The following is a 115,343-nucleotide window of genomic DNA, read 5'->3' as shown; positions in this document are numbered from 1 at the left end:
GGCGCCGCCGATTTTTCGGGTGAATGGGGAACTGAAGGCGTATGGGCAAGAACGGCTGAACCCGGAGGACACGGAACAAATGGCGAAAGCCATCATTCCGCCGCCGCTTTGGCAGCAGTTTCAAGAAACGGGGGAGCTTGATTTTTCGTACGGTATTGCGGGTGTCTCCCGCTTCCGGATCAATGTGTTTAAGCAGCGGTCGTGCGTGTCGCTTGCCGTGCGCCTCATCCCGCCGCGCATTCCGACATTAGAAGAGCTCGGCTTGCCAAGCGTGTTAAAGCACATCGCGGAAAAGCCGCACGGGCTTGTGCTTGTCACCGGGCCGACCGGCAGCGGCAAATCGACCACATTGGCGGCGATGATCGACTACATGAACAAAACGATGTCCAGACATATCATTACGCTGGAAGATCCGATTGAATATTTGCATCAGCACGGAAAATCGATCATCGACCAGCGGGAAGTTGGCTTTGACACGAACAGTTTTGCCGCCGGATTGCGCGCTGCGCTTCGTCAAGATCCGGATGTGATTTTAGTCGGGGAAATGCGCGATTTGGAAACGATCCAAACCGCGATCACTGCCGCGGAAACGGGTCATTTAGTGCTTGGCACCCTTCATACGGCGAGCGCCCCAGCGGCGATCGAACGGATGATTGACGTCTTTCCGTCAGCCCAGCAGGCGCAAATTCGGCTGCAGCTCGCTTCCGTCCTTGTTGCCGTCATGGCCCAACGTTTATTTCCCGACGGTCGGAAGAGAGGACGGACGGCGGCTATGGAAATTTTAATCAACAATGCCGCAGTGGCCAATTTGATCCGCAATGAAAAAGAGCATCAAATCATCAATATTATGCAGACGGGCCGCAGTGTGGGCATGCAGACGATGGAAATGAGCGTCAGGGAGCTTGTGGCCGCTGGCCGTATTGATCCATTGGCCGCGGAAGCGTATTTGACAAGGGAGCGTGGAGCGGATGGCGCAATTTAAGTATGAGGGGCGCGACCGAAGCGGACGGAAAAAATCCGGGACGATTGCCGCAAACTCCCGCCGTGAGGCTGTCCTGAAATTGAGGGAGAAAGGCATTCGCCCCATTGTGATCGCCGAGGTGCCGTCATCTGTTTGGAACAAAGAAATTTCCATAGGACGAGCCGTCAAGCTGCAGCACTTCGTCGTCTTTTTGCGCCAGTTCGCAACGCTTGTGCGCGCCGGGGTGACGATCGTTGATTCGATCCGCATTTTGGCGGAGCAAACGGAAAGCAAAGCGCTTGCTCGTGCACTCGACGATATGGAACAGCATCTCCGAGAAGGGAATCCGCTTTCTGCCGCAGCCGCAAAGCATCCCCGCATTTTCCCGCCATTGTTTGTCAATATGGTGCGCGCCGGTGAAGCGAGCGGCACGCTCGATGAAACGCTCGACCGGCTTGCCGACCATTTTGAAAAAGTGCATCGAACAAGGCAAAAAATCGTCTCGGCGCTTGCCTATCCAGTGGCTGTCGCCATCATCGCCGTTGCGGTTGTCATCTTTTTGCTTGTCTCGGTCGTGCCGACGTTTGTCGACATGTTTGCCGATTTTCACGCCGAATTGCCGGCGATCACAAAGTTTGTGCTGAAAGCGAGCGCATTTATGCAGCATTATTGGTGGATGATAACGTTGCTGGCGATCGGGGTGTTCCTTTTGTTCACCGCGCTGCGCCGGCAAAAGCGCACGAAATATTATTTGGACTATGCGGCCATGCGGCTGCCCATTTTCGGAACCCTTGTCCAAAAAGCGGCATTGGCGCGCGTCACGAGGACATTGAGCTCACTCGTGTCAAGCTCCGTGCCGATTTTAGAGGCGCTGTCCATTTCCGAGCGCGTCGTAGAAAATGAAGTGATCGCGTCCGTCCTTGATGAAGCGCGAACCGCTCTTGAGCGCGGCCAGTCGCTCGCCGAGCCGCTCCGCCGCCATTGGGCGTTTCCGCCGCTCGTGGCGCAAATGATCACGATCGGCGAGCAAACCGGTTCGCTTGACGCCATGCTTGGCAAAGTCGCCGACTTTTACGAAGCGGAAGTCGACGCCGGCACCGATCGCCTCAAGTCGCTCATCGAGCCGCTGATGATTGTGCTGCTTGCCGGCGTCGTGGGGACGATCGTCACCTCCATCATCGTCCCGATGTACGACATCTTTAATCACATTCAACAATAATTTATATTAAGAATATCTTCCTATTTTTTGGACTATATTGTAGAATAATAGGGAAATCGTGCTAAAACATTAAAAAAGAAAGGGAGAGGAAAGTGATGTTGAAACGCATCATCAAAAACGAGCGCGGCTTGACGCTCATCGAACTGCTCGCCGTCATTGTCATTTTAGGGATTATCGCGGCGATCGCCATTCCGGCCATCGGCGCCATTATGGACAACTCGAAAAAAGACGCCCATATCGCCAATGCGAAGCAAGTGGCCAGTGCGGCGCGATTGGCCATTGCAGCGGATAAAAACACGAAGACGCAATACACATTGAAGGAGTTGTACGATGGCGGTTATTTAGAAAACATTCCGAAGTCGCCAGGGAAAGTGTCTACGGATAAATATGATGCAGATAAAAGTATCGTGAAAATTGTAAAAGATTCCAATGGGGTTACGTATAAAGTAACGCTTGTTGATGCGAACGGTACATTTAAGTATATTGATGACAAAGATGTAAGTGAATTGACACGAAACGACGTGAGCCTAGAACCACAATCATAATTTTAGGAAGTCCGGTATAAATGACGGCAATCGCCTATTGTTTCGTTTTCCTTTACTCCCTCCTCCTCGCCTCGTTCTTTAACGTCGTCGGGCTGAGGGTGCCGGTCGGGGAGTCAATCATCAGGCCGCGGTCGCATTGCCCGGCGTGCGGACGGACGCTATCGGCTGGGGAGCTCATCCCGGTTGTTTCGTATGTCGCGCAAAAAGGAAGATGCAAAGGGTGCGGGGGGCGCATCTCCCCCCTTTACCCTTTGATGGAATTGACAACCGCCGCTTTGTTGACGGCCGCGCCGATGTGGATCGGCTGGGGCGGACGGCTGATTGTGGCGTGGACGCTCATCAGCTTGTTGGCCATCATCGTTGTGTCTGATCTTCGTTATATGCTCATTCCTGACCGGGTGCTTTTGGTGTTTGCCGGTTTGTTTTTGATGGAGCGGCTTGTGATCCCGTTTTTGCCGTGGGTCGATATGCTCCTTGGGGCGGCGGTCGGATTTTCGCTTTTATGGCTGATTGCCGTTTTGTCCAATGGCGGGATGGGGGGCGGCGATGTGAAGCTGTTTGCGGTTTTGGGAATGGTGCTTGGCTGGAAAATGGTGTTGCTCGCCTTTTTTTTGGCGACGTTGTATGGAACGATCATCGGGCTGATTGGCATGGCGCTGGGGCGCGTGCGGCGCGGCAAGCCGATGCCGTTTGCGCCGGCGATTGCGCTCGGGTCATTGACGGCGCTGTTTTTCGGTGATCAGCTTGTCGATGCGTATATGGATCTTTTTGTGTAAGGATGGGAAGAAAGGGGGCGAACGAGAATGGCGTTATGGTGGGGAAAGTCCAAATATGTGAACATCGTCGTAAAAGACCATGCCATTCGCTATGTGGAAGTCAAGCTAGGGCATCCGCCTGAAGTGAAACGATGGGGCGAACGGGCATTGCCAGTAGGGGTTGTTCGCGACGGCCGCATCGTCGATGGGGAAACATTGGCCATGATTTTGGACGAATGCGTGGAGGAATGGAAAATAGACGGCCATCGCGCGCGCTTTGTCGTCCCTGATCCATTCGTCATGATCCGCAGTTTGCCCCTTCCTTCTCATTTGTCGGATGAAGAGATTCGCGGCTATTTATTTCTGGAGCTTGGCGAGTCGATTCCGCTTCCTTTTGCCGATCCGGTGTTTGATTATGTGGTGATGGAGAGAACGAGCGAGGCGGTGTCGATTTTGCTGTTTGCGGCGCCGGAAGAGGCGGTGTCGGAATACGCGGCGCTTTTGGAAGAAGCCGATTTGCGCCCGGTGGCCGCGGATGTATCGCCGCTTTGCGCTTATCGTCCGTTTTATGCGGCGGGACAAGCTGCGCCGGACGATCATATTTTGCTTGTGCAGTTTGACGAATCCGCCGTGAATTTGAGCGTGTTTCATCGTCATTTGCCGTTGTTTATGCGCCATTTGCCGCTTGAAGCCTATCGTGACCGGACGGCGGCGATTGTGGATCCGTTCGTCGATGTGTATAAGGAAATGGAACGGATCATGAGCTTTTATTCGTTTTCCCTCCAACAAGGCAAACAGTCCATCACACGCCTGTTTCTCGCCGGCGATCATCCAGAGTTGGGCCATGTGTTCACGGCTTTGACAGAGCGGCTTGAAGTGCCTGTAGAACGGCTCAGCGCGTCTCTTGATCCGCTGCCGGACCGCTTTCATCTCGCCTGGGGATTGGCGTTGAAAGAAGGAAGGGCTGACGATGATCGCTGAAATCAATTTATTGCCGAAAAAAGAAACGAGGCAGCCGATCCGTCTCGTTTTGTTGTTCGGGGCGGCGCTGCTTCTCCTAGCCGGTTCGGTGCTGTATTGGTTGATCGATCGTGCGGATCATCGCCAGGCCATGTTGGAGGCGGAATTAAAAAAAGTGCGAGCGGAGCAAGATGTACTGGCGGCGAAAATGAAAAATATAGACGAACAGAAGGAGCAAGAAGAGCTGGCGAAGGCGGTGAAATGGGCGGAACGCTATCCGCTGAAATCAGTGCCGTTGCTGCGGGCATTGACAAAGCAGCTTCCCGAACGCGGATTCATGATGAATGTGACGTACTCGGATCAGACAAAGATGACCATGGTGGTGCAGTTTGATGCGCCGGAAGAGGCGGCCTATTATTTGGATCGATTAGAAAAAGTGAGAATGGTGAAAAACGTCAAACTGGTCAATGTGGCGGCCAATAGCGAGACGAGTGGCGAACCGGAAGATCATCAAGTCGTGCCAAGATATATGGCGCAATATGAGCTGGAGCTGCAACAGGCTGATGGGGAGGGAAAAAAATCATGAGCCGCTTTGGCAAATGGCCGCTTCTTGTTGCGGCAATGGCTGCGGTCACCGCGCTTTTGTTTGCGGCCGCCTATTCATGGCTGGTCATGCCTCGCTACAGCCAGCTCGAGCAGATGGAGCAAACGGTGCAAAGCGAGAAAAAGGTGCTCGCCGCTTTGAAGCAAAAGCTGCCTCCTTCTTCAGAGGAAACAGCACAAACCGTTGCTTCATTGCAAAAAAAGTCCCTGTCCATCCGCTTACGGACCAGTTGTTGCTCTTGTTTCAGAAAGCGGAATATATCGCTGACAGCCAGCTGGTGAGCGTCAATTTTTCTGATGAAGGAGCAGCATCTTCACAGCAGAACGACAGTGGAACGAACAACGGAAGCGAAGGAAATCGAGCGGTTTCTCCGCCAAGCAGCATTCAATCCATCACCGCCCAACTGACCGTGCAGTCGCCTTCCTATTATCAGCTTGAACGGTTTTTAGAGGTGTTGGAGCAGTCGGAGCGCATCGTGGCGATTGAAGGGTTGACCGTCACTGGGCCTCCGGAGCTGATGTCCATCGCTGATGAAGTCCAACCGTTGACGTATTCGGTGACCGTTCGTGCGTTTTATGCTCCGAAGCTTGAGAAATGGAAACAGTTGTCTCCCGTTCGCGATGTTCCCCCGCCAAGCGGCAAAGACAATCCGTTTGCCGAAACGGCGCCAGCTTCCTAGCCGGCAAAGGAGGACACGCGATGATCATTCGCATGAAACGAGGGATGACCCTCATTGAGCTTTTGGCTGTGTTGGTGATCATCGGCATTGTGGCGATGATCGTCGGTCTTGCCATGTGGACGGTGATTGATCGGGCGCGCGAGCGGGCGTTTGTTTCTGATGCTTATGGCTTGTATGAAGCGGCGCGGCTGTATGTCGGCGCCGAGAAAGTGGAATTTTTGCCAGCCCGTTCTTCTGCCATATTGTCGTATGGAGAATTGGTGGGCAACGGTTTGCTGGATCCAATCGAAGATCCGTTCACCGGAAATGTATTGCCGCCGGAAACGAATCCATCGTACGTGCTTGCCACGAAGCGGGAAGACGGCGGGATCGATTACGCCGTTTGCTTGAAAGGCGAGACAAAGCAGCTTTGCACCTATGAGGGGCGCGAGCAGCCGATTCCTGTCGAAGCGCTGGGGACCGAGGCGATTCGCAACCGTTGATGTCGGAAAATGAAGAACAGAAGCGGGGACAAGACGACAAATGTCTTGTTCTTTTTTTTTCCGTTTGTGGTAAGATAGGCGAAAGAAATCGAAGTGTGAAGAAGGACGGTGGCCAAATGGACAAGCAGCGCATGCGCATTACGGTGAATATCAACGGCAAGCCCCGCCCATTTACCGTGGAGCGTTCGTCGGAAGGACGGCCGTCCGAGGAGTCGGGTGGATATCCGTTGGACAGCCATCTAGGGAAAGGACAGCGAGCAGAAAACGAGGCGGATGACAGCCGCCAAGTGAGCGCGTTTCAAAAAGGCGGGCCATCCGCAGGCAAGCCATCAACAGGCCTGTGGTTTACGGAGGATGGGCAAGTTCGGGAAGATGTTGAAACGACGGGTTGGGAAGAGGCGGCCGCCCTTGAGGCGGATGAACGGGTCATTTCCGAGGCGATGCAACAAAAGAAAAGCGGCAGACGTCGGCCATGGCGGCTCCCGGCTCAAGCCAAGTCGCTGCTTGCCGCCGCGTTGGTCGCTGCGTTGGTCGGCATGGCGTTTGGCATGACGGTGCTGCACATCATTCCGAAGGAAAAATCTGCTTCGTCGCCGGCATCTGAAGCGATGACGGAATTGACAAAGCCTGAAACGGCGGCGGGAGGAGAAGGGAGAGAAAGCGTCATACGAGCGCCGTTTTCCATTGCGGTCATTCAAGCTGGCGTCTATTCGAATGCGGCGGCGGCCAAGCAGGCGTCCGAATCGATCAAAACAGCAGGCGTGCCGGTCGTCGTCGCGGGGCAAAAACCGGCAGCGCTCTATATCGCCGTCGGCGCGGATAAGGAAACGTTGCGGACGGTCAACGACCAATATCGCCAAAGGGTGCCAAGCACGTATGTCAAAGAGCTGTCGTTTGCCGCCGAAGCGGCGGCGCGCCGGTCGGAGGCCATCCAAAAAGGGGAGGTTTTGTATGAAAACATGGCAGCGGTCTCCGCGGCTTTGCTTGGCGGCAGGAAAGCAGGAGAAGATGACTGGCAGGCGCTTCAAAAGGCGTATGACGCGTTAGAAAAAAGCAACGCTTCAAGCGACAAAACAGTCGGTCGGTATGTTGAAGCGCTGAAGCAGGCGTATGCCGCCCTTGCCGCATACAAAGAGCAACGGGATGAAGCGCTGTTGGCCAAAGCCCAGCAACAGCTGCTCGAGGCGCTCGCCGCTTATATCGAATTGGTGCCGCTAGGGAGCTAGAAGCCCCGTTTTTTTTTTGCCCATTTGCATATAGATTGCAATGAAAAAGTTTAACATATCCTTGACGGAAAAGCTGTTTGTCCATTTTTCGACTGTCGAAGGCAAGCCTGTGGCTTGGAAGACCGAACAACCACCCGCTTCACAGACCCATACATGGGTCTGAAAGCGGCGTTGTTCGGTCGCCCGACAGTCGATCAAATGCCTAGTAAAATCTGCAAATGTTCATGCTTCAAATTGCATCTATACAGAAAATTGCCTTTCACCGCAAAATTTGCTACGATACAAATGAATCTTCCGAGCCGAAACGAGTGAAAGGAGAATGAACGATGCCTCCACGGTTCGTGCTTGCTTCCCGCTCCCCGCGCCGCAGGCAGATCCTCGAGCTGGCCGGTTGGCCGTTTGACGTTCAAGAAAGTCAAGCCGATGAGACGATCGCCCCCGGAACGCCCCCTGATGAAGCTGTCCAACTGCTTGCCCGCCGGAAAGTGGAGGCGGTGGCGCCGTCTGTCCCTGATGCGTACGTTCTTGGCGCTGATACGATCGTTGTGTGCGACGGCCGCTTGTTAGGGAAGCCGCGCACGGAAGAAGAAGCATTCGCCATGTTGCGGCTCTTGTCCGGGCGAACGCATGACGTATGGACCGGCGTCGCCATCGCACTCCCTCATGGATCAATCACATCGTTTGCGGAAAAAACAGCAGTCACGTTTTGGGAGCTCGATGACGAGGAAATCGCCGCCTATATTGCGACCGGGGAGCCGATGGACAAGGCGGGGGCGTATGGCATCCAAGGCCGCGCCGCCCTGTTTGTCAAACGGATCGAAGGCGACTATTTGACGGTCGTCGGCCTGCCGCTGTCGCGGACGGTCAGGGAATTGCGCCGGCTCGGGTGGCCGCCAGCATAGATAAAAGCAAAAGCGGCCGCCGTCTGGCGCCTTTTTGGCAAAAGAACGCGCCCGCAAACGGATTCTGCTGTCGTACCGAGGGGCGGTTCAAGCCTCTCCGTCTTTCGATGAAGCAAAACAAAAAAAGGGGGAGTATGATGGCGTGGATGATCCGCGATGTGCCGAAAGACAGCCGGCCGCGTGAACGGCTGCTGTCATCAGGGCCGGAAAGTTTATCCGACCATGAACTGATCGCCATTTTGTTGCGCACGGGCACGAAGGAGGAGTCGGTCGTGCAGCTCGCCCAGCGTCTCCTTCGCCATTTTGAGGGGCTGAGGTCGCTCAAAGACGCAACGGTCGAAGAAATGACGAACATCAAAGGGATCGGGCCGACGAAAGCCGTGCAAATTTTGGCGGCGTTGGAGCTCGGCCGACGCATCCACCAGTCCGGCTGCGCCGACCGCTATGTGATTCGTTGCCCGGAAGACGGAGCGAAATACGTCATGGAAGATATGCGCTTTTTATCGCAAGAACATTTTGTCGCCATTTATTTAAATACGAAAAATCAAGTCATCTACCGCAAAACGGTGTTCATCGGCAGTTTAAACGCCTCGATTGTCCATCCGCGCGAAGTGTTTAAAGAGGCGATCAAACGTTCCGCCGCCTCAGTCATTTGTGTGCATAACCACCCTTCTGGCGATCCGACTCCAAGCCGCGAAGACATCGATGTGACGAAACGGCTCGCGGAATGCGGCCGCATCATCGGCATCGAGCTCTTGGATCACCTCATCATCGGCGATCAAAAATTCGTCAGTTTGAAAGAAAAAGGCTATGTCTGACGGTTCTCATTTTTTGTCGAATCAGTTATAATATCAACTATGGGTTTTTCCGAATCCGTTCGGGCGGTGTTGTACAATTTATAAATGACTTGACATCCGATCCATGTTGTCAATAGAAAATCATATGCATTTCGTTTCGGAAAGGAAGATCGATCATATGTTTGGAATTGGGACGAAAGATCTCGGGATTGATTTAGGAACAGCGAATACGCTCGTTTATGTGAAGGGAAAAGGGATCGTTTTGCGCGAGCCGTCGGTTGTCGCCATTCAGCGCGACACGAAGCAAATCGTCGCCGTCGGCAATGAAGCGAAAAACATGATCGGGCGCACGCCGGGCAACATCGTGGCGCTTCGTCCGATGAAAGACGGCGTCATCGCCGATTATGAAACGACGGCGACGATGATGAAATATTTCATTCGCAAGGCCGTCAAAACGAAAGGGTTGTTTGCCAGCAAGCCGTATGTGATGGTATGCGTGCCGTACGGCATCACGGCCGTGGAGGAGCGCGCGGTCATCGATGCGACGCGCCAGGCTGGAGCACGCGACGCCTATACGATTGAAGAACCATTTGCGGCCGCGATCGGCGCCAATTTGCCGGTGTGGGAGCCGACCGGGAGCATGGTCGTCGACATCGGCGGCGGTACGACTGAAGTGGCCGTGATTTCGCTCGGCGGCATCGTGACGAGCCAGTCGATTCGCATCGCCGGCGATGAAATGGATGAGGCGATCATTCAATACATCCGAAAAACGTACAATTTGATGATCGGAGAACGGACGGCGGAGGCGATTAAAGTCGAAATCGGCTCAGCCGGAAATCCGGAAGGAATCGGAAACATGGAAATTCGCGGCCGCGACTTGCTCACTGGGCTGCCAAAAACGATCGAAATCAGCGCCGAAGAAGTGGCTGAGGCGCTGCACGATACGGTCTATGCGATCGTCGAGTCGGTGAAAAACACGCTCGAAAAAACACCGCCGGAGCTGGCGGCTGACATTATGGACCGGGGCATCGTGCTGACAGGCGGCGGCGCTTTGTTGCGCAATTTGGACAAGGTCATCAGCAAAGAGACGGACATGCCGGTCATCGTCGCGGAAAATCCGCTTGATTGCGTGGCCATTGGCACCGGGAAAGCGCTCGACCACATCGACTTGTTTAAAAACAAGGCGAGAGACCATCGCTGACGGTAAGAAGGTGTGACGCATGCCACAGCTTTTCGGGAATAAGCGTCTCATTTTTTTGCTCGTCAGCATCGTCATCCTTGTCATGTTGATCGGCTTTTCCCTGCGCAGCCGCGAAGAGTTGACGTGGCCGGAGCAGTTCGTAAAAGATACGGTCGGTTTTGTTCAGCTTCTGTTCGGGAAGCCCGCCCAGGAGATCGCGGGCTTCTTTGAAAATGTGAGCGATCTTCGCCGTACATATAAGGAAAACGAACTGCTGAAGGCAAGACTTGAGGAATATGCGGCGCTTGAGACCGAGGTCGAGGCGCTGCGGCAAGAAAACGAACGGCTGCGCGCGTTGCTCGATAAAAAAGAGAGCTTGCGTGATTTTGTTTCGATTCAGGCGACGGTGATCGGGCGGAACCCGGATCGTTGGCGGGAAACGATCATCATCAACAAAGGCGAGCAACATGGCGTGAAAAAAGATATGGCAGTCATCACCCCAGCGGGGCTTGTCGGCAAGGTGCAGCACGCTTCCCAATTTACGTCCACTGTGCAGCTGTTAAGCGCGCTTGACCAAAACAACCGCATTTCCGCTTATATCCAAGGAAAGGAAAACGTGTTTGGGTTGATCGAAGGCTACGATGAGAAGCGGCGCGAGTTGCTGCTCGGAGAAATTCCGATTGACGCCAAAGTGGAAAAAAGGCAAAAAGTGTTGACTTCCGGCCTTGGCGGCGTGTTTCCGAAAGGGCTGCCGATCGGTGAGGTGACCGAAGTCAAGCCGGACCAATACGGATTGACGAAAGTCGTCTATGTCAAGCCGTTTGCCAACTTGTATGATATTGACGACGTCATGATTGTGAAACGAACCATCGATGCAGCACTGCAGGAAAAGGAGGAGGCAAAGTGAACAAGTGGCGTCTCCCTTTCCTTGCGGTGTTATGTTTTGTGAGTGAGAGCCTTTTTGTTGATGTATGGCCAAAAGGCGACTTGTATGTCCACTATTTTTTTGTTCCCCGGTTTTTTCTTGTTTTTCTCGTGTTCACAGCGATGCATTTCGGCGGGACGCGGGCGATGGGGTACGGGTTCATCTTCGGGTTCCTGTATGACTGCGTCTACACAGAGCTGCTCGGTGTTTATGCGTTTGCCTATACGCTTATTGCCTACTTGGCGGGCAAAGCGATGAAATGGTTCCACCAAAACTGGTTCATTGCATCGCTCTTGTCGCTGCTTTCCATTGTGCTGCTTGACAGTTATGTCTACGGCATCCAGCTGTTGATCGGGCGGACCGATTGGTCGTTTTCTGTTTTTTGGGACCGCCGTCTATGGCCGACGCTGCTTCTGAACGTCGCGTTTTTGCTCGTCTTTTCGTACCCGCTCGAACGGCGATTGGCAAAAATTCGCCGGTTTGAGCAGGAAGAATAAAAGAGGAAAAACGGCCCGTTTTGTAGAATTATTCGTTGGGGTGAACGTTGTGGCGAAACAAAAGCAGCAGTACGTGACGATTAAAGGGACGAAAGATGGGCTGACGCTGCATCTCGACGACCGCTGCTCGTATGACGATTTATTGAAAGAAATCGAGGAGCGGCTTGTCAAACAAGCTGGCGTCGCGCCAGACAGCCCCCTTGTCTCTGTTCATCTGAAAATTGGGAACCGCTATTTGACGCCTGCCCAAGAGGAAGAGGTGCGTGCGCTCATTCGCCGTTCAAAAAATTTGGTCGTCGATTCGATCGAAAGCAATGTCATGTCGAAAGCAGAAGCGATAGAATGGATGAGAAAAACGGAAATTGTGCCCGTTTCGCGCATTGTCCGTTCGGGACAAGTGCTTCATGTCGAAGGGGATTTGCTGCTGATCGGCGACGTGAACCCTGGTGGAACGGTCATTGCCGGAGGCAACATTTTCATTCTCGGCGCCTTGCGCGGCATCGCCCATGCCGGGTATGCCGGCAATAAACAGGCGATCATCGCTGCATCGGTCATGAAACCGATGCAGCTGCGCATCGGCGACATCATGAGCCGGGCGCCCGATTCGAAAACGGATGAAGGAAATGAAATGGAATGCGCTTATATTGATGAACATAACCAAATTGTTGTCGACCGCCTTCAGCTGCTTATGCATTTGCGGCCGAATTTGACGCGCTTAGAAAGGAGAATGTGAACGTGGGAGAAGCGATCGTCATCACTTCCGGAAAAGGCGGCGTCGGCAAAACGACGACGACCGCGAACCTTGGGACGGCCCTCGCCATTCTCGGGAAGCGGGTGTGCCTTGTCGACACCGACATCGGGCTGCGCAACCTCGATGTCGTGCTTGGGCTTGAGAACCGAATTATTTATGATTTGGTCGATGTCGTGGAAGGGCGTTGCACGGTGCAAAAAGCGCTTGTGAAAGACAAGCGGTTCGATAACTATTTGTATTTGTTGCCGGCCGCGCAAACGAGCGATAAGTCGGCGGTCACCCCCGCGCAAATGAAACAGCTCATTGAGGAGCTGAAGCAGGAATACGATTATGTGCTCATCGACTGTCCGGCCGGAATCGAACAAGGCTATCGCAACGCTGTCGCCGGCGCGGACGAAGCGATTGTCGTCACGACGCCGGAAGTGTCAGCGGTCCGCGACGCCGACCGCATCATCGGCTTGCTTGAAGCGGAGGAGCACGTCAAACCGCCGCGCCTCATCATCAACCGCATTCGCAGCCATATGGTGAAAAACGGCGATATGTTGGATGTCGACGAAATCATCTCGCATTTATCGATCGAGTTGCTCGGCATTATCGCCGACGATGAAAACGTGATCAAAGCGTCGAACCGCGGCGAGCCGATTGTGCTGGACCCAAACAGCAAAGCGTCGATCGCCTTCCGCAACATTGCCCGCCGTATCCTCGGCGAGTCGGTGCCGCTGCCGCCGCTTGAGGAAGAGGAGAAGGGGCTGTTTTCAAAGATTCGGAAAATATTTAGTTTGAAATAATGGAGTTGGCGCAAGAAGGCCGTTGAATGGGCCTTCTTTTTTTATTCATATTGTTGTGCTGTTTGGAATTCCTGATCTGTAACAACGGAAGCAGATGGTATCGATCGGTTGCGGCGCTCAGCCGAAACGTTGGTGTGAAACCGTTTGCGGGATTTGTTCGCGGACGTGTTCGGCGAGGCGCGGCGAAAAACGCTCGTTCATATTCCATGAGGTTGTCTCATAAATTAGTACAAACGTTGTTGGAAAGGTGGAGGGGGGACGTATGGATCGACGCGTCCGTGAGATGAAAAAACGCATTGAAAAACGAAGAAGGGAACGTCAATATAAGGGGAAGGATCCAAAAGAATCCAGATGGAGCGCCGCTGATGAGGAGCGGTACGGGCTGCCGGTCGTCACGTATGACCGCTATTCGTTTGAAGCCGCTCCCCATCCGTTGTTCCGCAAAGAATGGTTTTTATTCAAAACACTCATCGCTGCCTGTCTCGTGCTAGTGACGGCCATTTTGTTCCGGCATCCGTCCGCTTCCCTCGAGCCGGCGCGGCAGTTTATTGCCCGGACGATGGAAACCGAGTTTCAGTTTGCGGCCGTCTCAGCCTGGTATGAAAAAACGTTCGGTGAGCCGCTCGCCTTTTTTGCCCCGAAAAAGGAAGAAAAGGTGAAAACGGCTTCATCCTATGCAGTGCCGGCTTCTGGACGGATTCTCGAAAGTTTTGAAAAAAACGGGGAGGGCGTGACGATCGAAACCGAGAATGGAGCCAAAGTGGAAGCGATGAAAGAAGGGATTGTCACCTTTGCCGGTACGAAAGACCGTCTCGGCAAAACGGTCATCATCCAACATGCGGACGGCACGGAGACGTGGTATGGACATTTGGGGGCCATTTCGGTGAAATTGTATGATTTTGTAGAAATGGGGCAGGAAGTTGGCACGGCCGAGGCGAGCGAGGCAAATAAACAGAAAGGGCTGTTTTATTTTGCTATTAAACAAGGAGATGAATTTATCGATCCGATTCAGGTGATTTCCTTTGAATAAGTATATGGCGCTGCTTGGGAAGCTGCACGTCCACCCGCTGTTATGGCTGATCGGCGGCATCGCGGTGCTTACCGCCCATTTCAAGCAGCTTTGCCTGTTGTTTTTCATCGTCCTCGTTCATGAGCTCGGCCATGCGGCGGCGGCCGCGTTTTTCTCTTGGCGGGTGAAGCGGATTTTGCTGCTGCCGTTCGGCGGAGTGGCGGAAGTCGAAGAGCACGGCAACCGGCCGTTCCGCGAGGAGTGGATCGTGACGCTCGCCGGGCCGGCCCAGCATCTGTGGCTCGTAGCGGCGGCATTTTTTTTGTGGAAGGCCGGCATGATGGATGGCGGGAGCTGGGAGCTCTTTTTTCGCTACAATGCGGCCATTTTCGCTTTGAACTTGCTGCCGATCTGGCCGCTGGATGGAGGCAAGCTATTGTTTTTGCTGCTGTCCTACCGCCGCCCGTTCAGCGAAGCGCACCGGAACACGGTCGCCATATCAGCCGCCGCGCTTGCTGTCGGCGTCGTTCTTTTGTTTGTGTTGGCGCCGCGCCAGCTTGATTTATGGGTGATCGCCGCCTTTTTGGCGCATGCTCTTTGGCAGGAGCAAAAGCAGCATCCGTATGTCGTTATGCGCTTTTTGCTTGAGCGGTATTATGGAAACAAAGGCGGCTATACAAAGCTGCGGACGATTACGGCGCCGGCGGACGAACGCATCTCGGCCGTGCTGCAGCGATTTTACCGCGGACAAAAGCATGCGATCATCGTCGTTCGCGACGGGCGCGAACGGGCGACGCTCGATGAAAACGAGCTGCTGCATGCGTTTTTTGCCGAAAAGCAAGCCGATGCGCCGCTTGGCGCTCTCATCTATTGATCGTGGCTATATATAGATGCAACGAAAAAGTTTAACATATCCTGGACGGAAAAGTTGCTTATCTATTTTTCGACTGTCGAGGGCAAGCCTGTGGCTTGCCCCCGTCACGCCAAGGCGTGACGGGAGGCCGAACAACCGCTCGCTTCACAGACCCATACATGGGCCTGAAAGCGGCGTTGTTCGATCGCTCGACAGTCGATCCAATGTTCGGTAAAAGCTACAAATGTGAAAGCTTCAAATGGCATCTATATAGTCGTTTGCACCGTTTCATCATCGCCCGCCGGGAGACGAAGATGACGGTTGACGGCCGGCCGTTTCTATGTTACGATAGATGACGTTGTAGACTTTTTGTCCTGCCAACAAGGGCAAAAGAGGGCGGCTGTCGCAAAAAGACGCACCCGCACTACAACCGCTCAGCGCGGGCGATGAAGCGCTCCGTCTTGGGCCGCCTTGGCGCTGGCGAGTCTGAGTCCATGAAGGAGGTGCGATGCATGTACGCAATTATCGAAACTGGCGGCAAACAATTGAAAGTCGAAGAAGGCCAAGAAATTTACATCGAAAAATTGGATGCGAATGAAGGCGATACGGTCACGTTTGACAAAGTGCTGTTCGTCGGCGGGGAAACGGTGAAAATCGGCAACCCGACGGTCGAAGGCGCAACCGTGACGGCGAGAGTGCAAAAACACGGCCGACAAAAGAAAATTATCGTCTTCAAATATAAAGCGAAAAAGAACTATCGCCGCAAACAAGGCCACCGTCAGCCGTACACGAAAGTCATCATCGAAAAAATCAACGCGTAAAGATGATCCGCGTCACGATTGAACGGGAAGCGGACGGCCGCATCCGCGCGTTTACGATGGAAGGGCATGCCCATTTTGCGAAACGCGGGCAGGACATCGTATGCGCCGGCGCTTCGGCGGTCTCATTCGGCACGATCAACGCCATTGAGGCGCTCGCCGGCGTCCGCCCGCATGTTTCGCTCGGCAAAGACGGCGGCTACCTCCGCTGCGAGCTTCCGGAGCTGGAAGAAGCGGCGGCAGAGAAAGTGCAGTTGTTGTTGGAAGCGATGGTCGTTTCGCTAAAGACGATCGAACGCGATTACGGAACATTTATCCGCGTGACATCCATCTAGCGGGAGGTGACTGCCATGCTGAGACTTGACCTGCAATTTTTTGCTTCGAAAAAAGGGGTCGGTTCGACGAAAAACGGCCGCGACTCGATCGCGAAACGTCTTGGCGCAAAACGGGCTGACGGCCAATTCGTCACCAGCGGTTCGATTTTGTACCGTCAACGCGGAACGAAAGTCCATCCGGGCTTGAACGTCGGCCGCGGCGGCGACGATACGCTGTATGCGAAAATCGACGGCATCGTCCGCTTCGAGCGGCTCGGCCGCGACCGCAAACGCGTCAGCGTCTACCCGGTCAGCCAAGAAGCGTAATCGATGTGGAAAAAACTCTAACCGTTCGGTTAGGGTTTTTTCTTTTTGGCGTAGAAAAATCGTTCCCGTTCAATGTCAAAAAATGTTATAGTAAAAGTACATGCCTCCCCCATAGCCGGGAGGCGGAAGTCCGAGCGGGGCGGGGAGCCTGCGCTTAGTGGATAGGGGAGCGTCGGATGGAGAAGCGATGGACTGTCGTTGAGGTGATGCGCCATGCCCGCCATGACTGGCTGAACAAAATCCAGCTCATCAAAGGGCATTTGGCGCTCAATAAAATCGAACGGGTGCAGGAAATCATTGAAGACATTATCGGCGAGATGCATCAGGAAACGCGGTTGACGAACTTGAAGGCCGAGCGGTTCGCTGAGCTTGTCATGACCTATAACTGGGAGCCGCGCCCGCTTTTTCTTGAGTATGAAATCACGGACGGCGAAGCTGATTGGTCGCGGTGCGATGAACAGCTGGCTGAATGGTGCCGCAAATTTTTTCGCCTGCTCGAAGCGCAAGCCGATGAGCGGACAGAAAACCATTTATGTTTGTCCATTGAGCTGTCCGGCCGACGGGCGGCGCTGTTTTTTGATTACCGCGGCACGTTTAGGGACGGCGAAGCCATTCGCACTTGGCTTGAGCGCTGCGAACCATCACCGCCGCTTCGGCTCGCGTCGTTTGCCGTTGGCGAGGGCGAATTGACGGTGGAGCTTGAGCTTTTGACGGCGGAATCTTGACCATTGGTTGGACGAAGGAAAATGGAAGGCAAAGCTTATTTTGCCCTAAGAGGTGCGAACGGATCGATCCAATCGGACCGAAAAGCGGCGGCTGGGCTTGAACCGCCCGCCAGCCTGCAGACGGCCGGTGCTTGCGTACATATTGACATCATGGAATCGACTCTGTATACAATAATAAGTATTAGTCATACTCATTTCGCCATGATACCATGATGGAAGCGAATCGGAGGAACAGCCATGTTTGTTGATCAGGTGAAAATTTATGTGAAAGGCGGGGACGGCGGCAACGGCATGGTCGCGTTCCGCCGGGAAAAATACGTCCCAAAAGGCGGGCCGGCCGGCGGAGACGGCGGCAAAGGCGGCGATGTCGTCTTTGTCGTTGATGAAGGGCTGCGGACGTTGATGGATTTCCGCTACCAGCGCCATTTTAAAGCGCCGCGCGGCGAAAACGGCATGTCGAAAAACCAGCATGGCAAAAATGCGGAAGACTTGATTGTCAAAGTGCCGCCAGGCACCGTTGTCATTGATGCGGATACGAACGAAGTGCTCGCCGATTTGACCGAGGCGGGGCAGCGGTTTGTCGTCGCCAAAGGCGGGCGCGGCGGGCGCGGCAACACCCGATTTGCGACGGCGTCCAACCCAGCGCCGGAAATTGCGGAAAACGGCGAACCGGGCGAAGAGCGCAACATCATTTTAGAGCTGAAGCTTCTCGCTGACGTCGGGCTGGTCGGGTTTCCAAGCGTCGGCAAATCGACGCTGCTGTCGGTCGTCTCCGCAGCCCGTCCGAAAATCGCCGAGTACCATTTTACGACGCTCGTCCCGAACTTGGGCGTTGTCGAAACGGAAGACGGCCGCAGTTTTGTGATGGCCGACTTGCCGGGATTGATTGAAGGGGCCCATCAAGGAGTCGGGCTCGGGCATCAGTTTTTGCGCCATATCGAACGGACGCGCGTCATCGTCCATGTTATCGACATGGCGGCGGTCGAAGGGCGCGACCCATACAACGATTACCTCGTCATCAACGAAGAGCTGAAGCAGTACAACTTGCGCTTGACCGAGCGGCCGCAAATTGTTGCCGCCAATAAAATGGACATGCCGAACGCCGAAGAAAACTTGCGCCGCTTCAAAGAGAAAGTTGGCGATGCGGTGCCGGTCTTTCCGATTTCTGCGGCGACAAGGCAAGGAGTGCGCGAGCTGTTGTTTGCCATCGCCGACCTGTTGGAAACGACGCCGGAATTCCCGCTTCATGAACGGGAAGATCCGGCCGTGCAGCGCGTCGTGTACAAATATGAAAAAGAGGAGCCGCCGTTTACGATCACCCGCGCCAGCGACGGAGCGTTCATTTTGGCGGGCGACAAAATTGAAAAGTTGTTTAAGATGACGGATTTCTCGCGCGAAGAATCGGTGCGCCGCTTCGCCCGCCAGCTTAAAGCGATGGGGGTGGATGATGCGCTGCGCGAGCGCGGCGCGAAAGACGGAGACACGATTCGGTTGCTTGATTACGAGTTCGAGTTTGTCGACGACTGGGATGAATAGAGCGGGGGAAGGTGCGGTGGAGAAAAAATTTTATTTGGTGCGCGAAGACGTCCTGCCGGAAGCGATGAAAAAAGTCGTGCTCGCTAAACAGCTGCTTGAGCGGAAAAAAGCCGCCTCGGTCGCCGAGGCGGCGCAGCTCGCCAACATCAGCCGCGGTGTGTTTTACAAATACCGCGATGCCATTTTTCCGTTCCAAGCGGTGACGAAAGAAAACATCGTCACGCTCTTTTTCCATTTAGAAGACCGCTCCGGAACGTTGTCACAGCTGCTTGGCGTTGTGGCGGCGGCCGGCTGCAACGTGCTGACCATCCATCAAACGATTCCGCTTCAAGGGAGGGCGAACGTGACGCTGTCGGTCAGCACGAACGATATGAACGAGGAGATTGATGAGCTCCTCGCTAAGCTCAAACAGCTTGAATTTGTCGAAAAAGTTGAAATTGTCGGTTCGGGAGTGTATTAAAGAAAGGGAGAGGCAAACGAGATGAAAATCGGTTATTTAGGACCGAAGGCGACGTTCACCGAAGCGGCGGCTGCTCTCCTTTTTCCGTCGCAGCCGCGGGAGCCGTACGACACGATTCCCGATTGCATTGACGCCGCGGCGGCCGGAGAGATTGAAGCGGCCGTGGTGCCGCTCGAGAACGCCTTGGAAGGATCGGTCAATTTGACACTCGACTATTTAATTCACGAACAGCCGTTGCCGATCATCGGCGAAATCGTTGTGCCGATCGAGCAACATTTGATGGTGCACCCATATTTCACCCCGCATTGGCGCGAAGTGAAAGAAGTGTATTCCCACTCGCACGCCATTGCCCAATGCCGGAAGTTTTTGCATACGGTGCTGAAAGGGGCGAAGCAAGTGCCGATGACGTCAACGAGCGCCGCCGCGAAATTTGTGAGCGAGCATCCGCACTTGCCGGCGGCGGCGATCGCCAACCGGCTGGCGGCGGAAAAATACGGGCTAGTGATCGTGCAGGAAAACGTCCACGATTACGATTACAACCATACGCGCTTTATTGTCGTCAGCCGGCGCAAAGAGCCGCTTTTGCCTGATTCGCCCCTTTATGCCGGCGACAAGACGACCGTGGTCGTCATGCTTCCGCAAGACCGGCCGGGCGCGCTCCACCAAGTGTTATCAGCGTTTGCCTGGCGGCGGCTCAACTTGACGAAAATCGAATCGCGCCCAGCCAAAACAGGCCTTGGCAACTACTTTTTTATTATTGACATCGACGCGCCGATGGATGACGTCCTCATCCCGGGGGCGATCGCGGAAATTGAGGCGCTCGGCTGCACGGTGCAGCTGTTGGGCAGCTATCCATATTATTTTGCCTGACGCAGACAAAAACGCGGGCGGTCTGCTGCCGTCCGCTTGTTCCCTTTTTAGACGGCCCGCCGCGCAGTATTCTGCAGGGAATGAGCCGATGCGCGGCCAGGTCCAGTTTACGCTTCGATGAGAAAACCGGCTTGTTTCAAGGCGCGGCAAGCGGCGTCAAGCTTCACTGGTGAATCGGCTTCCAGCGTATGCAAATGCGTTCCGTCCGTCAGCTGCAACAAATACGACGATTTTGTCGCCTCGATTTTGGCGATGAATTGGTCGACTTCCAAACGGTTGCTCACCATGATCGAGGCGGTCAAATCGCCGTAGACTGGATGCTCGATTTTGACGTCCCTGACCGTCACGCCGCAATCCACGAGCAAATACAACTCTTCTTTCGTCTGTTCCGGCGTATGGAAGCAGGCGACCGTCCTCGTGTACGTTTTGGCTGGTTCGACCGGCTTTAAATACAAATAGCCTTGGCTTGTGGCGATGATCGGTTCGTTGCGCGCCTTTAACAGTGAAATGTCTTGGACGATCACTTGGCGGCTGACGTTCGTTTTCGCCGCCAGCTCAGCCCCCGTGAGCGGCGCTTCGCTTTCTTTCAACCATTGCAAAATGAGCTGGCGCCGCCTTTCCCCTAAAATTTTCTTTTCCTCTTTCACCTGCCATTCCTCCTTTCATGCCGATGTAAGTCGTTCCAGGGTGGAAACGAACTGGTCGATCTCCGCTTCGGTCGTGGCCGCGCCCAATGAGACGCGGATGAATTGCTTCGCTTCTTCGGGCGTTTTCCCGACGGCGAGCATCGTCCGCGACGGCGCCTGCAGCCCGACTTGGCAGGCGCTGCCGGTGGAAATGGCGATGCCGGCGCGGTTGCATTCAAGCATCACAAACTGCCCTTCGTACCCAGCGACGGACAAACCGATAATATGGGCAAGCCGGAAATCGGGATGGCCTTCCACCGCCACCGGCAGCTGTTTGGCGGCGATGGCGTGAAGCAACCGATTCCGCAGTCGTTCCAAACGCGACTGTTCGTCCGCCATTCGTCGATGGAGCTGCTGTGCGGCCGTAATGAAGGCGGCAATACCCGGTACGTTGACCGTTCCCGGCCGAAAGCCTGATTCGTGCGTCGCTCCCGGAAACACCGGCTTCCAATGCCGACGCGGGTTGATGTACACAGCGCCGACCCCTTTGGGACCGTACACTTTATGGGCGGAAACGGATAGGCTGTCTAGTCCTATCTCTTGAACATCTAGCTGTATTTTAGCAAAAGTTTGCACGCAGTCGCTATGAAAAAGGACGCCGTGCGCCCGCAGGAGGCGGCCGATGTCGGCAAGCGGCTGGATCGTGCCGATTTCCGAGTTGGCGTGCTGGATGGAAGCAAGGATCGTCTTCGGCGTGATCGCCCGCTCCAAATCCGCAAGCCGAATGCGCCCGAATCGGTCGACGGGCAAATACGTGACCGTATATCCTTCTGTTTCCAGCTGTTTGAACAAGTGATGGAGAGAGGCATGTTCGATTTCGGTCGTGATCAAGTGGTTTCCTTGATGCCGGTAGGCGGCGGCTAGCGAACGGATAGCGAGCATGTTCGCTTCCGTTCCGCCGCTTGTGAAATAGATCCCTTCCGCTTCTCCGTTAATCATGGCGGCGAGTTCGCGCCGGCATAAGGCAAGCAGTTGTTTCGCTTTCGTTCCGATGTCATGCAGGCTGCTTTCGTTGCCAAAGTAAACGGACGCCGCTTCAGCGTAAGCGGCGATCGCCTCTTGGCACATTGGCGTCGTTGCCGCGTAATCCAAATAAATCATATTCCCCCGCCTTTGCATCATTTTTTTCGCCAAACCTCTTGCCATTAGTTTAAATATGTGTAAATATAGATGTCAAGACAGGTGAAAAGAAAGGGGCGTCCGAGAGTGAAGGAAGGTGGCGTCATTGTTGTTGGCAGCGGGCTGGCCGCTTTAACGGTCGCCGATCATTTGTCGCAACATGAACATGTGATCATTTTCACGAAAAAGCGCCGTACCGACAGCAATTCATGGCGGGCGCAAGGAGGGGTGGCCGCGGCGCTGGCAGAGAGCGACGATTGGCGCTCTCATTTCCGCGATACGATGGTCGCCGGCTGCTTTCATAATGATGAACGAATGGTCGAACGGCTCGTCCGCGAAGGGCCGAGGCGGCTGCAAGAATGGATCAACGCCGGCATGGCGTTTGACCGGGATGAAGACGGCCGACTTTGCTTCGGGCTCGAGGGGGGACACAGTCGCCGCCGCATTTTGCACGCTGGAGGCGACCAGACGGGCAAAGCACTCGTTTCGTTTTTGCTTGAGCGGCTCGAGGGACGCGTGTGGATGGAAGAAGGCGAGCAGGTGATTGATTTGCTTGTGGAAGAGGGGCGTTGCGTCGGGGTGAAAACGAAGCGGGAAGACGGTTCCGTGTCCATTTGGCCGGCGTCGGCCGTCGTGTTGGCGACCGGTGGATGCGCCGGATTGTATACGTTCACTTCCAACGCGCCGACGGCGACTGGCGACGGCATCGCCATGGCGTACCGCGCCGGTGCGGCGGTGGCGGATATGGAGTTTATCCAATTTCATCCGACGATGCTCGTTGCCGGCGGAAAAGCGGTCGGGCTCGTCTCGGAAGCGGTGCGCGGCGAAGGGGCGGTGCTTGAGGCGGAAGACGGACGGCCGCTGATGGACGGCGTCCATCCGCTTCGCGATCTCGCTCCGCGCGACATCGTCGCCCGAGCGATCGCGGCGGAACTCGATCGCGGCGGCCGCGTCTATTTGAATATTTCCCGCGTTTCTCATTTTCGCCGCCGCTTTCCGACGATCGCCGCGCTATGTGAGGCCTATGGCGTCGACCTTGAAGCCGGCCGCCTTCCTGTCGCGCCGGGCGCCCATTTTTTAATGGGCGGCGTTGTCGTCAACGAGTGGGGGCAGACGACGGTGCCGGGCTTGTACGCCGTCGGGGAAGCGGCGTGCACCGGTGTGCACGGCGCCAACCGGCTCGCGAGCAACTCGTTGCTTGAAGCGATCGTCTTTGGATTCCGTGCGGCCTGCGCCATCCGCCGTCAGGCGGCGTGGCCGCAAACGGTTCACCGAGCGGATTCATCCAGCCCGCGTCGTTTGATTGTACCACGGCTGCCAGAGCGGGCGTTGATTCGTGAACAGCTGTCAACGTTTGTCGGCATCGTCCGCGACGGCGATCGGCTTCGCAAAGCGGTCGACTGGTTGGAACAGTTTTCGTTGCCGGATTGGCTGGATGGCGACCTTGAACGATTGTCGGCAGAGGAGATTGAAACAGGATATATGCTGCTAGTGGGCTGGCTTGTCGCTTCATCAGCGCTTGGGCGCACGGAAAGTCGCGGCGGCCATTACCGGAGCGATTTTCCGCGTGAACGCCCGGAGTGGCGGGGACGGCGCCTTGTGCGGACGAAAGAAGAGTGGGCCCGCCTTGGGGCTGGGAGGTAAAGCGGCAAAGAAAACGGAGGTATGAAAGATGAACCGGTTGAAGCTCGAACAACTGTTGCGACAGTTTTTTCTTGAAGATATTGGCGACGGCGATGTGACGAGCGAGACGATTTTTCCGGCTCATGAACGGGCATCAGGCATGTTTATGGCCAAAGCGGACGGGGTGGTGGCCGGCGTCGGCATTATTGCGGCGGGCTATCAGCTGCTGGATCCGCGCGTCGAAGTAACCATCATGAAACAGGACGGCGAACGGGTCCAAGCCGGCGAAACGATCGCCGTCGCATCCGGACCGGTCGGGCCGCTGTTGTCCGGTGAGCGCGTCATTTTAAACTTGCTGCAGCGGTTAAGCGGCATTGCCACCGTGACGCGGCAGGCCGTTGACTTGCTTGGCAATAGCTCCACGCGCATTTGCGACACGCGGAAAACGACGCCGGGGCTGCGCATGCTTGAAAAATATGCCGTCACATGCGGCGGCGGCTACAATCACCGCTTTGGCTTGTACGACGGTGTCATGATTAAAGACAACCATATCGCCTTTTGCGGATCGATCGCCCGCGCCGTCAAAACGGTGCGGGAGCGGCTTGGGCATATGGTGAAAATCGAGGTGGAGACCGAAACGGAAGACGAAGTGCTCGAGGCGGTCGAAGCCGGGGCGGATGTCATTATGTTTGACAACCGGACGCCGGATGAGGTGCGGGCGTTTGTCCGGCTTGTGCCAAAGCCGATCATCACGGAAGCGTCGGGAGGAATTACGCTCGCCAATGTGGCGGCGTACGGCGCGACCGGAGTCGACTACATTTCGCTCGGATGTTTAACCCATTCCGCCCCGGCGCTCGATATGAGTTTCAATTTGCGATAATGGAGGGGAGAACCGTGAACGTCCTTGAACAGTTGAAACGGCTGGATGAGATGCCGGAACGGTATAAAACGATGGAACAAAGCGAGCTCGAAGCGCGCGCCCGCGCGGTGAAAGAACGGTTCGGCCGGCGCCTTTTCATCCCGGGCCATCACTACCAAAAGGATGAGGTCATTCAGTTCGCCGATGCGACCGGCGATTCGCTTCAGCTTGCCCAGCTCGCGGCAAAAAACAGCGAAGCCGAATATATTGTGTTTTGCGGCGTCCATTTTATGGCAGAAACCGCCGATATTTTAACGAGCGACGACCAAACGGTCATTTTGCCGGACTTGCGCGCCGGCTGTTCAATGGCCGATATGGCCGATATTTTTCAAGTCGAGCGGGCATGGGCGGCGCTTATTGAGCGGTTTGGCGAGACGATCGTGCCGCTTGTGTACGTCAATTCGACCGCGGCGATTAAAGCGTTTGTCGGCCGCCATGGCGGAGCGACCGTCACCTCGTCGAACGCGAAAAAGATGATGGCTTGGGCGTTTTCACGGAATGAACGGATTTTCTTTTTGCCGGATCAGCATTTAGGGAGAAATACGGCCTATGCGCTCGGCATCCGTCTTGACGAGATGGCGGTGTGGGATCCGCACGATGAGACGCTTCAAGGGGCGGACGATCTCGACAAGGTGAAAGTCATTCTTTGGAAAGGGCATTGCTCCGTGCATGAAAACTTCACCGTCCGACAAATCGAGCATATTCGACGGATGAAGCCGGGAATCCATGTCATCGTCCATCCGGAATGCAGCTGGGAGGTCGTCCAGCAAGCAGACTACGCCGGTTCGACAAAATACATTATTGAAACGATCCGCAATGCTCCACCCGGCACCCAGTGGGCGATTGGAACGGAAATGAATTTGGTGAACCGGCTGAAGCACGAACATCCAGACAAAGAAATTGTTTCTCTCAATCCATATATGTGCCCGTGTTTAACGATGAATCGAATTGATTTGCCGCATTTCGTCTGGGTGCTCGAATCGCTTGAGCAAGGAGCAATCGTCAACCGCATCACCGTTCCGAAAGACATCGCCCTTGAGGCAAAAGAGGCGCTCGACCGCATGCTTTCGCTTGCCTAGCTTTTTCCCTGGCTTGACGAGGAGGGATCCTCGTTCGGTCAGGGATTTTTTTATCATAAATCAACGATCATCGTCATACATTGTGTTGAAAGACGATAACGGGAAACAAGCATCGGTTCGATCGAGCGTAAACAGTCTCGGTTTAGGAGGGGAACGGAGTGAAAATCCATATTGTCCAAAAGGGCGACACCCTTTGGAACATCGCCCAAAAATATGGAGTGGATTTTGAACAATTGAAAAAAATAAATGGGCATTTGAGCGACCCGAATATGATTATGCCTGGAATGAAAATCAAAGTGCCGACAGCAGGGGTGCCGGTCAAAAAAGAGACGAAGGCGCCTGTGTCACCCAAAAAAATGCATGTGAAAGAGCACCCGTACGCAGAGGCGAAACCGTTCGTCTCATTCCACATTGATGCCGAGCTTGACACTGCTGTCGCCCCTGCTCCGGAGGGCGAGGCAGCGGTAAACGCACCGGCGGGTGAGGCACCGAAAGCAGCGGTAAAGAAAACGCCGAAAGCGCCGGAGAAGAAGGCGGAGAATATGCCAGTGAATGAAGCGCCGAACGTACCGGTGAACGAAACGCCAAATGTACCAGTGAACGAAACGCCGAATGTGCCCATCAATGAAGCGCCAAAGGCACCGGCGGGTGAGGCGCCGAAAGCGGCGGTGAACGAAACGCCAAAGGCCGTCGAGAAGGAAGCGCCAAAAACGGCACCAAAAGCAGTGGTGAATGAAGCGCCGAACGTACCGGTGAATGAAATGCCAAATATACCAGTGAACGAAACGCCGAATGTGTCCATCAATGAAGCGCCAAAGGCGGTCGAGAAAAAAGCGCCAAAAGCAACGGCACAAGAAGCACCAAAAACGCCGAAAGCGGAGGCAAAAGAAGGGACAAAAGCGAAAGGCGCCCCTGTGCCGCCGCTTGTGCATACGATTCCGCCGGTGGCCCCGCCTCCTCAGCTTTCGTTCGCCCAATCGCTGGCCAACGTGCCGCCGATTCCGCCGAAGCCGAGCAATATTTTGCCCGACATGATGAAAGAGGAGGACAATGAAAGCCCAGCTGAATGGAAAGGGGAATCGGCGGCTGAGAGCGAAGACGCGCCGCCGCTGCCGAACATTCCATATGTTCCTGTCGCCCCGCCGACGGCCCCAACATTTGGCACTGACCAAGGATGTACGCCAGTGCCGCCAGTTTGGCCGGGGAGCGGATTTTACGTGCCGCCGCTGCCGGTCATGACGCCGTCCTATCCGCCATCGCCTGTGCCGCTGGCCGTTGGGGAAAGCGGCGAAAGTCCGGAAAGCGGTTCAGCGCCGTTTCCCGGCATTAGCGAAAGCAGCAGCGAATCATTAGAGCCGCCGCTTCCTGGGCCTGGGGCTGCCGACCCGTTTGTCCCGTCGGCGGGGACTGTTTTCCCCCCGCTCGGCGTTGCAACGCCAGTTTATGCGCCGCCTGCGGCGTACCCCTCGCCCGTTGGCTATCCGTCTTTTGGATATGCGCCGGCCTATGCGCCGACCCAGTACTACGGAGGGTACGCCCTGCCGGCTCCATACGGATATGCGCCGCAGTCAGCGCCGCCGCTTCCGTGGCCAGGCGTCGTTTATCCGACAAGTCCAGCGGGATACGCGCCGCCATCCTACCCGCCATCATCCGCCCCGCCGGTTGCCGGCCCCCGTTTGTTTAGCGAACCGCCGGATGAGGAGAGCGGGCATGGCGAGGAACAATAACCAAGTGAAAAGAGACGCCGCTGGCCGTCTCTTTTTTCTTCTTGACCGCCAATATCGGCTTGTTATTCAACAAGTTGTGGCATTGAAACCGCATGTCTTAGTCGTTGCCGCTCGGCAAGGAATGTTTGTCGCCAAGGCGTATCGCTTGCCCGTTGCGGCCGCGCGGCACGCCTGGCTTCTTGCCGTATTAAGGAAGGCCGGTTTTTCCGCCGCGCCGGCCCCTATGCCGATCGGGCGCGGAGGAGTGGTTGAAGCCGGCGGATGCTATTGGCTGCTGACGGAATATGTGGCCGGAGCGCGTCCAATCTCGTTTGCCGCTTGGGCTGACGCCGCCGACGGACTTCGTTTGCTCGAACGTTACCATACCGCAACGGAAAACATTGCCAGAAGTGAGCAGAAGGCGATGGGGCTGCCGCGTGCGCAGCTGTATGACAAATGGCGGCGCCGCTATGAGGAGTTTTGCCGACATTTGCCCGTTGTTGAAACGATCATGGACAAAGAAGACATTTTGTTTACGCTGCGTTGGGCGGATTACTGTCTATCAACGTGCCGCGAGCATGCTCCAGAGTTGACGGCGGATTCTGCTGCCATCATTCATGGTGATGTCGCCTCCCATAATTTTTTGCGCACCACAACAGGCCATATTTACCTAATCGACTATGACGCGGCCGCCCTTGCCTCGCCCGGGCTTGACTATTGCCAATACGCCAATCGCCTCTTGCCGCATATCGGCTGGTCATATTCAACACTCGCCCGTTTCGCTCCGCTTCGCCGTTGGTTGGAAAAACGCTGGTTTTTGCATGCGCTCTTATTTCCGGCTGATGTGTTTCGCGAATGGCGGTCAGCCGCCGCGCGCCGCCGTCCCCTTGTGTTCGACCGCAAGCGGAGAGAACGGTTTGTCCGCCGCCTTTATGCTATGCTACAATGAAGAATGGAATCTTTGGAAAAGGAGTCGAGGACGGATGCAAGAAAAAATTGACAAACTCGTGCAATGGCTGCGTGACCAAGTCTCATCAGCCGGCTTAAACGGGGCGGTCGTCGGCATCAGCGGCGGCATCGACTCGGCGGTTGTCGCCCATTTGATTAAGTGCGCCTTTCCGGATGATTCGCTGGGGCTGATCATGCCGTGCAAAAGCAATCCGAAAGATATGGAAGATGCGCTGAAAGTGGTGAAAAGCTGCGGCATCCGGCATTTGGTCATCGATTTGACCGAAGCGCACCGAATGCTGTTTGGCGCGATCGAGGCCGAGCTGAAAGCCATCGGGGAGTGGAAGGAAGAGCGCGCGCGGCTTGGCGATGCAAATACAAGGGCGCGCTTGCGCATGACAACGTTGTATGCAGTCGCCAACAATTACGGCTATCTCGTCGTCGGCACGGACAACGCCGCGGAGTGGCATACCGGCTACTTTACGAAATACGGCGACGGCGGGGTCGATTTAGTGCCGCTCATTCACTTTACAAAAGGCGAAGTGCGCGAAATGGGCCGCCTGCTCGGCGTTCCGGAAGAAATCATTGCGAAAGCGCCGAGCGCCGGATTATGGGAAGGGCAGACGGATGAAAGCGAAATGGGCACGACGTATGAAATGATCGATAAATATTTAAAAGGGGAAGACATTCCGGAACGCGATCGAAAAATTATTGAACAGCTTCATGAACGTTCGCATCATAAACGGCGATTGGCGATCGCGCCGCCGAAGTTTTAGCCGTTGCCTCATTGGTGTGAACTGACAGCGATAAACCCCCCGCGTTTGCCGCAAGCTAAACGTAAGGCTGGCTTCGTGCCAGCCTTGGGCGAAGGAAACCAAGGGGGGTTTTCCATTGAGATACGCGGTCAAATGGATCGGTGTGCTGTCGGCCGCCGGCTTGCTCGCTTCGTGCGCCAACTACGGGGCGAATGACGAGGGAGCCCAGCGCTACAACGATGCGGCGAGACCGATTGGCTATTACTCGACAGAGCGGGGCGATGATTTCCGCTATGGCCGGTATGGGACGAATGCGCTCAATTATGACAACAACTATATATGGGCGCGCCGCGGACCGGTGACCGATTATTTGGCGGACGGCGGGCGCCTCGGCGGACCGGCGGCGACCCGTTTTGACACCGACGTTCCGGCTCTTCCGCCCAATGTTGATTTCGGCGATGGCGACTACAACTACCATGGGCATTTGCACTCGCTAAACGTCGATCCGCACCCGTCGTACTACCGAAGCTATGCCGGCGGTTTGGCTGAGAAGCTCTCCCGCCGCGCCGCAGCGGTGGACGGAGTCGACGACGCCCGCGCGGTCGTGTATGGCAATCAAGCGCTCGTCGCCATTGCAACGGACGACCGCCATCCCAAGCGGCTTGAGAAGCGTGTCGAGCAAGCGGTCGCTCCGTACGCGGACGGCAAGCGGGTGCGCGTCACGTCCAATCCGAGCATGTACCACCGCATCCGCACGATTGACAACACGCTTCGCCGCGGCGCTCCGATCAATATGGAAGAAATCCGCCGCGATTTACGCACCATTTTTATCGATGATACGATTCAAGAACGGCCGGAAAACAATCGGTGACAAAGGCGAAGAAGGCGTCCCAAAAAAGTCGGGGCGCCTTCTTTCATTGCCGCTTCCCGCTGGGGCTCGGCTGACATTTTCCGCTTTTTTTGCTATAGTAATAGTCGGAACATTCCGTTGTGATGAGAGGGGAACTGTCGATGGCTGGACATTCGAAGTGGAAAAATATCCAACGGCGGAAAAATGCCCAAGATGCGAAGCGCGGCAAACTATTCATGAAACTGGCGAAAGAAATTTACGTCGCCGCCAAAAGTGGCGGAGGCGATCCAGCGTCCAATCCGAGCCTGCGCCTTGTCATTGAGAAGGCGAAAGCGGCCAACATGCCGAGCGAAAACATTGAACGGGCGATTAAAAAAGCAACTGGAACCCAAGAGCATACCAACTATGAGGAAATTCGCTACGAAGGATATGGACCAGGCGGCGTTGCCGTCATGGTCGTTTGCCTGACGGATAATAAAAACCGCACCGCCGCCAACGTGCGCGCGGCGTTTTCGAAAAACGGCGGCAATTTAGGGGAAACGGGCTGCGTCTCCTATTTGTTCGAGCGCAAAGGGCTGCTCGTGATTGACCGCGAACAGCACAACGTTGATGAGGATGAATTGCTGCTGTTGGCCATTGAAGCGGGTGCCGAGGAGATGGAAACAACGGACGAATCGTTCGAAATTTATACAGCGCCCGAATCGTTTGAAACGGTGAAAGACGAGCTGGAACAGCAAGGATTCACGTTTGCCAGCGCGGAAATTACGATGATTCCGCAAACGTATACGACGCTTGAGGGCGACGATTTGAAAAAAATGCTGAAGTTGATCGATACGCTTGAAGATGATGATGACGTCCAAGAAGTGTACCATAATTTGGACGAATCGGTGCTTGAGGAGTAGCGACGTCCGTCGGCGAAGCCGGCGGATTTTTTGTACATACGTTCGAAGACCATGGAACATAATCGAATATGATGATCGAGCGCCGTTGGCTCGAATCCCCGCCCCACTTTTTGGATCGGCGGCAGCTTGCTTGGCAAAAAAGCTGATGGATCAGGAATAAAATGGCGTCCGCTGGTGAAACTAGTGGTGTAAAGGAACCATCATCCGAGAAGAGAGGAACAAACGATGCGAATTCTTTCCCTCATACTGTGGATCGCCGCCATCGTGTTGCCGGTTCATTCGGCCTCCGCCGCACCGGTCAAGATGACGATTGTGCTTGAGCGGCAATACTTGGACGGAGAGATGAGCGAAGAGAAAGTCACCGAAACCGTCGATTCGATGACAGAAATATGGGAAAAATATCGCGATTGGCAACTCGTGACGCTCGATGACCAGACGATCGTGTTTCGCAAAACAATCAACGACATTTCGCCGTTGTTAAAAACAAACGGCTACTTCGGAATTACGGACGATGGCACGTTGTCTATTTTCAACGGCAAACCGGGCCGGTCGAGCGAAATCATCCAGTCGTTTTTCCAAATCGACGTGCAAAAGCTCGAAAGCCGCCAGCAAGAAAAGCTGAAGAAAGGAATTCGCGTCCTCTCGAAAGAGCGGTATGAACAAGTGATCGAAATGTACCGCCATTTTGCGGTCGTCCAATAAACCAAGCGAAAGCCCGTGGTGCAAAGCGCATCGCGGGATTTCTTTTTGCTATAATGAAATCATATGATACAATGAAAGGACGAAAAAAGGAGAGGAGCATCCATTGATCGAGTTTATCCGTGGGTATGTCGATTACGTCTGCCCGGAATATATCGTCATCGACCATAACGGCATCGGCTACGAGATCTTTACGCCGAACCCGTTTGCGTTTCAGGAAAGCCGCGAGGCGGCGGTGACCGTCTATACATACGAATATGTGCGCGAAGGTGTGCACGCCTTGTACGGGTTCCCAACGCGCGAGGAGCGCAACTTGTTCGCCAAGCTGCTGCAAGTGTCGGGCATCGGGCCGAAAGGCGGCCTCGCCATTTTGGCGGCCGGGCGTCCGGATGAACTGGCGCGGGCCATCGAGGAAGAAAACGAGGCGTTTTTATGCAAGTTTCCAGGCGTGGGCAAAAAGACGGCCCGGCAAATGATTTTGGATTTAAAAGGGAAGCTCGGGGCGCTTGCGGCGCCGGCGGCTGCACGTTCGGCCGCACCGCTTTCCGGTGCGCTCGTCGAGGCGGTGGCGGCGCTCAAGGCGCTCGGCTACGCTGAACGGGAGATCGAGAAAATCATTCCGGCGCTCCGCGAAGAAGCGATGTCGACGGAACAGTATGTGAAGCGGGCGCTGGCGCTGCTTTTGGGATAAACAGCGGCCAAAGGGAGGAATGACGGTGGAGGAACGGCTTGTATCCGGGGAGGTCTTAGGGGAAGAGACTGCGCTTGAACCGAGTTTGCGCCCGCAATATTTGCATGAATATATCGGGCAAGATAAGATCAAAGAAAACTTAAAAGTGTTCATTGAAGCGGCCAAGCTCCGCGAAGAGACGCTCGACCATGTGTTGCTGTACGGACCGCCGGGGCTTGGGAAAACGACGCTCGCCGTGATCATCGCCAATGAAATGGGCGTCAAGCTGCGAGCGACATCTGGACCGGCGCTCGAGCGGCCGGGAGATTTGGCGGCGCTTCTCACTTCGCTTGAGCCGGGGGATGTGCTCTTTATTGATGAGATCCACCGGCTGCCGCGGGCGGTGGAAGAGGTGCTCTATCCGGCGATGGAAGATTATTGCTTAGATATCGCGATTGGCAAAGGGCCGGATGCGCGCACGCTTCGCCTCGACTTGCCGCCATTTACGCTCGTCGGGGCGACGACGAGAGCCGGGGCGCTGTCGGCGCCGCTTCGCGACCGGTTTGGTGTCATCAGCCGGCTCGAATACTATCACGTCGACCAACTCGCCCAAATCATTGAGCGGGCGGCGGCCATCTTGCAAATCGGTATCGAGCGCGAAGCGGCGCTTGAGCTTGCCCGTCGGGCGCGCGGCACGCCGCGCATCGCCAACCGTTTGCTGCGGCGCGTCCGCGATTTCGCGCAAGTGCGCGGAGATGGGGGAATTACGCTGCCGCTTGCTGTCGAGGCGCTCGAGCGGCTGCAAGTCGACCGGCTCGGGCTCGACCAAATCGACCATAAGCTGCTTTCAGCGATGATTGAAAAATTTGCCGGCGGCCCGGTCGGGCTCGAAACGCTGGCGGCCGTCATCGGCGAAGAAGCGCAAACGATTGAGGAAGTGTATGAGCCGTACTTGATGCAGATCGGTCTCTTGCAGCGTACGCCGCGCGGGCGCGTCGTCACGCCGGCGGCGTACACCCATTTAGGAATGGAGGTTCCGAAGCGGTGAACAGCTTGCCAAAGTTGATCATGACGATCGGCGTTGTGCTCATCATTGTCGGGTTTGTCATGCAATTTGTCAAACTCGGCCGCTTGCCGGGGGATATCGTCATCCGCAAAGGGAATATGACGTTTTACTTTCCCATCGTGACATCCATCTTGCTGAGCGTTGTGTTATCGTTGATTTTTTACGTGCTCGGACGATTTCGCTGAAGGAAGGAGAACTGCATGAAAGTCGATTTGTTTGATTTTCATTTGCCGGAAGAGTTGATTGCGCAAACGCCGCTTCCAGACCGGGCGGCATCAAGGCTCATGGTGCTCGATAAACGAACGGGCGCCATTCGCCATGAAACGTTTCGCAACATTATTTCGTACTTGAATCCAGGCGACTGCCTCGTTTTAAACGATACGCGCGTCATGCCGGCGCGGCTTTACGGCGAAAAAGCGGAAACGGGCGGAACGGTCGAAGTGCTGCTGTTAAAGCAATTGGACGGCGACCGTTGGGAGACGCTCGTCAAGCCGGGAAAACGAGTCAAGCCAGGAACGAAACTCACTTTTGGCGAGGGGAAACTGCAAGCCGTCTGCCTCGATACGCTGGAACACGGCGGGCGAGTGCTTGAGTTTTCGTATGACGGCCTGTTTTATGAAGTATTGGCCGAACTTGGGGAGATGCCGCTGCCCCCGTACATTAAAGAAAAGCTTGACGACCCGGAACGATACCAGACCGTTTACGCCCGCGAAATCGGCTCGGCAGCGGCGCCAACCGCCGGTTTGCATTTCACCGAAGAGCTGCTTGACGCCATTCGCGAAAAAGGGGTGCATATCGTCTTCATCACCCTTCATGTCGGGCTTGGCACGTTTCGGCCGGTGCAAGTGGACGAAGTCGAGAAGCACGATATGCACGCCGAATTTTATCAAATGAGCGAGGAAACGGCCGAGACATTAAACCGCGTCCGGGAGCAGGGCGGTCGCATCATCGCCGTCGGCACGACGTCGACACGGACGCTCGAGACGATCGCCGGCAAACATAACGGCCGGTTTGTCGCGGAAAGCGGCTGGACCGACATTTTCATCTATCCAGGCTATGAGTTCAAAGGGATTGATGGGCTGGTGACGAACTTCCACCTGCCGAAATCGACGCTCATCATGCTCGTGAGTGCGCTCGCCGGGCGCGAAAATATTTTGCACGCGTATGAAGTGGCGGTCAAAGAGCGATACCGCTTTTTCAGCTTCGGTGATGCGATGCTCATCATTTGAGAAAGGAGACGAGCACGTTGACGACACCGATTCGCTTTGAACTGATCAAAACGTGCCGGCAGACGGGCGCGCGCCTCGGCATCCTCCATACGCCGCACGGCTCGTTTGAAACGCCGATGTTTATGCCGGTCGGGACGCTCGCCACGGTCAAGACGCTGTCGCCGGAAGAGCTGAAGGAAATGGGGGCCGGCGTCATTTTAAGCAACACCTATCATCTTTGGCTGCGCCCGGGGCATGACATTGTCGCGGAAGCGGGCGGGTTGCATGCGTTTATGAACTGGGATCGCGGCATTTTGACTGATTCCGGCGGCTTCCAGGTGTTCAGCCTCAGCGAATTCCGCCGCATCGAGGAAGAAGGCGTCTATTTCCGCAACCATTTAAACGGCGACAAGCTGTTTTTATCGCCGGAAAAAACAGTCGAAATTCAAAATGCGCTTGGCGCCGACATCATCATGGCGTTTGATGAGTGCCCGCCGTATCCGGCGACGTATGAATACATGAAACAGTCCATCGAGCGGACGAGCCGTTGGGCGGAGCGCTGCTTGAAGGCGCACCGCCGCCCGAATGAGCAAGGGCTGTTTGGCATCGTCCAAGGCGGCGAGTATGAGGAGTTGCGCCGGCAGAGCGCCCGCGATTTAGTGTCGCTCGATTTCCCGGGCTATGCGGTCGGCGGGTTGTCGGTCGGCGAGCCGAAAGAGGTCATGAACCGGGTGCTTGAGTTTACGACGCCGCTTCTGCCGGCGGACAAGCCCCGCTATTTAATGGGCGTCGGTTCGCCGGATTCGCTCATCGACGGGGCGATCCGCGGCATCGACATGTTTGACTGCGTTTTGCCGACGCGCATCGGCCGCAACGGGACGGTGATGACGAGCGAAGGGCGGGTGGTGATCAAAAACGCCCAGTACGCCCGCGACTTCTCGCCGCTGGACCCGCACTGCGACTGCTACACGTGCCGGAACTATACGCGCGCGTACATCCGCCATCTCATCAAATGCGATGAAACATTTGGCATCCGGCTCACGTCTTACCATAATGTCTATTTTTTGATAAAATTGATGGAGCAGGTGAGACAAGCGATCCGCGAAGATCGGCTCGCCGATTTCCGCGAGGAATTTTTCGAACGCTACGGCTTCAATAAACCGAATGCAAAAAACTTTTGACGGCCGGAAAGGAGGGGGATTGCATGAACGCAACGATCGCCAACTTGCTGCCGATCGTGCTGTTTTTCATTATTTTCTACTTTTTGCTCATTCGTCCGCAGCAAAAGCGGCAACGCGCCATCCAGCAAATGCAGGCGAATTTGAAAAAAGGCGATAAAATCATCACGATCGGCGGATTGCACGGCATCATCGACTCGGTCGATGAGGACAAAATCATCGTTCGCGCCGGCGATGGCACGCGTCTGACGTTCGACCGCTCCGCGGTGAGAGAAGTGGTGGCGGAAAGCAAGGCGTAGCGAAAGCGCGGCCGGTGGCGCCTGAAGCAAAAAAGAGGCTATCTCAAAAGGTTGTGTTTTCTAAAAAAACATATCTTAGAGATTGTGATACGATAATCAGAAAGGGTGTCCCGATCCTTTTGGGACACCCTCTTTTGCTGACTTGCCGTCTACGCCCGCTCACGGCGCGCCGGCGACAAGTTGACGCCGACGATGCCGCCTAGCGAAGCGGCGGCGAAAAAGGCAAGGTGGTACAGCCATTGCTCGGCGGTGAACGATTTTTCCATGCCAAGAAATTGAAACAAAAAGATGATCGCTGTAAATAAGAGGCCGGTCAGCCCGCCGGAGAGCCATCCTTTTTCCTGGCTTTTTCCGCCGGCGACGACGCCGCCGATAAACAGCGAGACGACCGAGGCGGCAAACACGATCCAGGTGAGCGACGATTCGTGAATGTCCGTCCATTTGAGCAGCAACGAAAAAATGAAGCTGACGAGCGCCGCCAACACAAAAACTGTGGCGATTCCATACACCAGTGCGCTGCCAAGCCGTGACACCGCAATCCCTCCTTGGCCAAAACGCTTTTTACCACAATATATTCGGCGCCGGACAGGTTTAGACGTTTATTTTCGCTTGTTTTTGCCGGCCAGCCAGTGCAGCCCCGGAAGATAGACGAGCTCTTCGCGCCGGATGAGCCGGAACAGAACGAGGCAGGCGGCATATAGGGCGGCTGTCGCCGCCATGGCCAGTAGCGTCAAAAGCGGCGACGGTACGGCCAAAAGCGGATGACGGGACAGAGCATAGCCAACCGCGCCGGCGGCGATGATGGCGCCAAGCGCTTTGATGTACTCGCGCCCATCGATGGAAAAAGACACCGCCTTGACGACCGTGGCAAAGTGAAGCAGCGTCACAAGCACAGTGCTGACCGCGGTTGCCAGCGCCGCGCCCATAATGCCTAAGCTTGGCTGTGAGGCGAGAGCGAAGATGCACGCGAGCTTCACCACCGCTCCGATCAAGCTGTTCGTCATGGCGGCGTTCGCCAAGTCCAGCCCTTGCAAGACCGCCTGTAGCGGGCCTTGAAAATAATAAAGCAAGAAAAACGGCGCCATCACTTGAATAAAGATCGCGGCTTCACTTGTGCCGTACATCCAGCGCATGAGCGGCTCGGCGAACAAGTAAAGAACGACGGTGGAAAGGCCGCCGGTGACAAGCGACAAGCGCATCGCCTGGGCGATCCGGTATTCGACCAAAAGCAGCTTGCGTTGCGCCATTGCTTCGCTGATGGCCGGCACAAGTGCGGTCGAGAGCGCGTACGTAATAAACGACGGCAACGTCAACAACGGCAGCGCGTAGCCGACAAGCTGTCCGTATTGCCTCGTGGCAGTGGAGGCGGCGACGCCGGCCAACGCCAAGCTGTTGGCGACGACGATTGGCTCAAAAAACCAAGAAAGCGAGCCGATCAAACGACCGCCGGTTGTCGGCAAGGCAATGCGCATGAGGCGGACGAACGTCTCTTTGCCGGCTTGGACGTAGTGAAAAAACTTTGTCCGCAGGCGAATCGATTTTTTAACCTTAAATAAAAACAGCAAATACAATAACGCTGCCAACTCGCCGAGAACGGAAGATGCCATGGCGCCGGCGGCGGCATACTCGACGCCATACGGCAAAAGCGGCCGTGTGCATAAGGCGATCAAGCTGATGCGGACGATTTGTTCCAACAAGAGCGAATAGGCGTACGGCTTCATTTGCTGGCGCCCTTGAAAGTAGCCGCGCAGCACCGAAGAGATGGCAACGATCGGTACGACCGGAGCGATGGCAAGGAGCGGATAGTACGTGCGCGGGTCGGTAAACATCGTCCGCGAAAGCCACGGCGCGGCGGCGATGAGCATCGGCAGGAGCACGACACTTAGCGCGCCGGTGGTGGCCAGCGACACGACGAGAATTTTTTTCACCCGTTGCCGGTCGCCGGTTGCCTCCGCTTCGGCGACGAGTTTGGAAATGGCGACCGGCAGACCGATCTGCGTCGCGGTAATCGCCAAAACGAGCGTCGGCACGGCCATCATGTACAGCCCGACTCCTTCATCGCCGATCATGCGGGCGACGACAATTCGGTTGATGAAGCCGAGAATTTTCGTAACAAAGCCAGCGGCGATTAAAATGACCGTACCTTGTAAAAATTTGGACATTTTCTCCCCCTGCCTTCTCAAATGCCTCCATCTTTTATACAATATATGCAAGGCCCATGGCCAAGCATGACAAGATTGGCCGGCGGCAATGGACATGAGGGGGGATGGGGGATGGATGAAAACCGGAAGCTGCGCGAACAGCTCATGCCAGCGCTCGAGTGCAAGTATGACGAGTTTCGTCTGCTCGGCTATACGCAAGTGACGATGGACGGGCTGTGGGAATGTTTATGCTCCCGCAAGTGGAAACATCGGCCGGCGGAAAAAAGGCTGCATGAGTTGGTCAGCGACATTTTCTCCCTTTCGCCGGGCGAGTATATGACATTTTTGACGATGCGTTCATATAAACAACAGGCGGCCGGCGATGATGAGTTGGAGCGGGTTTTAAAGGAATTGTTATAGTGGAAAATTGACACTTGCCGGCTGCTGTTTCATAATGGAAGGCGAGGCCAATGTTTTGCTTGGCGCTGCGGCGGACGGCGCCGAGGCAAGTTGAAGGAGGATCTTAAGGAGAATGGTAAAACGAAGCCGCATCGTCGCCTTTTTTCTGCTCCTGCTTTTGTTTGCCGGAGTGATGGGGCCGACGATTCAAGGAATTGTACATAACATCAAACTGGGCCTTGACTTGCAAGGCGGTTTTGAAGTGCTGTATGAAGTGAAACCGGCCAAAAAAGGCGATAAGATTGACCAAGAGACGCTGCAAAGCACCGTCAGCGCGCTGAATAAACGGATCAACGTCCTTGGCGTCAGCGAACCGCGCGTTGACATCGAGGGAGGAAACCGCATCCGCGTCCAGCTCGCCGGGGTGAAAGACCAAAATGAGGCGCGCGAAATTTTGTCCACGCAGGCGAAATTGACGTTCCGCGACGTCAATGACAACGTGCTCATGGACGGGAGCGACCTCGTCCAAGGCGGAGCGAAGCTGTCGTTTGATGAAAACGGCCGGCCGAGCGTCGCTCTGAAATTGAAAGACGCCGACAAGTTCCGTCAAGTGACGGAAAAAGTATATAAAATGGGGCCGCCAAACAACATTTTAGTCATTTGGCTCGATTTTAAAGAAGGGGTGGACGCCTACCGGAAAGAAGCGGGCAAAACTGATCCGAAATTTATTTCCGCTGCTTCGGTCAACCAAGTGTTCAATCAGACGGATGTGTCGATCGTCGGCAATTTTACGGTCAAAGAAGCGCAACAGCTGGCTGATTTGCTTAATGCCGGCGCGCTGCCGGTCGAACTGCATGAAATTTACTCGACGTCCGTCGGCGCCCAGTTTGGGAAAAACGCTCTGCAAAAAACGGTGTTGGCCGGCATCATCGGCGTGGCGGCGATCTTCTTGTTTATGATTTGGTTTTACCGGCTTCCCGGGATCATCGCTGTCATTACGCTGTCGGTGTACATTTATTTGATTTTGCTTTTGTTTGATTGGATGAATGTCGTCATGACGCTGCCGGGCATTGCCGCCCTTATTTTAGGGGTTGGGATGGCGGTCGACGCCAACATTATTACGTACGAACGGATCAAAGAGGAGCTCAAGCTCGGCAAGTCGATGCTGTCGGCGTTCCGCGCCGGCAACCGCGGGTCGTTTGCGACAATTTTTGACGCCAATCTTACGACGATCATCGCCGGCGCTGTTCTTTTTATTTACGGGACAAGCTCGGTGAAAGGGTTTGCGACGACGCTCATCATTAGCATTGTTGTCAGCTTCCTCACCGCTGTTTACGGCACGCGGCTGTTGCTCGGCCTGCTTGTGTCAAGCCGTTGGTTCGATAAAAAACCGGAGTGGTTTGGCGTCAAAAAGTCGGAAATCTTAAACATTGCGGAAACGACTGAGGAAACGGAAGTGCCGACGAAGTTTGACCGTTGGGATTTTGTCAAACATAGCAAAAAGTTTTTCATTTTCTCCGGTGCATTGACGATCGCCGGCGTCATCTCGTTGTTTGCCCTGGGGCTGAATCTTGGCATTGACTTCACGAGCGGAACGCGCGTTGAGGTGACGAGCAACCAGCCGATCGACGCTAAAGAGTTGAGCGGCTATTTCGAGCGGCTCGGCTACAAGCCGGAGGATGTCGTCCTGTCCGGCACGGACGGGAAAACAGGCGTCGTCCGCTTGATTGGCGTGCTCGATAAGCAAGAAATTGCCAAGCTGAAAAATGAATTGAAGCAAGCGTATGGCAACGAACCAAACATCAGCACCGTCTCTCCGGTCGTCGGCAAGCAGCTGGCCCGCAACGCGCTCATTGCTGTGCTTATTTCATCCATCGGCATCATTCTTTACGTGACGATTCGCTTTGAGTGGCGAATGGCGCTCGCAGCCATTGTCGCCTTATTGCACGATGCGTTTTTTATCATTACCGTGTTCAGCTTGACGCGCCTTGAGGTCGATTTGACATTCATCGCCGCGGTGCTGACGATCATCGGCTATTCGATCAACGACACGATTGTTACGTTTGACCGCATCCGGGATTTGATGAAAAAGCGGAAAGTGAAAACGGTCGACGACTTGAAGCATATCGTCAACCGGGCGTTGCAACAAACATTTACGCGCTCGGTCAACACGGTATTGACCGTCTTGTTTACGGTCATCGCGTTGCTCATCTTTGGCAGCGAAGCCATCCGCAACTTCAACCTTGCCTTGCTCGTTGGACTTGTGTGCGGCGTCTATTCGTCGCTTTGCATCGCTTCGCAGCTTTGGGTCGTTTGGAAGGGCCAGGAGCTCAAAAAAGGAAAAGGAGCCAAAAAAGCGGCGGCCGAGGCCGAACCGCAGGTGTAATGGCGGCGCTGGAAAAAACGGGAATGTTTTTTCCAGCGCTTTTTTCTTGCCGTCGATGCTGTAAATAGAAAACGGATACACTAAGATTCGAGGCAATATGGACAACACGCGGGGCTGCCAGACAGAAAGGTGAGGAATGGTCATGGAAAACGAACAGCGATTCAGGCAGGCAAAAACGGCGGCGATGGTCGGCATTGTTGGCAATATGGCGCTGGCCGCCGTCAAGGCGGCGGTCGGCGTATGGAGCCAAAGCCAAGCGTTGATCGCCGATGCCGCCCATTCAGCGTCCGATGTTGCCGGCTCGTTCGCCGTTTGGGTCGGGCTGCGGGCCGCCGCGCGTCCGCAATGTCATGGTTCACATCAACCCGTACAACCCGGAAAAAAAACTGTAATGTCGTTGCCTGCCCTTTTCTCCTTTTTGTATAATAAGGAGAGTTGAGGTGGGAGACATGTTGAAAGCGAAAACGCGTTGGGAGGTGGAGCGCCTCGATGAGCAGGCGGTGAGGCGGCTGGCTGAGGAAGCCGGCGTCACGCCCTTATTGGCAAGGCTTCTCGTCCGCCGCGGGGTGCGGACGGCCTCGGAGGCGGCGGCGTTTCTCAATCCGCTTGAACAACCGTTTCATGATCCGTTTTTGCTTGACGGGATGGAGCGAGCGATTCGGCGTCTAAAGCGGGCGATCGACGCGGGTGAACGCGTGTTGGTATACGGCGATTACGATGCCGATGGCGTTTGCAGCACGTCGGTGATGGTGAGTGCTCTCAAGGAGGCGGGGGCGTCGGTCGAGTTCTACATTCCGAACCGATTTACGGAAGGATACGGGCCGAACATGGCGGCGTTTCGCGCCGCGAAAGAGCGCGGCGTTTCCGTCATTGTGACCGTCGACAATGGGATTGCGGCGGTCAAGGAAATTGCGGCCGCCAACGAGTGGGGGATGGATGTCATCGTAACGGATCACCACGAACCAGGTCCGGTGCTGCCGAAGGCGTATGCGATCATTCATCCGAAGCAGCCGGGAAGTACATATCCGTTTCGCGATTTAGCCGGCGTCGGCGTTGCGTTTAAAGTAGCTCATGCCTTGCTTGGGCGGGTGCCGCGCCATTTGCTTGATTTGGTCGCGATCGGCACGATCGCCGATTTGGTTCCGCTTGTTGGGGAAAACCGCCTCTTTGCCGCACAAGGGCTTGAAGCGCTGCGGGCGACGGATCGCATCGGGTTGCGCGCCCTTTTTCGGCAATGCCGCGTCGATGCGGCGGTCATCAACGAACAGACGGTCGGATTTGTCATCGCTCCGCGCTTGAACGCGGCGGGGCGCCTAGGCGGCGCCGATCCGGCGGTGGCGCTCTTAATGACGGACGATGAGAACGAAGCGGTGCAGCTGGCGGCGGAGATGGACGAGTTAAACCGCGAACGTCAGCAGCTTGTGGCACAAATCGCTGAAGAAGCGGTGGACATGGTGCGCCGCCAATTCCCTCCTGAGGAACATCGCGTCTTGGTTGTGGCAGGCGAAGGATGGAATGCCGGAGTGGTCGGCATTGTCGCTTCCAAGCTTGTCGAGCAGTTTTACCGCCCGGCGGTCGTGCTTTCGATCGACCGGGAAAAAGGGATCGCCAAAGGGTCAGCCCGCAGCATTCATGGGTTTGACTTATTCGCCAGCCTGTCGCAATGCCGCGACTTGTTGCCGCACTTTGGCGGCCACCCGATGGCGGCGGGGATGACATTGGCGCTTGATGATGTCGAAGAATTGCGGCAACGGCTGAACGCCATCGCCGCCGAAACGTTGTCTGAGGGCGATTTTACGCCGCCGACGTTCATTGATGCTTCCTGTTCGATTGCTGAGTTGACGCTGTCGGCCGCCCGCGGCCTTGAGCGGTTCGCTCCGTTTGGCGTCGGCAATCCGCGGCCGCTTGTTCTCATTGAAGGGGCGTCGGTTGAAACCATGCGGCGCGTCGGGGCGAACGGAGCCCATATGAAAGCCGTCTTTTCCCAAGACGGGGCCGCGATCGATGCCATCGGCTTCGGCCTCGGGCCGTTATGCGAAGAAATCGCTCCGGATGCGCGCATTTCGGCGGTCGGGGAGCTGTCGGTGAACGAATGGAACGGGTTCGCCAAGCCGCAGCTGTCGTTGTGTGATCTGGCGGTCAGCGACTGCCAGCTGTTTGACGTCCGCGGCTGCCGCGACGTCCGTCCGCTTCTTGAGCGGCTGCCAAAAGAGAAGTGGCTAGTCGTCTCCTTTCGCTGCGAAACCGGGCAGCGCCCGGACGTGGCGCCATTTCGCAGGGAGCTTCATTGCGTGCCGACCGAAGAAGAGGCGGGCGCCTTATCGATTGACGACCGCTATGTCGTGCTGCTTGACGTGCCGCCGCGGCTGGCCTTGTTGTCGGCGCTTCTTAGCAACGGGCGGCCGGCGCGCATTTACGCGGTGTTTGCTCAGCCCGAGGCGCAATTTTTCCGCACGTTTCCGACGCGCGACCATTTTAAATGGTTTTACGCCTTTTTGCATCGACACCGTTCGTTTCCGCTCGCCAAGCGCGGCGGTGAGCTGGCCCGCGCCCGCGGTTGGACGGAAGAGACGGTTCATTTTATGGCGAAAGTATTTTTAGAGCTTGACTTTATCAGCGAACAAAACGGCGTCATTTCGCTCGTTCATCAGCCGGCGAAGCGCGATTTGCACGAATCGCCGACGTACCGCCGGCGGCGGGACGAGCTCGAGGCGGAGCATCAGTTAGTCTATTCCACTTACGAGCAATTGAAACGCTGTTTGGCGGAAATGACACGTTCGCAAACGCACGAGGAGGCAAACGTATCATGGACTTAAAACAATACATTACGATTGTGCCCGATTTCCCGAAGCCGGGCATCATGTTTAAAGATATTACAACGCTGATGGACAACGGTCCGGCGTACAAATACGCGACCGACCAAATTGTTCAATATGCGCGCGAAAAACAAATCGACATCGTCGTTGGTCCGGAAGCGCGCGGCTTTATCATCGGTTGCCCGGTCGCCTATGCGCTTGGCGTCGGATTTGCGCCGGTGCGCAAGGAAGGGAAGCTGCCGCGCGAAGTCGTCCGCGTTGAGTATGGCCTCGAATATGGAACCGATGTCTTGACGATGCATAAAGATGCCATTAAGCCAGGACAGCGCGTGTTGATCACCGACGACTTGCTGGCGACGGGCGGGACGATGCGGGCAACCATCGATTTGGTGGAACAGCTCGGCGGAGTGGTGGCCGGATTGGCGTTTTTGATTGAGCTCACCGAGCTTGGCGGCCGCAAAAAGTTGGAAGGCTACGACATTTTGACGCTGATGCAGTTTTAAACAGTCGACATTGTTCGCATCTTCGGATACAATAAAGAAAAAAGGGGCACTCACACATGAGTGCTCTTTCTTATTAACCGTATGAACGCAACGGACCTCTGTGCTTTGCAGCTTCAATTTTAATCGATTAAAAAGGTGATTCAACCCTATGGCCAATGAACAAGTGCTGACAGCGGAGCAAGTGTTTGAACGAGCGAGCTGTTATTTGTCGGAACAAGACGTCGCCTTTTTGAAAAAGGCGTATGAGTTTGCCAAGCACGCCCACCGCGATCAATTTCGGAAATCGGGCGAACCATACATCATCCATCCGATTCAAGTCGCCGGCATTTTGGCTGACTTAAAGATGGACGCGACGACGATCGCCGCCGGGTTTTTGCATGATGTCATCGAAGACACCGAGGCGACAAAAGAAGACCTCGAGCGCGAGTTCGGCGCGGAAGTGGCGATGCTTGTCGACGGGGTGACGAAGCTCGGGAAAATTAAATATAAATCGCAGGAAGAACAGCAGGCGGAAAATCATCGAAAAATGTTTTTGGCCATGGCGCAAGATATTCGCGTCATCTTGATCAAGCTCGCCGACCGGCTGCACAATATGCGGACGTTAAAACATTTGCCGGTGGAAAAGCAACGGCGCATCGCCAATGAGACGCTCGAAATTTTCGCTCCGCTCGCGCATCGGCTCGGCATTTCGAAAATCAAATGGGAGCTTGAGGATACGGCGCTTCGCTATTTAAACCCGCAGCAATACTACCGCATCGTCAATTTAATGAAGAAAAAGCGGGCTGAGCGCGAGCAATATTTGGAGGAAGTCATTCAAGAAGTGCGCGAACGGCTCAACGAAGTGCATATTCCTTGCGAAATTTCCGGGCGCCCGAAACATATTTACAGCATTTACCGAAAAATGGTGATGCAAAACAAACAGTTCAACGAAATTTACGATTTGCTCGCTGTCCGCATCATCGTCAACAGCATCAAAGACTGCTATGCTGTGCTCGGCATTATTCATACGTGCTGGAAGCCAATGCCAGGCCGCTTCAAAGACTACATCGCCATGCCGAAGCCGAACATGTACCAATCGCTCCATACGACGGTGATCGGCCCAAAAGGCGAACCGCTTGAGGTGCAAATCCGCACGTTTGAAATGCATCAAATCGCCGAGTTCGGGATCGCCGCCCATTGGGCGTACAAAGAAGGAAAGACGATCAAACCCAACTCATTTGAAGAAAAACTGTCTTGGTTCCGGGAAATTTTGGAGTGGCAACATGACGCCAGCAATGCCGAAGAGTTCATGGAATCGCTCAAGATGGACTTGTTTTCCGACATGGTGTTCGTTTTTACGCCCAAAGGCGATGTCATCGAGCTGCCGGCCGGATCGGTGCCGATTGACTTCGCCTACCGCATCCATTCGGAAATCGGCAACAAAACGATCGGTGCGAAAGTCAACGGCAAAATGGTGCCGCTTGACTACAAGCTGCAAACGGGCGACATCGTCGAAATTTTAACGTCAAAACATTCGTACGGTCCGAGCCAAGACTGGCTGAAACTGGCGAAAACGTCGCAGGCGCGCAACAAAATCCGCCAGTTTTTCAAAAAGCAGCGGCGCGAAGAAAACATCGAAAAAGGCAAAGAGATGGTCGAAAAAGAGGTGCGCAGCCTCGGCTTTGAGCCGAAAGAAGTGATGACGGCCGACAACGTAAAGCGCGTCGCGGAAAAATTCAACTTTTCCAATGAAGAGGATATGTACGCTGCTGTCGGCTACCATGGGATTACGGCCGCGCAAATCGCTCACCGGCTGACGGAAAAATGGCGGAAGCAGCGCGACCTTGAGGAGCAGCAGCGCAAGTTGGCGGAAGCGGTCTCCGAAGCGAAGCTGCCGGCTGGAAAAAAACGCGACTGCGGCATCCGCGTCCAAGGGGTTGACAATTTGCTCATCCGTCTGTCGCGCTGCTGCAACCCGGTGCCGGGGGACGAAATCATCGGCTTTATCACCCGCGGCCGCGGCATTTCCGTCCACCGCGCTGATTGCCCGAACGTCAAGACCGAAGAAGCGGCCGATCGATTGATTGCCGTTGAATGGGAGAGCGGAGCAAACGGCGAGCGTGAGTACAATGTCGATATTGAAATCACCGGCTTTGACCGTCGCGGGCTGCTGAATGAGGTGCTGCAGGCGGTGAATGAAACGCGCACCGATATTTCCGCCGTCTCGGGACGCTCAGACCACCGACATAAAATTGCGACGATCCATATGACGATCGCCATTCATAATTTGAGCCACTTGCAAAAAGTCGTCGAACGAATCAAGCAAATTCCCGACATTTATTCCGTCCAGCGCTTGATGAACAACTAAGGGCGGCGAAAGGAGGAAGGCGAGTGAGAGCGGTCATCCAGCGGGCGAAAGAGGCAAAAGTCACCGTCGGCGGCGAAGTCGTTGGTGCCATTGATGCGGGTTTTGTCGTCCTTCTTGGCATCACGCACGAGGACACGGAGGACGATGCTGCCTATTTGGCTGAAAAAATTGCTCATTTGCGCGTTTTTGAAGATGAAAACGGAAAAATGAACCGCTCCTTGCTCGACGTCGGCGGGGCGGTGCTGTCGGTGTCGCAGTTCACCCTTTATGGCGACTGCCGGAAAGGGCGGCGCCCGAACTTTATGGGGGCGGCAAAACCCGACCATGCCTTGCCGCTGTATGAAGCGTTCAACGCAGCTTTGCGCGAAAGAGGCGTTCATGTAGAAACCGGCGTATTCGGTGCGATGATGGACGTATCGCTCACAAACGACGGGCCAGTCACCTTGATCATCGACAGCAGCGAGAAACTGGGAAACAGATGAAGTTTCCCGGTTTCTTTTTTATTTTCGGCGAAAAATGGGAAAGATGAAAACAAGTGCGGCGATAGAGAAAGGAGGAGCGCGATGCGGCAAACAAAAAGAGGCGAGCAGGCGCACCGGACAAATGATGTGCTGTCCGCCGACTTTTACGAATGGGTGCGGCTCGAGGCCCAATATAGCGCGTTTGAGTTGGCAACTGAATTCGGTGTGGCGCCGAAAGACGTACAAATGTTGAAAAAACAGCAGCTCCGTCCGTAAACATGGCGAGTTGGAAGGAGCGCACGCGGCGTGCGGATGTTTCATGGGCCGAGGCGGTGTGGCCGTTCAGACGAAACAGCTGCGAATAAAAATGCCCATCCCTGCGAGCGCTGCGCATTCCGCTCAACACCGATCCGGCTCGGTAGAAGAAAAAATTCAATTGCATATGTATTGACAAACATATGCCGCTATATGATAATAAGTATTGGTTTAAAATTATTATAAACTAACAGTCACAGGAGGTAGATGAAACAATGTCTTTGGTTGGGAAAAAAGTACAACCATTCCGTGCCCAAGCGTATCACAACGGTGAATTCATCGAAGTGACAGAGCAAGACTTCATGGGGAAATGGAGCATCGTTTGCTTCTATCCGGCGGACTTTACGTTCGTCTGCCCGACGGAGCTCGAAGATTTGCAAGATCACTACGCGACGTTTAAAGAACTTGGCGTGGAAGTGTACTCGGTTTCGACCGATACACATTATACTCATAAAGCATGGCACGATACATCGCCAGCCATCAGCAAAATCGAATACGTGATGATCGGCGATCCTTCGCATCAATTGTCGCGCATGTTTGATGTGCTTGACGAAGAACAAGGGTTGGCGCAGCGCGGCACGTTCATCATCGATCCGGACGGCGTCATCCAAGCGGTCGAAATCAACGCGGACGGCATCGGCCGCAACGCCAGCACACTGATTGATAAAATTAAAGCGGCCCAATACGTGCGCAACCATCCGGGTGAAGTCTGCCCGGCGAAATGGAAAGAAGGGGCGGAAACGCTGAAGCCAAGCCTTGACCTTGTCGGCAAAATTTAAGGAGGCTTAGGCGATGCTGTTAGATGCCGACATTAAAGCGCAACTAGCCCAGTATTTGCAATTGCTTGAAAATGATATTGTCTTGACGGTAAGCGCGGGAGACGACAACGTTTCCCGCGATATGCTTGCTTTAATCGATGAATTAACGGCGATGTCGCCGAAAATCAAAGTCGAAAAAGCGAAGCTGGAACGAACGCCAAGCTTCAGCGTCAACCGGGTCGGCGAAAACACGGGGATCACCTTCGCCGGCGTCCCGCTAGGCCATGAGTTTACGTCCTTGGTGCTTGCGCTGCTTCAAGTCAGCGGAAGACCGCCGAAAGTCGATCAAGATGTGATTGACCGCATCCAGCAAATCAAGGGCAAGCACCATTTTGAAACGTACGTCAGCCTGACATGCCATAACTGCCCGGACGTCGTGCAAGCGCTCAACATCATGAGCGTGTTAAACCCGAACATTTCGCATACGATGATCGACGGGGCGGCGTTTAAAGAAGAAGCGGAGCAAAAAGGGATTATGGCCGTACCGACGGTATTTTTAAACGGCAAGCTGTTCGCGAGCGGCCGCATGTCGATTGAAGACATTCTCGCCAAATTAGGGAGCGCGCCGGATGCTTCTTCCTTCGCCGACAAAGAGCCGTTCGACGTGTTGGTGATCGGCGGCGGCCCTGCGGGTGCGACAGCAGCCATTTACGCAGCGCGCAAAGGCATTCGCACCGGCATTGTCGCGGAGCGCTTCGGCGGACAAATTTTAGATACGCTCGGCATTGAAAACTTTATCAGCGTCAAATATACGGAAGGGCCGAAGCTTGCGGCTAGCATTGAAGAACATGTGAAGCAATACAACGTCGACATCATGAGCTCGCAGCGGGCAAAACGGCTCGAGAAAAAAGACTTGATTGAAGTCGAGTTGGAAAACGGCGCTGTGTTGAAAAGCAAAACGGTTGTAATCGCGACAGGCGCCCGTTGGCGCAACCTTGGCGTGCCGGGCGAGGAAGAGTTCAAAAACAAAGGAGTCGCCTATTGCCCGCATTGCGACGGCCCGCTGTTTGAAGGAAAACACGTGGCGGTCATCGGCGGCGGGAACTCCGGCGTCGAAGCGGCGATTGACCTGGCTGGCATCGCCAGCCATGTGACGCTGCTTGAGTTCGCCCCTGAACTCAAGGCGGATGCTGTTTTGCAAGACCGTTTGTACAGCTTGCCGAACGTAACGGTGATCAAAAACGCGCAAACGACGGAAATTACCGGCACGGACAAAGTCAACGGCTTGACGTACATCGACCGGGAAACAGGGGAAGAACACCATATCGAATTGCAAGGCGTGTTCGTGCAAATCGGCCTTGTTCCGAACACCGAATGGTTGGAAGGAACGGTGGAACGGAATCGCTTCGGTGAAATTATCGTCGATAAACGCGGCGCGACGAACATTGAAGGCGTCTTTGCCGCGGGCGATTGCACGGACAGCGCCTATAAGCAAATCATTATTTCGATGGGCTCGGGTGCAACCGCAGCGTTAAGCGCGTTCGATTATTTGATTCGCCATTAAGAGGGCCGAAGGTGAACCGCCTCTTCGATCCCATGGAGGGGCGGTTCAACGAATCGGCTCTCTTTTTTACAAGGTGAAAAAAGACATCAAGGTTTTTCTCTTTGCGAAAAACCATGGATCGCAGCCGCTAGGACAACTTGACAAACGGGCGAGATTGTCCGTAATATAAAATTACATCTTTCTCATACGGAACAACCGATGATGGAGAAAAGTAGTTAAGGCCCACATGGCCAGAGAGGAAGCGCCCAAGGCTGCGAGCGCTTCTCCATGATGGCTTAACGAAAGACACTCCGTAGGTTTCCCTTTGAACGCGCTTTGCGCCAGTAAAGGGGAACGTGTGCCATGCGTTAATGGCGACAAGCGGAAGCCGGATCGGCTTCAATTAGGGTGGCACCGCGGGAATGACGCTCTCGTCCCTATCGATCACAGGGACAAGGGCGTTTTATTTTGGGCAAAGGAGGATGAGCATGGCTTTTCAAATTCCAAGAGGGACACAAGATGTGCTGCCGGGTGACTCGGAAAAATGGCAATATGTCGAGCACATTGCCCGCAGCCTCTGCAGCCGGTATGGGTATCAGGAAATTCGGACGCCGATTTTTGAGCATACGGAGCTTTTTTTGCGCGGCGTCGGCGATACGACCGACATCGTGCAAAAAGAGATGTACACGTTTGAAGACAAAGGGGGCCGCGCGCTGACGCTCCGCCCGGAAGGAACGGCGCCGGTTGTCAGAGCGTTTGTCGAGCATAAGCTGTACGGCAGCCCAAACCAGCCGCTGAAATTGTATTACAGCGGGCCGATGTTTCGCTACGAGCGGCCGGAAGCGGGACGGTTCCGCCAGTTCGTCCAGTTCGGCGTCGAGGCGCTCGGCAGCAGCGACCCGGCGATTGACGCCGAGGTGATGGCGTTAGCGATGCATATTTACGAAGCGCTCGGATTAAAACGGATTCGGCTTGTCATTAACAGCTTGGGCGATCTTGACAGCCGCCGGGCGCACCGCGAGGCGCTTGTTCGCCATTTTTCAAACCGCATCCACGAGCTGTGCCCGGACTGCCAGACGCGGCTTCATATGAATCCTCTTCGCATTCTCGACTGCAAAAAAGACCGCGACCACGAACTGATGGCGACGGCGCCATCGATTTTAGACTATTTAAATGACGAATCGCGCGCCTATTTTGAGAAAGTGAAACAATACTTGACAGCGCTCGGCATCCCGTTTGTCATCGATGCGCGGCTCGTGCGCGGGCTTGACTATTACAACCACACGACGTTTGAAATTATGAGCGAGGCCGAAGGATTCGGCGCGGCGGCGACGCTGTGCGGCGGCGGGCGTTACAACGGGCTTGTCCAAGAAATCGGCGGTCCGGAGACGCCGGGCATCGGCTTTGCCTTGAGCATCGAGCGGCTATTGGCCGCCCTTGACGCCGAAGGAGTGGAATTGCCGGTGGAAAAAGGGCTTGACTGCTATGTCGTCGCCGTCGGCGAACGGGCGAAAGATGAAGCGGTTCGCCTCGTCTATGCATTGCGCCGCTCCGGATTGAGGGTCGATCAAGATTATTTGGATCGGAAGCTGAAGGCGCAGCTGAAGGCAGCCGACCGGCTTGGGGCATCGTTTGTCGCCATCATCGGCGATGAAGAGCTTGAAAAACAGGCGGCGGCGGTGAAGCATATGGCGAGCGGCGAGCAAACGAACGTGCCGCTTAGCGAATTGCCGCACTTTTTGCTTGAACGGATCGGGAAGGAGGAGTGAGCGAATGGAACGGACGTATTATTGCGGGGAAGTGCCGGAAACGGCCGTCGGCGAGCGTGTCGTGCTCAAAGGCTGGGTGCAAAAGCGCCGCGACTTAGGCGGCCTCATTTTCATTGACTTGCGCGACCGAACGGGCATCGTCCAAGTTGTCGCCAGCCCGGACGTGTCGGCTGAAGCGCTGGCGGCAGCGGAGCGCGTGCGGAGCGAATATGTTTTAAGCGTCGAAGGAACGGTCGTCGCCCGCGCGCCGGAGACGGTCAATCCGAACATCGCGACCGGCCGCATTGAAATCCAGGCGGAACGAATCGAGATCATCAACGAGGCAAAAACACCGCCGTTTGCGATTTCCGATGACACGGATGCGGCGGAAGACGTGCGCTTAAAATATCGGTATTTGGATTTGCGCCGCCCAGTGATGTTTCAAACATTGGCGCTTCGGCACAAAATCACAAAGACGGTGCGCGACTTTTTGGATAGCGAACGCTTTTTGGAAATTGAAACGCCGATGTTGACGAAAAGCACGCCGGAAGGGGCGCGCGACTATTTAGTGCCAAGCCGCGTCCATCCGGGCGAATTTTACGCCTTGCCGCAGTCGCCGCAAATTTTTAAGCAGCTGCTCATGGTCGGCGGCGTGGAACGGTATTACCAAATCGCCCGTTGCTTCCGTGACGAGGATTTGCGCGCTGACCGCCAGCCGGAATTTACGCAAATCGACATCGAAATGTCGTTTATCGAACAAGAGGATATTATCGATTTAACCGAACGGATGATGGCCGCGGTCGTGAAAGCGGCAAAAGGGATCGACATCCCGCGCCCGTTTCCGCGCATCACGTATGACGAGGCGATGAGCCGCTACGGCTCTGACAAACCGGATGTGCGCTTTGGCCTGGAACTTGTTGACGTGTCGGAAATCGTCCGTGATTCAGCGTTTCAAGTGTTCGCACGCGCCGTCAAAGAAGGAGGCCAAGTGAAGGCGATCAACGCGAAAGGCGCTGCCCCCTGCTATTCGCGTAAAGATATTGACGCCTTAGGCGAATTTGCCGGCCGCTACGGGGCGAAAGGGCTCGCTTGGCTCAAAGCCGAAGGCGAAGAGCTGAAAGGACCGATCGCCAAGTTTTTCACCGATGAGGAACAGGCGGCGCTGCGTCGAGTGCTCGCTGTCGAAGACGGAGATTTGCTTTTGTTTGTCGCCGACGAAAAAGCGGTCGTCGCCGCGGCGCTCGGCGCGTTGCGGCTGAAGCTTGGCAAGGAGCTCGGCTTGATCGACGAAGCGAAGTTCGCGTTTTTGTGGGTGACCGATTGGCCGCTTTTGGAATATGACGAAGAAGAAGGGCGCTATTACGCCGCCCACCATCCGTTTACGATGCCGGTGCGCGACGACATTCCGCTGTTAGAGACAAACCCAAGCGCCGTCCGCGCGCAGGCGTACGACCTCGTCTTAAACGGCTATGAGCTCGGCGGCGGTTCGCTCCGCATTTTTGAGCGCGACGTGCAAGAAAAAATGTTCCGCGCTTTAGGGTTCAGCGAGGAAGAGGCGCGCCGCCAGTTCGGATTCTTGCTTGAGGCGTTTGAATACGGCACCCCGCCGCACGGCGGCATCGCTCTTGGCCTCGACCGGCTGGTGATGTTGCTCGCTGGGCGCACGAACTTGCGCGATACGATCGCGTTTCCGAAAACGGCGAGCGCGAGCTGCTTGCTTACCAAAGCGCCGGGGCCGGTCAGCGCCAAGCAGCTCGAGGAGTTGCACTTGGCGGTTGTGCTTCCGGAAAAAGAATAATGGCGCTGCTGGAAAGATCGGCGGCAAGTGTTCACAAACTCTCAAAAATATGATACAATCAAAGCAACAAACCGTCCTAATGTGTTCGTCGAATCACCGATCGTTTTGACCGAACAGTTAATGATCCGGGAGCTCGGGGTTTCCAAGCGGCGTGCACGCCTCTTCGTCACAGGGGAAGCGCAAACCTTGGAACAGGGCACCCACCTATGGGAGAGCGGGTTCAAAACGAAGGCATCGACGGCACGATTGGGACTGGCATACATCAAGGAGTCAACAACATTTCCCCTATGCGGATGGCCGTGTAGGGGTTTTGTTTTGCCAGCAAAATGCCGTTGCCTCTTTTGCTGTCTTGATGGTAGGATAAAAAGCGGCATAAACAACAATTTTGAAGCAAACGGAGAGGAGAACGATGCTGCACCAATTTTCCCGCAATGAACTCGCGATTGGCCCTGAAGGGTTGGAACGCTTAAAAAACGCCACCGTCGCTGTCCTTGGCGTCGGCGGCGTTGGGTCGTTCGCCGTCGAGGCGCTCGCCCGTTCCGGCATTGGCCGATTGGTGCTTGTTGATCGCGATAACGTCGATATCACCAACATCAACCGGCAAATTCATGCGTTGCTCTCGACCATTGGGCGTCCGAAAGTGGAGCTCATGAAAGAGCGCATCGCCGACATCAACCCGGCGTGCGAGGTGATCGCTTTGCAAATGTTTTATACGGAAGAGACGTATGAGCAGTTTTTCGCCTATGATCTGGATTTTGTCATCGATGCGTCCGACACGATTGTGTACAAAGTGCATTTGATGAAACAATGCCTCAAGCGCGGCATTCCGATCATCTCCAGCATGGGTGCGGCGAACAAAATGGATCCGACCCGGTTCCGCATTGCCGATATTTCGAAAACACACACCGATCCGATCGCGAAAGTCATCCGCGCCAAGTTGCGCAAAGAAGGGATCCGCCGCGGCATTCCGGTCGTCTTTTCCGACGAGAAGCCGGTGAAAATCCGCGAAGATGTCCGCCAGGTCGTCGGCAATGACGCTTCGCCGATCCGCAAGGCGAAAATGCCGCCGTCTTCGAATGCTTTCGTTCCATCGGTTGCCGGGCTCATTATGGCTTCCTACGTGATTCATCGTCTATTAGAGGGAATTCCCATAAGGCGCGTTGGCGACGATTGAACTACTCCACCTTCATTTCGAACAAAATGGGAAGGTGGAGATTCCTGTGAACATCGGTGCATTCACCGGTTTGTTAGCGGGCGTTGTCCGTCGTTCCAGCGGTGAAAACGTGTCCCGATGCTTGTTGGGGCACCTTCTTTTTTTATGAATGGGCGAGCGATTCGTTCGATCCGTTCGCCTCGGTGGCAAACAGCTGGGCAAGAGAGAAGCGGTCGCCTTCTTCGGAAGCGAGCTGGCGGGCGCGGGCCATAATTTTCACGAGCGCCTCATAATCTTCTTGCACGGTGGTCTGCCTCGTTTCAAGGCGTTCGAGTTTTTGAGCAAGCTGTTCGTTCCGCGCCTGCCATTCCGCCCGCTCGCGTTTCAGGCGCTCGTTGTCCTGGCGGATCGCTTCCATCTCCTCGATGCCGCGCCGCAATGTTTGCAAAAATGAAATGCACTGCTCCAGTGTCAATGGGGCCGCCGGGAGAAAAGGCGATGACCCTTCGGCGTTGTCCCGTTCTCCAGAAGGACTCCAAGCAGCAACCGTGTTGTCTTTTTGCCACTTTTTCATCATTTCGAGCGCCCGTTTCCGTTCTTTCCGCTGCTTTTTTGCCTGTTCAATCGCCTCAAGGTACCGTTTGCGCACCTCGGCGTTCCAACGGAATCCGCATGCTGCCGCTGTGCGGTGCAGTTGTCTCCCAACGTCTTCAAAAGCGGCAAGTTGCGTTTTTCCTTCGCGTATATATTGCAGCACCGTTTCAGCCAACAGTACATCTTCTTCGTGTGACCAGGCATCCTGTCTTGTTTTCATGTTGTCCACCCCATCAAATGGTAATATTGATATGGTCATAGTTTTTCCGTTTGATTTCCACTTTAAACTTCTCCCTTTTCATTTTTCCCATTTTCATGTATTATAGAAGTAGTTTTGTATGACCGGTCAGTTCAAAATAATTAGACTGATTGGTCAAAATCGTAGGATGAGAGGTGGCACGATGACGTTTTTGACTAGGTTCAGTTTGAAAAATGCGGCAGCCGTGTTTGTGTGTTCGTTTTTGTTGTTGCTCTTAGGGCTGTATTCCTTTTCCTCCTTAAAGGTTGATTTGCTGCCGAACATTGAATTTCCCCAGTTGTCGATTGAAGCGGTCTATCCTGGGGCTTCTCCGCAAGACATGAATGAGGAAGTGACGACTAAGCTCGAGGAAAAACTGAAGTCCCTTGACGGGCTTAAGCAAATGCAGAGTTCTTCCTATGAAGGAATGGCCGTTATTAATCTTGAATTTCCGTTTCGGACGGATATGGAGAAAATGGAGCGGCAGGTCGAATCGCTCATTGATAAGGCAGGATTGCCCGACAATGTACAAACTGAAGTCAATCGGTTTTCATTTGGTTCCATCCCGATTTTCAACATTTCCTTGTTCGCCAAAAACGGAACCGATCTGCAAACGTTGCTGGAAACCGAAGTGATTCCAGAACTGAATAAAATCGACGGGGTGAACTCCGTTTCGATCGGCGGAGACAGCGAGCGCCTCATCCGGATCACAGTCGACCGGAAAAAGGCCGCTCAGGCGGGATTGACCTTGTCAGAGATTAAAAACCAAATCAACGAAAAGGTGTTGGTGTTCCCGGCTGGAACACTGCGAACGGATACATGGCAAATTCCGGTTCGCGTCGAAGAAAAATTGAGTACCATCCATGAGTTGAAAAATCTGAAACTCGTGCCGACGGCTGTTCCTATGGCGGCAAATGGATTGCAGCGCGTTGCGCCCGTCAAGTTGGGGGATATTGCGACGATTGAGGAAGTCAACGAGCAAAGCGAATTCACCCGCTATAATTTGAAGCCATCGCTGTCGATGGCGGTGACGAAAAAACAAGATGCCAATACGATTGAAGTGGCAGACCAAGTCATAAAAGTGCTGAATTCCTACAAACATCAGTTTGATTATTCCATCGGGTTTGATTCGTCAGCTGGCATTAAACAATCCGTCGAATCGCTTGTCCGTGAAGGGCTGCTCGGGGCGCTGTTCGCTTCGTTGGCCGTATTGCTCTTTTTGCGCAACGTTCGGGCGACCGTGATTGCAATCGTCTCGATTCCGCTCTCGCTGCTTGTATCGGCCATTTTTCTCAACCGGATGGACATTACCCTCAATGTCATGACGCTTGGCGGCATGGCCGTCGCCGTCGGCCGCGTTGTGGATGACAGCATTGTCGTGATCGAAAATATTTTCCGCCGCGTCCGCCGGGAGAAAACAGGCATGAGCGATGATTTAGTCGAGCAATCAACGAAAGAAATTGTCAAAGCGATTGTGTCCTCGACCATAACAACGGTTGTCGTCTTTTTGCCTCTCGGGCTTGTTGGGGGCATTACAGGGGAATTTTTCCTTCCATTTGCCTTGACGATTACGTTTGCCCTGCTGGCCTCTCTGTTGGTGGCCGTGACGCTTGTGCCCATTTTAGCCAAATTTTCGTTTCGTCGTGTTCCGCCCGAGGAAAAGGAAGGAGCGCTTCAGCGTCTGTATGGCCGAATCATTGAATGGGCGCTCAACCATAAAGCGATTGTCTTTGTGTTGTCGGTTGTGCTATTGGTTGGTTCATTGGCGCTCGTGCCGAAACTTGGATTTACGTTTTTGCCGAACGAAGAGCAGAAAACGCTGGTGGCGAGCATCGAACTGCCAGCTTCCACATCGGTGGCCAAAACGAATGATGTGTCGCTGGAGATGGAAAAGATGTTTTTAAAACGAAGCGATGTCAAGAGCGTCACCGCCGCGGTGGGAAGCCGCGATTTCCGCACAGGATTGAAACGGCCCAATCAAGCCAGCTATTATATTCTATTAAAGGACAGCGCTGACACCGCGAAAACCGTGGCCGTTTTCGAAAAAGAAATGCGCCGCATCGCGAATCAACTCGCGCCAGGAGCCAAAGTGGGCGTGCAAGAGATGTCGAGCGGAGGGCCGCCAACGAATAATAACGTGAATATTGATTTATACTCCAATGATTTGGAGGCGCTCCAAACAGCAGCCAAACAGGTCGAGACGTATTTAAAACAGCGCGATGATGTCAAAGATGTGACGAATAACTTGACGGAAAAGCAAAAACAAGTGATTGTCGCCATTGATCCGGAAAAGGCGGCAACTTATGGCGTTTCGGGCATGCAATTGCTCGGGGCGGTGGCCGATGCGACCAAACCGGTCGATGTGGGGACGCTGAAACTCGGCGGCAAGGATGAGCAAGTCGAACTTTCGTATGATAAAACGTTGGGATCGATCGATGAGTTGAAAGAGCTTCCTATTGTGACGAGAAATGGAGTGATTCCACTTTCGGCTGTCGCCGAAGTGAAAGAGGCGCAAGTGTATACATCCATTCAAAAGCTGGACGGAAAAGTGTTTGCCCGCGTATCCGCCCAAATTGTCGGTGACAACATCCAGAAAGTAACGAATGATGTTACCAAACATGTAAACGATTTGAAGCTTCCATCCGATGTCACAGTGAAAACGGGCGGCGGAAGCGACGAGACGGTGCAGACGTTCCGCGAGCTCGGCGTGGCCATGGCGGCTGCCATCGGACTTGTGTATTTGACGATGCTGATTACATTTGGCAAAGTGCGGGTGCCGCTGATCATTTTATCTTCGCTTTTGTTTGTTCCCATCGGTTCGCTGTTCGCTTTGTATGTGACCGATGAGCCGCTTTCCATCAGCGTCATGATCGGCTTGTTGATGCTGATCGGCATTGTGACGACCAATGCGATCGTGTTGGTGGACCGAATCGGGCAAAACCGCGAACAAAAACGGATGACGGTGCGAAGCGCCATCATTGAAGCCGGCAAAACGCGGCTGCGGCCGATTTTAATGACGGCCTTTGCGACCGTGACAGCGCTCATTCCGCTTGCGCTGACGAATGAAGCCGGCACCTTGATTTCCAAAGGTCTGGCAATCACGGTCATCGGCGGCCTGACGTCGTCGACGTTATTGACGCTTGTGTTCATTCCTGCGATGTATGAGGCGTTTTTCTTCCGGACGGCAAAAGGCGAACCGATGGCGAAATGACAGGGCTGGATGGCCGGATAACGGGCCGTCCGGCATTTTTTTTCATTGTACGATCGACTATAATGGACAATAAATGATGGGGTAAGGAAGGAGAAAACATTGGGACGGAAAGAGGATATTATTGCAACTGCGATGAAATTATTCGCCGAAAAAGGCTATCACGCCACCTCCATGCAGGAAATTGCCGAGCGGAGCGGTGTAGCCAAAGGTTCGATTTACAATTATTTCAAATCAAAAGAAGAGTTGGCCGTATCGATTTTCCGCTATCATTATGAAATGCTGTTTCAGCAGCTTAAACAAATCGAGACTGATCCCGCCTTAACCGCGCGCGAGCGGTTTTGCCGCCAGTTGACTGTACAAATCCAGCTGTTTGACGAACATAAAGAGCTGGTGCAAATGCAGTTGGGCGAACAAGCCGTGAAGGTGAGCCATGAGGTGAAGCATCTGGTGTTTCGCATCCGCGCCCATACGCTCCACTGGTATCGCCGGGCGATTGAAGACATATACGGCGAACAAGTGCGTCCGGTTTCGTTTGATTGCGCGGCGATGCTCAACGGAATGCTGAAAGAGTATCTGATTTACTTGGCGGTAGACCGAAAGCCGCTGCTTCCTGAGAAGCTTGCCCCATTCTTGCTCGATCGGCTTGATGCCATCGTTGCCAGCCTGCTTGACGGCAAGACGGGGTTGCTCGATGAAACGATGATGGCGGATTACATTGCTGCGGCGACCCAAGAGCGGAATCAATGGAAAGAACGAGCCATCAGCTGTTTAGAGCGCATGGCGGCGATGCATCCGGTTGAAGACGACATTCTTCGCTCGCTGCACTTATTGAAGGAAGAGATCGAGAAAGGGGAGGCGGCTAGGCCGTTTATGGTGGAAGCGCTCTTGCTCTATTTGGCGAAACACTCGCTTCCGCTGTACAATGAGTTGAAGGAGGCCATTGAACGCTATTTTGAGTAAAGCAACCCGCTTTCCCCGCGGGGAGGCGCCGATGGCTGGGAGCGTTCCTCTCATTCCAGCCGCAACCGCCCATTCAAGCCCAATGGATCACTAGCCTTGAATGGTGTCTGCTAAACAGAGCATCCAGCTTAAGGAGGGATCGGCATGCCCAAAACGACGGAGCCGCTCGCGCTGCGAATGCGGCCGCGGACGATCGATGAAATCGTCGGGCAGCAGCACATGATCGGCCCGGGGACGCCGCTTTATAAGATGATCAAAAAAGGGTATGTCCCGTCCATGCTGTTGTATGGCGGACCAGGAACCGGGAAGACATCGCTCGCTTACGCCATTGCCCGCACCGCCGGGCGCGAATGGGTCGCCCTCAATGCGACGGCCGCCGGCAAAAAGGAGATCGAAGAAGCAGCCGAAGCGGCGCGTTGGTCAGGCAATGTCATATTATTTATCGATGAAATCCATCGGCTGAATAAAGCGCAGCAAGACGTGTTATTGCCGCATCTGGAATCCGGGCTCGTGACCTTGATTGGCGCCACAACGGAAAACCCGTTTCACGAGGTCAATCCCGCCATCCGCAGCCGCTGCGGGCAAATCCAGCAACTGAAACCGCTCAAGACGGACGACCTCATGATCATTCTGAAACGGGCGCTCGCTGATCCGGAGCGAGGGGTCGGCGAGCCACCGGTTGTCATTGATGAGCCGTTGTTATGGCGCATTGCGGAGGCAGCCGGCGGGGATGCACGCGTCGCGCTTTCGCTTCTGGAGGCGGCGGTGGCGGCGGCCGATGAACGCCACGGCCGCTTGTATATTGATGAGGGCATCGTGGCTTCATGCACCGCAAACCGCGGGTTCACCCATGACAAATATGGCGATCATTATTATTCGTTGTTGTCCGCGTTTCAAAAAAGCGTGCGCGGCAGCGATGCCGATGCCGCGCTTCATTATTTGGCCCGTCTGCTTGAAGGCGGAGACTTGGCGGCTGTCTGCCGGAGACTGCTTGTGATGGCTTATGAAGACATCGGACTTGCCAATCCGATGATGGGCGTGAAAGTGCAGGCGGCGGTCGAAGCGGCGGAACGTCTCGGGCTGCCGGAAGCGCGCATTCCGCTTGCGGTAGTGACGATCGAACTTTGTTTAAGCCCGAAATCCAACAGCGCTTACAAGGCGCTGGACGCTGCTATTGCCGATGTCCGTTCCGGCAAGCTCGGCGATATTCCTGCCCACTTAAAAGATGCCCATTATAAAGGGGCGGCCGCGCTCGGGCATGGACAAGGCTACTTGTATCCGCACGACTACCCAAACGGCTGGGTGGCGCAGTCTTATTTGCCCGATGGCCTTCAAGGCGTCCGGTACTACCAGCCGAAAGAGCATGGCGAGGAAAAATATTACGCCAAGGTGTACCGGCGGCTTGAGCAATTGAAACAAGAGGGCAAGGTTGGGCCGTGAACGCAAGAGGCTTTTATGGTATAATAACACAAGTGATTGACTGAACAGAGGAGGCGCTTGTTTCCCATGGCTGCGCTGGGGCATTGATTTTGCCGGTTCGCTCGTCATGTCGTTGGGCATTGTCTTGACGATTAAGGCCGATGTTGGCTGCGCGCCGTGGGATGTTCTTCATATCGGGCTGCAACGAAAGCACGCTCTTTTTTTGTGTGACGATCGGTTCGATTGTCGGTTTGGCGCTGCCGCAATGCCGGAAAATGACGGGCCGCTTGCTTGGGACGACCAGCGTTCGCGTGCAATGGTTAAGCCGTTAGGAGGGATATGAATGAAGATTTCGACGAAAGGCCGGTATGGGCTGACCATTATGATTGAATTGGCGAAAAAGTACGGCGATCGTCCGATCTCGCTTCGCTCGATCGCCAAGGCGAACAATTTATCGGAACATTATTTGGAGCAGCTTGTCACGCCGCTGCGCAACGCCGGGCTCGTCAAAAGCATCCGCGGAGCGTATGGCGGCTATGTGCTCGCTGAACATCCGACGAAAATCACCGCCGGCGACATTTTGCGCGTGTTGGAGGGGCCGCTGACCCCGGTCGAGGAGCTCGAGGAGGAAGAGCCGGCGAAGCGCGAGCTATGGATTCGCATCCGTGATGCGGTCGAGGAAGTGCTCGACAGCACGACGCTCGAGGACTTGGCGAAGTATAGCGATGGGGATGAAGGGGCATATATGTTTTATATTTAAGCAACAGAAAGGAAAGGAAAGGAAAGGAGAATGACCGTTGGAACGGATTTATTTGGACCATGCGGCAACCTCCCCGGTCCATCCGGACGTGGCGGCCGGTATGGTCCAGTGGATGACGGAACAGTTCGGCAACCCGTCAAGCATCCATCATTTTGGCCGGCAGAGCCGCCGCGCGGTCGATGAGGCGAGGGCCGTTGTCGCCCGTTCGATTGGGGCGAAAGAGACGGAGATCGTGTTTACAAGCGGCGGCACGGAAGCGGATAACTTTGCGGTCATCGGAACGGCCATAGCGAACCGCGGCCGCGGCAACCATATCATTACAACCGCCATCGAGCATCATGCGGTGCTGCGCGCTTGTGAATATTTAGAGACGCAAGGGTTTGAGGTTACGTATTTGCCAGTTGACGAACAAGGGACGGTATCGGTCGAGGATGTCAAGGCCGCGCTGCGCGATGAGACAATTTTGGTGTCGGTCATGTTTGCCAACAACGAAGTCGGCACGATCCAGCCGATTCGCGAAATCGGGGCGCTGCTTCGCGATCACCCGGCCTATTTCCATACCGACGCCGTCCAGGCGTACGGGCTTCTTCCGATCGATGTGAATGAATACGGGATCGATTTGCTGTCGCTTTCAGCTCATAAAATCAACGGCCCGAAAGGAAGCGGGGCCTTGTACGTTCGGGAAACGGTCCGCATCACTCCGCTCCTTTTCGGCGGCGAACAAGAGCGGAAGCGGCGCGCCGGCACGGAAAACGTCCCCGGCATCATCGGCTTGGCGCAGGCGGCGGAAATCGCTGAGCGAACAAGAGAAGAGAAACGTCGGCAATATGCGGCGTGGCGCGAGGCGATGCTTGCGATTTTCCGCTCCTCAGGGATCGACTATGCGGTCAACGGCCGCCCGGATGGCCTGCCGCATATTTTGAATGTTGCCTTCCCGGGAACGAATGTCGAATCGCTGCTCGTGAACTTGGATTTAGCCGGCATCGCTGCCTCGAGCGGGTCAGCATGCACCGCCGGGTCGATCGACCCGTCGCACGTGCTTGTCGCGATGTGCGGAAGGCAGTCGGAGCGCATCCGTTCGTCTGTGCGCTTCAGCTTCGGGCTCGGCAATACGATGGAACAAATCGAGCGCGCCGCGGAAGAAACGGTGAAGATCGTCAAGCGGCTTACAAACTGCTAAGGGGGTGAAACAGTATGAACAAAGCGCCGCACGAAACGCGCGTGGTCGTCGGCATGTCCGGCGGGGTCGACTCGTCGGTCGCCGCGCTGCTGTTGAAAGAACAAGGGTATGATGTGATCGGCATTTTTATGAAAAACTGGGATGACACTGATGAAAACGGCGTTTGCACGGCGACCGAGGACTACGAAGACGTCGTGCGCGTCTGCAACCAAATCGGCATCCCGTATTATGCGGTCAACTTTGAAAAGCAGTATTGGGACAAAGTGTTTACGTACTTTTTGGACGAGTACAAAGCCGGGCGCACGCCGAACCCGGATGTGATGTGCAATAAAGAAATTAAGTTCAAGGCGTTTTTAGAGCACGCCATGTCGATCGGCGCCGATTACATCGCAACCGGCCATTACGCCCGCGTCGAGTTTCGCGATGGCGAATATAAAATGCTGCGCGGAGCCGACCCGAACAAAGACCAGACATACTTTTTAAACCAGCTCGGTCAAGCCCAGCTGTCGAAAGTGATGTTTCCGATCGGCCATTTGCAGAAAGCGGACGTGCGCCGGATTGCGAAAGAAGCCGGGCTCGCCACCGCTGGAAAAAAAGACAGCACCGGCATTTGTTTTATCGGCGAACGTGATTTCAAAGAATTTTTGAGCCATTATTTGCCGGCCCAGCCGGGAGTGATGAAAACGCTCGATGGCGAAGTGAAAGGGCGGCATGACGGCGTCATGTATTACACGATCGGCCAGCGCCACGGCCTTGGCATCGGCGGCAACGGTGAACCATGGTTTGTCGTCGGCAAAGATGTGCGCGAAAATGTGCTGTATGTCACCCAAGGGTTTGAAAACGAATATTTGTATTCCACCTCGCTAAAAGCGGTCGATGTCAACTGGGTGTCTGACCGCAAGCCGGAAGCGCCGTTCCGCTGCACGGCGAAATTTCGCTATCGCCAGCCCGATGTCGGCGTAACGGTCCACCCGCTTCCGGACGGCGGGGTGGAAGTCGTGTTTGATGCGCCGGCGCGGGCGGTGACGCCGGGGCAGGCGGTTGTTTTTTACAACGGCGAGGAATGCCTCGGCGGCGGCACGATCGACGAAGTGTTCCGCAACGGCGAAAAGCTTTGGTATGTTGGTTGACGGATGTGCCGGTGCGCACGATCTTCAATCAGGCTTTAGGCTGGGGGCCGTTGCTTGAAAATCACGTTGAATCAGGGGGGATGGGCGGTGGCCAATTTCAACGAACAAGGCTTGGCGTATATGCGCGAGGGGAAGTATGAGGAAGCCATCCGCTGTTTTTCCGCTGCGGTCGAACAGCATCCGGACGATCCGGCCGGGTACATTAACATCGGCACGGTTCTCGTTGCTGCCGGTGAAGACGAGAAGGCGCTTGACTGTTTCCGACAGGCGCTGAAAATTGACGAGCGGGCGGCGGCCGCGTATTACGGCATGGGTACAGTGTATTATAAGCGTGAGCAGTTCGCGAAAGCGAAAGATATGTTTGAGCGCGCGTTGGGGCTTGGTCTTGACGATGCCGATACGCATTTTATGCTCGGCATGTCGCTATGGCGGCTCGAGATGCCGCGGCTGGCGCTGCCGTATTTGCAGCGCGCGGCCGAGCTGAACGAGACGGACGCCGAAGCGCTGTTTCAGCTTGGCCTTTGCCTCGCCACTCTCGATTATGTCGATGAGGCGAAGCGCTATTTCGAAAAAACGTTGGAACTCCATCCGCGCCACGCTGATGCGTACTACAATTTAGGCGTCATTTATGCATACAAAGATGACCTTGATGCCGCCCGCGCCATGTTTGCCGCCGCCTTGGACGCTAAGCCAGATCACGTGCTTGCCGGATACGGAAAGAAACTGATGGAAAAGCGGCTTGCGCCGTAAAAAGGCAGGAGATGGCTGTTGCAAGAGCAACAAATCCTCGCCCTTGACGGACGCACGTTCATTAAAGGAGTGTGCTTGGCTGTTATTTTCCATAATGAGGAAACGTTGTACACGGTCGTCCGCGTGCGCGTTGAGGAAACGAACGAAGCGCCCGTTGAGGAGGAAGTCGTCGTCACCGGCTATTTCCCGCGTTTAAACGAAGGGGACGTCTACGTCTTTTACGGACAATTCCGCCAACATCCGCGTTTTGGCCGCCAATATGCGGCTAGTCAGTTCCGTAAACAGCTTCCGAACACGAAAGAAGGAGTCATTCATTATTTATCGAGCGGTTTGTTTAAAGGAATCGGCAAAAAAACGGCCGCCGCGATTGTCGAGGCGCTCGGCGAAAACGCGATCGCCGCGATTTTGCGCGACCCCAAGGCGCTAGAGCGTGTGCCGAAGCTGACGAAAAAAAAGGCGAAGCAGCTGTACGATGCGCTTCGCGCCCACGAAGGGCTTGAGCAAACGATGATCGCCCTCGCCCAGCTCGGTTTCGGCCCGCAGCTGGCCATGAAAATTTACCAAGCGTATGGCGAAGAAGCGATTGACATCATCCACGAGAACCCGTACCAGCTCGTTGAGGATATCGAAGGGATCGGCTTCGGCCGCGCCGATGAAATCGGGCGCCAGCTCGGCATTTCCGGCAGCCATCCGGCCCGGCTGCGCGCCGCCTCGTTGTTTGTCCTTGAGCAGGCGTGCTTGCAGGAAGGGCACGTTTATTTGCGCGAGGAAGAGCTGATGGACCGCATCGGTGGGCTGCTTGACGGAAGGCCGAGCGGTGCGGTGGATGGACAAGCGATCGGCCAGACGCTTCTTATGTTAAGCGAGGAAGGGAAGCTGATTGCCGAGCAAGGACGCTATTATCTCCCTTCGCTTTACTTCGCCGAGAAAGGGATCGTCTCCAACATTAAGCGGCTGCTCGGGCAGACGCCGCCGTCGGCGTTTGCCGAGTCGGAGTTTTTGTTGGCGCTTGGGGAGCTTGAGGAACGGCTCGGCATGCAATATGCCCCCCAGCAAAGGGAAGCGATCCAACAGGCGCTTTCTTCGCCGCTGTTTATTTTGACCGGCGGCCCGGGAACGGGGAAAACGACGGTCATCAAAGGCATCGTCGAGCTGTTCGCCGCCCTAAACGGTCTGTCGCTTGACCCGGCTGACTACAAACAGGGCGAGCCGTTTCCGGTGCTGCTGGCCGCGCCGACCGGCCGGGCGGCGAAGCGGATGAGCGAGGCGACTGGGCTGCCAGCGGCGACGATCCACCGCTTGCTCGGCTGGAATGGGGCGGAAGGGTTCAGCCGCGACGAGAACGAACCGATTTCCGGCAAGCTGCTTGTCATCGATGAGATGTCGATGGTCGACACGTGGCTCGCCAACCAGCTGTTAAAAGCCGTGCCAAACAGCATGCAAGTCATTTTCGTCGGCGATGAGGATCAATTGCCATCCGTCGGGCCGGGGCAAGTGCTGAAAGACTTGCTCCGCTCAGGCGTTATTCCGTTCGCTCGGTTGACCGAGGTGTACCGTCAGGCGGAAGGATCATCGATCATCGAGCTTGCTCATGAGATGAAGCGCGGCGTCGTGCCGGCCGATTTGACCGCTCCAAAGGCGGATCGCTCCTTCATTCGCTGCCGTGCGAGCCAAATCGTCGATGTCGTGCGGCAAATCGCTGACAACGCGCGCAAAAAAGGGTTTTCCGTCAAAGATATTCAAGTGCTCGCCCCGATGTACCGCGGTCCAGCGGGCATTGACCAATTGAACAAAGCGCTTCAAGAGCTGTTCAACCCGCCGGCTGAGGGAAAGCGGGAGCTGTCGGTCGGTGAGGTCGTCTACCGCGTCGGCGATAAGGTGCTTCAGCTTGTCAATCAGCCGGAAGACAACGTTTTTAACGGCGACATGGGCGAAGTCGTCGCCATTTTTTACGCCAAAGAAAATACGGAAAAGCAAGACTTGCTCGTCGTCTCGTTTGACGGCATTGAAGTGACGTACACACGGCAAGATTTAGGGCAAATCACCCATGCGTACTGCTGTTCGGTTCATAAGGCGCAAGGAAGCGAGTTCCCGATCGTCATTTTGCCCGTCGTCAAAAGCTATTACCGGATGTTGAAACGGAATTTGTTGTATACCGCGGTGACAAGAAGCAAACAGTTTCTCATTTTATGCGGCGAAGAGGAGGCGTTTCGATTCGGCGTCGCAAAACAAAGCGACGGAGCGCGTCAGACGACGCTCGCTGAGAAGCTGGCGGAGGCGGTGGCACCGTTTGTCGAGGTCGAACTGCCGCTTGAAGAGGCGAACATGGGGATGGAAAACGTTACGCCGTATGACTTTATGGGCGATGAGCCAAGCTAAAGGTGGCTGGAAAGGTGGGAGAACGATGCGGACGTTTTCCGACATCAAGGGACTTCCCATTTATGAGCAAACGACGGGAAAAATGGTCGGAACGATCGCTGACATTTGGTTTACCAGCCACGGCGCGGTCAAAGGGCTTGTCGCGGAACGGGGCGGCTTGTTCGGCCGCCGCCGCTATTTGCCGCTTTCAGCCGTGCAGTCGTTCGAAAACGACCGAGTCATCATCTGTGATGCAGACAGCTTCCAGCCGTTTCCTTCTCCTGACAGCGGCCACTCTCTTTACGGCGAACGCGGCCTCGCCGGCAGCATGGTTGTCGCCGCGGACGGAACAACGATCGGACTGTTGGAGGACGTATATTTTGACGGGCAATTGGGCAAAATTGACGGATACGAGATCAGCGAGGGATTTTTTTCCGATTTGACCGAAGGAAAGAAACGAATGGAGCTCGCTCCGTTCACCGCCAGAGAAGGCGTGGTCACCGTGGAAACAACGATGTAAGGAGAGTGGCTGTCCATGCTCATTTGCCCGAATTGCAAACGAAAAAATTTAGGGAAAATCGGTGTCAACCAGTACTACTGCTGGGATTGCTTTATTGAGCTGTCCGTCTCGAAAGGAATGATCCACGCCCATCAAGTGGAAGAAGACGGAACGTTGAGTTCTCTTGACGACTTGTTTGACGACCACGAACGCACGATCCAATTTTAGGGGGGACACGCATGAACCGGACGATGACGTCGCTGTTAGCAGTCGGATTAGGCGTCGCCGCTTATCAGCTCGCCCAACGAAACGATTGGATGAACGGTCGCACGATGCGGAGGATGCGCCGCCGCTTGATGCAAGCGATCCGCTGACGACGCTGCCGCCCTCGCCTTTGCGCGGGGGCGGCGCCTTGTGGTTGTCAAATAGTGCTAAAAGCGGTGAAGGCATATTTCCCGCCGCATCTCCTACACTAAACGGTAGGAGGTGTGGCGATGGGCGAGCAACAATGGCTGTCGTTCTTTCGCATCGGAAAATGGCTGCTCACGACGGCAATCATCTATTTGATCGTTCGGATGAAAGACGTTTGGTGGCCGGTCATCGATTTGATCGCAACGGTGTTGACGCCGTTTTTGCTGGCGTCGTTTATTACGTATTTGCTCTACCCGCTTGTGGAATCCATCCATCGCAAAGGAATGCCGCGCGCCCTTGCCATTTTGTTGATTTATTTGTTGTTTTTCGGTTCGGTCGGCTACGGCTTGTACCGCGGCGTGCCGCTATTCATCGCCCAGTTGCGTGAACTGGATGAACAGCTGCCGTCTTTGATGAATACATACCGCCAATGGGTGCGCCACATCCACGACGAGACGTCGAATTGGCCGCTTGAGGTGCACACGCGCATCGAAGCGATGTTTGCGCAGTTTGAGCAGGCGGCCGCCGCCGCCGTCACGATGGCGATCAATGCCGCCAAGGCGTTGATCGGTTCGGCGGCAACATTTCTTTTGATTCCGTTTATCGTCTTTTATATGTTGAAGGATATCGACGTGCTAAAAAAGGCGGTCTGGTATATGACCCCGAAGCGATGGCGCGAACCAGGGATGGCGTTTTTAAAAGATGTCGATGAGTCGCTCGGCGGCTACATCCGCGGCCAGCTGTTCGTCTGTGCAGCGATCGGTCTGGCAGCGGCGCTCGGCCTGTGGCTTGCCGGCATGGATTATCCGCTGTTGCTCGGCTTTGTCATTGGCGTGACGAACATCATCCCGTATTTTGGCCCGCTGATCGGCGCCGTTCCAGCGGTCATTTTGGCTGCCACCGTCTCGCTGAAAATGGTCGTGATCGTGCTTGTCATCATTTTTGCCTTGCAGTTTTTAGAAGGGAACGTCTTGTCGCCGCTTATCGTCGGCAAAAGTGTGCATATGCATCCGCTGGTCATTATGCTCGCCCTCTTTGCCGGCGGTGAGCTCGCCGGCGTGCCCGGCCTCATTCTCGCCGTTCCGACGGCGGCGGTGCTGAAAGTGGCCATCGCTCATTGGAAAGAGCATTACGCCCCACATTGACAAACAGCTGCTGCTTGTCTATAATCTTTCAATGAAAAAAGCGAATACATAACGCGATGACGGATCGAGTATGTTGCAGTCCATCTTAACGCGCGAGCTCGCGCACAGAGAGGAATTTCCGCGGCTGAAAGAAATTCCAGATGAAGGGCAACAGAAGGCTAATCCGGAGCGCAGGCAAAACCTGACGCAAGGCTGCGTTACGGCCAAAGAGGTGATGGGCGTTTTTGGCCCATAAACAGGGTGGTACCGCGAGCACGACTCTCGTCCCTGCAGGGGATGGGAGTTTTTTTATATAAAAGACGAAAGGGGAGGATCATCATGAAAAAGCTGACATCTGCCGAGGTGCGGCGCATGTTTTTACAGTTTTTCCAAGAAAAAGGACATACGGTCGAGCCGAGCGCATCGCTCATTCCGGTCGACGACCCGTCGTTGTTATGGATCAACAGCGGCGTCGCGACGTTGAAAAAATATTTTGACGGGCGCATCATTCCAGAAAATCCGCGCATTTGCAATGCGCAAAAGTCGATCCGCACCAACGACATCGAAAACGTCGGGAAAACGGCGCGCCACCATACGTTTTTTGAAATGCTCGGCAACTTTTCGATCGGCGATTACTTCAAGCGTGAGGCGATTCATTGGGCATGGGAGTTTTTAACAAGCGACAAATGGATTGGCTTTGATCCGGAACGGCTGTCCGTCACTGTCCATCCGGAGGATGAGGAAGCGTACAACATTTGGCGCAACGAAATCGGCTTGCCGGAAGAGCGGATCATTCGCCTCGAAGGAAACTTCTGGGATATCGGCGAAGGCCCGAGCGGTCCGAATACGGAAATTTTTTACGACCGCGGCGAAGCGTTCGGCAACGACCCGAACGACCCGGAGCTGTACCCGGGTGGGGAAAACGACCGCTATTTGGAAGTATGGAACCTTGTCTTTTCGCAGTTCAACCATAACCCGGACGGCACGTACACGCCGCTGCCGAAGAAAAACATCGACACCGGCATGGGTTTAGAGCGGATGTGTTCGATTTTGCAAGACGTGCCGACGAACTTTGAAACCGACTTGTTCCTGCCGATCATCCGCGCGACCGAGCAGATCGCCGGCGAGCGGTATGGCGAAGATCCGGACAAAGACGTCGCCTTTAAGGTGATCGCTGACCATATTCGCGCCGTGACGTTCGCGATCGGCGACGGCGCGCTGCCGTCAAACGAGGGTCGCGGCTATGTGCTGCGCCGCTTGCTCCGCCGCGCGGTGCGCTATGCGAAACATATCGGCATTGAACGTCCGTTTATGTATGAGCTCGTTCCGGTTGTCGGTGAGATTATGCATGACTACTATCCAGAAGTGAAAGAGAAAGCTGATTTCATCGCCCGCGTCATCCGGACGGAAGAAGAACGGTTTCATGAAACGCTTCACGAAGGGCTCGCCATATTGGCGGAAGTGATCGAAAAGGCGAAAGCGCAAGGAAGCGACGTCATTCCGGGCGAAGACGTGTTCCGCTTGTACGACACGTACGGCTTCCCAGTCGAGTTGACGGAAGAATACGCGGCGGAAGCGGGCATGACGGTCGATCATGACGGGTTCGAACGGGAGATGGAGCGGCAACGCGAACGGGCGCGTGCGGCCCGCCAGGACGTTGATTCGATGCAGGTGCAAGGCGGCGTTCTTGGCGACATTAAAGACGAAAGCCGTTTTGTCGGTTACCATGAGCTTGTCGCTTCCTCGACAGTTCTTGCGATCGTCAAAGACGGCCAGCTTGTCGAGGAAGTCAAAGCCGGTGAAGAGGCGCAAATCATCGTCGATGTGACGCCATTTTACGCCGAAAGCGGCGGACAAATCGCCGACCAAGGGGTGTTTGATGGCGAAACCGGAACGGCGGTCGTCAAAGATGTGCAAAAAGCGCCGAACGGTCAACATCTTCATGCGATTGTCGTCGAACGCGGAACAGTGAAAAAAGGAGCTCGCTATACCGCACGTGTCGATGAGGCGAAGCGGGCGCGCATCGTGAAAAACCATACGGCGACCCATTTGCTCCATCAAGCGCTGAAAGACGTGCTCGGCCGCCACGTCAACCAAGCGGGATCGCTTGTCGCCCCGGACCGGCTTCGTTTTGACTTCACTCATTTTGGACAAGTGAAGCCGGACGAGCTCGAGCGCATCGAAGCCATCGTCAACGAACAAATTTGGAAAAGCCTCCCGGTTGACATTTTCTATAAGCCGCTTGAGGAAGCAAAGGCGATGGGCGCGATGGCGCTGTTTGGCGAAAAATACGGCGACATCGTCCGCGTCGTCAAAGTCGGTGACTACAGCCTCGAGCTGTGCGGCGGCTGCCATGTGCCCAACACATCAGTCATCGGGTTGTTTAAAATCATCTCCGAGTCCGGCATCGGCGCCGGCACGCGCCGGATTGAAGCGGTGACCGGGGAGGCGGCGTACCGCTTTATGACGGAGCAGCTTGCCATTTTGCAAGAGGCGGCGCAAAAACTGAAAACAAGCCCGAAAGAATTGAATGCGCGTCTTGACGGGCTGTTTGCCGAGCTGAAAGAGCTCGAGCGCGAAAATGAATCGCTCGCTGCCCGCCTCGCCCATATGGAAGCGGAGCACCTCACCCGTCAAGTGAAAGATGTAAACGGTGTGCCGGTGTTGGCGGCAAAAGTGCAGGCCAATGACATGAACCAACTGCGGGCGATGGCTGATGATTTGAAACAAAAGCTCGGCACGGCGGTCATCGTGTTGGCGTCCGCCCAGGGCGGAAAAGTGCAACTCATTGCTGCCGTAACGGATGATTTGGTAAAAAAAGGATTCCATGCCGGCAAGCTGGTGAAAGAAGTAGCGTCGCGATGCGGTGGGGGCGGCGGCGGGCGCCCGGATTTGGCGCAAGCTGGCGGCAAGGACGCAAGCAAGGTCGGCGAAGCGCTCGGTTATGTCGAAACATGGGTGAAATCCGTTTCCTAATTGGCGCGGATCGTGTACAATGGATGTAAAAGGACGGGGTGTCTGAATAAGGAGCGAGGTGGAGACGGTGAGCTCGTTTGATCAAACGATGCAGTTTCATTTTTCCGAGGAGCCGGCCGAGACGAACGTTCGCGAAGTGTTGTTGACGGTGTATGACGCCTTGCAGGAAAAAGGCTACAACCCGATCAACCAAATTGTCGGCTACTTGTTGTCTGGCGACCCGGCTTACATTCCGCGCCATAAAGATGCGCGCGCGCTCATCCGCAAGATCGAGCGCGACGAATTAATCGAGGAATTAGTGAAATTCTATTTACAGGGGCAACGAAAGGATTAACCTGATGCGAGCGCTAGGATTGGATTTTGGAACGAAAACGCTCGGCGTCGCGGTGAGCGACGAACTGGGCTTGACGGCGCAAGGGTTGGAGACGATTTCCATCGATGAGGAGCGCGGCGACTACGGCTTAAAGCGGCTGCGCGCCATCATCGAGGAGTACGGCGTCGATACGATTGTCGTCGGATGGCCGAAAAACATGAACGGTACGCTCGGGCCGCGCGCCGAGGCGAGCGAGCGGTTTGCGGCCAAGCTGCGCGAGGAGTTTTCTTTGCCCGTTGTGCTTTGGGATGAACGGCTGTCTACGATGGCCGCCGAACGGATGTTGATCGCTGCCGACGTCAGCCGGAAAAAGCGGCGGAAAGTGATCGACAAAATGGCGGCGGCCGTCATTTTGCAGTCATATTTGGACAGTAAACGATAAATTGGAGGAGAAAACATGGAACACGGAGACCGTCATATTACCGTTGTCGACGAACATGGCAACGAGCAGCTGTGCGAAATTTTGTTTACGTTTGAATCGGACGATTTTGGCAAGTCGTACGTATTTTACTACCCAGTCGGCGCAGAGGAGGAAGATGAAGACGGCGAAACAGAGGTGCACGTTTCCGCCTTTATTCCCGGCGATGAAAACAAAGAAGGCGAACTGCTCCCAATCGAGACGGAAGAAGAGTGGGACATGATCGAAGAAGTATGGAATACGTTTTGCGCTGAACAGGAAGAGGAAGACGAAGACGACGAATAACGGACAGCAGAGGGGGCCAAAAGGATCGGGGCCCCTTTTCTTATTGGCGTATATGCGCTGAGAAACGATAAGTTGTGTTCCATGCAATGGTTCAGACATCTTCTTGTTTGTCCGACAAATGTTGCGAAGGGCTTCGATTGACCGGCGCGTTTCCTCCCCTGGCTTTGCATTTTTTGACCGTCAAGGGCGAAAAATGCGGAACTTTGTAGTATAATATGGCCGGGGTGAAAGGAGGAAAAAGATGAAACAGAACGATTTTAGGGCGCCAGAGGCGCGGCTTGTGCGGAAAATCGTCTTGATTGTCTGTGCTGTTCTGCTGGCGGCGCTTGTCATTGCCGGCGCCAGCAGTTTCTTATACATCCGTTCAGCGCTTAAGCCCGTCGACCCGAATGACCGCACCCCGGTCCATGTGTCGATTCCGATCGGTTCATCGGCGGCGGCGATTGCCGAGCAGCTCGAACAAAAGCGGCTCATTAAAAGCGCGGCCGTGTTTCGCTTATATGTCCGCTGGAAAAATGAATCCGGCTTCCAGGCTGGGGAGTATGAGCTGACGCGGGCGATGCCAATGGCGCGCATCATCGAGCTGTTAAAAACGGGGAAATCGCTAAAAATCGGATTGAAGCTCACCGTTCCGGAAGGGTCGCAATTGGTGCAAATCGCCGACATCATTGCCGCGAAAACAGGGTACAAACAAGAACAGATTATGAAACTGCTTAACGATCGTGCGTATATCGAACGGCTGATGAAAAAGTACCCAGATTTGTTGACTGATGCTGTTTTTCGGGAAGGCATCCGCTATTCGCTGGAAGGCTACTTGTTCCCGGCGACATATGTGTTTGCGGACGAAAAGCCGCCGCTTTCTGAGATCATTGAGGCGATGGTGGCGAAAACGGCAGCTGTGCTTGGCACATATAAGGCAGCGATGAAAGAAAAAAACATGTCGCCGCATCAGCTGTTGACGATGTCGTCGCTCATTGAGGAAGAGGCGACGGAAAAAGCTGACCGCGAAAAAATCGCCAGCGTGTTTTACAATCGGCTGCGCCGCGGCATGCCGCTTCAAACCGACCCGACCGTTTTGTACGCCCTTGGCGAACATAAAGAGCGTGTGTTGTATAAAGATTTGCAGGTCAATTCGCCGTACAACACGTACATGCATAAAGGACTGCCGCCGGGGCCGATCGCCAACGCCGGCGTAATGTCGATCGAAGCGGCGCTTGAACCGGCGGCGACCGACTATTTATACTTTTTGGCGACACCGGGCGGCGAGGTCATTTTTACGAAAACGTTGGCCGAGCATAACCGGGAAAAGGCGAAACATATTGGGAAACAATAGATCAAAACGGAAGTTGATGGCCGGCAGGGGAAACGGCTTCGTTTTTCCATTGTTTTGTGGTAGTATAGTTGAATAGACCAACGGATACGATGAGAGTCCTTTGCGGCTCTTATTTTTCATGACGACAAAGCGCAAATGCCGGGTTGTGGTTCAACCTTTGGCGAGCGCTTTTCAGTTTGCTGACGGCAGGGAGGAATTCCTCTTGCTTTCCAATGACATTGTTTCGTACTTGCAAAAGCTGCGTCCGGCGCCGGATGAGGACATTGAGGAGATGGAGCAGTACGCCTATCGGCACCGCATACCGATTATGGATCCGGTGAGCATGGAAGTGCTGTTATTCATCTTGAAGCTGATCAGGCCGCGCCGCATTTTGGAAATCGGCACGGCGATCGGCTATTCGGCGATCCGGATGGCAAAGGCGCTGCCGGATGCGCGCATTGTGACGATCGAAAAAGACCGGGAGCGGTATGAGCGCGCCCGTTTTTACATCGAAAAGACGAACACCGAGCGGCAAATCGAGGCGGTGTTGGGCGATGCGCTCGCGGTCGAGGCCGATGTGGCGGCCGCCGCGCCGTTTGATGCGCTGTTTATTGATGCCGCCAAAGGGCAATATGAGCGCTTTTTTACGCTCTATGAGCCGTTTGTGGCTGCAGGCGGCCTCATCATCAGCGACAACGTCTTGTTTAAAGGACTCGTCGCCGCCGAAGCGCCGGCGGACAATCGACGGCTTTGGGACATCGCCCGAAAAATTCGCCGCTACAATGAGTGGCTCATGAGTCGAAGCGACTATGATACGGTCATCATTCCGGTCGGCGATGGGCTCGCCATATCGAAAAAACGAGGTGAAGAACAGTGAAAAAACCCGAATTGCTCGTGACGCCGACGAGCGTTGCCCATATCGACGAGCTGGCTGAAGCCGGAGCGGACGCGGTCATCATTGGCGAGCAGCGCTACGGTTTGCGGCTTACCGGCGAATTTTCCCGCCATGATGTCGCTGCCGCCGTCAAAGCCGCCCACCGGCGCGGCATGAACGTGTATGTGGCGATGAACGCCATTTTCCATAACGATAAAGTGGACGAGCTTGGCGACTACGTCGCGTTTTTGGCTGATGTCGGCGCCGATGCCATCGTCTTCGGCGATCCCGCGGTGCTCTTGACTGTCCGAGAAACGGCGCCGCACATGAAGCTCCACTGGAGCACGGAGACGACAGCGACGAACTGGTATGCGTGCAACTATTGGGGCCGGAAAGGGGCGAAGCGCGCCGTCTTGGCCCGCGAGTTGAACATGGACGCCATTTTGGAAATCAAAGCCCATGCCGAAGTGGAAATCGAGGTGCAAGTGCACGGCGCGATGTGCATGTACCAATCGAAGCGCTCGCTGATCGGCAGCTATTTTGAATATCAAGGGAAAGTGATGGAAGTTGAACGGAAGAAGTACGAAAAAGGGATGTTTCTTTACGACAAAGAGCGCGACAACAAATATCCGATTTTTGAAGACGAAAACGGCACGCATATTATGAGCCCGAACGATGTTTGCATTATCGATGAGCTCGGCGACATGGTCGAGGCCGGCATCGACAGCTTTAAAATTGACGGGATTTTGCACGAGCCGCGCTACATTACCGAAGTGACGAAGCTGTACCGCCGCGCCATCGATTTATGCGCTGATGACCGCGAGCGGTACGAACGGGAAAAAGAGGAGCTGCTTGCGGCCGTTGAAGCGCTTCAGCCGCCGCATCGCCGCATTGACACCGGATTTTTCTTCAAGGAGACCATTTATTGAGAAAAGGAGGGAAGCAGCATGCTTTTAAAAAATGATCGCATCTCCGAGATCATTGACGGCAAGCGCGTCATTGTGAAAAAGCCAGAGCTGCTCGCCCCGGCTGGCAACTTGGAAAAACTGAAAATCGCCGTCCATTACGGCGCGGACGCCGTCTTTATCGGAGGCCAAGAGTACAGCTTGCGCGCCAACGCCGACAACTTTACGATCGAGGAAATTCGCGAAGGGGTCGAATTTGCCAATCGATACGGAGCCAAAGTATACGTAACTGCCAATATTTACGCCCATAACGAAAACATCCCTGGCCTTGATGACTATTTGCGGGCGCTTGAAGATGCCGGTGTTTGCGGCATCATCGTCGCCGACCCGCTCATCATCGAAACGGCGCGCCGGGTGGCGCCGAAGCTTGAAGTGCATTTAAGCACGCAGCAATCGCTTACCAACTGGAAAGCGGTCCAATTTTGGAAAGAGGAAGGGCTCGAGCGGGTTGTGCTCGCTCGTGAAGTGGGCGCAGAAGAAATCCGGCAGATCAAAGAGAAAGTCGATATTGAAATCGAGGCGTTCATCCATGGGGCGATGTGTTCCGCCTACTCCGGCCGCTGTGTATTGAGCAACCATATGACGGCGCGCGACTCAAACCGCGGCGGATGCTGCCAGTCGTGCCGCTGGGATTACGATTTGTATCAGCTCTCCGACGGCCGGGAAATTCCGTTGTTTGAAAAAGGGGACGCCCCGTTTGCGATGAGCGCGAAAGATTTGAATTTAATCCGCGCCATTCCGGTGATGATCGAATTGGGTGTGGATAGCTTGAAAATTGAAGGGCGGATGAAATCGATCCATTACGTGGCGACGGTTGTCAGTGTCTATCGGAAAGTGATTGATGCCTACTGCGCTGATCCAGACCATTTCACGATCCGCGAAGAGTGGGTGCGGGAGCTGGAGAAATGCGCCAACCGCGAGACGGCGCCGTCGTTCTTTGACGGCTTCCCGGATTATACGAACCATATGTACGGGACGCACAGCCGGAAAACGACGCATGAATTCGCCGGTTTGGTGCTTGGCTATGACCCGGAGACGGGCATCGCCACCGTCCAACAGCGCAACCATTTCCGCCCGGGCGATGAAGTCGAATTTTTCGGTCCGGAAATTGAAAACTTCACCCAAGTGATTGAGAAAATTTGGGACGAAGACGGCAACGAGCTTGATGCGGCGCGCCATCCGCTGCAAATCGTGAAATTTAAGGTCAAGCGCCCTCTCTTCCCGTACAACATGATGAGAAAGGAGAATTAAGATGGGGAAGAAGCCCGTTGTCATCGGCGTCGCCGGCGGCTCCGGCTCGGGGAAGACGAGCGTCGCCCGCGCGATTTACGATCATTTCGGCGACCGCTCGATCCTTGTTTTGGAGCAAGACTTTTACTATAAAGACCAAAGCCATCTTCCGTTTGAAGAGCGGCTGAAGACGAACTATGACCATCCGCTGGCGTTTGACAACGATTTGTTGATTGAGCATATTCATAAGCTGCTTCGCTATGAGCCGATTGACAAGCCGGTGTACGATTATACGCTGCACACTCGCTCAAGCGACGTCATTCGCGTGGAGCCAAAGGATGTCATCATCGTGGAGGGCATTCTTGTCTTGGAGGATGAGCGACTCCGCAATTTAATGGACATTAAAGTATATGTCGACACCGACCCGGACATCCGCATCATCCGCCGTCTCATCCGCGATATTAAAGAGCGCGGCCGCACGTTCGATTCGGTCATCGAGCAATATTTGTCCGTCGTCCGGCCGATGCACAACCAGTTTGTCGAACCGACGAAGCGCTACGCGGATGTGATCATTCCGGAAGGCGGACAGAACGTCGTCGCCATCGATTTAATGGTGGCAAAAATTCGCACAGTTCTTGAACAAAAAGCGGTTTTGTAATAACATAACAGAGACAAAACAATATATTATATAACAAGTAAGCGTACGAACAGCCGTTTTTGCTGTTCGTACGTTTTACATAATGCAGAATATATAGAGGAGTGAGATGAATGGCGAACGAAAAGCAGTATCCGATGACGAAAGAGGGAAAAGAGAAGCTGGAACAAGAGCTTGAGTACTTAAAAACGGTCAAGCGGAAAGAAGTGGTGGAGCGCATTAAGATTGCGCGCGGGTTCGGGGATTTGTCGGAAAACTCGGAGTACGATGCTGCCAAAGATGAGCAGGCGTTTGTCGAATCGCGCATCCAAATGCTTGAAAACATGATCCGCAACGCTGTCATCATTGAAGAAGATACAGAAAATCCAGACGTCGTCTCGCTCGGCAAGTCGGTCACGTTCATTGAACTTCCAGACGGCGAGGAAGAGACGTATACGATCGTCGGCAGTGCGGAAGCCGACCCATTTGAAGGGAAAATTTCCAACGACTCGCCGATTGCGAAATCGCTTCTCGGCCGCCGCGTCGGCGATGAGGTGACGGTGCAAACGCCGGGCGGGGAAATGCTTGTGAAAATCGTAGCCGTCAAATAAAAGAGCAGCTGACTTGAGGAAAAGGCGCGCCAATCGGGAAAATGGCCGCCCATCCACGTTTCAAATAGAAACACCTCGTCAACACTGATGATGAGGTGTTTTCTTTATGTGGAAAAAACGAACACTTGCCATGCTCGCCCTCATTCAATTGGGCTTTTTGTTGCTTGTCGGGCGCTTGGCGCAGATCCAGCTGATTGACGCCGAGTCGTTTGCCAGTCATAATTTAATTGCCGAAAGCGTCGCCCAGCGGACGCAAGAACTGATCATTGACGACGGACGCGGCTCGTTCGTCGACCGGAATGGCGCGCCGCTCACGAAGCGATACGTGCCGTCGCTTGTCTTATTCCCGTTTTTAACGGCGATGAAATGGCCGATGGAACAAGTTGCCCGCATCGCCGGCGTCTCTGAAGAAGAGATCCGCCGCCAGCTTGAGCAGGCGGACGGCCCGTTCGTCTTAGAGAAGGACGGAGAGCCGCTCGCTTTGAGCGCGAATCAAATGAAACAAATTAACGATTTGCGCATTCCGGGCGTCTTAGCCGTCAACAAGCAATATCCGCTTGAGACGGTGTACGCCCCGCATTTGCTCGGCTTCACCCGCCCGGACCGTGAGCTAATCAAGAAGCGTTATCCGAAGCGGCCGCTGCCGCCAAAGGCTGAAGTGGGCATTCAAGGGCTTGAGATGGCGTTTGATGAATTTTTGCTCGCCGACGGCGAAACGAAGCTGCTTTATCACGTTGACGCCGAAGGGCGGCCGCTGTTTGGGCTCGATGTCAAATACAGCGACCCGGGCAACCCGTTTTATCCCGTCACCGTGCAAACGACGCTTGACCGCGACATACAGCAAGAGATGGAGCAGATCGTTGACCGATACGGGTTGAAAAAAGGCGGTCTCGTTTTGCTGGATATTGACACAAACAGTGTGCTCGCCATGGTCAGCCGCCCGAACATGGATCCACGCGATCCGTATAAAAACCGTGGGGCGGAAAACCAAATGGTGCTGCCGCAAATCCCCGGCTCGATTTTTAAAACGATCATTGCGGCCGCGGCGCTTGATGAGGGGCTCGCCTCGCTTGAGACGACCTTTGACTGCAGCCGAAAAATTGACGGCAAAACCCGCGATGATGAGCATGATTACGGCATGCTTGATTTAGCGGACAGCTTTGCCGTCAGTTGCAACAATGCCTTTGCCACGCTCGGCAAGCAGTTGATCGAGCACGATCCGGATGCGTTTGAAACGTATGCGAAAAAACTCGGGCTGTATCCGACAGCCGGGTGGGAAGGAGCAGTGTACCATGAGGAGCATTTCCGCCAGTTTCCTGAAGAACGGAAAGGAACGATTTGGAACGATCCGAGCGACAAGCGGGTGCCGCTTGCGGTGGCGCAAACGGCGATCGGGCAAAAAAATGTACGCGTCTCGCCGCTTGGCGTCGCCAACATGATGGCGACGATTGCCCGCGGCGGCGAGGCGCTCAAGGTGCGGGCCGTTGACAAAGTGCTGTATAAAAACGGTGCGACGCTCTTTTCGTTTCCGCCTCAATCGGCTTCAGACATGGAGCCGATCGCGCCGCAGACGGCCGAAGAGTTGCAGCGGCTTTTGCGCGGCGTTGTCACCAAGGAGGATGGCACCGGCCGCCGCTTCCGTTCGCTGCCGTATCCGGTCGCCGGCAAATCCGGGACGGCGGAGACAGGAAAAATGGACGGCGGTGCTGAATTCATTAATAAATGGTTTGCTGGCTATTTTCCAGCCGACCGCCCGAAATACGCCCTCGCTGTCGTTGAGCTCGACTGCCCGAGCGGGCGGGCCTCGACGAATGATGTGTTCGCCGCCGCAGTCGAGGCGCTTTATGCTTATGACCACGCCAAAAATGAAGCGAAGTGACGAACCAAATGTAAGGGGAATCCATGTTTCCAGCACGAACATCATCCAAAGAAGGGAGAGGAGACGGTGGCGCAAATGGGGACACGCTTTGCCGCCCGCGCCAAGCGGCGGAGAATCAACCGTTGGCTCAATGGAGCCATTGCCGTTGTCGTGCTGCTCATTTTGATTGTCGGCGGGAACTTGCTGTTTGGCGATCAACCGAGCGAGAAGGCGGTTGATCGCGAAGCCAAAACAGAAGCGGCCAATGCGAAGCGGGTGGAAGTGGAAACAGGCGAAGCGGCGGCGCCGGCGGAAGCCGAAACGCCCGCCGAGGAAGAAGATGCTGCTTCCACCGATGAAACGAGCGAAGCGGGCATGACAGAAACGCCGGGCCCGCCGGGGTCCAACGTTGAAAAAGAAATCGTCAACCCGGCATGGCAGCCGATCGGTACGACGCAAACGGAGCCGCATGAAACGGTGTTTAAGAAAGATTCGGTCGACTGGAAGGAAATGCTCGATGCCGTCAGCTATGCGACCGGCATCGCCCCGGAGGAGATGATCGTTTGGTTCATCGGCAACAACGGGCCGAACAAAGCAGTCGCGACGATTTCGACGAAAGATCAAATCGCCCATTACAAAGTGTACATTGAATGGGTGACGAACGAAGGCTGGAAGCCGACGAAAGTGCAAAAGTTGAAGCAAAAGCCATAAGCGGCATGATGAGGGGAAGCGGAGATATTCGAAACTTTGGCGGCATCAGTGAAACGATGGCGGTTCATTAGCGGCGGAAACATACACAGGCGCCCAAAAACGAAGGGCGCCTGTTATTTTTTCGCTTTGAAATGAACGACTGCGCTGTACCACCGCTTTCCGTTTTCCATGACGTGCATTTGATGGGATACATGATGGACGGAAAGCAAGAGCGCCTTGTTATGTTCAATTTGTTCGTTGATTTTTTTCTCGAGCGTCCGCAAGTCGTCCGCTTCAAAAAATTCGATTTTGTCCTCGATCAAATCAAGAGAAATGTTCGGCATCGTTCTTCCTCCTTTCCATTGTCAGTGTAGCAAATTTTCCCGCCCTCATCCACCGGAGTACAAGGGGGAACAATACGAACGAACATGATCGTTGAACAAGGGAAAAACATATGCTACAGTAAGAGCAGGCAATACGAAAAAACATACTATATTTATAGGAATTATAAACTTTTTTGGGGTGTGACCATATGGGCAGAGAGTTTCTTGACTTGTTTGAGCAATGGGCGGAATCGTATGACCGATCGGTCGAAGGATACGATGAGCAATATCGAGACGTGTTTGCCGGTTATGACCGCATTTTAAGCACGGTCGCCGACAAAGCCGGCCAAGTCGTGCTCGAGTTTGGCGTCGGCACAGGCAACTTGACGAAAAAGCTGCTTGAGCGCGGCAAGCAGGTGTACGGGATCGAGCCATCGGCGCCGATGAGGAAAAAAGCGGCGGAAAAGCTCAGCGGGCGAGCGGTCATTCTGGACGGCGATTTTTTGCAATTTCCGACACCGCCGGAGCCGATCGACACGATCGCCAGCACGTATGCGTTTCATCATTTGACGGATGCGGAAAAAGACGAAGCGCTGGCCAAATATAGTCAATTGCTCCATCCGGGTGGTAAAATAGTGTTTGCCGATACGGCGTTTCGCGACAAAGAGGCGTTCCGCCAGGCGATTGAGGAAGCCCGAGCGCGCGGCTTCCACGATTTGGCCGACGATTTGGAACGCGAATATTATACGACGCTTGACGTATTGGCATCACTGTTTTCCAAGCATGGCTTTTCCGCCTCCTTTGCGCAGCAAAACGCGTTCGTCTGGGTGATGGAGGCGGTGAAACAAACGACATAGAAAGAGGGAGAACGATGAAAGCAGCCATTATTGGAGCCATGGAAGAGGAAGTGGCGATTTTACGTTCGCGCATGGAAGGGCGCGAGGAAACGGTCATCGCCGGGTGCGAATTTTCCAAAGGGCGCCTTGACGGCGTGGAGGCGGTGTTGTTGAAATCCGGGATCGGCAAAGTGAACGCCGCCATGGGAACGACGCTTCTGCTTGATCACTTTCGCCCTGATTTCGTGATCAATACCGGTTCGGCCGGCGGATTTTTGCCTTCGCTTCGTGTCGGAGATCTTGTCATTTCCGAGGAAGTCGTCCATCATGACGTCGATGTGACCGCGTTCGGCTACGCTTACGGGCAAGTGCCTGGCCTGCCGGCGCGCTACCGGGCGGATGAGGCGCTTGTTGAGGCGGCCAAGCAGGCGGCGGCGCGGCTTGATGGCCTGCAGGCAGTGACCGGCTTGATCGCCACCGGCGATTCGTTTATGAACGATCCAAAGCGAGTCGAATTTGTGCGCGGTCAGTTTCCGGAATTGTGCGCCGTCGAAATGGAAGCGGCGGCGATCGCCCAAGTGTGCGTGCAATTTGGAACGCCGTTTGTCATCATCCGGGCGTTGTCTGATATTGCTGGTGAGGAGTCGGACGTGTCGTTTGAACAGTTTTTGGAGACGGCGGCGAAACATTCGGCTGAACTTGTCTTGTCGATGCTTTCCGTTATGAAACAGAAGCGCTATTAAGATGCAGCGAAAAAGCAGCTTGTCTATTTTCTCGACTGTCGAAGGCAAGCCTATGGCTTGCCTCCGTCACGCTAAGGCGTGACGAAAGACCGAACAACGACTCGCTTAAAGACCCATGAATGGGTCTTTAAGCGGTGTTGTTCGGTCACTCGACAGTCGGATGAAATGATCGGCAAAAACGAAAAATGTTAAAGCTTTAAATTGCATCTATATATATAGACAACAGAACACCGCCGTTTTGCTGCTAAACTGAGCGTGAAGAAACGGAGTGACTTGTATGCGCGTAGCAAAAAGCATCCATGAGTTGATCGGCCATACGCCGGTTGTCGAAATTACGCGCTTCCCCCTCCCGGAAGGCGTTCGGCTGTTCGCCAAGCTTGAATACTTCAATCCTGGCGGAAGCATTAAAGACCGGCTCGGACAAGAGCTGTTGCGCGAGGCGTTTGCATCAGGAAAACTGAAAGAGGGGGGCACGATCATCGAGCCGACGGCCGGCAACACCGGCATCGGTCTGGCGCTGGCGGCGATCGGCAAAAACGTGAACATCATTTTTTGTGTGCCGGAAAAATTCAGCATCGAAAAACAACAGCTGATGAAGGCGCTCGGGGCGCAAATCGTTCATACACCGACTGAAGAGGGAATGGAAGGAGCAATCCGCAAAGCGGAGGAGCTCGCCCGCACGATTCCAGGCGCCTATTGCCCCCAGCAGTTCCAAAACCCGGCCAATCCAAGGACGTATTACAAGACGCTCGGTCCGGAGCTGTGGGACGATTTGGACGGACAGATCGACATTTTTGTCGCCGGCGTCGGCTCCGGCGGCACGTTTATGGGGACGGCGACGTTTTTAAAAGAAAAAAACCCGGCCATTAAAACGGTCATCGTCGAACCGGAAGGCTCGATTTTAGGCGGCGGCAAGCCGGGTCCGCATCGGACGGAAGGGATCGGCATGGAGTTTTTGCCGCCGTTTATGGATCCGGATTATTTTGACGCCATCTACACGATCGCGGACGATGACGCGTTCCGGCGCGTCAGCGAACTCGCGAGACAAGAGGGGCTTTTGGTCGGCAGTTCGTCCGGCGCCGCGTTTCATGCCGCTTTGATGGAAGCAGAGAAGGCAAAGCCAGGGACGAATATCGTCGTCATTTTTCCGGACGGGAGCGAACGCTATTTAAGCAAACACATTTATGAAGGTGGGAGGTAACGATGAGGCGGAAAACAATGCTCATTCATGGCGGCATTCCGGGGGATCCGCATACTGGAGCGGTGTCGATCCCGATTTATCAAGTGAGCACGTATAAGCAAGAAGAAGTCGGAAAGCATAAAGGGTTTGAATACTCGCGCACCGGCAACCCGACGCGCGCGGCGCTTGAGAAGCTGATCGCCGACCTCGAGGGCGGCGAAGCCGGCTTTGCGTTCGCTTCCGGCATGGCGGCGATTACGGCCGTCATGATGTTGTTTCAAAGCGGCGACCATCTGGTGCTCACTGACGATGTCTACGGCGGCACGTACCGCGTCATGACGAACGTGCTGAACCGGTTCGGGCTTGAGGCGACGTTCGTCGATACGAGCGATGTCGCCAACATCGAGGCGCACATCCGGCCGAATACGAAAGCCATCTATATCGAAACGCCGACGAACCCGCTGTTGAAAATCACTGACTTGCAAGCCGCCGCCGCCATTGCCCGTGCGCACGGGCTGCTATTGATCGTCGATAACACGTTTTCCACTCCGTACTTTCAGACGCCGCTTGAGCTTGGCGCCGATATCGTCATCCATAGCGCGACGAAATATTTAGGCGGCCATAGCGACGTCGTCGCTGGGTTGGCGGTTGTCCGCACGCCGGAGCTTGCCGAACGGCTTCATTACGTGCAAAATTCAACCGGCGGCGTGCTCGGGCCGCAAGATTCATGGCTGTTGATGCGCGGGATGAAAACGCTCGCCGTGCGGATGGAGGAACATGAAGAAAATGCGCGCCAAATCGCTGCTTTTTTGGCTGAACACAAGGCGGTCAAGCGCGTTTATTATCCAGGTCTTCCGGATCATCCGAACCACGAGTTGGCGAAAAAGCAAATGCGCGGATTTGGCGGCATGATTTCGTTTGATGTCGGCAGCCTCGAACGCGCCGAGAAAGTGCTGTCGCGCGTGCGCTACTTTACGCTTGCCGAAAGCTTAGGGGCGGTCGAAAGTTTAATTTCGTTGCCAGGGAAAATGACGCACGCCTCGATCCCGAAGGAACGGCGCGAACAGCTCGGCATTACCGACGGCCTGATCCGTTTGTCGGTCGGGCTTGAAGATGTCAACGATCTGCTTGACGATTTGGCGCAGGCGCTTGGCTGAAATTGCCGCTCCCCCCTTCCGTCCATGTATGATACAGTGAAAGGGGAGAGGAGGGGTCGGGCTTGAACGAGCAGCAACGAAACGAGCTGCGGGCCAAGGCGGGCGACTTTAAAACATACAGTCTCGTCTTGTTCGCGTTTGGAGCGTTTCTCTATTTCGGAACGATCATCCCAGGAGCGGTTGAGACAGCGAAAAAGCCGTTCGCCCTATTGGCGGTCGCCGTCTGTTTTACCGCGTCGCTTTCCTGTTTGCGCCAAGCCGCCCGCTATGCCCGTCGTCTTGAGGAAGAAGAAAAGCGGTTCGAACCGTAAACCTGCCTTTTGGCCGAAAGGCGGGTTTTTGTTTAGCCATGCTGGCGTTCAAGGGAAAGCAAGCTTTTTGCCTATTTTGCAAAAAAACGGTTTACAATGGAAATAATTTTGGATATAATTACCTACGTAGCATCATTTCCAAAGGGAGGTCGAAGACAATGACAATGATGATGTGGACAACAGTAACGCATCCATTCTATCAAACGGCTATTCGACCTTCCGCCGACCGGGAATGAACGTGCACCGATGACGAAAAACAGCGATCGGGCCGCAGAAGGGGAGTAGTCTCGCTTTCTGCGGCCTTTTTGTACGCTTAGCCGCAGAAACGCCTTCCTTCTGCGGTTTTTTGCATGGAAAGGAGGTGGGGAGGCATGACGATCCATTTGTTTTTTATCACGATCACGATTGAGCGGAGAAAGCCGCGGCAACGGAACATCGAAGAGGAGCGGTTCGCGCGTGCAGCCGAGGAGGAGTTGCTTGACCGCAAATGTTCCGCTCATCAACGGTTGTTTTAAAACAATGGAGATGAAAGGGGAGAAGATTCATGTCAATTGTACCAGTATGGCTTGTGATGTGGATGAAACAGACGGGAGACTCGACTTGACTCAGGCTAAAGGGGTGTTATCGGTGCTCCGCGTGCTGTTGTTGACGGTCGAATTTCACGAATTGTTCAAAATGTGGCGGAAGCGTTCCCTGTCTTCTTTGGTAAAATAAAATCTAGAAGAGAAGGTCAAGGAGGGAACGGGGATGTTCGCCGTTGTCATGTCGATCATCATTACCGCGTCGATTGCGCTTGTTGTCGCCGCGGAAGTCAGCGTTGAGGCAAGAGCGTAAGCACGGCGGTTCTTCTGCATCGGGAGGGGGATAAGCAGGCGGACCGCATCAGCAGAACGTTGGCATCAATCGTTTTTGATTGGTCAAGTCATTGCCGGCTCATTTCGGGCCGGTCTATTTTTGTCGTAAAGACACGGACAACATCGCCCCTGCATATACATAACGATAGGCGGTTTCCGCCGATGACAGCAGGCGGGGGTGAGAGCATGTCCGGCATTTTCACGGCGTTTACGTTTCTGTTGAAAGAGCTGACGTTTCTTGTCTCGTATATTAAAAACAATGCGTTTCCCCAGCCGTTAAGCGCTCAAGAAGAGGAAAAGTATTTGGCGCTGATGGCAAAAGGCGACGAGCAAGCCCGCAACCGGCTCATCGAACACAACTTGCGCCTTGTTGCCCATATTGTGAAAAAGTTTGAAAATACGGGAGAAGAGGTTGAGGATTTAATCTCCATTGGCACGATCGGCTTGATCAAGGCGATTGAAAGCTATTCGCCGGGCAAAGGAACGAAGTTGGCAACGTATGCGGCTCGATGCATCGAGAACGAAATCCTGATGCACCTGCGTTCATTAAAAAAAACGCGCAAAGACGTTTCACTGCATGAGCCAATCGGCCAGGACAAAGAAGGAAACGAAATCAGCCTGCTTGATATTTTAAAAGCCGAAGGCCAAGACATCGTCGATGAAATCCACTTGAACATGGAGCTCGAACAAGTCAAACAATATATCAGCGTGCTTGATGAGCGGGAAAAAGAGGTGATCATCAATCGCTTTGGCCTCGGCCGGCAGCGGGAAAAAACGCAGCGTGAAATCGCTAAAGAGCTCGGCATCTCAAGAAGCTACGTCTCGCGCATTGAAAAACGGGCATTAATGAAAATGTTTCACGAGTTTTATCGGCAGGAAAAAGAAAAACGGCGGTCATAACAAAAGCGGGTTGCTGGTGCAGCGACCCGCTTTTCCATTTTGTTTGCAAGGAACGTATAGTATAATGAAAAAATGGACAAGGAAGCGAAAGACAAGGGGGAAAAACGGTGCACGAAGTCATTCAATCCATGTTTTCATTTTTGACCAGTTTAGGCTATGCCGGCATCGCTCTCGCCTTGATGGTGGAAGTTATCCCGAGCGAGATCGTGTTGGCTTATGCCGGTTATTTGGTAGCACGGGGGGATGTCTCATTTGCTGGGGCCGTGGCAGCCGGAACAGTAGGCGGCACGGTGGCGCAACTGTTTTTGTATTGGATGGGCTACTATGGTGGACGACCGTTTCTAGATCAGTATGGGAAATATGTATTGATCCAGAAAAAACATTTGGATGTGGCGGAACGCTGGTTTGCGAAATTTGGCCCCGGCGTCATTTTCAGCGCCCGGTTTATTCCCGTCGTCCGCCATGCGATTTCGATCCCGGCCGGCATCGCTCGGATGAAGTGGTTGCCGTTTACGATTTACACGGTGTTGGCTATCATCCCGTGGTCCATCTTGTTTATTTGGTTGGGAGAGCAGCTTGGCCAACGATGGCGGCAAATTGACGAGATGGCGGCGCCATATGTCCGACCGGCTATCGCAGCGGCGGTGGCGGTGGCGGTGATTTACATCGTTTGGCAATGGCGGCGTCGCGCTGCAGATGAAAACGAGCGCATAAAATAGTTGCCCGTCCGCATGCTGTCGGCTATATTTATACATGAACCATCTTTTGGCTAAATTTTTATGAAAAATGAGGGACGAACGTGAAACGTTGGATTATGATTGCGTTGCTATTCGCTGTGGGGCTATGGCTTGTGCCATACAGCGTGCCGCTTCTCTTCGCACTTGCGACTGCGCTTTTGCTCGAGCCGTCCATCCGCCGATTGCAAGAAAACTATAAGCTGAAGCGCGCGCACGCCGTCACGGCGATTTTTTCATTGTTTATCATCATTCTGGGGCTTTCCCTTTACTTTCTAGTCGTTATTTTTGTACAGCAAGTGATGGCGCTCTCGCAAAAACTGCCTTACTTCTTAAGCGAAACGACGAAAGTGCTCGACCGCCTCATTCAAACGTGGCAGTCGTATTCCAGCTCCATTCCACAGGAAATCATCGATTCGCTTGAACGCGGCGTAAATACCGTCGAGCAAATGCTTTTGTCGTTTGCGACCAATTTGACGCAGTCGCTTGTCCATTATATTGCCGCCATTCCGGCGTTTTTGATTCATTTTTTAGTGTATTTGATCGCGCTGTTTCTCATCTGCCTCGATTTGCCGCGGCTGAAGCACGGCATGCGCCGCTACTTGTCCGAACGGACCGAACAGCGGCTTGGGATGGTCGTCGCCCAACTGAGCAAAGCGGGGATCGGTTTTTTAAAAGCGCAGTTTTTGCTTAGTTTGATTACGTTCTTTCTTGCGTTAGCCGGTTTGCTGCTGCTCGGTGTCGATTATGCCGCGCTGATGGCGCTTGTCATTGTCATTGTGGATATTTTGCCGATTTTAGGGACCGGCTCGGTGCTTGTTCCGTGGGGGGGCATCAGCATCATAAATGGAAACAATGTGCTCGGCATCGGTCTGATCGTGTTGTTTGTCGTCATTACCGTCGTGCGCCGGATCATCGAGCCGAAAGTGTTTTCCACCAATTTGGGCATTTCCCCGCTCGCCGCGCTCGTCAGCGTCTATCTGGGATTTCAGCTGCTTGGCTTTATCGGGTTGTTCGTCGGGCCGGTCGTTGTCATTTTGATTGAGGCGCTTGCTAAAGCTGGGGTCATTAAATGGACGATCAAGCTTTGATTTTTTTCGGGCAAGGGTCTTCACGGATGAAGGGGGAAAAACCGGCGAACCGCCGGTTTTTCCGTTTGGACATGGGCAAGGGCGTTTTGGCAAGACGGCGGCTAAAGAAAAACCGCCCGCTGAAGGCGCGGCGGTCACTGAGTGGATGTGGACGAATCGTTGACGTCGGTGTGCGGCAAAATCAAAATTTCGACACGCCGGTTTTTCATCCGCCCGGCAGCGGTGGCGTTGGAGGCGATCGGCTTGTATTCGCCATACCCTTTGGCGCTGAAATAGCGTGGGTCGAGCTGCTTGTTTTCAAGCAGCACTTTCGTGAAATTGACGGCGCGCATGACGCTTAGCTCCCAGTTGGAAGCAAATTTCTCGTTATGGATCGGCACGTTGTCCGTATGGCCGCTGATAATGACATTGCGCGGCGGGTTCATGACGAGCAAAGCGGAGATTTCCGCCGCCAGACGCCGGTCTTTCATGCGCACTTCGGCGCTGCCGGAGTCGAATAAAATATCATCTACAATCGTAATGGCGAGCCCTTCGTCTGTCAAGGAAGTCTGCAGTTTTCCCGTCAGCTTGTTGTCGCGGATGTAGCTGTCGATTTTCGCTTTGATTTGCCCTAATTCTTCTTTTTCCTTTCCGCTTACGGCTGGAGAAGGCTGCTTTGCTTGATGCCATCCTTCTTCGTCTTGGGCCGGTGGAGTGATCGGCTCGATCGGGCTTTGAAAGTCAAGGACGCCTGTTCCGCCGGCAAAGGCGGTGCTAAAGGCGCGCGCAATTTCTTGAAACTTCTTTTGGTCAATTTGGCTGCTCGCAAACAAGACGATGAACAAGGCGAGCAGCAGCGTCAGCAAATCCGCGTACGGAATCAGCCACGATTCGCTCATGTGTTCGTCATGCCCGCTCTTTTTTTTCTTAGCCATTGGCCGTTTCTCCTTCTTGTTGCGTCACTAATTGGCGCCGCTCGCTTTCCGGCAAGTATGAAGCGAGTTTTTGTTCGATCATGCGCGGGGCTTGTCCTTCCAAAATGGACAGCACCCCTTCAATCATAATGTAGCGCACGCGCGCCTCTTCCTTCGATTTCCGCCGCAGTTTGTTGGCAAACGGATGCCAAAGCACATAGCCGGTGAAAATGCCGAGCATCGTGGCGACAAAAGCCGCGCTGATGGCCTTGCCGAGCTCGGCGATGTTTTCCATATTGCCAAGCGCGGCAATCAGGCCGATGACGGCGCCAAGCACCCCGAGCGTCGGCGCATACGTGCCCGCTTGGGAAAAAATCGCGGCATTCGCTTCGTGGCGTTCTTCCATGGCGGCGATTTCCTCTGTCATCACATCGCGGATGAACTCTTGCGTTTGCCCATCGATCGCCATGCTGAGCCCGTTGCGCAAAAACGGGTCATCAATGTCGTCCAATTTCGCCTCGAGCGCCAGCAGCCCTTCGCGGCGGGCGATATTCGCCCAATCGACAAACAGCGGAATCAGTTGTTCGACCGTTGGCGTCGCCGATTCCGTGAAAATGACTTTGAGCAGCTTTGGCACTTTTTTAATTTCCTGCGTCGGAAAGGCGATGACGACCGCTGCCGCCGTCCCGACGAGAATGATGAGGATAGCTGCCGGATTGATCAATACAGCAGGCGAAACGCCCTTAAAGTACATGCCCAACCCGACGGCAATGACGCCAAGAATGATGCCGATGACCGATGTTTTGTCCAAATGAATCCCCCCGCTTTTTCCATACGAACGATCTACGCCATTGGGCGTTTTTATAAAGAAACCATATTTATCATATACTGAATATAGGAGGTTGAAAAGGGAAAAAGGTGTGACATGAGACGCAAAAAGCCGCCCGCTCCATTAGGCTGACGGAAAGGGCAGCTCCGGTGATCGTCATATTTTTTTTAGCTTAAACGTGCCGACCATTAAAAACGATAAAATGAGCGCCAAAAACATAAACGACTGCGGCGGGAAGTACGGGATGGCCAAATAGCCGAGCGTCATCAGCACCCCGGCGGCCGTGATCGGCAGCCCCGCGAAGTAGCCGTTGTTTTCTGTGATGTTAAAGCGGGCGAGGCGGAAGGCGCCGCAAGCGATGTACAAAACGGTGAATACCGCGCCGGGCGCGCCGAACTCGTGGAACAAGCCTTGGTACATCAGCAAGGCGGGAGCGACGCCGAAGGAGACGATGTCGCTCATCGAATCGAGTTGCTTGCCAAGTTCGGATTCAATGTTCAGCTTGCGCGCCACAGCGCCGTCAAAGCGATCGACAAACGCTGCTAAAAAAACGAGCAGCACGCTCATATGAAGCTGCCCTTTCAGTGTAGCCAGGACGGAAAAGCCGCCAAGCGACAAGTTTGTCATCGTCAAAATGTTTGCCACGTTTGCTTTCAGCTTTTTTAACGTATAATCTAAATAGTCCGATAAGAACAAGTTTCCCCACTCCTTTTCCAACAGAAAACGCCAAAAGAAAATTCTACTACCATTATACTCATTTTGGCGGTAATATGGAAGGTAGTAACGAATGGCGATGTTGCGCTACTGGAGGGAACGTGCTTGCGAAAATGGCTTTATCGTTTGTTCATCGAGCTGACCAATCACTCGCTTTCTTCAAAGCTGCTCGCTTCGTTTGCCAAATCGCGCCTCAGCGGGCTATTGATATCATCGTATGCAAAAATTTATCATATTAACCAAGACGAAATGGAAAAAAGCCTAAAAAATTATAAGACGTTGCAGCAGCTGTTCGTCCGCCGGCTGAAGGCCGGGGTGAGGCCGGTCGACGCTGATGAGCATACGGTCGTCAGCCCGGTCGACGCTGTCATTGAAGACATGGGCACGATTCGAGAAAACTGTGAAATGATTGTCAAGGGAAAGCCGTATTCCATTGCGGAAATGCTCGGCAGCGTCGAAGCGGCTCAGCCATATGTGAACGGGTTCTTTTTTATTCTGTATTTAAGCCCGAGCCATTATCATCGAATCCACAGCCCAATATCTGGGGTGATCGAAAAGCAGTGGGCGCTCGGCCGCAAGTCGTATCCGGTCAACCGTCTCGGCTTAAAATATGGGCGTCGGCCGCTGGAGAAAAATTACCGCCTCATCACCGAGGTCACAGCCGGCGGCAAGCGCTTGGCAATCGTGAAAATCGGCGCCATGTTCGTCAACAGCATCGAATTGACCCATGAGGGTGAGCAACTTGTCAAAGGAGAGGAAATGGCGTATTTTTCGTTCGGTTCAACGGTCGTCTTGCTGTTTGAACGAGGAAGCTTCGCACCTGACCCGCGCATTGTTGCGCCCATGCCGATCAAAGTCGGCGAGCGGCTCGGCTATTGGTGCCAGGCGCACGAACGCTAAGGCTTTCGGAAACAAAAAAAGCCCGAAGGCCTTCGTTTATGAGGACAGCTTAATTTTATGGGTCAATGAACGGCGCTGGATTTCTTTTTCAATCAACTCGATGAATTCCGGGCTGAGGTTGAGCTCTTTCGCCTTGAAGTACGACTCGATCAACAGCTCGTCGGACAGATGTTTCATCGGGGGTGTCCTCCTTTTTTTGGATGGAATATGACAAGCATGTCATACATATAATGGTAGGTTACTTACACTGTACCATGATTTGTGAAAGAGAACAACCGTTCCATTATCCACAGAAAATGGTGGATAACATGTGGAAAACATGTTTATAAAGTGGTGAAAGTGCGATAACCAGCTTGTGTATAATGTGGGCAACAGTTATCCACAAGATGGAGAGGTGCAAAATTTGTCGAAAATTTTTTCTATTTATCATTGGCAAACTTTGTTTTGAAACAAACGATAAAATTCGCTATGATGGGAAAAGCAAATGGAAAGGCGGGTGTCCGGCATGCTTCACTACTTTTTGCCAAGCCAGTTTGCCAAGCGTGTTATCGACATTACCCCCGATGAGCTGAAGAAAAAAGGGGTCAAAGGGATTATCACCGATCTAGACAACACGCTCGTCGAATGGAATCGGCCGAGCGCCACCCCGGAGCTGGCCGCATGGTTTGATGCGATGAAGCAGGTGGGCATTAAGGTCGTCATCGTATCGAATAATAATAAACAACGCGTGCAGTCGTTTGCTAAGCCGCTTGGCATCCCGTTCATCTTTGAAGCGCGCAAACCGCTGACACGCGCGTTTTTGCAGGCATTAAAGATGATGGAGCTTAAGAAAGAGGAAGTCGTCGTCATCGGCGACCAGTTGCTGACCGATGTGCTTGGGGGCAACCGGCTTGGACTCAACACGATTTTAGTCGTCCCGGTCGCCCAGACGGACGGATTATGGACGCGCTTCAATCGAAAAGTAGAGCGGAAAATTTTAAACGTTATGCGCAAAAAAGGGATGATTTACTGGGAGGAATGATCGTGGAGCGACAACTGCGTTGCATCGGCTGCGGAGCGGCCATTCAGTTTGACGATCCGAAAAAGGCGGGCTATGCGCCGAAAAGCGTGCTCGAAAAAGACGAGGAAGAAATCATTTGCCAGCGCTGCTTCCGCTTGAAACATTACAACGAAGTGCAAGACGTGCCGCTTGATGACAGCGACTTTTTAAACATGCTGCACCGCATCGGGGAATCGAAGGCGCTTGTCGTCAACATCGTCGACATTTTTGATTTCAACGGCAGCTGGATTCCTGGTTTGCCGCGGTTTGCGGCCGAGAATCCGATTTTGCTTGTCGGCAACAAGGCGGATTTATTGCCAAGGTCGGTCAAATATCCGAAGCTGCTGCGCTGGATGCGCCGCATGGCTGAAGAGCTCGGGCTGCGTCCGGTTGACGTCTGCCTTGTCAGCGCGGCGAAAGGAATTGGCATGGCGAAGGTGATGGAAGCGATCAACCGTTACCGTGAGGGCGGTGATGTCTACGTCGTCGGCTGCACGAATGTCGGCAAGTCGACGTTCATCAATCGGATCATTGAAGAGGCGACCGGCAAAGGGAATGTGATTACCACGTCATATTTCCCGGGAACGACACTCGATATGATCGAAATTCCGCTTGAGGGTGGAGCGACGCTGTATGATACGCCGGGGATCATCAACCATCACCAAATGGCGCACTTTGTTGATGCACGCGATTTGAAGATCATTACGCCGAAGCGGGAAATCCATCCGCGTGTTTATCAGCTCAACGAAGGGCAGACGCTCTTTTTCGGAGGCTTGGCCCGCCTCGATTACATCAAAGGCGGGCGCCGCTCGTTCGTCTGCTACATGGCCAATGAGTTGACGGTTCATCGGACGAAGTTGGAAAAAGCCGACTCCCTTTATGCCAATCAGCTTGGCGATTTGCTGTCGCCGCCAAACAAACGCTATGCCGCTGAATTTCCGCCGCTTGTGCCGCGCTCGCTGTCGGTCAAAGAGCGGAAGACGGACATCGTCTTTTCCGGACTCGGCTGGGTGACGTGCAACGACCCGGGTGCTCAGCTCGTCGTCCATGCTCCAAAAGGGGTCGACGTATTTATCCGTCAATCGTTGATTTAATGGAAAGCGGGAGGGGGAGAAACGTGGAAAAGGTATACGGGTTGATTGGGTTTCCCGTCGAGCACTCGCTGTCGCCGCTCATGCATAACGATGCGTTCGCCCGTTTGGGCATTCCGGCGCGCTATCATTTGTTTTCCGTCGAACCGGGGCAAGTCGGCGCGGCGATCGCCGGCGTGCGGGCGCTCGGCATCGCCGGGGTGAACGTGACGATTCCGCACAAACTGGCGGTCATTCCGTTTTTGGACGAAGTGGACGAACATGCGCGCCGCATCGGGGCAGTCAATACGATCGTCAACAACGACGGCCGGCTCGTCGGCTATAATACAGACGGGCCCGGTTATGTCCAAGCGTTGGAAGAGGAAATGAACATCGCCTTGGACGGCAAGCGGATTTTGGTGATCGGCGCTGGCGGTGGGGCGCGCGGCATTTACTTTTCGTTGCTGTTGACGGCAGCCGAGCGCATCGATATTGCCAACCGGACGGTGGAAAAAGCGGCGAGGCTCGTCGGCGAAGGGAACGAACGCCGCTCGGTGTATTTTTCACTCGCCGAGGCCGAAACGCGGTTGGCCGAATACGATATTATTATCAATACCACTTCTGTCGGCATGCATCCGCGTGTCGAGGCGCAGCCGCTTTCTCTTGAACGGTTGCGTCCAGGGGTGATCGTTTCCGATATTATTTACAACCCACTGGAAACGAAATGGCTGAAAGAAGCGAAAGCGCGCGGCGCCCGTGTGCAAAACGGCGTCGGCATGCTCGTATATCAAGGGGCGCTGGCGTTTGAAAAATGGACCGGCCAATGGCCGGATGTCAACCGGATGAAACAGCTTGTCATCGAAGCGTTGAGGAGGTAAGATATGCTAACGGGAAAACAAAAACGATTTTTGCGCGCTCAAGCTCACCATTTGAAACCGATTTTCCAAGTCGGCAAAGGCGGTGTGACGGAAGCGATGACCGAACAAATTGCGGCGGCGCTCGAAGCGCGCGAGTTGCTGAAGGTAAGCGTTTTGCAAAACTGTGAGGAAAACCGCTATACCGTCGCCGAGCAGCTCGCGGCCGGAACGGGGGCGAAAGTCGTGCAAGTGATCGGCAACACGATCGTCTTATACAAAGAATCGAAGGAGCATAAACAAATCGTTCTGCCTGACTGACAACGAGAGCGGCCACGGCAGGCGGCGGGAGGAAAGAAGATGGGAAAAATCGGGATTTTCGGCGGCACGTTTGATCCGCCTCATTACGGTCATTTGCTCATGGCGAATGAAGTGCTTGACGCCCTTCGGTTGTCAGAAATCTGGTTTCTGCCCAACCGCCTTCCTCCCCATAAGCAGCACGAACAAGTGACCAAAAGCGAAGACCGGCTGCGCATGCTCGAGTTGGCAGTGGCGGGCCATCCGCGCTTTCATATTGAGACGATCGAGCTTGAGCGCGAAGGGCCTTCGTATACGTACGATACGATCCGGCAGCTTGTCGCGATGCATCCCAATGACGAGTTTTATTTCATCATCGGCGCCGATATGGTCGAATATTTGCCCCATTGGCACCGCATCGATGAGCTCATCGAGTTGGTGACGTTTGTTGGCGTCAAGCGGCCGGGGTTTTCAATGGAAACGCCGTATCCGGTCATCGAAGTTGAGGCGCCGCAGTTTGCCGTTTCTTCCTCGCTCATCCGCGAGCGGGTGCGAAACGGGCAGACGATTCGTTATCTTGTGCCGGAAGGCGTTAGACTTTATATTGAGGAGAAGGGGCTATATGGAGCGAGAACAGGCGTTACTGATCGTGAAACAACAGCTGACAGAGCAGCGCTACGAGCATACGCTTGGCGTTGTCGATACTGCCGTTAAGCTGGCCAAGCAATACGGCGCCGACGCGAAAAAGGCGGAACTGGCGGCGATTTTCCACGACTATGCCAAATTCCGTCCGGTCGAGGAAATGAAACAAATCATTTTGGCGCAAAATATGCCCAACGATTTGCTTGCTTACAACAGCGAGCTATGGCATGCGCCCGTTGGCGCCTATTTGGTGCAGACAGAAGTCGGCATCGACGATCTAGAGGTGCTGGATGCCATTCGCTACCATACGTCCGGGCGGGCGGGAATGACGCTGCTTGAAAAAATTATTTATTTGGCCGACTATATTGAACCAGGGCGCCGCTTCCCCGGCGTCGACGACGTACGTCGCTTGGCGGAAGAAGACCTCAACCGGGCGCTTTTGCAGGCGGTGAAAAATACGATCGCGTTTTTGCTTGAGAAGCGCCAGCTCATTTATCCAGATACGATTCATGCGTACAATTCACTCATGCGTGAAGTGAAGGGGGAAGCAAAACGGTGACGGAACAAGAGGCGTTGCAGCTTGTCGTCCGCGCGGCGGATGATAAAAAGGCGGAACAAATTGTCGTCTTGAACATGAAAGGCATTTCGCTTGTCGCCGATTATTTTGTCATTTGCCATGGCAATTCGGACAAACAAGTGCAGGCCATCGCCCGCGAAATTCAAGACCAAGCGGAAGAACACGGCCTAGTGGTGAAGCGGGTTGAAGGATTCCATGAGGCGAAATGGGTGCTTGTCGACTTGGGCGACATCGTTGTGCATGTTTTTGCCAAAGAGGAGCGCGAGTATTACAACCTCGAACGGCTCTGGGGGGACGCCCCGACGGAAGACGTCGCGGCTGTGCTGCAGCCATGACGTACGGCCGCTTCGCCGACTGGTATGATGCGCTCATGGCTGAGGCGCCGTATGACGCATGGCAATCGTTTGTTGAACGGGCATTCGCCCAATACGCCAAACGGCCGGGGAGACGGGTCATTGACATCGGCTGCGGGACGGGAGAGCTTGCCATCCGCCTTGCCAAGGCGGGATGGCAAGTATCCGGCGTCGACGTGTCCGAGCATATGCTCGCCGTCGCCCAGGCGAAAGCCGAAGCGGCGGGAGTGGAGGTGCTGTTTTTCGAGCAAAACATGGCGGAGCTCGACGGGTTTTCTGATCTGGATGGCGCCTTCATGTTTTGCGATGCTCTCAACTATTTAACGGATGAAGAGGATGTGAAGCGGACGTTCGCCGCCGTCTCCCGCGCCCTTGGCGGCGGCGGGCTGCTTTTGTTTGATGTCCATTCGGTCTACAAAATGGACGTCCTGTTTCGCGACGCCGTGTTTGCGGACCAGGACGACGACCTCAGCTACATATGGACGTGCCATCCGCTTGACTGGCCGCACAGCGTCGGGCATGAACTGACGTTTTTCGTTCGCCGCGGCGAGTGGTACGAGCGCTATGACGAATGGCATGAACAGCGCACGTTCGAGCGCGCTGTCTATGAGCGATGGCTCGATTCCGCTGGCTTTGAGGTGCTCGAGGTGACCGCCGATTTCACCGATGCGCCCCCGACCGAGACTGCGGAACGGTTGTTTTTCGTCGCGCGGAAGCGGTGAGTGGCGGGGAGAGTGAGAGACAGGATAGACGAAAAAGAAGGCGTTGTTGCAAAAAGTTGATGGAACATTGCTAAAAAAAGCCGGAGAGGCTTTTTTTTTTTACGTGGATGTGGAAATTAAGGAGTGTGTGGATCATCATAAAGTGCTGTCAAGATTGACACGTTTCGACCTATGTGCAAATGAAAGATGGGAAAAATTTAAAAAAGATGTGTGATTTAGAAGGATTATGAAGATATTGGTCGAAATATACAAAACATAGGACAAATGGTCTGAGAGAAAACGTCTGGTGGGGTTGAACTGAAAATGAACGATGTTTATGCCCATACGCCGCGGGAAAATGGACAGGAATGGCATCGGTTGGACGAACATTTGGTAAGCGTAGCGGAAATGGCTCAATCATTCGCCGCTCCTTTTCAAGGGGGAAGAGTGGCTTATTTATGCGGCCTTTTGCATGACTTAGGAAAATTCCATCCTCTTTTTCAACAGTATTTGAAAAAGCAAGCAGATGGAGAAATGGGCCAAAGCGTCCCTCATGCGATTTGGGGAGCGGCGTTGATGTACCAAGTGTATTGGAAAAAAACAGGAAATCGACATGCCTGGCAATGGTTTTCGTTGCCGATCGCCGGCCATCATGTGGGGTTGCATTCGTCTCACTATTTATCATCTACCCTTGGACAGAGCTTAAAAGAACAACATTTGCACTTTCGGGAAGTCTTGAAGCAAGCCGAATCGTTCCTAAAGAAATTCGTATTTCCATGCATGCAAAGTGTGGAAAATATTTCTTCGCTTTCTGAAACCGATAGGGAGATGTGGATTCGCCTGATCTTTTCTGCGCTTGTTGACGCTGATTATTTAGATACAGAGCGCCACTTCCAGCCGGAGCTTTCTCCGCTCCGAACGCCTGTGGCTTCGATAACGGATTTATGGAATCAATTTACCGCCGATCAGGAACAATTAACAAGCCGCACGGATGATACAGCGGTGAATCGGATGAGAAGGGAAGTGTATGAGGAATGCGTCCGCTCCGCCTCCAGACCGCAGGGAGTATATCGGTTGACCGTGCCGACCGGAGGGGGGAAGACGAGAAGCAGTTTAGCTTTTGCATTGAAACATGCGGTGGAACATGGACTTGACCGCGTTATTGTCGCCATTCCGTATACAAGCATTATTGAGCAGACGGCGGATGTATACCGCGGCATTTTCGGGAACGATGCGGTGTTGGAGCACCACAGCCAAATTGAGGTGGATGATGAGAAGGAAGAAGCGGATGAAAGGCTCATCCAACAACGCCTCGCTGCGGAAAATTGGGATGCTCCCCTCATTGTCACGACAACCGTGCAGCTGTTTGACAGCCTGTTCAGCAATCGTCCAAGCAAGGTGCGCAAACTGCATAACTTGTCGCGCAGCGTCGTAATTCTCGATGAGGTTCAAACGCTCCCGACAGAACTGCTAAAGCCGACATTAGATGCATTGGCCATGTTGGTGCGTCATTGTCAGACAACCGTTGTCTTATCGAGCGCCACTCAGCCGTTTTTTGAGGAAAGCCGATTTTTGGATGTATTTTCCGAAATAGAGGTCAAAGAAATGTTGCCGCTTCCGACCGTGAATCGTCATTTTCAACAAATGCAGCGGGTGGACTATGAAATATGGAAATCACCCGTTTCATTGCCACAACTTGTCCGTTTCATTCGAGAACAAAAGCAATTATTGGTTGTCTTTAACACGAGAAAAGAGGCGAAAGAGTGCGTCGAGCTCCTTCAAGAAGATGATGGGGTATTCCATCTTTCCACCCTTCTTTGCAGCGCGCATCGTCGCCGAATTTTAGAGGAAGTTCGTGAACGTCTAAAGAAAAATCAACCTGTCCGCCTCATCAGTACACAAGTGGTGGAAGCAGGGGTTGATTTAGATTTTCCGATTGTCATGCGGCAAATGGGGCCCCTCGACCGGATTGTCCAAGCGGCAGGACGCTGCAATCGCGAAGGAAAAATGGATAAAGGAAACGTGATTATTTTTGAAACAGAAGACATGCCAAGCCCAAGAGGATCGTATCGAACAGCGACGGAAACAGCACGGTTCTTATTGGCACAACGCCATCCTGATGATTTGCACGATCCCAATATATTTCGGGAATATTTCCGTCGTTTATTCGCCTCGGTGGATGTGGATTCGAAAAACATCCAAAAAGATCGGGAAATGCTTGATTATCCATTAGTTGCCGAAAAGTATCGCCTTATTGATCAGGATACGGTTTCCGTCATCGTTCCATATGAGGAGGCGTCGGAATACTTGCGAATGTGGGAATCCTCTCCGTCCCGCTATTCGTTTCGCCGTTTGCAGCCATATATGGTTCAGTTGTATCGTTTTGAGGCGGAAAAGAAAGAAAAGGACGGATGGCTGCGGGAAGTGGCGGACAATGTCTATGAATGGCTTGGTGACTATGATGAACGGATCGGAATTAAAGAAGAAGTTTACGATCCACTCAGTTTGATTGGATAGAAATGGCGATGGAAAGGAGACATGAAATGCAACGTCAAGCGAAAGTGCAGGTGAAAGTGTGGGGAGAATATGCCTGTTTTACAAGACCGGAATTTAAAGTCGAGCGCATCAGTTATCCGGTGATGACGCCGAGCGCAGCGCGGGGGATATTGGAAGCGATTTTTTGGAAACCGGAATTTCGCTACGAGATTCGACAAATCGGGATTTTGAGTTTAGGGGGTCAGCAGGCGATTTTGCGTAACGAACTTAAAAACAAACAAGGTAAAAAACCAATTTTGATTGAAAACGATCGTGCTCAACGAACAAGCTTGATTTTAAAAAACGTTGCTTATTGGGTTGTTGCGGATATCGTTTTAACAGGACGAGCAGTGGATCCAGTCGCCAAATATCGTGACCAGTTTAACCGCAGGATTGAAAGGGGGCAGTATTATCATACGCCATATTTAGGAACAAGGGAATTTGCTGCCAATTTTTCACCTATAAACGAAAAGGATGTCGTGCAGCCTATTGATATGGATATCGGCACAATGTTGTTCGATCTCGCTTTTATCGAAGACAAATCCAGAAAAGAAATGGAGTTTCTCCGTCATGATGAAACAGGAACGCGAGCGGTGGCTGGATTCGCAAAGCCCATCTTTTTTGAGGCAAAAGTAGAAAACGGCTGGATGCATATTCCGAAAGAAAGATATCAACAGTTATATGTATTGGAGGGCCAAGATGCTTTACGAGTTGATTGAGTTGGCGGATCAGTTGCAGAGGAAAAAGAAAATGCCTCCTCTTTGCTATGAAAAAAAACTGATTAATTGGATTATCGATTTAAGCGGAGCGACCCCTTATTTAAAAGGCCCATTTGAAAAAGGGGAGTATCGCATGATTGAAGCTCCTATTCGACAGAGATCGGGACAATTGTCCGAGAATAATGTGAAACCATATTTATTAGTGGACGATGCGCGATATGTGTTGGGAGTTCCAGAAAATAACGAACCAAAAAAGATTCGTGAAGCACAGCTTGCGCATCAGGAATATGTGAGACTCATAGAAGAGGCCTATGATCATACAAATATGGCAGAGTTAAAAAGAGTTCTTGACTTTCTTCAAAGCTCTTTGAAAGAGCAGTTTTTTTCATCGATCAGGCCAAGAGATATTGTTACATTTCAAGTAAATGAAGAATCGCTGATTTGCGAGCATCCGAAAATCCAGCAGTTTTGGGTTCAACATTTAGAACAAGAGCTGGCGTCTAACGATAAAAACAATTGTGCGATTTGCAGAAACTACGCTCCTTATGTGCGCATTTTTCCAAGTGTGATTTCATTATTTGGCCAACGGTGCATACTGACAAGCTTTAAGGAAAAAGCCTTTAAATCGATGGGGAAAGACCAGACGAATAATGCGCCTATATGTTTTCAGTGCGCAACGTTGACTGTAGACGTTTTTAATTACTTGTTACGGGAAGATAAACATCATGCAGAGTTATATAGAGACAAAAAAAAGAGAGACGATTTGCAAGCTCAAATGGCTGTATATTGGATCAATGATTCCATGAATGAAGGGGAACGAGGAGAAATTCAAATCGACGAGAGTGTGCTCGCTTCTATACTTGAATCAGGATCCTTTGAAGACGGGACAAACAACTTAACACCTCCCCCTGAGCTAAAGCAGCTCGAGGAATTGCTTGCCCTCCCAAAAACAGGGCGCGAGCAGGCATTGCATTTAGACAAGACGTTTTTTCATATGGCTGTCCTTTCGGCCAATAAAGCGAGATTAGTCGTTCGCGAATGGATTCACACATCGATTTCTCAATTGCTGATGCATTTGGAGAGGTATGTGGCCGCTGTGCGCATCGTTCAACCGACTGGGGAAAAAGGCTATTTATTGCCGTTGGGAGTCTTGATTCGCGCTGTCGACATGTCTCCAGGGTTGGTGCGGCAATGTTTGCGCATGATTTATCAAGGGGCTTTGCCGCCCGCTGAATTGCTGCCGTTAGCGCTTCAACGTTTCCGCTCTTTGAAAGTATTGAGTGATCCGAAGGAAACGTGGAGATACCATTCATCAGCCAGCTTGTTAAAACTCGCTCTCACATATGGAAAGGAGGAAGCAAATACGATGCAGTCGTTAAACAACCATTACTTGCAGCCATCCTATATTTGTGGGCGATTATTGGCCGTATTGGAAGAAATTCAACGGCGCGCTTCAGGATACCGAATTGGAAGCACAATCGTTGATCGATTTTATGGCGCGGCTTCTACGGCTCCAGCATCGACATTTGGTTCATTGCTGAGGCTTTCGACAACAGCTCATCTGCCGAAAGTGTCTGTTGAGCTTGGCCGTTTGCTTGAAGAAGTGATGAAACAGCTGGATGAAGCTGGTGGTTTTCCGACGATTTTCAATTTAAGAGAACAGGCAGAGTTCGCGCTTGGTTTTTATCATCAACGCGCTGAGTTCCGCAGTCGCCATCAAAGCAATCAAACAAATGGAACGGGGGAAAGCCAATGATGGAGCGCTATATCGATCCGACAAAACGTCATGAATTTGTGTTGCTTTTTGATGTCAAAGATGGGAATCCAAATGGGGATCCAGATGCGGGCAACATGCCGCGTGTCGATCCGGAAACGATGCACGGCATTGTGACCGACGTTGCTATCAAGCGGAAAATTCGCGATTACGCCGCGATGGTATTAGGCAAACCGATTTTTATTCAAAGCCAAACAGCTTTAAACACAATCATTTTTCAGGCATATCAAGACATTGGAGTGAAGCTGGCGACGATCGAGCTGAATGAAGAAGAAAGTGAAAACGAAGAATTGATGAATTGGCTTTCACAGCTTGAGGAAAAAGGATTGGTGCTGGAAGACAATCGGGTGATCTACACTGGCGAGGATGTCAAAGAGAAGGATATTCGTGAAAAATTAACGGAAGGATTGGATGAGGCCGGTCTTAAAAAACAGCTGGAAAAGCCATTGCGAAATATGGCGAAACGTTTGGCACAGGCGGCAAATAATATGAAAATTGATGAACAAACACGCCAAAATGCGCAAAAGGCTTTGTGTCGAAAGTATTATGATGTCCGCATGTTCGGGGCTGTGATGTCAACAGGGCTGAATGCTGGTCAAGTGCGCGGGCCGATGCAGCTGACATTTTCTCGCTCAATTGACCCGGTATTTCCATGGGATTTGACCATCACACGCTCCGCGATCACCAAAGAATCGGATCGCCGCAGAAAACAAACGGAGATGGGAAGAAAGCCGTTAATTCCATACGGCTTGTATCGATTGCATGGATTCTACAATCCATTTTTAGGAGAAAAAACAGGGGTTACTGCGGAAGATTTAACTGATTTTTGGGATGCGCTCGTCCATTTATTTGCATTTGACCATTCTGCGGCTCGGGGAGAAATGAATGTGAGAGCACTGTATATTTTTAGTCATGAAAATGCGAAAGGGTCAGCTCCAGCCCACAAACTGTTTGAATTAGTGAAAGTGGAGCGGCGCCAACAGGAAGCGCCAAGGTCATTCAATGATTATGTTTTGCTTGGACCGGCAGATGAGGGGCAAAAAGACGTTTTTCTTGAAGGGTTTCCTGGGGTCACCGTGACGCGCCTTGTATAAAACGTTGGCGAAAGGGTTGGTTTTATGCAGTGGACTGAAGATGAGTGGATTATGCTATCGGCTTTGCAACATTATGTGTACTGCCCACGTCAATGTGCATTGATTCATCTCGAACAGACTTTTGAGGAGAATGTTTTTACACTGAGAGGGAATCGGGTGCATGAACGGGTAGATACACCGGAAGGAGAACAGTTGGGAGACAGAAGAGTAGAGCGTGCTTTGCCAATCTGGTCGGAACGTTTAGGGATTATAGGAAAAGCAGATTGTGTAGAATTTCTTCCTGATGGAACGCCATATCCAGTGGAATACAAAGCCGGAAAACGAAAAACGAAAGAGGCGGATATGGTGCAGTTGGCGGCTCAAGCTCTCTGCCTAGAAGAAATGTTCGATCGACCGGTGGCAAAGGGGGCCTTATACTATTATCAGTCAAGAAGACGGTTGGAAGTAGACGTGACCAAACCTTTGCGGCGACTTGTGGAAGAAACGATACAAAATGTAAGAGAAATGTTGCAAAACGACCGATTGCCGCCACCCGTCAATGATGCGCGATGCCGTGATTGCTCGTTGCAGGACGTTTGCATGCCACAGGTTCCTGCGAACGTAGCCGCTTGGATAAGCGAGGAGAACGATCATGATTAAAGTATTGTTGAATACGCTATACGTTCAAACGCAACAGTCGTATATACGGCTTGATCATGAAACGATTGTCGTTGAGGTGGAAGGGGCAAAGACATTGCAAGTCCCTATCCACCATATTGGTGCCATTGTTATGTTTGGACATGTTTCGATCAGCCCGTATTTGCTTGGCAAATGTGTCAACCAAGGCGTTTCTGTCATTTGGTATGATGCATATGGCCGTTTTTTGGCCCGAGCCACTGGCAGAACAAATGGAAATGTATTGCTTCGAAGAGCACAACATCAACTATTGGAAGATGAGAAAAGGATGCTCCATATCGCTTCACGTTTTGTATCCGGTAAAATTCGCAACAGCAAAAGCGTGCTGCAACGGGCGATGCGTGATTATCCAGAGCAGCGAGCGAGGTTGGAGCAATCTGTAAAGCAACTAGACCAAAGTTTACGTAATATTGGAAAACAATCGACATTGGATGAACTGCGGGGAGTCGAGGGATACGCCTCATCTGTCTACTTTGAAGCGTTCGCATCGCTCATACGGTCAGATGAGGACGGATTTTTTGCCTTTACCTTACGGTCTCGGAGGCCTCCTCGGGATCCGGTCAATGCTTGTTTATCATTTGCTTACAGCATTTTAACACAAGACTGCATCTCGGCATTGGAGGGGGTGGGGCTTGATCCGCAAATCGGTTATTTGCATGCGTTGCGGCCTGGGAAGCCATCATTAGGTTTGGATCTTGTTGAAGAATTCCGGCCTTACTTGGCTGATCGATTTGTTCTGACATTAATCAACCGGAGGCAACTGGATAAAAGCGATTTTGACATGCGCCCGGGTGGAGCTGTATTTTTGAATGAAAAGGGGAGAAAAACCTTTTTGGCTGCTTACCAAAAACGGAAACAAGAAGAAATCCAGCACCCCATTATCAATCAAAAAGTTCCGCTAGGTTTGTTGCCTCACGTACATGCCCGATTATTAGCCCGGCATTTACGGGGGGATATTGCCGAGTACACTCCATTTGTCATGAGGTGATCATTATTGGATATTTTAGTGACATACGATGTAGAAACATTAGAACCAAGCGGTCAAAAACGGTTGCGGAAAGTGGCGACCATTTGCCAAAATTTTGGACAGCGGGTGCAAAAATCAGTGTTCGAATGTAGCGTCAGTCAAGCGCAGCTGGAAGAAATGGAGCATCAATTGTTGCGTGTCATTGACTTGGAAAAAGATAGTTTGCGGATATATACATTGTACGGCAGCCGGTCAAAGGCGGTTCGTGTCTATGGAAAAGATTATTACGTTGATTATAATGATCCCATCATTTTGTGATGACAAAGATGACAAAATGCCGATGATATGTGCGGCAAGAAGAGAATGATACGCGAACATAAAGCGATGCTGAAAAATAGGGGGGATCGCGATGAGCGGAAAAGCTGGTTATAAAGCCGAAGATGGAAAATGGATCAGTGATCATTGTAACTTTGATCCAAGCGGAATGTGTAAGTTCGCGTTTTTATGTCTTGAAATCTGCTCAACACAAGATATCTAAACGCGGGCGTTGCACCCGGCTACCAAGCCGGGTGAGGATTGAAACGCGGTACAGACGGATAACACCTTGCGCACCCATGTTGCACCCGGCTACCAAGCCGGGTGAGGATTGAAACACGTCGATATAACGGGACAAGGTTGCCGATTCCTTGTTGCACCCGGCTACCAAGCCGGGTGAGGATTGAAACAAGGGAGCTGTAATCCTTCGCTCGAAGAGCGTAAAGTTGCACCCGGCTACCAAGCCGGGTGAGGATTGAAACTCGCGCTGGAATGAATCTATCGGCGACATGGAACACGGTTGCACCCGGCTACCAAGCCGGGTGAGGATTGAAACAAATCCGCAGCGAGGACACGGCATACGGTACATCGTTGCACCCGGCTACCAAGCCGGGTGAGGATTGAAACAATTTGAGATATTGAAAGGAGCAGCAACCGATCAAGTTGCACCCGGCTACCAAGCCGGGTGAGGATTGAAACATATCCGACGCCGAAATTGGAATGAAGTGTCCGTGTTGCACCCGGCTACCAAGCCGGGTGAGGATTGAAACTGAATATGGGGCCAATCGAAGGCGGCGACACACCGTTGCACCCGGCTACCAAGCCGGGTGAGGATTGAAACCGAATGGAATGAATGGTTTGAAAAAGGGATGGAGGTTGCACCCGGCTACCAAGCCGGGTGAGGATTGAAACTAGTTGGTGGGGTGCATGGGATGACACCGATCAGGTTGCACCCGGCTACCAAGCCGGGTGAGGATTGAAACATAAAGCAAAAACACACTATCCCCAGCACGGGTGAGTTGCACCCGGCTACCAAGCCGGGTGAGGATTGAAACCCATTATACCATGCTCGAAGGGGGAAGGGAACATGTTGCACCCGGCTACCAAGCCGGGTGAGGATTGAAACGGAACAACGCTTCGCTAATGATCGGCGGATGATGTTGCACCCGGCTACCAAGCCGGGTGAGGATTGAAACACGATGTTCATCATTACGGCCGCCGTTGGTGAAAAAGGTTGCACCCGGCTACCAAGCCGGGTGAGGATTGAAACCTCCCGTTTCCTCAAATTAAACTCGATGGTCGCTGTTGCACCCGGCTACCAAGCCGGGTGAGGATTGAAACACAAGTTTTTCTATCTTTGAGTTTGGTATCATTCGTTGCACCCGGCTACCAAGCCGGGTGAGGATTGAAACCTCCCGTTTCCTCAAATTAAACTCGATGGTCGCTGTTGCACCCGGCTACCAAGCCGGGTGAGGATTGAAACTTTGCTTTCACCGTCCGGTGCATCATCTATAAAAACGTTGCACCCGGCTACCAAGCCGGGTGAGGATTGAAACGTTTTCGCGGCCGACGCTTTCGCGCTTAGCGCGACACGTTGCACCCGGCTACCAAGCCGGGTGAGGATTGAAACTCGTTCGTCATGTCCCATGCCTGTCACCTCGATTGTTGCACCCGGCTACCAAGCCGGGTGAGGATTGAAACTCTCTCACCTCACGTTTAAACCGGTTTATCTCGTTGCACCCGGCTACCAAGCCGGGTGAGGATTGAAACTCTCTCACCTCACGTTTAAACCGGTTTATCTCGTTGCACCCGGCTACCAAGCCGGGTGAGGATTGAAACAACAACACTCATTTATACAGGAACAGGGGATATGGTTGCACCCGGCTACCAAGCCGGGTGAGGATTGAAACACATGGGAAGATGTGGAACAAGCGTATATGAAGAAAAGTTGCACCCGGCTACCAAGCCGGGTGAGGATTGAAACATTATCAGTTTGCTTTAACAATTCTTCAGCCTTGGTTGCACCCGGCTACCAAGCCGGGTGAGGATTGAAACAAACAAGTCTTCCCAAACTTGCAGGAAAATTCTAGTTGCACCCGGCTACCAAGCCGGGTGAGGATTGAAACAAAATGCGAACGTCCAAGCTGTTGTCGGCGCATATGGTTGCACCCGGCTACCAAGCCGGGTGAGGATTGAAACAAAATGCGAACGTCCAAGCTGTTGTCGGCGCATATGGTTGCACCCGGCTACCAAGCCGGGTGAGGATTGAAACGAAGCGAAGCGGATTAAAGCAATGATCGCCAGGCAGTTGCACCCGGCTACCAAGCCGGGTGAGGATTGAAATTTTACCGAGTAAAGCAGGAATTTGCCACTTGCTGTCGAATTAACTTTTACGAAAACTGTTGCTTCACCTTCTCCACATCTTCTTTAAACTTCTCATGTGTTTTCGCCAGCACTTCTTCAAAGACGCCGTTCATTCGTTGTTCCAGCACAGCGATTCCTTCCCCGGTAATGCCGCCTTTGACGCATACTTTTTCCTGCAACGTTGGCAATGTGTACAGATTCCGCTTGAGCAGTTCCCCAAGGCCGATGATCATATCGGTCGCCAGCATCGTCGCCTGTTTCTTCGTGATGGCGGTTTTTGCCGTCGCGGCGTCGATGAAGCGCTGAAGCAAATAGCTGAAAAACGCCGGACCGCAGCTTGAGATGTCGGAAGCGACGCGGGTGATGGCCTCGTCGATGTACACCGGCGAGGCGATGCGCCGGAGAAGATCATCGATCGTTTGCCGACAGATGGTCGAACAGCGTGACCCAAAAGTGACGAGGATGCTACCGGAGAGCGCCCGGTTCGTAATGCTCGGAATGGCGCGCACGACTTGGCAAGGGATGGCCGCTTCGAGCTGTTCGACGCTGATCGGGCTTGTGATCGATACGAGGCAGTGTTCGTTTGTCCAGTACGGGGTCAGTTGCTGCAATAATGAGTGGATGTCGAACGGTTTGACGCATAAAAAGACGATGCTGGATTGTTTGACGACTTCAGCCGCATCGGCAACCACTGCAATGCCGGGATGCGCGCGTTGTATCGCGAACGCTTTCGCAAGCGTACGGTTCGTTATGACGAGCTGATCCGCTTTCACGGCGCCGGAGTCGAGGAACGCTTCGATTAAGATGGTGCCCATATTCCCCGTGCCGATGACGCCGATGTTCATGCATTGTCCCCCCTCCCAGTTTATGTTTACCGGAACTCTCTTTTTCGATATGTATGAGAAAAAGGCTCGGTTTATGACTTGAGATGGAAAGGATGGGATCGTATGTGGGAGCATGTGCAGGAGTTTGGAAAACGTTATGGGAAAGCGGGGGTGCTCTTGTTGTTTGCCGCTGCGGCGGGGTTATGGGTGTTTCGTCATCCGACGGATGAAAAGGGGCAAGTCGTCTTGCCGACGGCGGCTGAAACGGATGCCGCCCGGCCGGAAGAAAAAAAGGACGAAGCGCCAAAAACCGCTGTGGTGGATGTGAAAGGGGCGGTCGCGAAGCCAGGGGTGTACGAGGTGGCGGCAGACGCCCGCGTTCGCGATGTTATCGCCCTAGCCGGCGGATTGACGAACGAGGCGGATGAAACGAAGGTCAATCTGGCGGCAAAAGTGCGCGATGAGATGATGATTTACGTGCCGGCAAAAGGCGAGGCCGCACCGGCACCAGATGCCGTCGGCAAGTCTCCAAGCGATGGAGCTCGGGACGGGCCGCAAGTGGCAGTCAATACGGCGACGGAAGAGGAATTGATGCAGCTTCCGGGCATCGGACCGGCGAAGGCAAAAGCGATCATCGCCTATCGCGAAGAACACGGGCCGTTTCAGCGGGTGGAAGATTTGTTGAATGTAACCGGAATTGGCGAAAAAACGCTGGAGAAATTGAAACCGTATTTGCTTGTGCCGTAAACGAGGCGGGGGAGCGCAATGCTTCTCGTTTATGGGCGGATCAGGGCTGCTGCGGACGTTTTTCGGCGTTGACGGGGGCAGGCGGCGGCGGGTAGACTAAAAGTATGGAAACAAGCGGAGGGACGTAGAATGGAACGAATCACGTGGGATCAATACTTTATGGCGCAAAGCCATCTGTTGGCGCTGCGCAGCACGTGCACAAGGCTGGCGGTCGGAGCGACGATTGTGCGCGATAAGCGCATCATCGCCGGCGGGTACAACGGGTCGATCGCCGGGGGCGCCCATTGCACCGATGAAGGGTGCTACGTTATTGACGGCCATTGTGTACGGACGATCCATGCGGAAATGAATGCCATTTTGCAATGCGCCAAGTTCGGCGTCCCGACCGAGGGGGCGGAGATGTATGTCACCCATTTTCCGTGCTTGCATTGTTGCAAGGCGATCATTCAAAGCGGCATTCGCGCTGTCTATTACGCCCAAGACTACAAAAACCACCCGTACGCCTTGGAGCTGTTTGCCCAAGCCGGCGTCCGGCTCGTGCAAGTGCCGCTGAAAACGGATGTGTTCGCCTTGCTTTCCGGCGGCGGAGGTGAAGTATGAAAGGACAAGCCGTCTATCCCGCCGCGGCGGCGCTCTTTGCCGTGGCGGCGGCCTCGCCGTCCAAAACCACATGTCTTCTCCTTATCATTTATCTCCTTCTTCTTTTCATCCGCCGGCCGCACTGTTTCCTTCCTGCTCTCGTTGCAGCTCTTTTCTTTTTTGTCTATTTTCTCATCGTTGACCATCATAACAAAACTTCCCTTTCCGGCGGCCGTCATTTGCTTTCCGTTCGTTTTTCCGCCGCGCCGGCGATCGACGGCGATCGATTGCATGCGGCTGTGCAAGCTGGTAAGGAGCGGGTGCAGCTCCGTTACACCATTCGGACGGCTGCGGAAAAAGAAGCGCTGCGTGCGCGTCTTATGCCCGGGGTCGTGTGCCGGCTGAGCGGAACGCTCGAGCGCCCCATGCCAGCCAGCAATCCGTATGCATTTGATTACCGCCGTTATTTGCGCCGCCACCGCATTCATTGGCTCTTTCTCCCTGAGGCGATCGATCTTTCCGCTTGCGTGCGCGTCCGTCCCACCATCATCGAACGGCTTGAGGCGATTCGCGAGGCTGGCGTCCGCCGCATTGAAGCCCGGTTTCCGCCGGAAGCGGCCGGCATCGCCGCTGCGCTCATTTATGGCGAACGCCGCTCGTTGGATGAGGAGGTGCTTAGCGGTTACCAGCGGCTCGGGCTCATCCATTTGTTGGCGATTTCCGGCGGCCATGTCACCTTGCTTGTCGGCGCTGCGTTGGCCGCTGCCATTCGGTTTGTGACGCGCGAAGCGGCCGTGCTTGCTTTGCTCGTTTTCTTGCCTATGTATGCGGTGCTCGCCGGCGCTTCGCCGTCGGTGCTGCGCGCCTGTGCGACAGGAATGATTGTATTGGCCGTCCAGTGGAAAAAAGGAACGATCCATCCGCTGGATGCGTTGAGTTGGACAGCGCTTGCGCTGCTCGTCTTTGATCCATATATGGTTTGGGATGTCGGTTTTCAACTATCATTTCTTGTCACGTTTGCCCTTCTCGCCCATGTGTCGGTGCTCACCTCTGCTCGTTCGATGCTCCAAAACTTGTTTCAGACCGCGCTCGTTGCACAGCTCGCCGCGCTGCCGATTTTGCTTTACCATTTTTATGAAATTTCTGTTTGGAGCGTAGGGCTGAATGTTTTCTTTGTCCCTTGGTATTCATTTGTCATTTTGCCCATTGCTTTTCTATCCGCAGTTTTTTCCTTTTCTCCGCTCATTTGGCTGTTTAGCCGCCTCATTGAGCTGACGGACGCGGTTGTCCGTTTTTTCTCGGTCGATTACTCGTTTATGCTTGTGCTCGGCCGTCCGGGGCCGTGGTGCTTAGCTGGCTATCTGACGGCCATTGCGGCGGCGTTTTTGGATTGGGAACGCGGCCGCCTGCTCCGCGGATTGACAGCGGTGGCGGCGGCGACGGCGCTTCAGCTGGCCGCCCCGTATGTGGATCCGAAAGGGGAAGTGACGGTATTGGATGTTGGGCAAGGGGACTGTATTTATATTGAGCTTCCTTATCGAAAAGCGGTCTATCTCATTGACACCGGTGGGACGCCGGAATGGGCGAAGGAACCATGGCGCAAGCGGTCGCGGCCGTTTGCGGTCGGTCGGGACGTTGTCGTGCCGTTTTTAAAAGCCCAAGGGGTGAGGACGCTTGATCAACTGATTTTGACGCACGATGACGCCGACCATATCGGGTCTGCTCCCGAGGTGCTCAAAGCCGTGCGCGTCAGAGAAATTGTCACAAGCCCAGGAGCGCTGCCGGCCGTCAAGGCGATGGCGCGCCCGTTTTCCGTGCCGATGGCCGCCATCGTGCGGGGGGATCGGTGGAAGGTGGGCGATGCCGCGTTTTCCGTATTGCACCCGGAGGCAGGAAACAATGAGGATAATAACGGCTCGCTTGTATTGCTCGCCCGCCTCGGCCGCTTGACATGGCTGTTTGCTGCGGATATCGAGGAAGAGGCGGAACAGGCGCTCATCCGCGCCTATCCAGAGCTGCGCGCCGATGTATTGAAAGTCGCGCACCACGGCAGCAAAACGTCGACAACAGAGCCGTTTTTGCGGACGGTCAAGCCGCGAGCGGCCATCATTTCCGTCGGCCGCTACAATCGCTACGGGCATCCGTCCCCCGAGGTGCTCATGCGGCTAAAGCAACAACAGGCGATCATTTGGCGGACGGATGAAAACGGGGCCATTCGCTATGTGTATGACGAAAACGGTGGAACCTTTCAGGTGATGAAACCATAAGATGTAGTGCACAAAAAACGGAACGTTTCAGCAGAAACAAAAAATAAGGATTGCTTATGTAAGCAATCCTTATCGACCGAAAAATTCGATCAACGTTGCGATGATGAACATGGTAGCGAAAAAGCCGAACGACACGATGAATCCGACGGCGGAATCGACGGCGTCATTTCGTTGGCTTTGCACTTCCTTTTCAAATACGTTCATCGTTTTCCCCCTCCTCGTTCAATCATTTTTAGTATAGACGAAAACGCGTGAAAAATCTACCGCCGCTCGCTTCTTTTCCTTCCTTGACAACAGTTGACACAAATACTTTCAAACAGCCGGGAAAACATAAAAATAACCCGCTGGCCGATAAGGTCCTAGGACTTATAGGCCAGCGTTTATATAAAGGGGAACCGGTTTTTTCGGCAGCCGGTTCCCTTGTAAAATGACGAAAAACGGTGTATCTTTTCTAGCAGAGACGTTTGCTAGGGAATGGAGACGGGAACATGCTGGAACGCGTATGGGGAAACATTGAAAAACGGCGGTTTTCTCCCCTTTATTTATTATACGGCAATGAGCCGTTTTTATTAACGGAAACGTATGAGCGATTGGTGAACGCAGCACTTGGCCCCGAGGAGCGGGAGTGGAACTTGGCTGTGTACGACTGCGAGGAAACGCCGGTCGAGGCGGCGCTTGAGGAGGCCGAGACGGTGCCGTTTTTCGGCGAGCGGCGTGTCATTCTCATCAAGCATCCATATTTTTTTACATCTGAAAAAGAGAAGGAGATCGAACATGATTTGGCGAAGCTGGAGGCGTACTTGAAGGCGCCGTCGCCGTTTTCGATCGTCGTCTTTTTCGCGCCGTACGAGAAGCTTGATGAGCGAAAAAAAATTACGAAGCTTGCCAAAGAGCAAAGCGAAGTCGTCATCGCCGCCCCGCTCGCCGAAGCGGAGCTGCGTGCCTGGGTGCGGCGCCGCATCGAGAGCCAAGGGGCGCAAGCAAGCGACGAGGCGATTGATGTCCTGTTGCGGCGGGCCGGGACGCAGCTTTCCGCCTTGGCGAATGAAATCGATAAATTGGCTCTGTTTGCCGGATCGGGCGGAACCATCGAGGCGGCGGCGGTTGAACGGCTTGTCGCCCGCACGCCGGAAGAAAACGTATTTGTGCTTGTCGAGCAAGTGGCGAAGCGCGACATTCCAGCGGCGTTGCAGACGTTTTATGATCTGCTTGAAAACAATGAAGAGCCGATCAAAATTTTGGCGCTGCTCGCCGCCCATTTCCGCTTGCTTTCGCAAGTGAAATGGCTTGCCTCCTTAGGCTACGGACAGGCGCAAATTGCTGCCGCACTCAAGGTGCACCCGTTCCGCGTCAAGCTCGCTCTTGCTCAAGCGGCCCGCTTCGCTGACGGAGAGCTTGCTGAGGCGATCAACGAGCTCGCTGACGCCGATTACGAAGTGAAAAGCGGGGCGGTCGATCGCCGGTTGGCCGTTGAGCTGCTTCTGATGCGGTGGGGCACCCGCCCGGCGCAAGCGGGGCGTCACGGCCGGCGATGAAGCGATCGCCCGGCCGTTTGGCCGTGAACAAAAGAAAAACAAAAAAACGACCTGGCGCCAGGTCGTTTTTGATTAGGAAGCTTGGATGCTGTTCAATTTTTTCGCTAAGCGCGATTTTTGCCGGCTGGCGGCGTTTTTATGGATAAGGCCTTTGCTTGCGGCTTTGTCTAATTTTTTCGACGCAATAATGAACGCCTCGCGCGCTTTTTCCACGTCTTTCAATTCAACAAGCGCTTCAAATTTTTTGATCGCCGTACGCATGGCCGATTTCATCGAGGCGTTGTGAGCCCGGCGCTTTTCGCTCGTTTTCGCGCGTTTGATCGCTGATTTGATGTTAGCCACGTTCGTTCACCTCCGTTATCGTTCCTATTTCTGTTGTGAACAACAGGAAGAACAAGTGTTATTCTATCAAACGTGTTTTGATTATGCAAGAGTGTTCAAGCGAAAGAGTCAGTCAAGACTTTGTGGAGAACATTTTTTCGGTTCACTACGGGTGTTGTCAATCACTAGTTAGCGAACCATTTTCAGGAATTGATATCGTAAGCGCTTTCGGACTCTCATCCCTCATCTTGAGGTGATGATATTGTATTCCATTTTTTTACACCCAACCAAAATCCCGAAGCGCCGACAACGCTCGATGGATCGGCGTCCCGGATGACCGCTGCAGACACGGTAGATTCTGACGCACCACATCTGCCCACAACCGTCCTGCCTTCCGTTTGGCCTGTTCAACCCGCTTGGACTTCGTCGAGGCCGAGGCTGCCGTTCGGGTCTCTTCTTCCTCCACCAACTGCCCATTTCTCCGCCAAATCCCGTCGATTCGGGCTGCCAT

121 protein-coding genes, 1 other RNA gene, 3 pseudogenes, 1 CRISPR repeat array and 2 other annotated features (1 of these 128 running past the window's edge) are annotated in these 115,343 nt (G+C 53.9%); of the genes and pseudogenes, 111 read left to right on the top strand and 14 right to left on the bottom strand.

What is annotated here, in order from left to right:
* The 26 genes from B1A75_RS00625 to pheA form a co-directional block, all read left to right on the top strand.
* Positions 1–982: the 3' portion of a type IV pilus twitching motility protein PilT gene (locus B1A75_RS00625; protein WP_074042797.1), read on the top strand. It extends 74 nt beyond the left edge of the window; 982 of the gene's 1,056 nt are visible here — the last part of the coding sequence; the start codon falls outside the window, past its left edge; the stop codon is at positions 980–982.
* Positions 969–2,180 (top strand): type II secretion system F family protein, encoded by a 1,212-nt coding sequence (locus tag B1A75_RS00620; protein WP_021321856.1) that lies wholly within the window; start codon positions 969–971, stop codon positions 2,178–2,180. The genes B1A75_RS00625 and B1A75_RS00620 overlap by 14 nt, the downstream gene beginning before the upstream one ends.
* Before the next feature lie 95 nt (positions 2,181–2,275).
* Positions 2,276–2,725, top strand: coding sequence for a prepilin-type N-terminal cleavage/methylation domain-containing protein (locus tag B1A75_RS00615; RefSeq protein WP_079935556.1), 450 nt, complete (start codon positions 2,276–2,278; stop codon positions 2,723–2,725).
* A gap of 20 nt (positions 2,726–2,745) precedes the next feature.
* The gene (locus B1A75_RS00610; protein ID WP_079935555.1) at positions 2,746–3,501 is read left to right on the top strand and encodes a prepilin peptidase; all 756 of its coding nucleotides are present in this window, start codon (positions 2,746–2,748) and stop codon (positions 3,499–3,501) included.
* Positions 3,502–3,528: 27 nt separating this feature from the next.
* Positions 3,529–4,461 (top strand): type IV pilus biogenesis protein PilM, encoded by a 933-nt coding sequence (gene pilM, locus B1A75_RS00605; RefSeq protein ID WP_011232100.1) that lies wholly within the window; start codon positions 3,529–3,531, stop codon positions 4,459–4,461.
* The gene (locus B1A75_RS00600; protein WP_011232099.1) at positions 4,451–5,026 is read left to right on the top strand and encodes a DUF2681 domain-containing protein; all 576 of its coding nucleotides are present in this window, start codon (positions 4,451–4,453) and stop codon (positions 5,024–5,026) included. The genes pilM and B1A75_RS00600 overlap by 11 nt, the downstream gene beginning before the upstream one ends.
* Positions 5,023–5,325 (top strand): hypothetical protein, encoded by a 303-nt coding sequence (locus B1A75_RS20150; protein ID WP_240730319.1) that lies wholly within the window; start codon positions 5,023–5,025, stop codon positions 5,323–5,325. Before B1A75_RS00600 ends, B1A75_RS20150 begins: the two co-directional genes overlap by 4 nt.
* Positions 5,283–5,723 (top strand): hypothetical protein, encoded by a 441-nt coding sequence (locus B1A75_RS20145; protein ID WP_254866580.1) that lies wholly within the window; start codon positions 5,283–5,285, stop codon positions 5,721–5,723. The genes B1A75_RS20150 and B1A75_RS20145 overlap by 43 nt, the downstream gene beginning before the upstream one ends.
* A 20-nt stretch (positions 5,724–5,743) precedes the next feature.
* Positions 5,744–6,205 carry a type II secretion system protein gene (locus B1A75_RS00590; protein ID WP_025949367.1) on the top strand — a complete coding sequence of 154 codons (462 nt, stop codon included), beginning with the start codon at positions 5,744–5,746 and terminating at the stop codon, positions 6,203–6,205.
* Positions 6,206–6,321: 116 nt separating this feature from the next.
* Positions 6,322–7,431, top strand: coding sequence for a stage II sporulation protein D (locus tag B1A75_RS00585; RefSeq protein WP_074042795.1), 1,110 nt, complete (start codon positions 6,322–6,324; stop codon positions 7,429–7,431).
* Between the two features lie 326 nt (positions 7,432–7,757).
* Positions 7,758–8,333 (top strand): Maf family protein, encoded by a 576-nt coding sequence (locus B1A75_RS00580; RefSeq protein ID WP_013524238.1) that lies wholly within the window; start codon positions 7,758–7,760, stop codon positions 8,331–8,333.
* A gap of 137 nt (positions 8,334–8,470) precedes the next feature.
* Positions 8,471–9,151 carry a RadC family protein gene (radC, locus tag B1A75_RS00575; protein ID WP_013524237.1) on the top strand — a complete coding sequence of 227 codons (681 nt, stop codon included), beginning with the start codon at positions 8,471–8,473 and terminating at the stop codon, positions 9,149–9,151.
* 157 nt (positions 9,152–9,308) lie between these two features.
* On the top strand, positions 9,309–10,331 hold the full coding sequence (locus B1A75_RS00570; RefSeq protein ID WP_011232093.1) for a rod shape-determining protein: 1,023 nt from the start codon (positions 9,309–9,311) through the stop codon (positions 10,329–10,331).
* A 19-nt stretch (positions 10,332–10,350) separates the two neighbouring features.
* Complete coding sequence (gene mreC / locus B1A75_RS00565) at positions 10,351–11,217, top strand: rod shape-determining protein MreC (protein WP_013144612.1); 867 nt, start codon at positions 10,351–10,353, stop codon at positions 11,215–11,217.
* Positions 11,214–11,732, top strand: coding sequence for a rod shape-determining protein MreD (gene mreD, locus B1A75_RS00560; RefSeq protein ID WP_074042794.1), 519 nt, complete (start codon positions 11,214–11,216; stop codon positions 11,730–11,732). The genes mreC and mreD overlap by 4 nt, the downstream gene beginning before the upstream one ends.
* A 40-nt stretch (positions 11,733–11,772) precedes the next feature.
* Positions 11,773–12,465 (top strand): septum site-determining protein MinC, encoded by a 693-nt coding sequence (minC, locus tag B1A75_RS00555; protein ID WP_013144614.1) that lies wholly within the window; start codon positions 11,773–11,775, stop codon positions 12,463–12,465.
* A 2-nt stretch (positions 12,466–12,467) separates the two neighbouring features.
* Positions 12,468–13,271, top strand: a complete 804-nt coding sequence (minD, locus tag B1A75_RS00550; RefSeq protein WP_074042793.1) for a septum site-determining protein MinD — start codon at positions 12,468–12,470, stop codon at positions 13,269–13,271.
* A 262-nt stretch (positions 13,272–13,533) separates the two neighbouring features.
* On the top strand, positions 13,534–14,301 hold the full coding sequence (locus tag B1A75_RS00540; protein ID WP_079935554.1) for a M23 family metallopeptidase: 768 nt from the start codon (positions 13,534–13,536) through the stop codon (positions 14,299–14,301).
* Complete coding sequence (locus B1A75_RS00535) at positions 14,294–15,154, top strand: site-2 protease family protein (protein WP_074042790.1); 861 nt, start codon at positions 14,294–14,296, stop codon at positions 15,152–15,154. Before B1A75_RS00540 ends, B1A75_RS00535 begins: the two co-directional genes overlap by 8 nt.
* Before the next feature lie 397 nt (positions 15,155–15,551).
* Positions 15,552–15,631, top strand: a sequence feature (ribosomal protein L21 leader region).
* Positions 15,632–15,645: 14 nt separating this feature from the next.
* Complete coding sequence (rplU, locus tag B1A75_RS00530) at positions 15,646–15,954, top strand: 50S ribosomal protein L21 (RefSeq protein WP_074042789.1); 309 nt, start codon at positions 15,646–15,648, stop codon at positions 15,952–15,954.
* Between the two features lie 2 nt (positions 15,955–15,956).
* Positions 15,957–16,286 (top strand): ribosomal-processing cysteine protease Prp, encoded by a 330-nt coding sequence (locus B1A75_RS00525; protein ID WP_074042788.1) that lies wholly within the window; start codon positions 15,957–15,959, stop codon positions 16,284–16,286.
* A 15-nt stretch (positions 16,287–16,301) separates the two neighbouring features.
* The gene (gene rpmA / locus B1A75_RS00520) at positions 16,302–16,592 is read left to right on the top strand and encodes a 50S ribosomal protein L27 (protein ID WP_011232084.1); all 291 of its coding nucleotides are present in this window, start codon (positions 16,302–16,304) and stop codon (positions 16,590–16,592) included.
* Positions 16,593–16,768: 176 nt separating this feature from the next.
* Positions 16,769–17,317: a sporulation initiation phosphotransferase B gene (locus tag B1A75_RS00515; protein WP_074042787.1), complete on the top strand. Its 549-nt coding sequence runs from the start codon at positions 16,769–16,771 to the stop codon at positions 17,315–17,317.
* A gap of 237 nt (positions 17,318–17,554) precedes the next feature.
* Complete coding sequence (obgE, locus tag B1A75_RS00505; RefSeq protein WP_011232082.1) at positions 17,555–18,853, top strand: GTPase ObgE; 1,299 nt, start codon at positions 17,555–17,557, stop codon at positions 18,851–18,853.
* 16 nt (positions 18,854–18,869) lie between these two features.
* Positions 18,870–19,313, top strand: coding sequence for an ACT domain-containing protein (locus B1A75_RS00500; RefSeq protein ID WP_011232081.1), 444 nt, complete (start codon positions 18,870–18,872; stop codon positions 19,311–19,313).
* A 21-nt stretch (positions 19,314–19,334) separates the two neighbouring features.
* The gene (pheA, locus tag B1A75_RS00495) at positions 19,335–20,183 is read left to right on the top strand and encodes a prephenate dehydratase (RefSeq protein ID WP_074042786.1); all 849 of its coding nucleotides are present in this window, start codon (positions 19,335–19,337) and stop codon (positions 20,181–20,183) included.
* A 107-nt stretch (positions 20,184–20,290) separates the two neighbouring features.
* Here the strand turns inward: pheA and B1A75_RS00490 are convergent, their stop codons facing one another.
* Together B1A75_RS00490 and B1A75_RS00485 are read right to left on the bottom strand one after the other, a co-directional pair.
* Positions 20,291–20,830, bottom strand: a complete 540-nt coding sequence (locus tag B1A75_RS00490; RefSeq protein WP_074042785.1) for a transcription repressor NadR — start codon at positions 20,828–20,830, stop codon at positions 20,291–20,293.
* A 15-nt stretch (positions 20,831–20,845) separates the two neighbouring features.
* Complete coding sequence (locus tag B1A75_RS00485) at positions 20,846–21,970, bottom strand: IscS subfamily cysteine desulfurase (protein ID WP_074042784.1); 1,125 nt, start codon at positions 21,968–21,970, stop codon at positions 20,846–20,848.
* 69 nt (positions 21,971–22,039) lie between these two features.
* Here B1A75_RS00485 and nadB point away from each other — a divergent pair, with 69 nt between their 5' ends.
* From nadB to yajC, 15 genes are all read left to right on the top strand, one after another.
* On the top strand, positions 22,040–23,632 hold the full coding sequence (nadB, locus tag B1A75_RS00480; protein ID WP_176202372.1) for an L-aspartate oxidase: 1,593 nt from the start codon (positions 22,040–22,042) through the stop codon (positions 23,630–23,632).
* Positions 23,633–23,660: 28 nt separating this feature from the next.
* Positions 23,661–24,491: a carboxylating nicotinate-nucleotide diphosphorylase gene (gene nadC / locus B1A75_RS00475; RefSeq protein WP_013524231.1), complete on the top strand. Its 831-nt coding sequence runs from the start codon at positions 23,661–23,663 to the stop codon at positions 24,489–24,491.
* A gap of 14 nt (positions 24,492–24,505) precedes the next feature.
* Positions 24,506–25,609: a quinolinate synthase NadA gene (nadA, locus tag B1A75_RS00470; RefSeq protein WP_074042782.1), complete on the top strand. Its 1,104-nt coding sequence runs from the start codon at positions 24,506–24,508 to the stop codon at positions 25,607–25,609.
* Positions 25,610–25,767: 158 nt separating this feature from the next.
* Positions 25,768–27,336 carry a SafA/ExsA family spore coat assembly protein gene (gene safA / locus B1A75_RS00465; protein ID WP_079935553.1) on the top strand — a complete coding sequence of 523 codons (1,569 nt, stop codon included), beginning with the start codon at positions 25,768–25,770 and terminating at the stop codon, positions 27,334–27,336.
* Positions 27,320–28,264, top strand: a complete 945-nt coding sequence (locus tag B1A75_RS00460) for a phosphotransferase (protein ID WP_074042780.1) — start codon at positions 27,320–27,322, stop codon at positions 28,262–28,264. The genes safA and B1A75_RS00460 overlap by 17 nt, the downstream gene beginning before the upstream one ends.
* 34 nt (positions 28,265–28,298) lie before the next feature.
* Positions 28,299–29,039 carry an NAD(+) synthase gene (nadE, locus tag B1A75_RS00455; protein ID WP_074042779.1) on the top strand — a complete coding sequence of 247 codons (741 nt, stop codon included), beginning with the start codon at positions 28,299–28,301 and terminating at the stop codon, positions 29,037–29,039.
* 115 nt (positions 29,040–29,154) lie between these two features.
* Positions 29,155–29,889 (top strand): YhcN/YlaJ family sporulation lipoprotein, encoded by a 735-nt coding sequence (locus B1A75_RS00450; protein ID WP_079935552.1) that lies wholly within the window; start codon positions 29,155–29,157, stop codon positions 29,887–29,889.
* A gap of 140 nt (positions 29,890–30,029) precedes the next feature.
* On the top strand, positions 30,030–30,770 hold the full coding sequence (locus B1A75_RS00445; protein ID WP_014196414.1) for a YebC/PmpR family DNA-binding transcriptional regulator: 741 nt from the start codon (positions 30,030–30,032) through the stop codon (positions 30,768–30,770).
* A gap of 225 nt (positions 30,771–30,995) precedes the next feature.
* Entirely contained in the window at positions 30,996–31,472 is a 477-nt protein-coding gene (locus B1A75_RS00440) for an intercompartmental signaling factor BofC (protein WP_074042777.1), read from the top strand.
* Positions 31,473–31,575: 103 nt separating this feature from the next.
* The gene (gene ruvA, locus B1A75_RS00435) at positions 31,576–32,160 is read left to right on the top strand and encodes a Holliday junction branch migration protein RuvA (RefSeq protein WP_074042776.1); all 585 of its coding nucleotides are present in this window, start codon (positions 31,576–31,578) and stop codon (positions 32,158–32,160) included.
* Positions 32,161–32,185: 25 nt separating this feature from the next.
* A complete protein-coding gene (gene ruvB, locus B1A75_RS00430) occupies positions 32,186–33,187 on the top strand; it encodes a Holliday junction branch migration DNA helicase RuvB (RefSeq protein WP_074042775.1) in 1,002 nt (333 codons plus the stop codon).
* On the top strand, positions 33,184–33,390 hold the full coding sequence (locus tag B1A75_RS00425) for a DUF2905 domain-containing protein (RefSeq protein WP_031408043.1): 207 nt from the start codon (positions 33,184–33,186) through the stop codon (positions 33,388–33,390). The genes ruvB and B1A75_RS00425 overlap by 4 nt, the downstream gene beginning before the upstream one ends.
* Before the next feature lie 15 nt (positions 33,391–33,405).
* Positions 33,406–34,434 (top strand): tRNA preQ1(34) S-adenosylmethionine ribosyltransferase-isomerase QueA, encoded by a 1,029-nt coding sequence (queA, locus tag B1A75_RS00420; RefSeq protein WP_074042774.1) that lies wholly within the window; start codon positions 33,406–33,408, stop codon positions 34,432–34,434.
* Positions 34,435–34,451: 17 nt separating this feature from the next.
* Entirely contained in the window at positions 34,452–35,594 is a 1,143-nt protein-coding gene (gene tgt, locus B1A75_RS00415) for a tRNA guanosine(34) transglycosylase Tgt (RefSeq protein ID WP_079935551.1), read from the top strand.
* A 23-nt stretch (positions 35,595–35,617) separates the two neighbouring features.
* Positions 35,618–35,890, top strand: coding sequence for a preprotein translocase subunit YajC (gene yajC / locus B1A75_RS00410; RefSeq protein WP_066228708.1), 273 nt, complete (start codon positions 35,618–35,620; stop codon positions 35,888–35,890).
* Positions 35,891–36,039: 149 nt separating this feature from the next.
* On the opposite strand, the gene B1A75_RS00405 is transcribed toward yajC, so the two are convergent.
* Both B1A75_RS00405 and spoVB read right to left on the bottom strand, forming a co-directional pair.
* Positions 36,040–36,423, bottom strand: a complete 384-nt coding sequence (locus B1A75_RS00405; protein ID WP_079935550.1) for a TIGR04086 family membrane protein — start codon at positions 36,421–36,423, stop codon at positions 36,040–36,042.
* A 66-nt stretch (positions 36,424–36,489) separates the two neighbouring features.
* Entirely contained in the window at positions 36,490–38,052 is a 1,563-nt protein-coding gene (gene spoVB, locus B1A75_RS00400) for a stage V sporulation protein B (protein ID WP_079935549.1), read from the bottom strand.
* Between the two features lie 111 nt (positions 38,053–38,163).
* On the opposite strand from spoVB, the gene B1A75_RS00395 reads away from it, so the two are divergent.
* The 14 genes and pseudogenes from B1A75_RS00395 (at position 38,164) to B1A75_RS00335 (ending at position 54,279) form a co-directional block, all read left to right on the top strand.
* Entirely contained in the window at positions 38,164–38,451 is a 288-nt protein-coding gene (locus tag B1A75_RS00395; protein ID WP_079935548.1) for a post-transcriptional regulator, read from the top strand.
* 112 nt (positions 38,452–38,563) lie between these two features.
* Complete coding sequence (secDF, locus tag B1A75_RS00390) at positions 38,564–40,816, top strand: protein translocase subunit SecDF (protein ID WP_079935547.1); 2,253 nt, start codon at positions 38,564–38,566, stop codon at positions 40,814–40,816.
* 142 nt (positions 40,817–40,958) lie between these two features.
* A pseudogene (locus B1A75_RS00385) lies at positions 40,959–41,159 on the top strand (cation efflux transmembrane domain-containing protein); the annotation flags it as partial.
* Positions 41,160–41,265: 106 nt separating this feature from the next.
* Entirely contained in the window at positions 41,266–43,632 is a 2,367-nt protein-coding gene (gene recJ, locus B1A75_RS00380) for a single-stranded-DNA-specific exonuclease RecJ (RefSeq protein ID WP_074042843.1), read from the top strand.
* Complete coding sequence (locus B1A75_RS00375; RefSeq protein WP_013144641.1) at positions 43,623–44,135, top strand: adenine phosphoribosyltransferase; 513 nt, start codon at positions 43,623–43,625, stop codon at positions 44,133–44,135. Before recJ ends, B1A75_RS00375 begins: the two co-directional genes overlap by 10 nt.
* A gap of 148 nt (positions 44,136–44,283) precedes the next feature.
* Positions 44,284–46,482, top strand: coding sequence for a RelA/SpoT family protein (locus B1A75_RS00370; RefSeq protein WP_074042771.1), 2,199 nt, complete (start codon positions 44,284–44,286; stop codon positions 46,480–46,482).
* A gap of 23 nt (positions 46,483–46,505) precedes the next feature.
* The gene (gene dtd, locus B1A75_RS00365; RefSeq protein WP_079935546.1) at positions 46,506–46,964 is read left to right on the top strand and encodes a D-aminoacyl-tRNA deacylase; all 459 of its coding nucleotides are present in this window, start codon (positions 46,506–46,508) and stop codon (positions 46,962–46,964) included.
* Positions 46,965–47,045: 81 nt separating this feature from the next.
* The gene (locus tag B1A75_RS19685; protein ID WP_167367362.1) at positions 47,046–47,219 is read left to right on the top strand and encodes a hypothetical protein; all 174 of its coding nucleotides are present in this window, start codon (positions 47,046–47,048) and stop codon (positions 47,217–47,219) included.
* A 254-nt stretch (positions 47,220–47,473) separates the two neighbouring features.
* The gene (ahpC, locus tag B1A75_RS00360) at positions 47,474–48,037 is read left to right on the top strand and encodes an alkyl hydroperoxide reductase subunit C (protein WP_074042769.1); all 564 of its coding nucleotides are present in this window, start codon (positions 47,474–47,476) and stop codon (positions 48,035–48,037) included.
* A gap of 13 nt (positions 48,038–48,050) precedes the next feature.
* Positions 48,051–49,580 (top strand): alkyl hydroperoxide reductase subunit F, encoded by a 1,530-nt coding sequence (gene ahpF / locus B1A75_RS00355; protein ID WP_074042768.1) that lies wholly within the window; start codon positions 48,051–48,053, stop codon positions 49,578–49,580.
* Between the two features lie 189 nt (positions 49,581–49,769).
* Positions 49,770–50,001, top strand: a binding site (T-box leader).
* A 46-nt stretch (positions 50,002–50,047) separates the two neighbouring features.
* The gene (gene hisS / locus B1A75_RS00350; protein ID WP_074042767.1) at positions 50,048–51,328 is read left to right on the top strand and encodes a histidine--tRNA ligase; all 1,281 of its coding nucleotides are present in this window, start codon (positions 50,048–50,050) and stop codon (positions 51,326–51,328) included.
* A 4-nt stretch (positions 51,329–51,332) separates the two neighbouring features.
* Positions 51,333–53,105, top strand: coding sequence for an aspartate--tRNA ligase (gene aspS / locus B1A75_RS00345; protein WP_074042766.1), 1,773 nt, complete (start codon positions 51,333–51,335; stop codon positions 53,103–53,105).
* A 70-nt stretch (positions 53,106–53,175) separates the two neighbouring features.
* Positions 53,176–53,362, top strand: a non-coding RNA gene (gene ssrS, locus B1A75_RS00340) — 6S RNA.
* 152 nt (positions 53,363–53,514) lie between these two features.
* Positions 53,515–54,279 carry a tRNA threonylcarbamoyladenosine dehydratase gene (locus B1A75_RS00335; RefSeq protein WP_014196406.1) on the top strand — a complete coding sequence of 255 codons (765 nt, stop codon included), beginning with the start codon at positions 53,515–53,517 and terminating at the stop codon, positions 54,277–54,279.
* Positions 54,280–54,421: 142 nt separating this feature from the next.
* On the opposite strand, the gene B1A75_RS00330 is transcribed toward B1A75_RS00335, so the two are convergent.
* A complete protein-coding gene (locus tag B1A75_RS00330; RefSeq protein ID WP_074042765.1) occupies positions 54,422–55,072 on the bottom strand; it encodes an RsfA family transcriptional regulator in 651 nt (216 codons plus the stop codon).
* A gap of 181 nt (positions 55,073–55,253) precedes the next feature.
* Here B1A75_RS00330 and B1A75_RS00325 point away from each other — a divergent pair, with 181 nt between their 5' ends.
* The 25 genes and pseudogenes from B1A75_RS00325 to B1A75_RS00205 all read left to right on the top strand — a co-directional run bounded on the left by B1A75_RS00325 (position 55,254) and on the right by B1A75_RS00205 (position 81,139).
* A complete protein-coding gene (locus tag B1A75_RS00325) occupies positions 55,254–58,301 on the top strand; it encodes an efflux RND transporter permease subunit (RefSeq protein WP_079935545.1) in 3,048 nt (1,015 codons plus the stop codon).
* A 99-nt stretch (positions 58,302–58,400) separates the two neighbouring features.
* Complete coding sequence (locus tag B1A75_RS00320; RefSeq protein WP_074042763.1) at positions 58,401–59,261, top strand: TetR/AcrR family transcriptional regulator; 861 nt, start codon at positions 58,401–58,403, stop codon at positions 59,259–59,261.
* Positions 59,262–59,405: 144 nt separating this feature from the next.
* A complete protein-coding gene (locus tag B1A75_RS00315) occupies positions 59,406–60,701 on the top strand; it encodes a replication-associated recombination protein A (RefSeq protein WP_074042762.1) in 1,296 nt (431 codons plus the stop codon).
* Between the two features lie 106 nt (positions 60,702–60,807).
* Positions 60,808–60,900, top strand: a pseudogene (locus B1A75_RS20140) (YitT family protein); the annotation flags it as partial.
* A 123-nt stretch (positions 60,901–61,023) separates the two neighbouring features.
* The gene (gene cymR, locus B1A75_RS00305) at positions 61,024–61,440 is read left to right on the top strand and encodes a cysteine metabolism transcriptional regulator CymR (protein ID WP_074042761.1); all 417 of its coding nucleotides are present in this window, start codon (positions 61,024–61,026) and stop codon (positions 61,438–61,440) included.
* A 37-nt stretch (positions 61,441–61,477) separates the two neighbouring features.
* On the top strand, positions 61,478–62,620 hold the full coding sequence (locus B1A75_RS00300; protein ID WP_074042760.1) for a cysteine desulfurase family protein: 1,143 nt from the start codon (positions 61,478–61,480) through the stop codon (positions 62,618–62,620).
* Between the two features lie 14 nt (positions 62,621–62,634).
* Positions 62,635–63,750, top strand: coding sequence for a tRNA 2-thiouridine(34) synthase MnmA (mnmA, locus tag B1A75_RS00295; RefSeq protein ID WP_079935544.1), 1,116 nt, complete (start codon positions 62,635–62,637; stop codon positions 63,748–63,750).
* 87 nt (positions 63,751–63,837) lie between these two features.
* On the top strand, positions 63,838–64,500 hold the full coding sequence (locus B1A75_RS00290; RefSeq protein WP_074042758.1) for a tetratricopeptide repeat protein: 663 nt from the start codon (positions 63,838–63,840) through the stop codon (positions 64,498–64,500).
* An 18-nt stretch (positions 64,501–64,518) separates the two neighbouring features.
* A complete protein-coding gene (gene recD2 / locus B1A75_RS00285) occupies positions 64,519–66,879 on the top strand; it encodes an SF1B family DNA helicase RecD2 (protein WP_074042757.1) in 2,361 nt (786 codons plus the stop codon).
* A 25-nt stretch (positions 66,880–66,904) separates the two neighbouring features.
* Positions 66,905–67,378 (top strand): PRC-barrel domain-containing protein, encoded by a 474-nt coding sequence (locus B1A75_RS00280; RefSeq protein ID WP_074042756.1) that lies wholly within the window; start codon positions 66,905–66,907, stop codon positions 67,376–67,378.
* Between the two features lie 15 nt (positions 67,379–67,393).
* Positions 67,394–67,585, top strand: coding sequence for a hypothetical protein (locus B1A75_RS00275; RefSeq protein ID WP_008881018.1), 192 nt, complete (start codon positions 67,394–67,396; stop codon positions 67,583–67,585).
* A gap of 11 nt (positions 67,586–67,596) precedes the next feature.
* Positions 67,597–67,731 carry a YrzQ family protein gene (locus B1A75_RS00270; protein WP_020960688.1) on the top strand — a complete coding sequence of 45 codons (135 nt, stop codon included), beginning with the start codon at positions 67,597–67,599 and terminating at the stop codon, positions 67,729–67,731.
* Between the two features lie 120 nt (positions 67,732–67,851).
* Entirely contained in the window at positions 67,852–68,913 is a 1,062-nt protein-coding gene (locus B1A75_RS00265; RefSeq protein WP_074042755.1) for an AI-2E family transporter, read from the top strand.
* Between the two features lie 318 nt (positions 68,914–69,231).
* Positions 69,232–71,868, top strand: coding sequence for an alanine--tRNA ligase (alaS, locus tag B1A75_RS00260; protein ID WP_079935543.1), 2,637 nt, complete (start codon positions 69,232–69,234; stop codon positions 71,866–71,868).
* Positions 71,869–71,935: 67 nt separating this feature from the next.
* Positions 71,936–72,202, top strand: a complete 267-nt coding sequence (locus B1A75_RS00255) for an IreB family regulatory phosphoprotein (protein WP_015375467.1) — start codon at positions 71,936–71,938, stop codon at positions 72,200–72,202.
* Positions 72,203–72,206: 4 nt separating this feature from the next.
* On the top strand, positions 72,207–72,623 hold the full coding sequence (ruvX, locus tag B1A75_RS00250; RefSeq protein ID WP_079935542.1) for a Holliday junction resolvase RuvX: 417 nt from the start codon (positions 72,207–72,209) through the stop codon (positions 72,621–72,623).
* A gap of 15 nt (positions 72,624–72,638) precedes the next feature.
* Positions 72,639–72,944 carry a DUF1292 domain-containing protein gene (locus B1A75_RS00245; protein WP_079935541.1) on the top strand — a complete coding sequence of 102 codons (306 nt, stop codon included), beginning with the start codon at positions 72,639–72,641 and terminating at the stop codon, positions 72,942–72,944.
* Between the two features lie 241 nt (positions 72,945–73,185).
* Positions 73,186–74,277 (top strand): endolytic transglycosylase MltG, encoded by a 1,092-nt coding sequence (gene mltG, locus B1A75_RS00240; protein ID WP_074042752.1) that lies wholly within the window; start codon positions 73,186–73,188, stop codon positions 74,275–74,277.
* A 202-nt stretch (positions 74,278–74,479) separates the two neighbouring features.
* The gene (locus B1A75_RS00235) at positions 74,480–75,133 is read left to right on the top strand and encodes an O-methyltransferase (protein ID WP_074042842.1); all 654 of its coding nucleotides are present in this window, start codon (positions 74,480–74,482) and stop codon (positions 75,131–75,133) included.
* Positions 75,130–76,059, top strand: coding sequence for a peptidase U32 family protein (locus tag B1A75_RS00230; RefSeq protein ID WP_074042751.1), 930 nt, complete (start codon positions 75,130–75,132; stop codon positions 76,057–76,059). Before B1A75_RS00235 ends, B1A75_RS00230 begins: the two co-directional genes overlap by 4 nt.
* An 18-nt stretch (positions 76,060–76,077) precedes the next feature.
* Positions 76,078–77,346 (top strand): peptidase U32 family protein, encoded by a 1,269-nt coding sequence (locus tag B1A75_RS00225; RefSeq protein WP_011232027.1) that lies wholly within the window; start codon positions 76,078–76,080, stop codon positions 77,344–77,346.
* 1 nt (position 77,347) lies between these two features.
* Positions 77,348–77,983, top strand: a complete 636-nt coding sequence (gene udk, locus B1A75_RS00220; protein ID WP_011232026.1) for a uridine kinase — start codon at positions 77,348–77,350, stop codon at positions 77,981–77,983.
* A 110-nt stretch (positions 77,984–78,093) separates the two neighbouring features.
* A complete protein-coding gene (gene greA / locus B1A75_RS00215; protein ID WP_074042750.1) occupies positions 78,094–78,570 on the top strand; it encodes a transcription elongation factor GreA in 477 nt (158 codons plus the stop codon).
* A 106-nt stretch (positions 78,571–78,676) separates the two neighbouring features.
* Positions 78,677–80,449 (top strand): peptidoglycan D,D-transpeptidase FtsI family protein, encoded by a 1,773-nt coding sequence (locus B1A75_RS00210; protein ID WP_079935540.1) that lies wholly within the window; start codon positions 78,677–78,679, stop codon positions 80,447–80,449.
* Between the two features lie 66 nt (positions 80,450–80,515).
* Positions 80,516–81,139 (top strand): YrrS family protein, encoded by a 624-nt coding sequence (locus tag B1A75_RS00205; protein ID WP_020278376.1) that lies wholly within the window; start codon positions 80,516–80,518, stop codon positions 81,137–81,139.
* A gap of 113 nt (positions 81,140–81,252) precedes the next feature.
* On the opposite strand, the gene B1A75_RS00200 is transcribed toward B1A75_RS00205, so the two are convergent.
* A complete protein-coding gene (locus B1A75_RS00200; RefSeq protein WP_011232022.1) occupies positions 81,253–81,462 on the bottom strand; it encodes a YrzA family protein in 210 nt (69 codons plus the stop codon).
* A gap of 188 nt (positions 81,463–81,650) precedes the next feature.
* On the opposite strand from B1A75_RS00200, the gene B1A75_RS00195 reads away from it, so the two are divergent.
* From B1A75_RS00195 to ytvI, 9 genes are all read left to right on the top strand, one after another.
* Positions 81,651–82,298 carry a class I SAM-dependent methyltransferase gene (locus tag B1A75_RS00195; protein WP_011232021.1) on the top strand — a complete coding sequence of 216 codons (648 nt, stop codon included), beginning with the start codon at positions 81,651–81,653 and terminating at the stop codon, positions 82,296–82,298.
* A gap of 14 nt (positions 82,299–82,312) precedes the next feature.
* Positions 82,313–83,020 (top strand): 5'-methylthioadenosine/S-adenosylhomocysteine nucleosidase, encoded by a 708-nt coding sequence (gene mtnN / locus B1A75_RS00190; protein WP_021322000.1) that lies wholly within the window; start codon positions 82,313–82,315, stop codon positions 83,018–83,020.
* Between the two features lie 277 nt (positions 83,021–83,297).
* Positions 83,298–84,221 carry a PLP-dependent cysteine synthase family protein gene (locus tag B1A75_RS00180; protein WP_074042744.1) on the top strand — a complete coding sequence of 308 codons (924 nt, stop codon included), beginning with the start codon at positions 83,298–83,300 and terminating at the stop codon, positions 84,219–84,221.
* A 2-nt stretch (positions 84,222–84,223) separates the two neighbouring features.
* Positions 84,224–85,357, top strand: coding sequence for a bifunctional cystathionine gamma-lyase/homocysteine desulfhydrase (locus tag B1A75_RS00175; protein WP_074042743.1), 1,134 nt, complete (start codon positions 84,224–84,226; stop codon positions 85,355–85,357).
* 62 nt (positions 85,358–85,419) lie between these two features.
* Positions 85,420–85,668, top strand: a complete 249-nt coding sequence (locus tag B1A75_RS00170) for a YrhC family protein (RefSeq protein WP_011232017.1) — start codon at positions 85,420–85,422, stop codon at positions 85,666–85,668.
* Positions 85,669–86,039: 371 nt separating this feature from the next.
* Positions 86,040–86,183: a YrzI family small protein gene (locus tag B1A75_RS00165; protein WP_011232016.1), complete on the top strand. Its 144-nt coding sequence runs from the start codon at positions 86,040–86,042 to the stop codon at positions 86,181–86,183.
* A gap of 525 nt (positions 86,184–86,708) precedes the next feature.
* Positions 86,709–87,422, top strand: a complete 714-nt coding sequence (gene sigK, locus B1A75_RS00155) for an RNA polymerase sporulation sigma factor SigK (protein WP_041468263.1) — start codon at positions 86,709–86,711, stop codon at positions 87,420–87,422.
* A gap of 107 nt (positions 87,423–87,529) precedes the next feature.
* Positions 87,530–88,141, top strand: coding sequence for an undecaprenyl phosphate transporter UptA (gene uptA, locus B1A75_RS00150; RefSeq protein WP_074042732.1), 612 nt, complete (start codon positions 87,530–87,532; stop codon positions 88,139–88,141).
* Between the two features lie 80 nt (positions 88,142–88,221).
* Entirely contained in the window at positions 88,222–89,247 is a 1,026-nt protein-coding gene (gene ytvI, locus B1A75_RS00145; RefSeq protein WP_074042731.1) for a sporulation integral membrane protein YtvI, read from the top strand.
* 134 nt (positions 89,248–89,381) lie between these two features.
* On the opposite strand, the gene motB is transcribed toward ytvI, so the two are convergent.
* From motB to pssA, 3 genes are all read right to left on the bottom strand, one after another.
* Positions 89,382–90,161: a flagellar motor protein MotB gene (motB, locus tag B1A75_RS00140; RefSeq protein ID WP_074042730.1), complete on the bottom strand. Its 780-nt coding sequence runs from the start codon at positions 90,159–90,161 to the stop codon at positions 89,382–89,384.
* Entirely contained in the window at positions 90,154–90,951 is a 798-nt protein-coding gene (gene motA, locus B1A75_RS00135) for a flagellar motor stator protein MotA (protein ID WP_074042729.1), read from the bottom strand. Before motA ends, motB begins: the two co-directional genes overlap by 8 nt.
* 174 nt (positions 90,952–91,125) lie before the next feature.
* A complete protein-coding gene (pssA, locus tag B1A75_RS00130; protein WP_074042728.1) occupies positions 91,126–91,665 on the bottom strand; it encodes a CDP-diacylglycerol--serine O-phosphatidyltransferase in 540 nt (179 codons plus the stop codon).
* Positions 91,666–91,788: 123 nt separating this feature from the next.
* Here pssA and B1A75_RS00125 point away from each other — a divergent pair, with 123 nt between their 5' ends.
* Complete coding sequence (locus B1A75_RS00125) at positions 91,789–92,583, top strand: phosphatidylserine decarboxylase (RefSeq protein WP_074042727.1); 795 nt, start codon at positions 91,789–91,791, stop codon at positions 92,581–92,583.
* 36 nt (positions 92,584–92,619) lie between these two features.
* Here the strand turns inward: B1A75_RS00125 and sda are convergent, their stop codons facing one another.
* The gene (gene sda, locus B1A75_RS00120) at positions 92,620–92,760 is read right to left on the bottom strand and encodes a sporulation histidine kinase inhibitor Sda (RefSeq protein WP_008879941.1); all 141 of its coding nucleotides are present in this window, start codon (positions 92,758–92,760) and stop codon (positions 92,620–92,622) included.
* Between the two features lie 328 nt (positions 92,761–93,088).
* Here sda and B1A75_RS00115 point away from each other — a divergent pair, with 328 nt between their 5' ends.
* The 17 genes from B1A75_RS00115 (at position 93,089) to B1A75_RS20500 (ending at position 106,418) form a co-directional block, all read left to right on the top strand.
* Entirely contained in the window at positions 93,089–93,604 is a 516-nt protein-coding gene (locus B1A75_RS00115; protein ID WP_079935539.1) for a YqeG family HAD IIIA-type phosphatase, read from the top strand.
* A gap of 2 nt (positions 93,605–93,606) precedes the next feature.
* Positions 93,607–94,716 (top strand): ribosome biogenesis GTPase YqeH, encoded by a 1,110-nt coding sequence (gene yqeH, locus B1A75_RS00110; protein WP_074042839.1) that lies wholly within the window; start codon positions 93,607–93,609, stop codon positions 94,714–94,716.
* Positions 94,717–94,739: 23 nt separating this feature from the next.
* The gene (gene aroE / locus B1A75_RS00105; protein WP_074042726.1) at positions 94,740–95,570 is read left to right on the top strand and encodes a shikimate dehydrogenase; all 831 of its coding nucleotides are present in this window, start codon (positions 94,740–94,742) and stop codon (positions 95,568–95,570) included.
* 3 nt (positions 95,571–95,573) lie between these two features.
* The gene (yhbY, locus tag B1A75_RS00100) at positions 95,574–95,867 is read left to right on the top strand and encodes a ribosome assembly RNA-binding protein YhbY (RefSeq protein ID WP_074042725.1); all 294 of its coding nucleotides are present in this window, start codon (positions 95,574–95,576) and stop codon (positions 95,865–95,867) included.
* Positions 95,868–95,906: 39 nt separating this feature from the next.
* Positions 95,907–96,557: a nicotinate-nucleotide adenylyltransferase gene (locus tag B1A75_RS00095; protein WP_074042724.1), complete on the top strand. Its 651-nt coding sequence runs from the start codon at positions 95,907–95,909 to the stop codon at positions 96,555–96,557.
* On the top strand, positions 96,466–97,044 hold the full coding sequence (yqeK, locus tag B1A75_RS00090) for a bis(5'-nucleosyl)-tetraphosphatase (symmetrical) YqeK (protein WP_074042723.1): 579 nt from the start codon (positions 96,466–96,468) through the stop codon (positions 97,042–97,044). Before B1A75_RS00095 ends, yqeK begins: the two co-directional genes overlap by 92 nt.
* Entirely contained in the window at positions 97,041–97,397 is a 357-nt protein-coding gene (gene rsfS / locus B1A75_RS00085) for a ribosome silencing factor (protein ID WP_011231999.1), read from the top strand. Before yqeK ends, rsfS begins: the two co-directional genes overlap by 4 nt.
* Complete coding sequence (locus B1A75_RS00080; protein ID WP_074042722.1) at positions 97,394–98,137, top strand: class I SAM-dependent DNA methyltransferase; 744 nt, start codon at positions 97,394–97,396, stop codon at positions 98,135–98,137. The genes rsfS and B1A75_RS00080 overlap by 4 nt, the downstream gene beginning before the upstream one ends.
* A 46-nt stretch (positions 98,138–98,183) precedes the next feature.
* Positions 98,184–98,351: a hypothetical protein gene (locus B1A75_RS19675; RefSeq protein WP_176202371.1), complete on the top strand. Its 168-nt coding sequence runs from the start codon at positions 98,184–98,186 to the stop codon at positions 98,349–98,351.
* An 89-nt stretch (positions 98,352–98,440) separates the two neighbouring features.
* On the top strand, positions 98,441–100,633 hold the full coding sequence (locus tag B1A75_RS00075) for a CRISPR-associated helicase/endonuclease Cas3 (RefSeq protein WP_079935538.1): 2,193 nt from the start codon (positions 98,441–98,443) through the stop codon (positions 100,631–100,633).
* Between the two features lie 26 nt (positions 100,634–100,659).
* Positions 100,660–101,370: a type I-C CRISPR-associated protein Cas5c gene (gene cas5c / locus B1A75_RS00070; RefSeq protein WP_063330856.1), complete on the top strand. Its 711-nt coding sequence runs from the start codon at positions 100,660–100,662 to the stop codon at positions 101,368–101,370.
* Positions 101,351–103,126 carry a type I-C CRISPR-associated protein Cas8c/Csd1 gene (cas8c, locus tag B1A75_RS00065; RefSeq protein ID WP_254866579.1) on the top strand — a complete coding sequence of 592 codons (1,776 nt, stop codon included), beginning with the start codon at positions 101,351–101,353 and terminating at the stop codon, positions 103,124–103,126. The genes cas5c and cas8c overlap by 20 nt, the downstream gene beginning before the upstream one ends.
* The gene (gene cas7c, locus B1A75_RS00060) at positions 103,123–104,238 is read left to right on the top strand and encodes a type I-C CRISPR-associated protein Cas7/Csd2 (RefSeq protein ID WP_074042718.1); all 1,116 of its coding nucleotides are present in this window, start codon (positions 103,123–103,125) and stop codon (positions 104,236–104,238) included. The genes cas8c and cas7c overlap by 4 nt, the downstream gene beginning before the upstream one ends.
* A gap of 24 nt (positions 104,239–104,262) precedes the next feature.
* Positions 104,263–104,877 carry a CRISPR-associated protein Cas4 gene (gene cas4, locus B1A75_RS00055; RefSeq protein WP_074042717.1) on the top strand — a complete coding sequence of 205 codons (615 nt, stop codon included), beginning with the start codon at positions 104,263–104,265 and terminating at the stop codon, positions 104,875–104,877.
* Complete coding sequence (gene cas1c, locus B1A75_RS00050; RefSeq protein ID WP_074042716.1) at positions 104,870–105,901, top strand: type I-C CRISPR-associated endonuclease Cas1c; 1,032 nt, start codon at positions 104,870–104,872, stop codon at positions 105,899–105,901. Before cas4 ends, cas1c begins: the two co-directional genes overlap by 8 nt.
* Before the next feature lie 6 nt (positions 105,902–105,907).
* Positions 105,908–106,198: a CRISPR-associated endonuclease Cas2 gene (gene cas2, locus B1A75_RS00045; RefSeq protein ID WP_025949257.1), complete on the top strand. Its 291-nt coding sequence runs from the start codon at positions 105,908–105,910 to the stop codon at positions 106,196–106,198.
* Between the two features lie 91 nt (positions 106,199–106,289).
* Positions 106,290–106,418 (top strand): hypothetical protein, encoded by a 129-nt coding sequence (locus tag B1A75_RS20500; protein WP_275651036.1) that lies wholly within the window; start codon positions 106,290–106,292, stop codon positions 106,416–106,418.
* An 8-nt stretch (positions 106,419–106,426) separates the two neighbouring features.
* Positions 106,427–108,539: a CRISPR direct-repeat array (repeat unit 37 nt; unit sequence GTTGCACCCGGCTACCAAGCCGGGTGAGGATTGAAAC).
* Between the two features lie 46 nt (positions 108,540–108,585).
* Here B1A75_RS20500 and comER read toward each other — a convergent pair.
* Positions 108,586–109,404 carry a late competence protein ComER gene (gene comER / locus B1A75_RS00040; RefSeq protein ID WP_074044854.1) on the bottom strand — a complete coding sequence of 273 codons (819 nt, stop codon included), beginning with the start codon at positions 109,402–109,404 and terminating at the stop codon, positions 108,586–108,588.
* A gap of 102 nt (positions 109,405–109,506) precedes the next feature.
* Between comER and B1A75_RS00035 the strand changes: the two genes are divergently transcribed.
* The 3 genes from B1A75_RS00035 to B1A75_RS00025 all read left to right on the top strand — a co-directional run bounded on the left by B1A75_RS00035 (position 109,507) and on the right by B1A75_RS00025 (position 112,976).
* Positions 109,507–110,130: a helix-hairpin-helix domain-containing protein gene (locus B1A75_RS00035; RefSeq protein WP_079935536.1), complete on the top strand. Its 624-nt coding sequence runs from the start codon at positions 109,507–109,509 to the stop codon at positions 110,128–110,130.
* A gap of 129 nt (positions 110,131–110,259) precedes the next feature.
* Positions 110,260–110,730 carry a ComE operon protein 2 gene (locus B1A75_RS00030; RefSeq protein WP_074044281.1) on the top strand — a complete coding sequence of 157 codons (471 nt, stop codon included), beginning with the start codon at positions 110,260–110,262 and terminating at the stop codon, positions 110,728–110,730.
* On the top strand, positions 110,727–112,976 hold the full coding sequence (locus tag B1A75_RS00025) for a DNA internalization-related competence protein ComEC/Rec2 (protein ID WP_074044280.1): 2,250 nt from the start codon (positions 110,727–110,729) through the stop codon (positions 112,974–112,976). Before B1A75_RS00030 ends, B1A75_RS00025 begins: the two co-directional genes overlap by 4 nt.
* Before the next feature lie 69 nt (positions 112,977–113,045).
* Here B1A75_RS00025 and B1A75_RS00020 read toward each other — a convergent pair whose 3' ends face one another.
* Positions 113,046–113,180, bottom strand: a complete 135-nt coding sequence (locus tag B1A75_RS00020; protein WP_011231993.1) for a YqzM family protein — start codon at positions 113,178–113,180, stop codon at positions 113,046–113,048.
* A 284-nt stretch (positions 113,181–113,464) separates the two neighbouring features.
* Between B1A75_RS00020 and holA the strand changes: the two genes are divergently transcribed.
* A complete protein-coding gene (gene holA / locus B1A75_RS00015; RefSeq protein WP_014196382.1) occupies positions 113,465–114,511 on the top strand; it encodes a DNA polymerase III subunit delta in 1,047 nt (348 codons plus the stop codon).
* 72 nt (positions 114,512–114,583) lie between these two features.
* Here holA and rpsT read toward each other — a convergent pair whose 3' ends face one another.
* Both rpsT and B1A75_RS00005 read right to left on the bottom strand, forming a co-directional pair.
* Positions 114,584–114,853, bottom strand: coding sequence for a 30S ribosomal protein S20 (gene rpsT, locus B1A75_RS00010; RefSeq protein WP_011231991.1), 270 nt, complete (start codon positions 114,851–114,853; stop codon positions 114,584–114,586).
* Between the two features lie 256 nt (positions 114,854–115,109).
* Positions 115,110–115,343: pseudogene (locus tag B1A75_RS00005) on the bottom strand (UPF0236 family protein); the annotation flags it as partial.

This window comes from Geobacillus sp. LEMMY01 (assembly GCF_002042905.1).
GTDB classification, from domain to species: Bacteria; Bacillota; Bacilli; order Bacillales; family Anoxybacillaceae; genus Geobacillus; species Geobacillus proteiniphilus.
This window is presented reverse-complemented; position numbering and strand designations above follow the sequence as displayed.

Coding starts and splice junctions, on each gene's coding strand:
- B1A75_RS00620 (WP_021321856.1), top strand. CDS start 969: ATGGCGCAATTTAAGTATGAGGGGCGCGACCGAAGCGGACGGAAAAAA.
- B1A75_RS00615 (WP_079935556.1), top strand. CDS start 2,276: ATGTTGAAACGCATCATCAAAAACGAGCGCGGCTTGACGCTCATCGAA.
- B1A75_RS00610 (WP_079935555.1), top strand. CDS start 2,746: ATGACGGCAATCGCCTATTGTTTCGTTTTCCTTTACTCCCTCCTCCTC.
- pilM (WP_011232100.1), top strand. CDS start 3,529: ATGGCGTTATGGTGGGGAAAGTCCAAATATGTGAACATCGTCGTAAAA.
- B1A75_RS00600 (WP_011232099.1), top strand. CDS start 4,451: ATGATCGCTGAAATCAATTTATTGCCGAAAAAAGAAACGAGGCAGCCG.
- B1A75_RS20150 (WP_240730319.1), top strand. CDS start 5,023: ATGAGCCGCTTTGGCAAATGGCCGCTTCTTGTTGCGGCAATGGCTGCG.
- B1A75_RS00590 (WP_025949367.1), top strand. CDS start 5,744: ATGATCATTCGCATGAAACGAGGGATGACCCTCATTGAGCTTTTGGCT.
- B1A75_RS00585 (WP_074042795.1), top strand. CDS start 6,322: ATGGACAAGCAGCGCATGCGCATTACGGTGAATATCAACGGCAAGCCC.
- B1A75_RS00580 (WP_013524238.1), top strand. CDS start 7,758: ATGCCTCCACGGTTCGTGCTTGCTTCCCGCTCCCCGCGCCGCAGGCAG.
- radC (WP_013524237.1), top strand. CDS start 8,471: ATGGCGTGGATGATCCGCGATGTGCCGAAAGACAGCCGGCCGCGTGAA.
- B1A75_RS00570 (WP_011232093.1), top strand. CDS start 9,309: ATGTTTGGAATTGGGACGAAAGATCTCGGGATTGATTTAGGAACAGCG.
- mreC (WP_013144612.1), top strand. CDS start 10,351: ATGCCACAGCTTTTCGGGAATAAGCGTCTCATTTTTTTGCTCGTCAGC.
- B1A75_RS00540 (WP_079935554.1), top strand. CDS start 13,534: ATGGATCGACGCGTCCGTGAGATGAAAAAACGCATTGAAAAACGAAGA.
- rplU (WP_074042789.1), top strand. CDS start 15,646: ATGTACGCAATTATCGAAACTGGCGGCAAACAATTGAAAGTCGAAGAA.
- B1A75_RS00525 (WP_074042788.1), top strand. CDS start 15,957: ATGATCCGCGTCACGATTGAACGGGAAGCGGACGGCCGCATCCGCGCG.
- rpmA (WP_011232084.1), top strand. CDS start 16,302: ATGCTGAGACTTGACCTGCAATTTTTTGCTTCGAAAAAAGGGGTCGGT.
- B1A75_RS00515 (WP_074042787.1), top strand. CDS start 16,769: ATGGAGAAGCGATGGACTGTCGTTGAGGTGATGCGCCATGCCCGCCAT.
- obgE (WP_011232082.1), top strand. CDS start 17,555: ATGTTTGTTGATCAGGTGAAAATTTATGTGAAAGGCGGGGACGGCGGC.
- pheA (WP_074042786.1), top strand. CDS start 19,335: ATGAAAATCGGTTATTTAGGACCGAAGGCGACGTTCACCGAAGCGGCG.
- B1A75_RS00485 (WP_074042784.1), bottom strand. CDS start 21,970: ATGATTTATTTGGATTACGCGGCAACGACGCCAATGTGCCAAGAGGCG.
- nadB (WP_176202372.1), top strand. CDS start 22,040: ATGTCAAGACAGGTGAAAAGAAAGGGGCGTCCGAGAGTGAAGGAAGGT.
- nadC (WP_013524231.1), top strand. CDS start 23,661: ATGAACCGGTTGAAGCTCGAACAACTGTTGCGACAGTTTTTTCTTGAA.
- B1A75_RS00460 (WP_074042780.1), top strand. CDS start 27,320: ATGGCGAGGAACAATAACCAAGTGAAAAGAGACGCCGCTGGCCGTCTC.
- nadE (WP_074042779.1), top strand. CDS start 28,299: ATGCAAGAAAAAATTGACAAACTCGTGCAATGGCTGCGTGACCAAGTC.
- B1A75_RS00445 (WP_014196414.1), top strand. CDS start 30,030: ATGGCTGGACATTCGAAGTGGAAAAATATCCAACGGCGGAAAAATGCC.
- B1A75_RS00440 (WP_074042777.1), top strand. CDS start 30,996: ATGCGAATTCTTTCCCTCATACTGTGGATCGCCGCCATCGTGTTGCCG.
- queA (WP_074042774.1), top strand. CDS start 33,406: ATGAAAGTCGATTTGTTTGATTTTCATTTGCCGGAAGAGTTGATTGCG.
- yajC (WP_066228708.1), top strand. CDS start 35,618: ATGAACGCAACGATCGCCAACTTGCTGCCGATCGTGCTGTTTTTCATT.
- spoVB (WP_079935549.1), bottom strand. CDS start 38,052: ATGTCCAAATTTTTACAAGGTACGGTCATTTTAATCGCCGCTGGCTTT.
- B1A75_RS00395 (WP_079935548.1), top strand. CDS start 38,164: ATGGATGAAAACCGGAAGCTGCGCGAACAGCTCATGCCAGCGCTCGAG.
- secDF (WP_079935547.1), top strand. CDS start 38,564: ATGGTAAAACGAAGCCGCATCGTCGCCTTTTTTCTGCTCCTGCTTTTG.
- recJ (WP_074042843.1), top strand. CDS start 41,266: ATGTTGAAAGCGAAAACGCGTTGGGAGGTGGAGCGCCTCGATGAGCAG.
- B1A75_RS00375 (WP_013144641.1), top strand. CDS start 43,623: ATGGACTTAAAACAATACATTACGATTGTGCCCGATTTCCCGAAGCCG.
- B1A75_RS00370 (WP_074042771.1), top strand. CDS start 44,284: ATGGCCAATGAACAAGTGCTGACAGCGGAGCAAGTGTTTGAACGAGCG.
- B1A75_RS19685 (WP_167367362.1), top strand. CDS start 47,046: ATGCGGCAAACAAAAAGAGGCGAGCAGGCGCACCGGACAAATGATGTG.
- ahpC (WP_074042769.1), top strand. CDS start 47,474: ATGTCTTTGGTTGGGAAAAAAGTACAACCATTCCGTGCCCAAGCGTAT.
- ahpF (WP_074042768.1), top strand. CDS start 48,051: ATGCTGTTAGATGCCGACATTAAAGCGCAACTAGCCCAGTATTTGCAA.
- hisS (WP_074042767.1), top strand. CDS start 50,048: ATGGCTTTTCAAATTCCAAGAGGGACACAAGATGTGCTGCCGGGTGAC.
- aspS (WP_074042766.1), top strand. CDS start 51,333: ATGGAACGGACGTATTATTGCGGGGAAGTGCCGGAAACGGCCGTCGGC.
- B1A75_RS00335 (WP_014196406.1), top strand. CDS start 53,515: ATGCTGCACCAATTTTCCCGCAATGAACTCGCGATTGGCCCTGAAGGG.
- B1A75_RS00330 (WP_074042765.1), bottom strand. CDS start 55,072: ATGAAAACAAGACAGGATGCCTGGTCACACGAAGAAGATGTACTGTTG.
- B1A75_RS00325 (WP_079935545.1), top strand. CDS start 55,254: ATGACGTTTTTGACTAGGTTCAGTTTGAAAAATGCGGCAGCCGTGTTT.
- B1A75_RS00315 (WP_074042762.1), top strand. CDS start 59,406: ATGCCCAAAACGACGGAGCCGCTCGCGCTGCGAATGCGGCCGCGGACG.
- cymR (WP_074042761.1), top strand. CDS start 61,024: ATGAAGATTTCGACGAAAGGCCGGTATGGGCTGACCATTATGATTGAA.
- mnmA (WP_079935544.1), top strand. CDS start 62,635: ATGAACAAAGCGCCGCACGAAACGCGCGTGGTCGTCGGCATGTCCGGC.
- B1A75_RS00280 (WP_074042756.1), top strand. CDS start 66,905: ATGCGGACGTTTTCCGACATCAAGGGACTTCCCATTTATGAGCAAACG.
- B1A75_RS00275 (WP_008881018.1), top strand. CDS start 67,394: ATGCTCATTTGCCCGAATTGCAAACGAAAAAATTTAGGGAAAATCGGT.
- B1A75_RS00270 (WP_020960688.1), top strand. CDS start 67,597: ATGAACCGGACGATGACGTCGCTGTTAGCAGTCGGATTAGGCGTCGCC.
- B1A75_RS00265 (WP_074042755.1), top strand. CDS start 67,852: ATGGGCGAGCAACAATGGCTGTCGTTCTTTCGCATCGGAAAATGGCTG.
- alaS (WP_079935543.1), top strand. CDS start 69,232: ATGAAAAAGCTGACATCTGCCGAGGTGCGGCGCATGTTTTTACAGTTT.
- ruvX (WP_079935542.1), top strand. CDS start 72,207: ATGCGAGCGCTAGGATTGGATTTTGGAACGAAAACGCTCGGCGTCGCG.
- B1A75_RS00245 (WP_079935541.1), top strand. CDS start 72,639: ATGGAACACGGAGACCGTCATATTACCGTTGTCGACGAACATGGCAAC.
- mltG (WP_074042752.1), top strand. CDS start 73,186: ATGAAACAGAACGATTTTAGGGCGCCAGAGGCGCGGCTTGTGCGGAAA.
- B1A75_RS00225 (WP_011232027.1), top strand. CDS start 76,078: ATGCTTTTAAAAAATGATCGCATCTCCGAGATCATTGACGGCAAGCGC.
- udk (WP_011232026.1), top strand. CDS start 77,348: ATGGGGAAGAAGCCCGTTGTCATCGGCGTCGCCGGCGGCTCCGGCTCG.
- greA (WP_074042750.1), top strand. CDS start 78,094: ATGGCGAACGAAAAGCAGTATCCGATGACGAAAGAGGGAAAAGAGAAG.
- B1A75_RS00210 (WP_079935540.1), top strand. CDS start 78,677: ATGTGGAAAAAACGAACACTTGCCATGCTCGCCCTCATTCAATTGGGC.
- B1A75_RS00200 (WP_011232022.1), bottom strand. CDS start 81,462: ATGCCGAACATTTCTCTTGATTTGATCGAGGACAAAATCGAATTTTTT.
- B1A75_RS00195 (WP_011232021.1), top strand. CDS start 81,651: ATGGGCAGAGAGTTTCTTGACTTGTTTGAGCAATGGGCGGAATCGTAT.
- mtnN (WP_021322000.1), top strand. CDS start 82,313: ATGAAAGCAGCCATTATTGGAGCCATGGAAGAGGAAGTGGCGATTTTA.
- B1A75_RS00180 (WP_074042744.1), top strand. CDS start 83,298: ATGCGCGTAGCAAAAAGCATCCATGAGTTGATCGGCCATACGCCGGTT.
- B1A75_RS00175 (WP_074042743.1), top strand. CDS start 84,224: ATGAGGCGGAAAACAATGCTCATTCATGGCGGCATTCCGGGGGATCCG.
- B1A75_RS00165 (WP_011232016.1), top strand. CDS start 86,040: ATGACGATCCATTTGTTTTTTATCACGATCACGATTGAGCGGAGAAAG.
- sigK (WP_041468263.1), top strand. CDS start 86,709: ATGTCCGGCATTTTCACGGCGTTTACGTTTCTGTTGAAAGAGCTGACG.
- motB (WP_074042730.1), bottom strand. CDS start 90,161: ATGGCTAAGAAAAAAAAGAGCGGGCATGACGAACACATGAGCGAATCG.
- sda (WP_008879941.1), bottom strand. CDS start 92,760: ATGAAACATCTGTCCGACGAGCTGTTGATCGAGTCGTACTTCAAGGCG.
- B1A75_RS00115 (WP_079935539.1), top strand. CDS start 93,089: ATGCTTCACTACTTTTTGCCAAGCCAGTTTGCCAAGCGTGTTATCGAC.
- yhbY (WP_074042725.1), top strand. CDS start 95,574: ATGCTAACGGGAAAACAAAAACGATTTTTGCGCGCTCAAGCTCACCAT.
- B1A75_RS00095 (WP_074042724.1), top strand. CDS start 95,907: ATGGGAAAAATCGGGATTTTCGGCGGCACGTTTGATCCGCCTCATTAC.
- yqeK (WP_074042723.1), top strand. CDS start 96,466: ATGGAGCGAGAACAGGCGTTACTGATCGTGAAACAACAGCTGACAGAG.
- B1A75_RS00080 (WP_074042722.1), top strand. CDS start 97,394: ATGACGTACGGCCGCTTCGCCGACTGGTATGATGCGCTCATGGCTGAG.
- B1A75_RS00075 (WP_079935538.1), top strand. CDS start 98,441: ATGAACGATGTTTATGCCCATACGCCGCGGGAAAATGGACAGGAATGG.
- cas5c (WP_063330856.1), top strand. CDS start 100,660: ATGCAACGTCAAGCGAAAGTGCAGGTGAAAGTGTGGGGAGAATATGCC.
- cas8c (WP_254866579.1), top strand. CDS start 101,351: ATGCTTTACGAGTTGATTGAGTTGGCGGATCAGTTGCAGAGGAAAAAG.
- cas7c (WP_074042718.1), top strand. CDS start 103,123: ATGATGGAGCGCTATATCGATCCGACAAAACGTCATGAATTTGTGTTG.
- cas4 (WP_074042717.1), top strand. CDS start 104,263: ATGCAGTGGACTGAAGATGAGTGGATTATGCTATCGGCTTTGCAACAT.
- cas1c (WP_074042716.1), top strand. CDS start 104,870: ATGATTAAAGTATTGTTGAATACGCTATACGTTCAAACGCAACAGTCG.
- B1A75_RS20500 (WP_275651036.1), top strand. CDS start 106,290: ATGAGCGGAAAAGCTGGTTATAAAGCCGAAGATGGAAAATGGATCAGT.
- comER (WP_074044854.1), bottom strand. CDS start 109,404: ATGAACATCGGCGTCATCGGCACGGGGAATATGGGCACCATCTTAATC.
- B1A75_RS00035 (WP_079935536.1), top strand. CDS start 109,507: ATGTGGGAGCATGTGCAGGAGTTTGGAAAACGTTATGGGAAAGCGGGG.
- B1A75_RS00030 (WP_074044281.1), top strand. CDS start 110,260: ATGGAACGAATCACGTGGGATCAATACTTTATGGCGCAAAGCCATCTG.
- B1A75_RS00025 (WP_074044280.1), top strand. CDS start 110,727: ATGAAAGGACAAGCCGTCTATCCCGCCGCGGCGGCGCTCTTTGCCGTG.
- B1A75_RS00020 (WP_011231993.1), bottom strand. CDS start 113,180: ATGAACGTATTTGAAAAGGAAGTGCAAAGCCAACGAAATGACGCCGTC.
- holA (WP_014196382.1), top strand. CDS start 113,465: ATGCTGGAACGCGTATGGGGAAACATTGAAAAACGGCGGTTTTCTCCC.